Annotated in this window: 97 protein-coding genes and 3 tRNA genes (2 of these 100 only partly in view); 62 read left to right on the top strand and 38 right to left on the bottom strand. The window is 63.0% G+C overall.

Going from position 1 to position 115343, the window contains the following annotated elements:
* From ACGYK7_RS04830 to ACGYK7_RS04805, 6 genes are all read left to right on the top strand, one after another.
* Nucleotides 1-724: the 3' portion of a LacI family DNA-binding transcriptional regulator gene (locus ACGYK7_RS04830; RefSeq protein WP_394399531.1), read on the top strand. 308 nt of this gene lie to the left of the window's left edge; the window shows 724 of its 1032 coding nt (coding positions 309-1032); its start codon lies beyond the left edge, outside the window; its stop codon occupies nucleotides 722-724.
* A gap of 115 nt (nucleotides 725-839) precedes the next feature.
* Complete coding sequence (locus ACGYK7_RS04825) at nucleotides 840-2144, top strand: ABC transporter substrate-binding protein (RefSeq protein ID WP_394399529.1); 1305 nt, start codon at nucleotides 840-842, stop codon at nucleotides 2142-2144.
* A gap of 117 nt (nucleotides 2145-2261) precedes the next feature.
* Nucleotides 2262-3128, top strand: coding sequence for a carbohydrate ABC transporter permease (locus tag ACGYK7_RS04820; protein WP_136720472.1), 867 nt, complete (start codon nucleotides 2262-2264; stop codon nucleotides 3126-3128).
* A gap of 12 nt (nucleotides 3129-3140) precedes the next feature.
* The gene (locus ACGYK7_RS04815) at nucleotides 3141-3971 is read left to right on the top strand and encodes a carbohydrate ABC transporter permease (RefSeq protein WP_136720471.1); all 831 of its coding nucleotides are present in this window, start codon (nucleotides 3141-3143) and stop codon (nucleotides 3969-3971) included.
* Between the two features lie 15 nt (nucleotides 3972-3986).
* Nucleotides 3987-4991 carry an ABC transporter ATP-binding protein gene (locus ACGYK7_RS04810; protein ID WP_394399527.1) on the top strand — a complete coding sequence of 335 codons (1005 nt, stop codon included), beginning with the start codon at nucleotides 3987-3989 and terminating at the stop codon, nucleotides 4989-4991.
* Between the two features lie 72 nt (nucleotides 4992-5063).
* Complete coding sequence (locus tag ACGYK7_RS04805; protein WP_394399525.1) at nucleotides 5064-6569, top strand: mannitol dehydrogenase family protein; 1506 nt, start codon at nucleotides 5064-5066, stop codon at nucleotides 6567-6569.
* A gap of 3 nt (nucleotides 6570-6572) precedes the next feature.
* Here ACGYK7_RS04805 and arsJ read toward each other — a convergent pair whose 3' ends face one another.
* The 3 genes from arsJ to ACGYK7_RS04790 are packed head-to-tail and all read right to left on the bottom strand — an operon-like array spanning nucleotide 6573 to nucleotide 9669.
* Nucleotides 6573-7835, bottom strand: coding sequence for an organoarsenical effux MFS transporter ArsJ (gene arsJ / locus ACGYK7_RS04800; RefSeq protein WP_394399523.1), 1263 nt, complete (start codon nucleotides 7833-7835; stop codon nucleotides 6573-6575).
* Complete coding sequence (locus tag ACGYK7_RS04795) at nucleotides 7832-8830, bottom strand: ArsJ-associated glyceraldehyde-3-phosphate dehydrogenase (RefSeq protein WP_394399521.1); 999 nt, start codon at nucleotides 8828-8830, stop codon at nucleotides 7832-7834. The genes arsJ and ACGYK7_RS04795 overlap by 4 nt, the downstream gene beginning before the upstream one ends.
* Nucleotides 8827-9669, bottom strand: coding sequence for a helix-turn-helix domain-containing protein (locus ACGYK7_RS04790; RefSeq protein ID WP_394399519.1), 843 nt, complete (start codon nucleotides 9667-9669; stop codon nucleotides 8827-8829). Before ACGYK7_RS04790 ends, ACGYK7_RS04795 begins: the two co-directional genes overlap by 4 nt.
* Nucleotides 9670-10291: 622 nt before the next feature.
* On the opposite strand from ACGYK7_RS04790, the gene ACGYK7_RS04785 reads away from it, so the two are divergent.
* On the top strand, nucleotides 10292-11011 hold the full coding sequence (locus ACGYK7_RS04785) for a LuxR family transcriptional regulator (protein WP_394399517.1): 720 nt from the start codon (nucleotides 10292-10294) through the stop codon (nucleotides 11009-11011).
* Nucleotides 11012-11078: 67 nt separating this feature from the next.
* Nucleotides 11079-11786, top strand: coding sequence for an SDR family oxidoreductase (locus ACGYK7_RS04780; protein ID WP_394399515.1), 708 nt, complete (start codon nucleotides 11079-11081; stop codon nucleotides 11784-11786).
* Between the two features lie 15 nt (nucleotides 11787-11801).
* Here the strand turns inward: ACGYK7_RS04780 and ACGYK7_RS04775 are convergent, their stop codons facing one another.
* Entirely contained in the window at nucleotides 11802-13607 is a 1806-nt protein-coding gene (locus ACGYK7_RS04775; RefSeq protein WP_394399512.1) for a histidine kinase N-terminal 7TM domain-containing protein, read from the bottom strand.
* Between the two features lie 413 nt (nucleotides 13608-14020).
* On the opposite strand from ACGYK7_RS04775, the gene ACGYK7_RS04770 reads away from it, so the two are divergent.
* Entirely contained in the window at nucleotides 14021-15523 is a 1503-nt protein-coding gene (locus tag ACGYK7_RS04770; protein WP_394399510.1) for an MHYT domain-containing protein, read from the top strand.
* Between the two features lie 131 nt (nucleotides 15524-15654).
* Here the strand turns inward: ACGYK7_RS04770 and ACGYK7_RS04765 are convergent.
* Nucleotides 15655-15731: transfer RNA gene (locus tag ACGYK7_RS04765), tRNA-Arg, on the bottom strand.
* A gap of 104 nt (nucleotides 15732-15835) precedes the next feature.
* On the opposite strand from ACGYK7_RS04765, the gene ACGYK7_RS04760 reads away from it, so the two are divergent.
* A complete protein-coding gene (locus ACGYK7_RS04760; protein ID WP_394399508.1) occupies nucleotides 15836-16357 on the top strand; it encodes a superoxide dismutase family protein in 522 nt (173 codons plus the stop codon).
* A gap of 143 nt (nucleotides 16358-16500) precedes the next feature.
* On the opposite strand, the gene ACGYK7_RS04755 is transcribed toward ACGYK7_RS04760, so the two are convergent.
* Nucleotides 16501-16575, bottom strand: a tRNA-Thr gene (locus ACGYK7_RS04755).
* A gap of 85 nt (nucleotides 16576-16660) precedes the next feature.
* Here ACGYK7_RS04755 and ACGYK7_RS04750 point away from each other — a divergent pair.
* From ACGYK7_RS04750 to ACGYK7_RS04720, 7 genes are all read left to right on the top strand, one after another.
* A complete protein-coding gene (locus ACGYK7_RS04750) occupies nucleotides 16661-16837 on the top strand; it encodes a hypothetical protein (RefSeq protein WP_394399506.1) in 177 nt (58 codons plus the stop codon).
* A 3-nt stretch (nucleotides 16838-16840) separates the two neighbouring features.
* Nucleotides 16841-18112: a UDP-N-acetylglucosamine 1-carboxyvinyltransferase gene (gene murA, locus ACGYK7_RS04745; protein WP_394399504.1), complete on the top strand. Its 1272-nt coding sequence runs from the start codon at nucleotides 16841-16843 to the stop codon at nucleotides 18110-18112.
* Nucleotides 18109-18579, top strand: a complete 471-nt coding sequence (locus ACGYK7_RS04740) for a DUF2948 family protein (protein ID WP_394399502.1) — start codon at nucleotides 18109-18111, stop codon at nucleotides 18577-18579. The genes murA and ACGYK7_RS04740 overlap by 4 nt, the downstream gene beginning before the upstream one ends.
* 29 nt (nucleotides 18580-18608) lie before the next feature.
* A complete protein-coding gene (locus ACGYK7_RS04735) occupies nucleotides 18609-18938 on the top strand; it encodes a hypothetical protein (RefSeq protein WP_394399499.1) in 330 nt (109 codons plus the stop codon).
* Between the two features lie 51 nt (nucleotides 18939-18989).
* Nucleotides 18990-20291, top strand: coding sequence for a histidinol dehydrogenase (hisD, locus tag ACGYK7_RS04730; RefSeq protein ID WP_394399497.1), 1302 nt, complete (start codon nucleotides 18990-18992; stop codon nucleotides 20289-20291).
* 152 nt (nucleotides 20292-20443) lie between these two features.
* Nucleotides 20444-20947, top strand: coding sequence for a UPF0262 family protein (locus ACGYK7_RS04725; protein WP_276154108.1), 504 nt, complete (start codon nucleotides 20444-20446; stop codon nucleotides 20945-20947).
* Nucleotides 20948-21409 (top strand): low molecular weight phosphatase family protein, encoded by a 462-nt coding sequence (locus ACGYK7_RS04720; RefSeq protein WP_394399495.1) that lies wholly within the window; start codon nucleotides 20948-20950, stop codon nucleotides 21407-21409.
* Between the two features lie 4 nt (nucleotides 21410-21413).
* Here the strand turns inward: ACGYK7_RS04720 and ACGYK7_RS04715 are convergent, their stop codons facing one another.
* Complete coding sequence (locus tag ACGYK7_RS04715) at nucleotides 21414-21776, bottom strand: hypothetical protein (RefSeq protein ID WP_271689040.1); 363 nt, start codon at nucleotides 21774-21776, stop codon at nucleotides 21414-21416.
* Nucleotides 21777-21989: 213 nt separating this feature from the next.
* On the opposite strand from ACGYK7_RS04715, the gene lepA reads away from it, so the two are divergent.
* Entirely contained in the window at nucleotides 21990-23792 is a 1803-nt protein-coding gene (lepA, locus tag ACGYK7_RS04710; RefSeq protein ID WP_394399493.1) for a translation elongation factor 4, read from the top strand.
* A 213-nt stretch (nucleotides 23793-24005) separates the two neighbouring features.
* On the opposite strand, the gene ACGYK7_RS04705 is transcribed toward lepA, so the two are convergent.
* Nucleotides 24006-24953, bottom strand: coding sequence for a hypothetical protein (locus ACGYK7_RS04705; protein WP_394399491.1), 948 nt, complete (start codon nucleotides 24951-24953; stop codon nucleotides 24006-24008).
* Between the two features lie 239 nt (nucleotides 24954-25192).
* Between ACGYK7_RS04705 and ACGYK7_RS04700 the strand changes: the two genes are divergently transcribed.
* The 13 genes from ACGYK7_RS04700 to ACGYK7_RS04640 all read left to right on the top strand — a co-directional run bounded on the left by ACGYK7_RS04700 (nucleotide 25193) and on the right by ACGYK7_RS04640 (nucleotide 39212).
* Nucleotides 25193-26023, top strand: a complete 831-nt coding sequence (locus tag ACGYK7_RS04700; RefSeq protein ID WP_394399489.1) for a 3-keto-5-aminohexanoate cleavage protein — start codon at nucleotides 25193-25195, stop codon at nucleotides 26021-26023.
* 80 nt (nucleotides 26024-26103) lie between these two features.
* The gene (locus ACGYK7_RS04695; protein WP_394399487.1) at nucleotides 26104-26874 is read left to right on the top strand and encodes an MBL fold metallo-hydrolase; all 771 of its coding nucleotides are present in this window, start codon (nucleotides 26104-26106) and stop codon (nucleotides 26872-26874) included.
* Between the two features lie 265 nt (nucleotides 26875-27139).
* Complete coding sequence (locus ACGYK7_RS04690; protein WP_394399485.1) at nucleotides 27140-28195, top strand: C4-dicarboxylate TRAP transporter substrate-binding protein; 1056 nt, start codon at nucleotides 27140-27142, stop codon at nucleotides 28193-28195.
* 26 nt (nucleotides 28196-28221) lie between these two features.
* Entirely contained in the window at nucleotides 28222-28755 is a 534-nt protein-coding gene (locus tag ACGYK7_RS04685) for a TRAP transporter small permease (protein ID WP_394399483.1), read from the top strand.
* Nucleotides 28755-30095: a TRAP transporter large permease gene (locus ACGYK7_RS04680; protein WP_394399481.1), complete on the top strand. Its 1341-nt coding sequence runs from the start codon at nucleotides 28755-28757 to the stop codon at nucleotides 30093-30095. The genes ACGYK7_RS04685 and ACGYK7_RS04680 overlap by 1 nt, the downstream gene beginning before the upstream one ends.
* Nucleotides 30092-30880 carry an IclR family transcriptional regulator gene (locus tag ACGYK7_RS04675; RefSeq protein WP_394399479.1) on the top strand — a complete coding sequence of 263 codons (789 nt, stop codon included), beginning with the start codon at nucleotides 30092-30094 and terminating at the stop codon, nucleotides 30878-30880. The genes ACGYK7_RS04680 and ACGYK7_RS04675 overlap by 4 nt, the downstream gene beginning before the upstream one ends.
* A 17-nt stretch (nucleotides 30881-30897) precedes the next feature.
* A complete protein-coding gene (locus ACGYK7_RS04670; protein WP_394399477.1) occupies nucleotides 30898-32994 on the top strand; it encodes a 3-hydroxyacyl-CoA dehydrogenase NAD-binding domain-containing protein in 2097 nt (698 codons plus the stop codon).
* On the top strand, nucleotides 32991-34166 hold the full coding sequence (locus ACGYK7_RS04665) for an acetyl-CoA C-acyltransferase (RefSeq protein ID WP_394399475.1): 1176 nt from the start codon (nucleotides 32991-32993) through the stop codon (nucleotides 34164-34166). The genes ACGYK7_RS04670 and ACGYK7_RS04665 overlap by 4 nt, the downstream gene beginning before the upstream one ends.
* Nucleotides 34167-34177: 11 nt before the next feature.
* On the top strand, nucleotides 34178-35377 hold the full coding sequence (locus ACGYK7_RS04660) for an acyl-CoA dehydrogenase family protein (RefSeq protein WP_394399473.1): 1200 nt from the start codon (nucleotides 34178-34180) through the stop codon (nucleotides 35375-35377).
* Nucleotides 35374-36507: an acyl-CoA dehydrogenase family protein gene (locus ACGYK7_RS04655; RefSeq protein WP_394399471.1), complete on the top strand. Its 1134-nt coding sequence runs from the start codon at nucleotides 35374-35376 to the stop codon at nucleotides 36505-36507. Before ACGYK7_RS04660 ends, ACGYK7_RS04655 begins: the two co-directional genes overlap by 4 nt.
* A complete protein-coding gene (locus ACGYK7_RS04650) occupies nucleotides 36488-36895 on the top strand; it encodes a PaaI family thioesterase (RefSeq protein ID WP_394399469.1) in 408 nt (135 codons plus the stop codon). The genes ACGYK7_RS04655 and ACGYK7_RS04650 overlap by 20 nt, the downstream gene beginning before the upstream one ends.
* A complete protein-coding gene (locus ACGYK7_RS04645) occupies nucleotides 36892-37659 on the top strand; it encodes an oxepin-CoA hydrolase, alternative type (RefSeq protein ID WP_394399467.1) in 768 nt (255 codons plus the stop codon). The genes ACGYK7_RS04650 and ACGYK7_RS04645 overlap by 4 nt, the downstream gene beginning before the upstream one ends.
* Nucleotides 37660-37712: 53 nt before the next feature.
* Nucleotides 37713-39212, top strand: a complete 1500-nt coding sequence (locus ACGYK7_RS04640; RefSeq protein ID WP_394399465.1) for a class I adenylate-forming enzyme family protein — start codon at nucleotides 37713-37715, stop codon at nucleotides 39210-39212.
* Between the two features lie 33 nt (nucleotides 39213-39245).
* Here ACGYK7_RS04640 and rpe read toward each other — a convergent pair whose 3' ends face one another.
* Both rpe and ACGYK7_RS04630 read right to left on the bottom strand, forming a co-directional pair.
* Nucleotides 39246-39935, bottom strand: coding sequence for a ribulose-phosphate 3-epimerase (rpe, locus tag ACGYK7_RS04635; RefSeq protein WP_394399463.1), 690 nt, complete (start codon nucleotides 39933-39935; stop codon nucleotides 39246-39248).
* Nucleotides 39936-39998: 63 nt separating this feature from the next.
* On the bottom strand, nucleotides 39999-43205 hold the full coding sequence (locus ACGYK7_RS04630; protein ID WP_394399460.1) for a 4Fe-4S double cluster binding domain-containing protein: 3207 nt from the start codon (nucleotides 43203-43205) through the stop codon (nucleotides 39999-40001).
* 123 nt (nucleotides 43206-43328) lie between these two features.
* On the opposite strand from ACGYK7_RS04630, the gene ACGYK7_RS04625 reads away from it, so the two are divergent.
* From ACGYK7_RS04625 to ACGYK7_RS04605, 5 genes are all read left to right on the top strand, one after another.
* Nucleotides 43329-44348, top strand: coding sequence for an ABC transporter substrate-binding protein (locus ACGYK7_RS04625; RefSeq protein WP_394399458.1), 1020 nt, complete (start codon nucleotides 43329-43331; stop codon nucleotides 44346-44348).
* 188 nt (nucleotides 44349-44536) lie between these two features.
* Nucleotides 44537-45796: a cation:proton antiporter gene (locus ACGYK7_RS04620; RefSeq protein ID WP_394399456.1), complete on the top strand. Its 1260-nt coding sequence runs from the start codon at nucleotides 44537-44539 to the stop codon at nucleotides 45794-45796.
* 82 nt (nucleotides 45797-45878) lie between these two features.
* Nucleotides 45879-46646: an ABC transporter ATP-binding protein gene (locus tag ACGYK7_RS04615; protein WP_394399454.1), complete on the top strand. Its 768-nt coding sequence runs from the start codon at nucleotides 45879-45881 to the stop codon at nucleotides 46644-46646.
* On the top strand, nucleotides 46639-47445 hold the full coding sequence (locus ACGYK7_RS04610; protein ID WP_394399451.1) for an ABC transporter permease: 807 nt from the start codon (nucleotides 46639-46641) through the stop codon (nucleotides 47443-47445). Before ACGYK7_RS04615 ends, ACGYK7_RS04610 begins: the two co-directional genes overlap by 8 nt.
* Before the next feature lie 289 nt (nucleotides 47446-47734).
* Nucleotides 47735-48649 carry a D-amino acid aminotransferase gene (locus tag ACGYK7_RS04605; protein WP_394399449.1) on the top strand — a complete coding sequence of 305 codons (915 nt, stop codon included), beginning with the start codon at nucleotides 47735-47737 and terminating at the stop codon, nucleotides 48647-48649.
* Between the two features lie 43 nt (nucleotides 48650-48692).
* On the opposite strand, the gene ACGYK7_RS04600 is transcribed toward ACGYK7_RS04605, so the two are convergent.
* The 8 genes from ACGYK7_RS04600 to ACGYK7_RS04565 all read right to left on the bottom strand — a co-directional run bounded on the left by ACGYK7_RS04600 (nucleotide 48693) and on the right by ACGYK7_RS04565 (nucleotide 54655).
* Nucleotides 48693-50102 carry a PepSY-associated TM helix domain-containing protein gene (locus ACGYK7_RS04600; RefSeq protein ID WP_394399447.1) on the bottom strand — a complete coding sequence of 470 codons (1410 nt, stop codon included), beginning with the start codon at nucleotides 50100-50102 and terminating at the stop codon, nucleotides 48693-48695.
* A 40-nt stretch (nucleotides 50103-50142) separates the two neighbouring features.
* Nucleotides 50143-50421 carry a hypothetical protein gene (locus ACGYK7_RS04595; protein ID WP_394399445.1) on the bottom strand — a complete coding sequence of 93 codons (279 nt, stop codon included), beginning with the start codon at nucleotides 50419-50421 and terminating at the stop codon, nucleotides 50143-50145.
* 114 nt (nucleotides 50422-50535) lie between these two features.
* The gene (locus tag ACGYK7_RS04590) at nucleotides 50536-51027 is read right to left on the bottom strand and encodes a copper chaperone PCu(A)C (RefSeq protein WP_394399443.1); all 492 of its coding nucleotides are present in this window, start codon (nucleotides 51025-51027) and stop codon (nucleotides 50536-50538) included.
* Between the two features lie 41 nt (nucleotides 51028-51068).
* Complete coding sequence (locus tag ACGYK7_RS04585; protein ID WP_394399441.1) at nucleotides 51069-51440, bottom strand: polyketide synthase; 372 nt, start codon at nucleotides 51438-51440, stop codon at nucleotides 51069-51071.
* A gap of 112 nt (nucleotides 51441-51552) precedes the next feature.
* A tRNA-Gln gene (locus tag ACGYK7_RS04580) sits at nucleotides 51553-51627 on the bottom strand.
* A 62-nt stretch (nucleotides 51628-51689) separates the two neighbouring features.
* The gene (locus ACGYK7_RS04575; protein ID WP_394399439.1) at nucleotides 51690-53033 is read right to left on the bottom strand and encodes a mechanosensitive ion channel domain-containing protein; all 1344 of its coding nucleotides are present in this window, start codon (nucleotides 53031-53033) and stop codon (nucleotides 51690-51692) included.
* A gap of 72 nt (nucleotides 53034-53105) precedes the next feature.
* Nucleotides 53106-54098: an NADPH:quinone reductase gene (locus ACGYK7_RS04570; protein ID WP_394399437.1), complete on the bottom strand. Its 993-nt coding sequence runs from the start codon at nucleotides 54096-54098 to the stop codon at nucleotides 53106-53108.
* A 77-nt stretch (nucleotides 54099-54175) separates the two neighbouring features.
* The gene (locus ACGYK7_RS04565) at nucleotides 54176-54655 is read right to left on the bottom strand and encodes an SH3 domain-containing protein (protein WP_394399751.1); all 480 of its coding nucleotides are present in this window, start codon (nucleotides 54653-54655) and stop codon (nucleotides 54176-54178) included.
* Between the two features lie 185 nt (nucleotides 54656-54840).
* Between ACGYK7_RS04565 and ACGYK7_RS04560 the strand changes: the two genes are divergently transcribed.
* The 4 genes from ACGYK7_RS04560 to ACGYK7_RS04545 all read left to right on the top strand — a co-directional run bounded on the left by ACGYK7_RS04560 (nucleotide 54841) and on the right by ACGYK7_RS04545 (nucleotide 60849).
* Nucleotides 54841-55827 (top strand): 2-hydroxyacid dehydrogenase, encoded by a 987-nt coding sequence (locus tag ACGYK7_RS04560; RefSeq protein ID WP_394399435.1) that lies wholly within the window; start codon nucleotides 54841-54843, stop codon nucleotides 55825-55827.
* Between the two features lie 100 nt (nucleotides 55828-55927).
* Nucleotides 55928-57331 carry an FAD-binding oxidoreductase gene (locus ACGYK7_RS04555; RefSeq protein WP_394399433.1) on the top strand — a complete coding sequence of 468 codons (1404 nt, stop codon included), beginning with the start codon at nucleotides 55928-55930 and terminating at the stop codon, nucleotides 57329-57331.
* Between the two features lie 282 nt (nucleotides 57332-57613).
* On the top strand, nucleotides 57614-60106 hold the full coding sequence (locus ACGYK7_RS04550) for an FAD-dependent oxidoreductase (RefSeq protein WP_394399430.1): 2493 nt from the start codon (nucleotides 57614-57616) through the stop codon (nucleotides 60104-60106).
* Nucleotides 60103-60849 (top strand): hypothetical protein, encoded by a 747-nt coding sequence (locus ACGYK7_RS04545; RefSeq protein ID WP_394399427.1) that lies wholly within the window; start codon nucleotides 60103-60105, stop codon nucleotides 60847-60849. Before ACGYK7_RS04550 ends, ACGYK7_RS04545 begins: the two co-directional genes overlap by 4 nt.
* Nucleotides 60850-61035: 186 nt before the next feature.
* Here ACGYK7_RS04545 and ACGYK7_RS04540 read toward each other — a convergent pair whose 3' ends face one another.
* The 10 genes from ACGYK7_RS04540 to xdhA form a co-directional block, all read right to left on the bottom strand.
* Nucleotides 61036-61824 (bottom strand): GH25 family lysozyme, encoded by a 789-nt coding sequence (locus tag ACGYK7_RS04540; RefSeq protein ID WP_394399425.1) that lies wholly within the window; start codon nucleotides 61822-61824, stop codon nucleotides 61036-61038.
* Nucleotides 61821-62474 carry a DUF938 domain-containing protein gene (locus tag ACGYK7_RS04535; RefSeq protein ID WP_394399423.1) on the bottom strand — a complete coding sequence of 218 codons (654 nt, stop codon included), beginning with the start codon at nucleotides 62472-62474 and terminating at the stop codon, nucleotides 61821-61823. Before ACGYK7_RS04535 ends, ACGYK7_RS04540 begins: the two co-directional genes overlap by 4 nt.
* On the bottom strand, nucleotides 62471-62674 hold the full coding sequence (locus ACGYK7_RS04530; protein WP_394399421.1) for a hypothetical protein: 204 nt from the start codon (nucleotides 62672-62674) through the stop codon (nucleotides 62471-62473). The genes ACGYK7_RS04535 and ACGYK7_RS04530 overlap by 4 nt, the downstream gene beginning before the upstream one ends.
* 158 nt (nucleotides 62675-62832) lie before the next feature.
* Nucleotides 62833-63906, bottom strand: a complete 1074-nt coding sequence (locus tag ACGYK7_RS04525) for a BMP family ABC transporter substrate-binding protein (RefSeq protein WP_394399419.1) — start codon at nucleotides 63904-63906, stop codon at nucleotides 62833-62835.
* 70 nt (nucleotides 63907-63976) lie between these two features.
* The gene (locus ACGYK7_RS04520; protein ID WP_394399417.1) at nucleotides 63977-64897 is read right to left on the bottom strand and encodes an ABC transporter permease; all 921 of its coding nucleotides are present in this window, start codon (nucleotides 64895-64897) and stop codon (nucleotides 63977-63979) included.
* Nucleotides 64897-65979, bottom strand: a complete 1083-nt coding sequence (locus ACGYK7_RS04515; protein WP_394399415.1) for an ABC transporter permease — start codon at nucleotides 65977-65979, stop codon at nucleotides 64897-64899. The genes ACGYK7_RS04520 and ACGYK7_RS04515 overlap by 1 nt, the downstream gene beginning before the upstream one ends.
* A gap of 42 nt (nucleotides 65980-66021) precedes the next feature.
* Nucleotides 66022-67539: an ABC transporter ATP-binding protein gene (locus ACGYK7_RS04510; protein WP_394399413.1), complete on the bottom strand. Its 1518-nt coding sequence runs from the start codon at nucleotides 67537-67539 to the stop codon at nucleotides 66022-66024.
* On the bottom strand, nucleotides 67536-68291 hold the full coding sequence (gene xdhC, locus ACGYK7_RS04505; protein WP_394399411.1) for a xanthine dehydrogenase accessory protein XdhC: 756 nt from the start codon (nucleotides 68289-68291) through the stop codon (nucleotides 67536-67538). The genes ACGYK7_RS04510 and xdhC overlap by 4 nt, the downstream gene beginning before the upstream one ends.
* Nucleotides 68288-70717: a xanthine dehydrogenase molybdopterin binding subunit gene (xdhB, locus tag ACGYK7_RS04500; protein WP_394399409.1), complete on the bottom strand. Its 2430-nt coding sequence runs from the start codon at nucleotides 70715-70717 to the stop codon at nucleotides 68288-68290. Before xdhB ends, xdhC begins: the two co-directional genes overlap by 4 nt.
* On the bottom strand, nucleotides 70714-72105 hold the full coding sequence (gene xdhA, locus ACGYK7_RS04495) for a xanthine dehydrogenase small subunit (protein ID WP_394399407.1): 1392 nt from the start codon (nucleotides 72103-72105) through the stop codon (nucleotides 70714-70716). The genes xdhB and xdhA overlap by 4 nt, the downstream gene beginning before the upstream one ends.
* Before the next feature lie 199 nt (nucleotides 72106-72304).
* Between xdhA and dnaE the strand changes: the two genes are divergently transcribed.
* Both dnaE and ACGYK7_RS04485 read left to right on the top strand, forming a co-directional pair.
* Complete coding sequence (gene dnaE, locus ACGYK7_RS04490) at nucleotides 72305-75841, top strand: DNA polymerase III subunit alpha (RefSeq protein WP_394399404.1); 3537 nt, start codon at nucleotides 72305-72307, stop codon at nucleotides 75839-75841.
* A gap of 82 nt (nucleotides 75842-75923) precedes the next feature.
* Nucleotides 75924-76490 (top strand): hypothetical protein, encoded by a 567-nt coding sequence (locus ACGYK7_RS04485; RefSeq protein ID WP_394399402.1) that lies wholly within the window; start codon nucleotides 75924-75926, stop codon nucleotides 76488-76490.
* 20 nt (nucleotides 76491-76510) lie between these two features.
* Here ACGYK7_RS04485 and ACGYK7_RS04480 read toward each other — a convergent pair whose 3' ends face one another.
* Nucleotides 76511-76705 carry a SlyX family protein gene (locus tag ACGYK7_RS04480; RefSeq protein WP_082851915.1) on the bottom strand — a complete coding sequence of 65 codons (195 nt, stop codon included), beginning with the start codon at nucleotides 76703-76705 and terminating at the stop codon, nucleotides 76511-76513.
* Between the two features lie 178 nt (nucleotides 76706-76883).
* On the opposite strand from ACGYK7_RS04480, the gene hisS reads away from it, so the two are divergent.
* The 9 genes from hisS to ACGYK7_RS04435 all read left to right on the top strand — a co-directional run bounded on the left by hisS (nucleotide 76884) and on the right by ACGYK7_RS04435 (nucleotide 87233).
* Nucleotides 76884-78380: a histidine--tRNA ligase gene (hisS, locus tag ACGYK7_RS04475; RefSeq protein WP_394399400.1), complete on the top strand. Its 1497-nt coding sequence runs from the start codon at nucleotides 76884-76886 to the stop codon at nucleotides 78378-78380.
* On the top strand, nucleotides 78380-79462 hold the full coding sequence (locus ACGYK7_RS04470; RefSeq protein ID WP_394399398.1) for an ATP phosphoribosyltransferase regulatory subunit: 1083 nt from the start codon (nucleotides 78380-78382) through the stop codon (nucleotides 79460-79462). The genes hisS and ACGYK7_RS04470 overlap by 1 nt, the downstream gene beginning before the upstream one ends.
* Nucleotides 79459-80148, top strand: a complete 690-nt coding sequence (gene hisG, locus ACGYK7_RS04465) for an ATP phosphoribosyltransferase (RefSeq protein ID WP_394399396.1) — start codon at nucleotides 79459-79461, stop codon at nucleotides 80146-80148. Before ACGYK7_RS04470 ends, hisG begins: the two co-directional genes overlap by 4 nt.
* A 211-nt stretch (nucleotides 80149-80359) precedes the next feature.
* Nucleotides 80360-81175, top strand: a complete 816-nt coding sequence (locus ACGYK7_RS04460) for an ABC transporter ATP-binding protein (protein WP_394399394.1) — start codon at nucleotides 80360-80362, stop codon at nucleotides 81173-81175.
* Nucleotides 81176-81245: 70 nt separating this feature from the next.
* On the top strand, nucleotides 81246-82250 hold the full coding sequence (locus ACGYK7_RS04455; protein ID WP_394399392.1) for a branched-chain amino acid ABC transporter permease: 1005 nt from the start codon (nucleotides 81246-81248) through the stop codon (nucleotides 82248-82250).
* A complete protein-coding gene (locus ACGYK7_RS04450) occupies nucleotides 82247-83317 on the top strand; it encodes a branched-chain amino acid ABC transporter permease (protein WP_394399389.1) in 1071 nt (356 codons plus the stop codon). The genes ACGYK7_RS04455 and ACGYK7_RS04450 overlap by 4 nt, the downstream gene beginning before the upstream one ends.
* 28 nt (nucleotides 83318-83345) lie before the next feature.
* Nucleotides 83346-84554, top strand: a complete 1209-nt coding sequence (locus ACGYK7_RS04445; RefSeq protein ID WP_394399387.1) for an ABC transporter substrate-binding protein — start codon at nucleotides 83346-83348, stop codon at nucleotides 84552-84554.
* A 52-nt stretch (nucleotides 84555-84606) separates the two neighbouring features.
* Complete coding sequence (locus tag ACGYK7_RS04440) at nucleotides 84607-85401, top strand: ABC transporter ATP-binding protein (protein WP_394399385.1); 795 nt, start codon at nucleotides 84607-84609, stop codon at nucleotides 85399-85401.
* 11 nt (nucleotides 85402-85412) lie between these two features.
* Nucleotides 85413-87233 carry an AMP-dependent synthetase/ligase gene (locus tag ACGYK7_RS04435; protein WP_394399383.1) on the top strand — a complete coding sequence of 607 codons (1821 nt, stop codon included), beginning with the start codon at nucleotides 85413-85415 and terminating at the stop codon, nucleotides 87231-87233.
* Between the two features lie 3 nt (nucleotides 87234-87236).
* Here ACGYK7_RS04435 and ACGYK7_RS04430 read toward each other — a convergent pair whose 3' ends face one another.
* Complete coding sequence (locus ACGYK7_RS04430) at nucleotides 87237-87656, bottom strand: DUF1489 family protein (RefSeq protein WP_394399381.1); 420 nt, start codon at nucleotides 87654-87656, stop codon at nucleotides 87237-87239.
* Between the two features lie 618 nt (nucleotides 87657-88274).
* On the opposite strand from ACGYK7_RS04430, the gene ACGYK7_RS04425 reads away from it, so the two are divergent.
* The 5 genes from ACGYK7_RS04425 (at nucleotide 88275) to ACGYK7_RS04405 (ending at nucleotide 93892) form a co-directional block, all read left to right on the top strand.
* The gene (locus ACGYK7_RS04425; RefSeq protein ID WP_394399379.1) at nucleotides 88275-90554 is read left to right on the top strand and encodes an adenosylcobalamin-dependent ribonucleoside-diphosphate reductase; all 2280 of its coding nucleotides are present in this window, start codon (nucleotides 88275-88277) and stop codon (nucleotides 90552-90554) included.
* Nucleotides 90555-90871: 317 nt separating this feature from the next.
* Nucleotides 90872-91108, top strand: coding sequence for a hypothetical protein (locus tag ACGYK7_RS04420; RefSeq protein WP_394399377.1), 237 nt, complete (start codon nucleotides 90872-90874; stop codon nucleotides 91106-91108).
* Between the two features lie 483 nt (nucleotides 91109-91591).
* Nucleotides 91592-92647: a type II toxin-antitoxin system RnlA family toxin gene (locus ACGYK7_RS04415; RefSeq protein ID WP_394399375.1), complete on the top strand. Its 1056-nt coding sequence runs from the start codon at nucleotides 91592-91594 to the stop codon at nucleotides 92645-92647.
* A gap of 10 nt (nucleotides 92648-92657) precedes the next feature.
* Nucleotides 92658-92996: a type II toxin-antitoxin system RnlB family antitoxin gene (locus ACGYK7_RS04410; RefSeq protein WP_394399373.1), complete on the top strand. Its 339-nt coding sequence runs from the start codon at nucleotides 92658-92660 to the stop codon at nucleotides 92994-92996.
* A 725-nt stretch (nucleotides 92997-93721) separates the two neighbouring features.
* Nucleotides 93722-93892 carry a hypothetical protein gene (locus ACGYK7_RS04405; RefSeq protein ID WP_394399371.1) on the top strand — a complete coding sequence of 57 codons (171 nt, stop codon included), beginning with the start codon at nucleotides 93722-93724 and terminating at the stop codon, nucleotides 93890-93892.
* Between the two features lie 69 nt (nucleotides 93893-93961).
* Here the strand turns inward: ACGYK7_RS04405 and ACGYK7_RS04400 are convergent, their stop codons facing one another.
* Nucleotides 93962-94741 (bottom strand): SDR family oxidoreductase, encoded by a 780-nt coding sequence (locus ACGYK7_RS04400; RefSeq protein WP_394399369.1) that lies wholly within the window; start codon nucleotides 94739-94741, stop codon nucleotides 93962-93964.
* A complete protein-coding gene (locus ACGYK7_RS04395; protein ID WP_394399367.1) occupies nucleotides 94738-95067 on the bottom strand; it encodes a nuclear transport factor 2 family protein in 330 nt (109 codons plus the stop codon). The genes ACGYK7_RS04400 and ACGYK7_RS04395 overlap by 4 nt, the downstream gene beginning before the upstream one ends.
* 161 nt (nucleotides 95068-95228) lie before the next feature.
* On the opposite strand from ACGYK7_RS04395, the gene ACGYK7_RS04390 reads away from it, so the two are divergent.
* Nucleotides 95229-96137: a LysR family transcriptional regulator gene (locus ACGYK7_RS04390; protein WP_394399365.1), complete on the top strand. Its 909-nt coding sequence runs from the start codon at nucleotides 95229-95231 to the stop codon at nucleotides 96135-96137.
* A gap of 267 nt (nucleotides 96138-96404) precedes the next feature.
* Here ACGYK7_RS04390 and ACGYK7_RS04385 read toward each other — a convergent pair whose 3' ends face one another.
* The 5 genes from ACGYK7_RS04385 to ACGYK7_RS04365 all read right to left on the bottom strand — a co-directional run bounded on the left by ACGYK7_RS04385 (nucleotide 96405) and on the right by ACGYK7_RS04365 (nucleotide 100641).
* The gene (locus ACGYK7_RS04385; protein ID WP_394399363.1) at nucleotides 96405-96779 is read right to left on the bottom strand and encodes a hypothetical protein; all 375 of its coding nucleotides are present in this window, start codon (nucleotides 96777-96779) and stop codon (nucleotides 96405-96407) included.
* Between the two features lie 232 nt (nucleotides 96780-97011).
* Complete coding sequence (locus ACGYK7_RS04380; protein WP_394399360.1) at nucleotides 97012-97365, bottom strand: hypothetical protein; 354 nt, start codon at nucleotides 97363-97365, stop codon at nucleotides 97012-97014.
* Nucleotides 97362-99236, bottom strand: coding sequence for a TniQ family protein (locus ACGYK7_RS04375; RefSeq protein WP_394399358.1), 1875 nt, complete (start codon nucleotides 99234-99236; stop codon nucleotides 97362-97364). The genes ACGYK7_RS04380 and ACGYK7_RS04375 overlap by 4 nt, the downstream gene beginning before the upstream one ends.
* The gene (locus ACGYK7_RS04370) at nucleotides 99233-99496 is read right to left on the bottom strand and encodes a hypothetical protein (RefSeq protein ID WP_164196648.1); all 264 of its coding nucleotides are present in this window, start codon (nucleotides 99494-99496) and stop codon (nucleotides 99233-99235) included. The genes ACGYK7_RS04375 and ACGYK7_RS04370 overlap by 4 nt, the downstream gene beginning before the upstream one ends.
* Nucleotides 99496-100641, bottom strand: a complete 1146-nt coding sequence (locus ACGYK7_RS04365; RefSeq protein WP_394399356.1) for a metallophosphoesterase — start codon at nucleotides 100639-100641, stop codon at nucleotides 99496-99498. Before ACGYK7_RS04365 ends, ACGYK7_RS04370 begins: the two co-directional genes overlap by 1 nt.
* 465 nt (nucleotides 100642-101106) lie before the next feature.
* Between ACGYK7_RS04365 and ACGYK7_RS04360 the strand changes: the two genes are divergently transcribed.
* Together ACGYK7_RS04360 and ACGYK7_RS04355 are read left to right on the top strand one after the other, a co-directional pair.
* Nucleotides 101107-102711 (top strand): exonuclease domain-containing protein, encoded by a 1605-nt coding sequence (locus ACGYK7_RS04360; protein ID WP_394399354.1) that lies wholly within the window; start codon nucleotides 101107-101109, stop codon nucleotides 102709-102711.
* A gap of 239 nt (nucleotides 102712-102950) precedes the next feature.
* Nucleotides 102951-108806 (top strand): DUF3320 domain-containing protein, encoded by a 5856-nt coding sequence (locus ACGYK7_RS04355; protein ID WP_394399352.1) that lies wholly within the window; start codon nucleotides 102951-102953, stop codon nucleotides 108804-108806.
* A 115-nt stretch (nucleotides 108807-108921) separates the two neighbouring features.
* On the opposite strand, the gene ACGYK7_RS04350 is transcribed toward ACGYK7_RS04355, so the two are convergent.
* Complete coding sequence (locus tag ACGYK7_RS04350; RefSeq protein WP_394399749.1) at nucleotides 108922-110754, bottom strand: ATP-binding protein; 1833 nt, start codon at nucleotides 110752-110754, stop codon at nucleotides 108922-108924.
* A gap of 1131 nt (nucleotides 110755-111885) precedes the next feature.
* Here ACGYK7_RS04350 and ACGYK7_RS04345 point away from each other — a divergent pair.
* The 3 genes in view from ACGYK7_RS04345 to ACGYK7_RS04335 are tightly spaced (each overlapping or abutting the next) and all read left to right on the top strand, a layout consistent with a single transcriptional unit that may run on beyond the window.
* Complete coding sequence (locus ACGYK7_RS04345; protein ID WP_394399350.1) at nucleotides 111886-112626, top strand: hypothetical protein; 741 nt, start codon at nucleotides 111886-111888, stop codon at nucleotides 112624-112626.
* Nucleotides 112623-114866, top strand: a complete 2244-nt coding sequence (locus ACGYK7_RS04340) for a Mu transposase C-terminal domain-containing protein (protein WP_394399348.1) — start codon at nucleotides 112623-112625, stop codon at nucleotides 114864-114866. The genes ACGYK7_RS04345 and ACGYK7_RS04340 overlap by 4 nt, the downstream gene beginning before the upstream one ends.
* Nucleotides 114863-115343 carry the 5' end (the start) of an ATP-binding protein gene (locus tag ACGYK7_RS04335; RefSeq protein ID WP_394399346.1) on the top strand. It continues 509 nt past the right edge of the window, so the window shows 481 of its 990 coding nt (coding positions 1-481); its start codon is at nucleotides 114863-114865; its stop codon lies off the right edge, out of view. The genes ACGYK7_RS04340 and ACGYK7_RS04335 overlap by 4 nt, the downstream gene beginning before the upstream one ends.

Raw genomic sequence — 115343 nt, 5'->3', positions numbered from 1 at the left:
CGGCAACCCGGCGCAGGAGCGCGCCAATCTCGACTCGCTTCGGGCGCTGAAACCGGCAGGCGTGCTGCTGGCGCCCTTCGGCAAAGCCTCGGACCGCGACGAGATCGCGCGCTTTTGCAAGGACGTGCCGGTGGTGACCTTTGACGCCAATGTCGAAGGGGTTTGCGAGGCTTTTGTCGGCACCGACAACTTCCAAAGCGTTGATTTGATCGTCGAATATCTCTGCCGGAGCGGCGAGCCGCCCTGTTTTTTCGAGATGAAGACCCCCAGCAACCCCAACGCCAACAAGCGCCGCCAAGCCTATCTGGAAGCGATGGAGCGGCACGGCTTTGCGCCGCATATCCATCAGGTGCCGGGGGAGGGCTGGAATTTTGAAGAGATCGGCGCGACCGAGGGCGGCAAGCTGATCTCGGCGGGGGCGTTCGAGACGGATACGGTGCTTTGCTCTAACGACCGTTTGGCCATCGGGATGCTTTCGGCGGCCTATGAGATGGGGCTGCGCGTGGGGCATGGCAAGGATTGCGCCATGCGGATCGCGGGGCAGGACGACCACCCGTTCTCGCGCTATACCTGTCCGCCGCTGACCACCATCGCGCAGGATTACGGGGCCATCGCGAATCGTGCCGCCAGTACCCTGTTTCGCATCATCGAAAGCGAAACCCGGCTGACCGAGCGCGAAGAAACGCTGTTTGACGGCAAGCTGGTGATGCGCGCCTCTGCCTAAGTCATTGAGTTCGCAAGTTGCCCAGAAAATAGTTATCGCGCGTAAATTTTAATTTGACTGCGCGTTGCGTAGGTCGTTAGTCTCGGTTCATCATCTATAGAGGGAGGAACTATCGATGTTCTGCGACAGATCACTTTACGCCGCGACGGCCTTGGGCCTGATCATGGCGGGCGGCGCGGTTGCCGAGACGATCACCATCGCCACCGTGAACAACGGCGACATGATCCGCATGCAAGGCTACACCGACAAATTCACCGAAGAGACCGGCCACGAAGTGGAGTGGGTCACCTTGGAAGAGAACGTGCTGCGCCAGCGCGTCACCACCGACATTTCGACCAAGGGTGGCTCTTTCGACATCATGACCATCGGCATGTACGAGACGCCGATCTGGGGTGCGAACGGCTGGCTGGTGCCGCTGGACGACCTGAGCGAAGACTATGACGCAGACGATATCCTGCCCGCCATGGCCGGCGGCCTGAGCCACGAAGGCACGCTTTATGCGGCACCCTTCTATGGCGAAAGCTCCATGATCATGTACCGCACCGATCTGATGGAAAAAGCCGGCATGGAAATGCCGAAAGACCCGACATGGGAATTCATCCGCGAAGCCGCCGCCGCCATGACCGATCGTGAGAACGACATCAACGGCATCTGCCTGCGCGGCAAGGCCGGTTGGGGCGAGGGCGGTGCGCTGATCACGGCGATGTCCAACTCCTTTGGCGCGCGCTGGTTCGATGAAGACTGGAACGCCCAGTTCGACACCGAGGCATGGGCCAACACGATCAATTTCTTCAAAGACCTGATGGATGAAAGCGGCCCGGCGGGCTATGCCTCCAACGGCTTCAACGAGAACCTCTCGCTGTTCCAACAGGGCAAATGCGGCATGTGGATCGACGCCACCGTGGCGGCCTCCTTCGTGACCAACCCCGAAGATTCCACCGTGGCCGACAAGGTTGGCTTTGCGCTGGCACCGGACACCGGCCTTGGCAAACGCTCCAACTGGCTCTGGGCATGGGCGCTGGCAATCCCGGCAGGCACTCAGAAAGAAGATGCCGCGAAAGAGTTCATCGAATGGGCCACCTCGAAAGACTATATCGAGATGGTCGCCGAGAACGAAGGCTGGGCGAACGTCCCTCCCGGTGCGCGCAAGTCGCTTTACGAGAACCCCGAGTACCAAAAAGTGCCCTTCGCGCAGATGACGCTCGATTCGATCCTCTCGGCTGATCCTGAGAACTCCACCGTCGATCCGACACCTTATGTCGGTGTGCAATTCGCCGCGATCCCCGAGTTTGCAGGCATCGCGACGGAGGTGAGCCAAGAGTTCTCTGCCGCCTATGCCGGTCAGCAGACCGTCGAAGAGGCGCTTGAGAAGGCCCAAGACCTGACCAACGACGCAATGGAAGCCGCAGGCTACCGTTAAGCCGCCGCTTCACCGCCTAAAGGGCGGCGGCCTGCGCCGCCCTTTTCCGCCCCACCACCCGATATGATACCTTTCACCTGAGTGCGGCATCCGCCGCCTGCAGAGGAGATGTGCCCGATGGCTACCCAACATTCCCGATCAGCGGCACGCCTGATGATGGCCCCGGCGGTGGTCTTGCTGCTTGGATGGATGCTCATCCCGCTGACCATGACGCTCTACTTCTCGTTCAAGAAGTACCTGCCGATGCGCGGCGGTGATCTGGGGTGGGTCGGCTTCGACAACTATGTGCGCTTCGTCACCTCCAGTTCCTTCTGGCCCTCGGTGATGACCACGCTGATCATCGTCGGCGGTGTGCTGGCGATCACGGTCTGCCTTGGCATCCTGCTTGCCCTTCTGCTGAACCAGCCGATGTGGGGGCAGGGCTTTGTCCGCATCCTTGTCATCGCGCCCTTCTTCGTCATGCCCACCGTGTCGGCGCTGGTGTGGAAGAACATGTTCATGGACCCGAACTATGGCCTGTTCGCGCATCTGTGGGAGTTTTTTGGCGCCACCCCGGTGCAATGGATGAGCCAAGCTTCGCTCTCGTCGATCATCATCATCGTATCCTGGCAATGGCTGCCCTTCGCGACGCTGATCCTGCTCACCGCGATCCAGTCGCTTGACCGCGAGCAGCTGGACGCCGCCGAGATGGACGGCGCGCCGGTGACCAAGCGTTTCGCCTATATCACCCTGCCGCATCTGGGTCGCGCGATCACCGTGGTGATCCTGATCCAGACGATCTTCCTGCTGTCGATCTTTGCGGAGATTTTCGTGACCACGGGCGGGGCGTTTGGGACCAAAACACTGACCTATCTCATCTTCCAGCGCGTGCTGGAAAGCCAGAACATCGGCCTCGGATCGGCGGGCGGTGTCTATGCAATCATTCTCGCCAATATCGTCGCCATCTTCCTGATGCGCATCGTCGGCAAGAACCTGGACGCCTGAGGAGGAGACATCATGGCACGCGCAGTCACCAGACAACGCAAGATCGTCAACACGGCCCTCGCTTGGGGCATCGGTTTCCTGATCTTCTTCCCCATCCTTTGGACCATCCTCACCAGCTTCAAGACCGAAGCACAGGCCATCGCCGATCCGCCGATCTTCCTTGGCTTCGATTGGACGCTGGCGAATTACGAGGCGGTTCTGGAGCGGTCGAACTACGGGCGCTTTCTGTGGAACTCCATCGTGATCGCGGGCGGCTCGACCATCCTTGGCATCATGATCGCGGTGCCTGCCGCATGGTCGATGGCCTTCGTGCCCGGCAAGCGGACCAAGGATATCCTGCTCTGGATGCTCTCGACCAAGATGCTGCCCGCGGTGGGCGTGCTCTACCCGATCTATCTGCTCTGCATCCAGTTCGGCGTGCTCGACAGCAAGATCGCTTTGGTCATCATCTTGATGCTCATCAACCTGCCGATCATCGTCTGGATGCTCTATACCTACTTCCGTGAAATCCCCGGGGAGATCTTGGAGGCGGCCCGGATGGATGGGGCAAGCCTGCGCGAAGAGGTGCTTTACGTCCTCACCCCCATGGCGGTGCCGGGCATTGCCTCAACCCTGTTGCTGAACTTCATCCTCGCATGGAATGAAGCTTTCTGGACGCTCAACCTCACCGCGGCCAAAGCGGCACCGCTCACCGCCTTTATCGCGAGCTATTCCAGCCCCGAAGGGCTTTTCTACGCCAAGCTCAGCGCGGCCTCCACCATGGCCATCGCGCCAATCCTCATCCTCGGCTGGTTCAGCCAGAAACAACTCGTCAGCGGCCTGACTTTCGGCGCGGTCAAGTAAGCAAGGGACAGTCATATGGGACAAATCAAACTCAATCAGGTTTCCAAAAGCTTCGGCGATGTGGAAGTCATTCCGCCCCTTGATCTGACCATCGAAGATGGCGAGTTCACGGTCTTTGTCGGCCCCTCGGGCTGCGGTAAGTCGACCCTGCTGCGGCTGATCGCGGGGCTGGAGGACATCACCTCGGGCCATATCGAGATCGACGGCACCGATGCGACCCATGTGCCGCCCGCGAAACGGGGCTTGGCGATGGTGTTCCAGTCCTACGCGCTTTATCCGCATATGTCGGTGCGCAAGAACATCGCCTTTCCGATGAAGATGGCGGGCGTTCCGGCGGATGAACAGCAACGCCGGATCGAAGCCGCCGCCAAGGCGCTGAACCTCACCGACTACCTTGACCGGCGTCCGGGCCAACTCTCGGGCGGCCAGCGCCAGCGTGTGGCCATTGGCCGTGCCATCGTGCGAGAGCCGTCGGCGTTCCTGTTCGATGAGCCACTGTCGAACCTCGACGCCGCGCTGCGGGTGGGGATGCGGCTTGAGATCAGCGAGTTGCACAAGCGGCTGGCCACGACGATGATCTACGTCACCCACGATCAGGTCGAAGCGATGACCATGGCCGACAAGATCGTCGTGCTGCGGGCGGGGCATATCGAACAGGTCGGCTCCCCGCTTGAGCTTTACTACAAGCCGCGCAACGAATTCGTCGCGGGTTTCATCGGCTCGCCCAAGATGAACCTGATCAAGGGCGTCGAGGCCGAAGCGCGCGGCGCACCAACCATCGGCATCCGGCCCGAACATTTCGACGTTTCCACCACCGAAGGCGCGTGGGAGGGCACCATCGGCGTGGCCGAGCATCTGGGCTCCGACACCTTCTTGCACGTCCATGGCGTGGCGGGCTGCGACCCGATGACCGTGCGCGTGGATGGCGAATTGTCGGTCCGACATGGGGACCGGATTTTCCTGACCCCGCAGGCGGACAAGTTGCACCGCTTCGACGCGCAGGGCCTTCGGGTCGAGTAATGCAAGTGGCAGGAATGACAGGCCGACCCCCGCACCCTCTCCCCGGTGCGCGGCCCTCTGAGGATGTGGATCATGGATAAACTGGTAGACCTTTCGAACGCGACGCTGGGTGATCTCGACATCGCCCACCCCAGCTATGACCGCAGCGCCCTGATCCCCGGCATCGTGCATATCGGCGTGGGCAATTTCCACCGCGCGCATCAGGCGTGGTATCTGCACCGTTTGATGCAGAACGGCCAAGCGCATGACTGGGCGATCCTTGGCGCCGGCGTGCGCCCCTATGATGCGGCCATGCGCGAAAAGCTCTTGGCGCAGGACTGTCTGACAACGCTGATCGAACTCGACCCCGCGCAGACCTCAGCCGAGGTGGTGGGCTCGATGATCGACTACCTGCCGATCGAAGAGGGCAACGGCGCCCTGATCCGCGCCATGGCCGATCCGGCCATTCGCATCGTCGGGCTGACCGTCACCGAAAGCGGCTATTACATCGACCCCGTAAGCAAGGGGTTCGACGCGGCCCATGCCGATATCATCCATGACGCGGCCCATCCCGACACCCCGCGCACCGCCTTTGGGGCCATGGTTGCGGCCCTGCGGCTGCGCCGCGCTGCGGGGCAGGGGCCGTTCACCGGACTGAGCTGTGACAACCTGCAAGGCAATGGCGAAATCCTGCGCCAAGCGGTCGTGTCGCTGGCGCGGCTGTCCGACCCGGCGCTGGCCGATTGGATCGAGGCAAACGCCAGTTTCCCCAACTCCATGGTCGATTGCATCGCCCCGGCCACCGGCCCCGCCGAGATCGCGCAGGCGCGGGAGTTCGGTGTGAACGACGCCGCCCCAGTCACCCATGAGGCCTTCCGCCAATGGGTGATCGAAGACGACTTCTGCGCAGGCCGCCCGGATTGGGATCAGGTGGGGGCGACCTTCTCGGACGAGGTGCACGCCTATGAGAAAATGAAGATCCGCATCCTCAACGCGGGCCATCAGGTTTTGGCCAATGTCGGTGAGGTGCTGGGGATCGAGACGATTTCTGCCACCATGGCGCATCCGGCGATCCGTGCGATGTTCCACCGCGTGCAGGCCGAAGAGATCACCCAGACGGTCGCCCCGGTGCCGGGCATGACGCCGCTGGCCTATCTCGATCTGATCGAACAGCGCTTCTCAAACCCGCGCATCGTCGACACCACCCGCCGCGTCGCCTTTGACGGCTCGGCGCGGCACACCGGCTTTGTCCTGCCGATCCTGCGGGATCAGGCGGCGGCGGGGCGTTCGGTCAGCGGTCTGGCCTTGGTCGAAGCGCTCTGGGCGCGGATGTGTGCGGGCACGCGGGAGGATGGCAGCGAGATCGTGGCGAATGATCCGATCTGGGAGACTTTGAAAGAGGCGGCGCAGGCCGCGCGGACGCGACCCGAAGCGTGGCTTGAGCAAGAGCGTCTCTACGGTGATCTGGCGCAGGCCGAGGCGTTCCGCGATGCCTTTGTCGCTTGGCTCTCGCTCATTTGGGACGCAGGCGCAGTCGCGGCGATGACCGCCTATACGCAGGCCGATGAGAGCAACGGCCGCGCCAGCAAGACGAGCTGAGGATTAACTTTGGTCGGGTTTCAAAAACCCGACCAGCAGCGCCGACAGGGCCACCATGACCGCCGCCGCCCCCAGCATCAGGGGCAGGCCGCCGATCTGATAGCTCAACCCCGACATGAGCGTGCCCAAGAGCCGCCCGGCGGCATTGGCCATGTAGTAAAACCCCACATCCATCGTCACCCGCTCGGCCTTGGTGAAAGAAAGGATGAGGTAGGAATGCAGCGATGAGTTCACCGCAAAGACCGCGCCAAAGGCCAAGAGGCCGATCACAAGCGTCACGGTGAGCCAGCCCTGCGGCCCGTTGCTGACCAGCGCCGCCAGCATGAGCGCCGCGGGCACGGCGGCAAGCGACCATGCCCATCCCTTCGCGGCTGAGATCAGGTCTTCTGCCGGGCGGTATTTCGCGCGGAGCAGGCGCGGGGCATAGATCTGCACCATGCCGTAGAGGATCACCCAGACCGCCATGAAGGTGCCGATCATGAAAAAGGCGGCGCGGTTGCTTTCCTCCGTCCCGTCCGAGAGGACCGCGTAGAAATAGATCGGGATGCCCACCACGAACCACACGTCCCGCGCGCCGAAGAGAAACACCCGCGCCGCGCTGAGCCAGTTCACATTGGCGGATTTTGAGAAGACTTCCGAGAGCTTCGCCCCCTTGCGGCCCTTGGGCAGGCCGGGCGGCATGGCGGTCAGCACGGCAATCAGGATCAGGGCAAGGATCGCGGCCATCCCGAGCACCGCCCAGATAAAACCAAGCGTCGCCAGCAAAGCCGCGCCGAGCAGAAAGCCCAAGCCTTTGACCATGTTCTTGGACCCGGTCAGCAGCGCCACCCAGCGAAACAGCCCGCCATCCTCAGCCGGGGCGAGCAGTTTGACGGCGGATTTCGACGACATCTTGGCCAAATCCTTGGCCACGCCGCTAGCCCCCTGCACCAGCATGACAAAGACGACCGAGGCGCCAACCGCCCATGTGGGGTCAAGCTGCGCCAGCGCCAGCAGCGCCACGATCTGCAACCCCAGCCCCGCATAAAGCGTCAAGGCCAGCCCGAAGCGCGCCGCGATCCAGCCCGCGCAGAGGTTGGTGACAACGCCCGCGATCTCATACAGCACAAAGAGATAGGCCAGTTGCACCGGCGAAAAGCCCAGCCGGTGGAAATGCAGCAGCACCAACATGCGCAACGCGCCATCGGTCAGCATGAAGACCCAATAGGCCGCCGTGACCGCGATATAAGCCGAGAGCCCCTCGGGGCGGGTCGCGCTCTGGCTCACAGGCTTGCCCCGACCATCAGCGCCACATCGACCAGACGGTGGGCATAGCCCATCTCATTGTCGTACCACGCATAGATTTTCACCTGCGTGCCGTTCACAACCATGGTGGAGGGCGCATCGACGATGCTGGACCGCGTGTCATTGGTGTAATCGGTCGAAACCAGCGGGCGCTCCTCATAGCCGAGGATGTCTTTCAATTCCCCTTCGGCGGCGGCTTTGAACAGGGCGTTCACCTCTTCCACGGTCGTCTCCCGCTCCACCTCGAAGACGCAGTCGGTCAGCGAGGCGTTCAGCAGCGGCACCCGCACCGCATGGCCGTTCAAGCGGCCTTTGAGTTCGGGATAAATCAGCGTGATCGCCGTGGCGCTGCCCGTGGTCGTCGGGATCAGGGAGTTCAGGGCCGAACGGGCGCGGCGCAGGTCTTTGGCGGGGCGGTCGACGATGGTTTGCGTGTTGGTCACATCGTGGATCGTAGTGATGGAGCCATGTTTGATCCGCAGCGCCTCATGGATGACCTTCACCACCGGGGCGAGGCAATTGGTCGTGCAGCTTGCCGCCGTGACGATCCGGTGGCGGGCAGGGTCATAGACATCGTCATTGACGCCATAGACGATATTGGCCGCATCCCCGTCTTTTACCGGGGCCGAGACAACCACTTTTTTCACCCCCGCTTCGAAATAGGGGGCGAGTTTTGCCTCGGTCTTGAAGACGCCGGTGCAGTCGATCACCACATCCACCCCGTCGAGCGGCAGCGCGCCGAGGTCGTGCGTGCCGATGAAGGGCAGGCGGGTGCCGTTGATCGTCACGCTGTCGGCGTCATGGGCGAAATCGGCCTGCCAGCGTCCATGCACCGTGTCGAATTCCAGCAGATGGGCATGCATTTCCGGGTCGCCCACCGCGTCGTTGATCCATGCAATCTCGGCCCCCTGTTCCAGCAGCGGTTTCAGGGCGAGCTTGCCGATACGGCCAAGGCCGTTGATCGCGTAGGTGGTCATGCGGGGGTTCCTCTCTGGTTGGTTTGGCCCGCGTCATCCAGCGCCTTTTGCAGCGAGATACGGTCGAGCGAGGCAATCGGCAGGCTGGTAAAACCCAGCATCCGGTTGCGCAGGGTGCCATAGGCCTGTTGGAAGGCGAGGCTTTTTTCCGCGTCGGAGCCTTCGACCTTGACCGGATCGGGCAGCCCCCAATGCGCCGTGATCGGCTGGCCCGGCCAGGTGGGGCATTCCTCATTGGCGGCTTGATTGCAGACGGTAAAGACGAAGTCGAAGGCAGGCGCATCCGCGGCCTGAAACTCAGAGATATGTTTTGACCTGAGGTGGGCCACATCATGGCCCTTTTGCTTGAGCACTTCGACGGCGAAAGGGTTCGACTCAGATTGCGGGCGGGTGCCTGCGGAATAGGCGTTGAACCGGTCCCCTGCGAGGTCGCGCAGGATGCTTTCGGCAAAGATCGACCGAGCGGAATTGCCGGTGCAGATGAACAGGACATTGAACTTGTCCTCGGTCATGGGCGCGTTTCCATCCGAAGAGATGAGGGGGAGGCAAATCTCGGGCCGGCCACGGCAGCAGTCGTTCAGCAGGTAGCCGATGGTGTCCCGCGCGGCCTCGATGTCGATCGCATAGCGCAGAGAGGTGCCCTGCCGTTCTTGGCTCACCAACCCCACCTGCATCAGCGCGCCGATATAGGTCGAAAGCGTGTTGGGCCTGAGGCCGAGCGCCTGCGCCAGTTCGGTCGCAGGCACCCTGTCAGGGTAGCGGCGCATGAGCAGCCGAAACAGCGCGAGGCGCTGTGGATGGCCGAGGGTGGCAAGGCGATTGGGGATTGCTTGTTCCATAATTCGTGAATTGCAGAATTAAGTGCATTAGCGCCAGTGAAGTTTTTGTAACAGGGCTCTCTCGCTTGTGCCCGGACTGGGCCCTGGTCGCCGCGGTTCACCCACACCTATAAATATTACCAGCTTTACAGATGCGCCCAGGCACGCGCAGTCAAGATGCGCCGGAAATGTAATCAAACTATAACAAATGCTTGAAGATCGCCGGCGCGAATCTTGCTATCCGAGTTTGCGGCTGTGTTGAATGGCAGTCAGACATAAGATGCGCGCTTAGGCTGACGCGACCTTTTGACAGGGCCTGCCATTTGGCTCTGTTCCGGTCCCCGCTTTCGGAAGCCGCGCCCCTGTCCGCTGTGTTGGACGATCGTGTTTTTGTAAGGGGCGCATTGGTTTTCGGGCGGGGGCCGCTTTATGCTCTGCGCCATCTCGCGGGCAGGCGGACGTGCCGACCCTTCGTCGGGCGGCCCGTTTGCTTGACCCTTGGTCACCGGGGCAAAATTGCAACGCTTTGCCCGGTTTCCCCTATTGCGAGAAATCATTCGACGGCGGACATATTCCCTCACTGGTTGAGGTGGCCTAACTGAATGCTCAGTTTTTAATCACATGAGCTTTTGAACGCCGCCCTATGGTGACACCGCTTTCCGACCGCTACCTCCTATTGAAAGAACAGCGCCCCGACATCAAACCCGCCGAGATGTTGCAGATCTTGGCGCAGGATATGGGGCTGAACAACCTGTCCTATCTGGGGTTTCACAAGACTGGCGCCAGCGGCAGCGATCCGGTCATTCACTCGACCTATGATCCCGCTTGGCTGACGCGCTACCAAGAGGAAAGCTACCATCTGATCGACCCGGTGGTCGACAAATCCCTCGAAGGCACCCTGCCGGTGGATTGGAGCGAGCTGCCCAAGGTCGACCGGACCACGCGCAATTTCTTTGGCGAGGCGATGGAATTCGGCGTGCGACAGAACGGTGTGTCGATCCCCATTCGGGATCATGTGCATGGCAAGGCGGTGCTGACGCTGAACTCTGACCTGCGGATACACGAATGGCGCAAATACAAGCGCGGGATCATCGCCGATGCGATCTATCTGGGCTGTCTGATCCAAAGCGATATGGTGGCGGATATCGCCCCCGCCGCGCCGGGGCCACGGCTAAGCAACCGTGAAAAGGAAGTGCTGAAATGGGCCGCTATGGGCAAGACGGCATGGGAGACGGCGCAGATCATGACGGTGGCGGCCAGCACGGTGAACCACCATCTTTACAACGCCTGCGCCAAGCTGGACGTGACCAACAAGACCCATGCGGTGGCCAAGGCGATCCGGGTGCAGATCATCACGATCTGACCGGGCGGGGCAGGGCTTGGCGGCGGCTTTGCCGCACGGTAAGCCGCCCGCAACAAAGGAGAGCGATATGGAACTGCGCGACAAACGTATTTTGGTCACCGGCGGCAGCGACGGGATCGGGCGGCACATCTGTCTGAAGCTGGCGGAGACAGGCGCGCGGCTGGCCATTCTGGGCCGGGATGAGACGCGCCTCTTGGCCGTGGCCGAAGCCTGCCAAGCCGCTGGCGCAGCAGAGGCGGTGGGGCTGACCTGCGATCTGCAAGACCCTTCGGCGATCGACCAGACCGCCGCGCAGGTGGTGGAGCGTTTAGGCGGCTTGGACATCCTGATCAACAACGCAGGGATTTGGCACAAGGCAGGCCCGCTCGACACGATTGCGCCCGAGATGTTGCAGGCCACGGTGCAGACCAATTTGACTGGCCTCATGCAGGTGACACAGGCCACGCTGCCCGCGCTGCGCGAAAATGACGAGGCGATCATCCTTAATATCGTCTCCAAATCCGGTGTCGTGGCGCAGGCGGGGCAGTCGGTCTATACGGCCACGAAATACGGCGTGCGCGGCTTTACCGAGGTGCTGAAGGCGGATGAGGAAAACACCGGCGTGCGGGTGGGCGGGCTGTATCAGTCTGGCACCAACACCGGCATGTTCGCCAAGGCCGGAGAGGATGTGCCGAACCATATCTTCACCGAGCCGGATGATCTGGCCGATGTGGTGGTCTTTGTCCTATCGCGTCCGCCGAAGCTTTCGATTCACGATATCCGTATCGAACTGTAAGCGCGGGCGCGGCGTTCAGCCGGTGCTTTGCAGCGTGCTTGGCTTGGCTTGCGGGCCGGCCTCTGGCCCGGCCCCGATGCCGAACTCGACATGAAAGGTCGATCCGACGCCGACTTCGCTCTCGTAAAACAAATCCCCCGCCATCTGCCGCGCCAGTTGGCGGGAGATATGCAGGCCAAGGCCAGAGCCTTGGGTGGATTTCTGCCCGTCGTCGTCAAGCTGCCCGAAACGGCCAAAGACCTTTTCCTCCATCCCCTCGGGAATGCCGCGCCCATGATCGCAGATCGAGACCCGCACACGCCCGTTGTTGATGCTCAGCGTGCCCTCGACCGTGTCCCCCACATTCGAGAATTTCACCGCGTTCGAGATCAGGTTGTCGACCACCTGTCGGATGGCAAAGGCATCGCCCAAGACCACGGCGGGCTGGTCGATCTTGCCGATGTCCAGCCGCACGCCACGTTCATGGGCATACATGCGGTTTTCCTCGATGCTTTCGCGCAGCAGGGCAGGCAGGTCGACCGGCAGCCATTCGAGCGAGAGCGCCTGCACCTCAAGCTTTTGCACCAGCAGGATATTGTCGACCAACCGCGACAGGCGCACCCCGTTGCGATGGGCAATGTCCAGCGAGGAGCGTAGCGGGCCTTTGATCTCACCCAGCTTGCCGCTGAGAGCCAGAGCCAAGCCGCCTTTCAATGAGGTCAGCGGCGTGCGCAACTCGTGGCTGACGACCGAGATGAATTCATCCTTGGCACGGTTCGCCTCATCCGCCTCTCTCAACGCCCGCTCTAGGGCCGTGGTGGTGGCGATCCGGTCGGTGACATCGACAAAAGTAACGCTCCAGCCGATGGCCGGGCCTGCGGGGGCGAGGGGGTTTTCGATGGGCTGAACGCGCGGCTCATAAAGCCGTTCGCTACAGGTGATATGGGCCGAGCCATTCTGCGCCACCTGCGCCTTGATCCCCGCTATCAGATCCTCTTCGAGTGTCGGATCGGACAGAAGCCCGCTGCGCTTGGCCGCGGCGTTTGAGCGGATCGTGCGGCGTCGCGCGTCCAAAAGGATCAGCGGCTCGCTCATCGTGTCGAACAGCGTCGATTGCCCGACCGAGGGCATGTCCATCGTCTTGTTCGTGACCAGCAGCCACGAAAAGGCGAAGATGCCCAAGGTGAACATAAAGGCCGTCGGATCGAGGCCGAGGACGGTAAAACCAAGCAGCGCATAGGCCGCGTTCGCGCCCAAGGGGATCAGCGTGATCACCATCAGCATCGTCAGCAGCGGCCAAGCGGCGCGTTTCGCGCGAAAGAACGCCCGGCCCAGCCAGATAAGCGTCGCCATCACGAAGCAATAGAGCACGGCAAGGACAAGGAAATACCCCGGCCCGTGTTCAAAGGTGATCTGATCGTCGCCCGGCTGAATCGCGGTTTCGACGGTGTAGATCAGGTGGTGCCAATCGTTCGTCGCGGCAAGGCCGAAGGCCGCAAGCGGCACGGCGATCAGGGCCAGAAGGCTCACCCATCCGCGCGACCGGCTGGAGGGGCCGACATATTCGAAGATAAAGAAGGACCACGCCACCGGCACCAGCCCATGCCCGAGCCAAGCAAGCTGCGCCTGTTGCATCTTGCAGGCGTATGCGGGCGATGCCGCTTCGGCCCCGATCATCATCAGGGTCCAGATCATCCCCAAGAAGGTTAGCGCATAGTAGATCTTGCCATGGAACTCTTGGAAGTTGAGCGTTCCAAAGGCGACAGCTGCGGCGATCGTGCTGACGGCGAGCACGGTCCAATAGACCGGGTCGAGCATCAGACCTTGAAAACACGTTAGCATGGCGAAAATACCTATGAACCAAATGAATGTGCGCAGACCAGCATCAAAATACGGCGCAAGTTTGGCGATGTAGTGGCGTTAGATAGCCGGTGAATGCAACCCTAGGGCGCAAGGCCGCCCTGTAAGTACCGTCACTCCCGCGCTTTGGTTGCTGTGATTCCTCTCGGGGGATGGGGCGAAACAGCGCTTAGAACGGGCATCTTGACGCCTTCGGTTGCAGGGGCGGGGGGCGATTGACCGACAAACAGCCCGCCTGCGCTGTTTGCGAGGGGGTGGAGTTTCATCAGATGAAATTACCGCCAAAAAGAACCCCCCCCCCACGGTTTCGACGCAATCCTTGCGCAACACTGGCCTCATTATCTTGAGGTTTAAAAATGCTGACTGTGGCTCATTCTATGCACTCGGACCACGATATGACGCTGGTCTTGCTTGCCGCGCTGTTGTGCGCGTTTGGCAGTTGGGTGATTGCAAATCTTTATCGGCACGCGCTCACCCAGTCGCCGCGACAGGCGCTGTTGTGGTATTTCCTGACCGCCGTGACTTCGGGCATTGCCATCTGGTGCACCCATTTCATTGCCATGCTGGCCTATCAGCCCGACGCGCCGGTCAGCTTTGATTTCGGGTTGACCTTCGTCTCGCTGTTGATCGCAATTATCGGGTCGACCTTGGGCATTTTGATCGCCGGGATGTACCGCAGGCGGATCACGAATGTGATCGGCGGGGTGATCCTGGGGCTGTCGATCTCGGCCATGCATTACACCGGGATGGTCGCCTATCGGATCGAAGGTATGATCCACTGGGACCAGAATTATCTCGTCGCTTCGGTCGTGCTGGCCATGGTGCTCTCCATCGTGGCTTTGTCCTTTGGTGGGCAGGGCGAAAAATACGCCCGGTCAAAAATGACGGCGAGCTTTGCTTTGGCGATCATCGGCCTCCATTTTACCGGCATGGCGGCTTTTCACGTGATGCCGACAACCTTGATCGGCGGTCATAGCAACCCGGATGAGTTCAGATTGCTGGCGATGGTCATCGCAGGAACGGCTGCAATGATCGTGACCGGCGGGCTGTTCACCTATTTCATCGAAAACCGCACCCGGATGGAGAATATCGACGAGCTGCGTCAAGCACGGGATGAAGCCCGCGATGCCAGTCGGGCCAAGTCCGAGTTCATGAGCGTTCTCAGCCATGAGTTGCGCACGCCGCTGACCATCATCAACGGCTACGCCAGTTTCCTGACCAACCTCAAAGGTCATACCATGGCCAAGCTGAAGCCGAACGAGGCGATCACAAAGGTGCATTTCGAAGAACTCGGCGACCAGACGGAGCGTTACGGCGGCCGCATCAAATCGGCAGGCGACCATCTATTGACCATCATCAACGAACTTCTCGACTATACGAGCATCGAGTTGAATTCCGTAAAGCTTACCAAAACCTCATTCGTGGCGGGCGATTTGCTGGCCGAATTGGCAGAGCAATTTCAGGGGCTGGCCAAGGAAAAGCAGGCGGTGCTTGAAATCGAATATGATGAATTCGACGTTTTCGCCGATCGGGGGCGCTGCAAGCAAATCTTGATCAACCTTTTGGGCAACGCGCTCAAGTTCTCGCGCGGAACAAGCATCGTGATCCGCGCCAAGCAGATGGGCGAAAGTTGTCGGCTGGAGGTCGAAGACAATGGCTGCGGGATGCCTGCAGAAGATCTGCAGCGGATCTTCCAAGCTTTCATTCAAGCCGAAACAGCCAGCAAAAGCGCCGATGGCGGCACCGGGCTGGGCCTTGCGATCTGCAAAAAGCTCGCCGTGGCGCATGAGGGGGACATCCGCGTGGAAAGCACCGTCGGGGTCGGCACGAAATTCACCGTCGATCTGCCGGTCTGCGCCTCCGAAATTGAGGTGGGAAATACGCTTGTGGCGGCGTGATCGGGGGCATCTCGATTGGGGAAAATGCATCATAGGGCTGCGAAAGCGCCGGTTCTAGGGCCGCGCGACCTATCCGCATCTAAACGCGGTGGCGATCAAGGTACCTGCCGCGGGGCAGATGTGGTGGAAAATGGCGCTCCCTGAAGGATTCGAACCCTCGGCCTGCCGATTAGAAGTCGGCTGCTCTATCCAGCTGAGCTAAGGGAGCACAGGGCCGCTTATAGGGGCAAGCCTCGCCTTGCATCAAGAGGAACCCGACGCAGGCCGGGTGGGTTGATCCGCCATCGGACATATATTCCAACGGAGGAAGCCATGTATCTGCGCAATATCCTACTCGGGGCCGCTTTGGCCACAACAGGCGCCGTCGCGGCGCAGGCCGAAAGCCATATGCAAACGTCGGCGACGGCTCAGGTCGCGGGCAATTCGAATGATATCTCGGGCAACGTCTCGCTCAACACGACCGCCTCGGGCCGCACCTTGGTCAAGATCGACGTGACGGGCGTGCCCGCAGGCACCCACGGCGTGCATTTGCATGAAACTGGCGATTGTTCGGCAGAGGATTTTAAATCTGCCGGTGGCCATATCGCGGGGGACCGCAAGCACGGTGTGCTGGTCAAGGATGGGCCGCACCCCGGGGATATGCCCAATATGGTCGTGGGTGAAGATGGGGTGCTGGAGGCCGAAGTCTTTCTCGACCTGCTCGATATTGAGAGCATGATTAAGGACAATGACGGTGCGGCCTTCATCATCCACAGCGACGCGGACGATTACGAATCGCAGCCATCGGGTGACGCGGGTTCGCGTATTGCCTGCGGCGTGTTTGAGGCGTCGTGATCTAAAGTGAGTATTTGGCGCTTCCGTCTTGATTCGATTATCGCGGCGGGGGCGTCGTTTCGGGGCGAGAACAGGGGCGCAATGTTGGCTCTATTGAAACGAGCATCCTTTGCGGGGCATGTCGATAAGTGAAGACAGGTAAATGGTGCTGCTGGAGAGAATTGAACTCTCGACCTCTCCCTTACCAAGGGAGTGCTCTACCTCTGAGCTACAGCAGCGCCGTGGGCGGGTGATTAGCCGCAATCGAAAGGGGGCGCAACCCCTGATCTGGACCCTTCTTGCCCCCTGCGCTAGATAGGCGGCATGGCAAAGCAAAACGGCCCGGAAAAGAACGCGAAAACACCCTCTGCACGGGAGGCGCGGCTGAAGGCTGCGCTCAAGGCAAATATGGCCCGGCGCAAGGCGCAGGCCCGCGCGCGGGCCGAGGATGTGGCGCAGGATACAGGCAATGGCCCCGAGGGGCCGGAAAAGGACAGCTGAACGATGGATTCCATTCTGGTCAGGGGCGGCGGTGCGCTCAACGGGCAAATTCCCATCGCGGGCGCGAAAAACGCCTGTCTGGCGCTGATGCCCGCCACATTGCTGAGCGAAGAGCCGCTGACGCTGACCAATGCGCCGCGTCTGAGCGACATTCGCACGATGACGCAGCTTTTGCAGTCTCTCGGGGCCGAGGTCGCCGCGATGCAGGACGGCAAGGTCATCACCATGGCAAGTCATGGGAAGATCAATACCCGCGCTGAATATGACATCGTGCGCAAGATGCGCGCGTCGAATCTGGTCTTGGGGCCGCTTTTGGCGCGCGAGGGCCATGCCGAAGTCTCGCTTCCCGGCGGTTGCGCGATTGGGGCGCGTCCGATGGACATTCACACCGACGGTTTGGCCAAGATGGGCGCAGAGATCGACCTGCGGGACGGCTATCTTTATGCCAAGGCTGCGGGCGGCAAGCTGAAGGGGGCGGTGATCGACTTCCCCTTCGCCTCTGTCGGCGCGACCGAGAATATCTTGATGGCCGCCACCCTTGCCAAGGGCACCACCGTCATCAACAACGCCGCGCGCGAGCCCGAGATCGTCGATCTGGCGGACTGCCTGCGCGCGATGGGCGCGCAAATCGAGGGCGATGGCACCTCCAGCATCACCATTCAGGGCGTCGACAGCCTGCATGGCGCGACCCATAAGGTCGTGACCGACCGGATCGAGCTTGGCACCTATATGCTGGCCCCGGCCTTCTGCGGCGGTGAGGTCGAGCTTCTGGGCGGGCGAATCGACCTGCTGGAGGCGTTTTGCGAAAAGCTCGACGCGGCGGGCATCAAGGTGACCGAGACCGAGGCGGGCCTCAAGGTAGCGCGGCGCAACGGGCGGATTTCGGCGGTGGATGTCACGACCGAGCCTTTCCCCGGTTTCCCGACCGATCTTCAGGCGCAGATGATGGCGCTGCTCTGCACCGCCGAAGGCACCTCGGTCCTGGAAGAGAAGATTTTCGAGAATCGTTTCATGCACGCGCCAGAGCTGATCCGCATGGGCGCGCGAATTGATGTGCAGGGCGGTACGGCCAAGGTCACCGGGGTCGAAAAGCTCAAAGGGGCGCCGGTTATGGCGACCGATCTGAGAGCGTCGATTTCGCTCATTCTCGCCGGGTTGGCCGCCACTGGGGAGACCACGGTCAGCCGGGTCTATCACCTCGATCGCGGTTATGAGCATGTGGTGGCCAAACTGCGCGGCATCGGGGCGGATATCGAAAGGATCAGTGACAAATGACCGAAGATGCACGTTTCGAAGATGGCCGCGAAGCGCCGCTGAATCTCGGCGCATTGGATGCCGAGGATCTGACGGTGATCGCCTCGCTGACCCAAGACGCGGTCTTTCCCGCCTCCGAAATGCGCTGGCACCGCGCGGGCGCGCGTTTTGCGCTGCTGCTGAACCGCTTGCGGCATGAGGATACGGGGGCGGCGCGTCACGCGCCCGAGCGGGTGCAATCGGTGCTGATGTTCAACAACGTGCAACGTGTCGCCAGCCAAGGCGTGCCCCAGGGCGATGCCGATACGATCCTGTCGCTGCTCGACATCGCGTTTGAAGAGGGCGACGCGCCCTCGGGCCATGTGACGCTGACCTTGGCCGGAGACGGCGCGATCCGGCTGGAGGTCGAAGCGCTTGAGGTGACGCTCAAGGATGTGACCCGCCCCTATCTCGCCCCGTCTAAGAAAAAGCCCGTTCACCCTGAGTGACATCCCGTCACGGTGGCAAGGATCGCAAGATGCCGGAACTGAAACAGAACAGATTTACCCGGGGGCGCGTGGTGGCCCTGACAACCGAGGCGACTGGCTGGGCCCTTTTGCTGCTTGGTCTGGCGCTGGCGGTACGGCATCTGTTGGGCACGGTCACCTTGCCGGGGCTTTTGGCCCCTGCCGCGGCGATTGCGGGCGGGCTGTTTGCCATTCTTGCAGCGCATGTGGCGCGCGCCGTGTTCGACAACGCCCAAGACACCCGCGCGATGCGTTTGGCGCAGCGCTCGGCCCCTAGTGCCGCTGTCAAAACATCAAGCCTGCGGGCCGAGCCCAGCCTGCGCCGCCCATCCGCGCCTTGATACCATTGGGCCAGCCCTGCGCGGCGGCCTCCCTTACGAAAGCTTAAACCCATGCCTGTCACGCTCGATGCCTCCGCAGCCGATTTCGAAGCGGCCTTTGACAAACTGTTGAACGCCAAGCGCGAGGACAGTCCCGATGTCGATGCCGTGGTGGCCGAGATCATCGCCGATGTGCGCGCCCGTGGCGATGCCGCCGTGATCGACCTGTCGCAGAAATTCGACCGCGTGACCCTGACCGCCGAGACCCTGCGCATCAGCGCGGAAGAGGTCGAGGCCGCCGTGGCCGAAGTCTCCCCCGAAGACCGCAAGGCGCTGGAACTCGCCGCCGACCGCATCCGCGCCTATCACGCCCGGCAACTGCCCGAGGATGCGGAATGGACCGACCCCGATGGCGCCACGCTGGGCTGGCGCTGGACGCCTGTCTCCGCCGCGGGCCTCTATGTGCCCGGCGGGTTGGCAAGCTACCCGTCCTCGGTGCTGATGAACGCGGTTCCGGCCAAGGTGGCGGGGGTGGCGCGCCTTGCCATGGTCGTGCCGACGCCCGATGGCGTGCTGAACCCGCTTGTACTGCTGGCCGCCCGCATCGCCGGGGTGGATGAGATTTACCGCATCGGCGGCGCGCAGGCCGTGGCGGCGCTGGCTTACGGCACCGAAACGATCCCCCCGGTGGACAAGATCACCGGCCCCGGCAACGCTTTCGTCGCCGCCGCCAAACGCCGCGTTTTCGGCAAGGTCGGCATCGACATGATCGCGGGGCCATCCGAGATCCTCGTCATCGCCGATGGAGAGAATGATCCCGATTTCATCGCCCTTGATCTGCTCAGTCAAGCCGAACATGACGAGAGCGCGCAGAGCATTTTGATCACCACTGACCCTGCCTTTGCCCGCGCGGTACAAGAGGCGGTCGAGAAACGTCTGCTTACCCTCGAACGCCGCGCCATCGCGGGCGCAAGCTGGCGCGACAATGGGGCCATCATCACCGTGCCGGACCTAGACGCCGCCGCTGCCCTCAGCAACCGCATCGCGCCGGAGCACCTTGAGCTTTGCGTGGCGGACCCGAAGGCGCTGTCGGACAAGATCACCCATGCGGGCGCGATCTTCCTTGGCCAGTGGACGCCCGAGGCGATTGGCGATTACGTCGGCGGGCCGAACCACGTGCTGCCCACGGCGCGCTCGGCGCGTTTCTCCTCTGGCCTGTCGGTGCTGGATTTCATGAAGCGGACGACGCTGGCGCAGATGTCGCCCGAGGCGCTCAAGGCCATCGGTCCCGCGGCAGAGCGGCTGGCCCAATCCGAAAGCCTTGAGGCGCACGGCCTGTCGGTCACCGCGCGTCTGCGCAAACTCAACGACTAGGGCAGGGGGGGGCAAGACAGCCCCCGCCTGCGCGCTCTCGGCTCTGCCGATCCTTCTGACGTATCGTCAGATGCGTTGACGGGGCGCAATCGCGGGCGCGCGTGCTCTCGCGCATTGCCCCCTCCCCACCGCTGCGCTATCCACGAAAGGGTATCGCCAGCAAAAAGGATGCGCCGATGACCCGCATCACCCATATCGCGCTTGATGACGCAAACATGCCGCCCCCCACGCCCGAGATTGATCAGGAGCGTAAGGTGGCCATGTTCGACCTGCTGGAAGAGAACAGCTTTGTCCTGCCCGAACGCGAAAAGGGGCCGGTGCCCGAAGGGCCTTACCATCTGTCCCTGTCTATCCGCGACAAGCGGCTGGTCTTTGACGTGCAGACCGAAGCGGCTGAAAAGGCGGCGGAATTCCACCTCTCTCTCGGGCCGTTCCGACAGGTGGTGAAGGATTACTTCCAGATTTGCGAAAGCTATTTCGAAGCGGTCAAGAAACTGCCCCCCAGCCAGATCGAGACGATCGACATGGCCCGGCGCGGCATCCACAACGAAGGCTCCCGCGTGCTGCAGGAGCGGCTCTCGGGCAAGGCTGAGATCGACACCGACACCGCGCGGCGGCTATTTACCCTGATCTGCGTTCTGCATTTCGGCGGATAAATGACGCAGGTGCTGCCTCAATCCGTTCTCTTCTGCTGCGATCACAACGCCGTCCGCTCCCCCATGGCCGAGGGGTTGATGAAGAAGTTCTACGGCACCGGCACCTATGTCCAATCCGTCGGCGTCAAGAACGATATGGAGATCGACGGTTTCTCTATCGCCGTATGCAAAGAGTTGGATGTGGAGCTTGACCGCCACCGCAGCCGCAGTTTCGACGAGATGGAGGAATGGGGCGACGATCTGGGGTCATTCGACCTTGTGATCGCGCTCAGCCCCGCCAGCCAGCGCCGGGCGCTGGAACTGACGCGGTTCTATCACCTTGACGTGGAATATTGGCCGATCCTCGATCCCACCGGGCTGGGCGAGGGGCGCGAGGCCAAGCTCACGCAGTTTCGCGCCGCCCGCGATCAGATCGTCGGACGGCTGATTGACCGCTTCGGCCAGCCCCTTAGCGCAGACTGAGCGATCAGGTGTTGGAGCAGGCCGCCGCGGCGCTTTGGCCAAAGGCTTTCCATGTGCTCCAGAAAGCGTTGTCGCTTTTGTTGTCGGATTGGCGCATTTCTTGCAAACGATGCGGGTCACGGAAAATCTTGGCGCCTTGGCGCTGGTCCGAGCGCGACAGCGTCTGATCCGCCACCGCCTGCACGCAGCCGCAGCGCGCATGGCTGGAGCCGCGGCGCCCATCGGCCAGACAGGCCTTTTGGATCGGCCCCGTGGCGAAAAGAACCGGTGTGGGGGAGAAACGTCCTACGGCGGCATCGCTGGAATAACGTGTGCCGCCACAGCCCGCCAAGATGGCGAGCGCCATCAAACTTGCAACTGTCCGCATTGATTTGCCCTATTGTTCTGGACCATGGGGTTTTCCCCTTGTCGGCCCGGTCTGCTCTGCCCGTCATTATGCCGCAAAAGCGGGCTTCGCGCAATTCTCCATTGGGGGGCTGCGCCCTTTGGCCCGCGATAAAGCGCCGTGACGTGCGGGCAGGGGCATGGGCGCGTTCATGGCCAATTGACGCAGGCGCGGCTCTGCGCCATATCCCCTTGCATGACACCGCTTGAAAACATCCGCAACTTCTCCATCGTGGCGCATATCGACCACGGCAAATCCACGCTGGCCGACCGGTTGATCCAACTCACCGGCACGGTCGCCGAACGCGACATGCAAAGCCAGCTTCTGGACAACATGGATATCGAGCGGGAGCGGGGCATCACCATCAAGGCCAACACCGTCCGCATCGAATACCCCGCCAAGGACGGCAAGACCTATGTGCTGAACCTGATCGACACGCCCGGACATGTCGACTTCGCCTATGAGGTTGCGCGCTCCATGCAGGCGGTCGAGGGCTCGCTTCTGGTCGTTGACGCCACCCAGGGGGTCGAGGCGCAGACGCTGGCCAATGTCTATACCGCCATCGACGCGGATCATGAGATCGTGCCGGTGCTGAACAAGGTCGACCTGCCGGCCTCCGACCCCGACCGCGTGCGCGAACAGATCGAGGATGTGATCGGCATCGACGCCTCCGAGGCCTGCCTGATCTCGGCCAAGACCGGCGTCGGCATCCCCGACGTGCTGGAGGCCATCGTCAACAGGCTGCCCTCCCCTGCGGGCGGCGACCCCGACGCGCCGCTGAAAGCGATGCTGGTGGACAGTAAATACGATCAATACCTCGGCGTGATCTGTATCGTACGCATTGTGGAGGGCACTCTGAAAAAGGGCGACCGCATCCGCATGATGAAGACCGGCGGCACCTATGACGTGGACGACGTGGGCGTCTACCGGCCCAAGATGGTCGGCGTCGAGAGCCTCGGCCCCGGCGAGATCGGCTATCTGAACGCCTCGATCAAACAGGTCCGCGACACCCGCGTCGGCGACACGATCACCCATGAAAAGCGCAAATGCGAAACCGCGCTGCCGGGCTTCAAACCCTCGGTGCCGGTGGTCTTCTGTGGCCTCTTCCCGGTCGACGCCAATGATTTCGAGGACATGCGCGATGCGATTGAAAAGCTCGCCCTGAACGATGCCTCCTTCACCTATGAGATGGAAACCTCCGCCGCGCTTGGCTTCGGCTTCCGCTGCGGCTTCCTTGGCCTTTTGCACCTCGAGGTGATCCGCGACCGGCTCGAGCGCGAGTATGACATCGACCTCATCACCACCGCGCCCTCGGTGATCTACCACGTCCACATGAAGGACGGGGAGATGCAGGAGCTGCACAACCCCGCCGACATGCCCGACATGACGCTGGTGGACCATATGGAAGAGCCGCGGATCAAGGCCACGATCCTCGTGCCCGACGACTACCTCGGCGACGTGCTGAAACTCTGCCAAGACCGCCGCGGCATTCAGGAAGACCTGACCTACGCCGGCTCGCGCGCCATGGTGGTCTATGACCTGCCGCTGAACGAGGTGGTGTTTGATTTCTACGACCGGCTGAAGTCGGTCACCAAGGGCTATGCCAGCTTCGACTACCAGATGATCGGCTACCGGCAGGACAATCTGGTCAAGATGCAGATCCTCGTGAACGACGAGCCGGTCGATGCGCTGTCCACGATGGTACACCGCGACCGCGCCGAGATGCGCGGCCGGGCGATGGTGGAAAAGCTCAAAGACCTGATCCCGCGCCACATGTTCAAGATCCCGATCCAGGCGGCCATCGGCGGCAAGGTGATTGCGCGCGAGACGCTTTCCGCGATGCGCAAGGACGTGACGGCGAAGTGCTACGGCGGCGACGCCACGCGGAAGAAGAAGCTGCTGGAGAAGCAGAAGGCCGGCAAGAAGAAGATGCGTCAGTTCGGGAAGGTGGATATCCCGCAGGAGGCGTTTATTTCGGCGCTGAAGATGGATGGGTGAACGCCGGTCCGGGGCCTAGGCCCCGGCAAGCGCTCCGGGGGAGCGTTTGAGGCGTGAACGGGCGGAGCCCAGGCGGTTGGCCATTTTTAGCGCGCGCGGGAGGCAGCGTATTGCGAAGCAATGCGCGTTCCCGCTGGGTTGTGTCTAGGGCTTGCTGGTTGGGGGTGACCGCCCTTTTTCGAGTACATCAAGGTTTTAGAGGGTAGTCTCCTGTCAAAGAGATAGAAGTTTTGCCAGATTAGCCGGAAGTCTATCTTTAGGTGTGCTGTAATCACCGGAGAAACTTGCGTCTAAGGAGTTTTTCTTGATCAAAAGGCGATCTTTATTAATTTCGAAGTACAGTCCCAGCCCAATCGCTGTCGGAACGCCCCATGAAATTTCTAATGTTCCGACTTCATCGGTTTCCAGCGTTGCCTTTTGAACTTTGATGAGGCCGGCGTGCTCTAGCACTTCGGCGGCACCATCCATTCCTCCTATTCCAAATCCTGAATTCCCGTTGTAAATTGAATAAGATATGAAATGCCCATCCAATAGTTTGTCAATTATCTTAGCGCACCGCACTAAATCTTTATGATTTCCCGCGGTTGGGATCGGGATTATGCCGTGTTCAATCTTATCTAAGTAGAACTCGATTAAGCTTCGGCTGTTGTAAGTGCAATTTTCAACAGTGCACCAGCGAGAAGAGTCACCGTTTGAAACAGACCGTAATCCGGCAATGAACTTTGGTTGCATAAATCGGTTAATAATTTTCGCTTCTTTAGGTCCGATTTTGCGTAGGGCGTCATTGTAGGCAAGAAATTTTGCATCGAACTCGGTGGTAGAGTTAGCAAGTAGTCGGGCCCAGAGCTCGAGAATATTCTCAGCCGTCGCATCTTCATTGGAGGAGCCTTCAATCCAGCTTGCCAAGTATTTCTGCGAAACCGGCTCCGGGAGTTCACCTCTTTCAGTCTTAATTTCTTTCGCTCGCTGCATCGCAATCGCACTCGCTTCAGCTTGATTCATTCGGAATGCGGCTAGCTTGTCTTTAACGATTCCGAGCGGCTCTCCGATTATGCCAATAGTGTCTGCAGCGTACTGTGTCACTTGCGCGAGAGGTTTAAGTCCTTTTACGCGCAAGGATACGCCTTTGCCCTCAAATTCGATATTCGGTTCATCAGTCATTATTGACCTCAAATTTTCAGTTCTAAGCAAAGATTGAAAGGGCCGCAGGATACAGGTTGGCGGCTCAATCGGTCGATTAGCTTAACAGGTTACTCATTAGAGGCATGTCTCGCAAATTATGCAATGGGCGGGCAGCCCTTTGATTGCAGTTCCACTTTTCTCCTTCTCCAACCAATGTACACCACCCCCGCGATATGCGACCCTTGGCGCAAACCACCCCCGCCACAGGACCACCACCCATGACCACCCCCTGCATCCTCTGCGTCGCCATCACCGGCTCCGTACCGACCAAAGCCGCCAACCCCGCCGTGCCGATCTCGATCGCCGAGCAGGTCGAGTCGACCCAAGCAGCCTTCGAGGCCGGGGCCTCGATCTGCCACGCCCATGTGCGCAACGATGACGAGACCCCGTCCTCCGATCCCGAAAAATTCGCGCGGCTGATGGAGGGGGTGCAAAAGCATTGCCCGGGCATGATCATCCAGTTCTCCACGGGCGGGCGCTCGGGCGCGGGGCGAGCGCGGGGCGGGATGCTTTCGCTGCGGCCCGACATGGCCTCGCTCTCGGTCGGGTCCAACAACTTCCCCACGCGCGTCTACGAGAACCCGCCGGAATTGGTCGATTGGCTGGCCTCGGAGATGAAAACCCACGCGGTCAAGCCCGAGATCGAAGCCTTTGACCTCAGCCACATCCACAAGGCCGCCGAGATGAACCGTGACGGGCGCATTCCCGGCCAGCTCTATGTGCAATTCGTCATGGGCGTGAAAAACGCCATGCCGGTGGACCGTGAGACCTTTGATTTCTATATCCAGACGCTCAACCGCTTGGCGCCCGATGCGCAGTGGTGTGCCGCCGGGATCGGGCCGAACCAGATCGTGCTGAACGAATGGGCCATCGCGGCGGGTGGCCATACGCGGGCGGGGCTTGAGGACAACGTGCGGCTGGACCGCGAGACGCTGGCGCCCTCCAACGCGGCGTTGATCCAGCGGGCGGCTGATTTATGTGCAAAATACGACCGCCCCGTCGCCACGGCTGCACAAGCGCGTGAGATTCTCGGCCTGCGCCCGGCGTAGGCTTGCCGCAAGTCGGGTGCCGCGTTGAAATGCGGGGCGGGGCCGCTATGTCCCGTTCCAGCAACCAACAGGAGCCTGAAATGCCCCAGACCCGCCGCCATTTCCTTGCCACCTCCGCCGCCGCCGCTGGCGTCGTGACCCTGCTGCCCTTCGCCGCCCGCGCCGCTACGCAGAGCGGCGATACCTTCGACACCGACGCAGGGCCGATCACGGTGCATCCCGTCGACCATGCTTCCATCGTGTTGGAGACGCCCGCGGGCGTGATCTATGTCGATCCGGTTGGCGAGCCCGCGCAATACAGCGATTTTCCGGCGGCGGATCTGATCCTCATCACCCATGAGCATGGCGATCACTATAATGCCGATACGCTGGCAGCACTGGCGGGCGATGAGGTGCAGATCATCACCAACCCCGCCGTGTTCGACATGCTGCCAGACGCGCTTGCGGCCAAGGCCAGCAAGATTGCCAATGGGGAGAATACCGAGTTCAACGGTGTGCCGATCGACGCGATCCCGGCCTATAACACCACCGAAGAGCGCAAGAAGTTCCACCCCGAGGGGCGCGACAACGGGTATATCCTCGGCTTCGACGGCTTCCGGGTCTATATTTCGGGCGATACCGAAGACACGCCCGAGATGCGCGGGCTGACCGATATTTCGCTGGCCTTCGTTTGCATGAACCTGCCTTTCACGATGGACTCCAACGCCGCCGCCTCGGCGGTGGCCGAGTTCAAGCCCGCTTACGTCTACCCCTATCACTTCCGGGGCAAAGACGGCGGCACCCAAGACCCACAGGAGTTCGCCAAACGCGTTGGCACCGATGTCGAGGTGAAATTCGGCGACTGGTATTAACCTAAGTGGCCACGTCCGAAGGGGCGTGGCCGCCTCTGATACAGGCCGTCCGATCGAAACCGCCGATTCCGGGATGCGGAGGGGCTGTTCCACGCCTGCGCCCCTCCTCGGGAAATTTTCCCTTAACAAATTCAATAACCTAACTGCTCTCCCTGCGGGAGTCCGAAGTTTCGCTTGATCGCCTTCGGTCCGCGGACTAGCGTGACCTGCGACAAATGCGAAACAACGGTTCGCATTGTGAAACAAGTCTCTGGGAGGAGCCGACATGACAATTTTCAAACACCTGAGCTGCGCTGCAGCTCTGGCGCTGGCTGGTGGCGCGGTAAGCGCTGAGACCGTGTTGATTCACGGGGAAGCCGGGCCGAACCGCGGTGCGCGCGCGCAGGCGTTGCAGTGGTTCGCCGATCAGGTTGCCGAACGGTCCGAGGGCGATATGCGCCTCGACATCCAGTGGGGCGGGGCGCTGTTCAAAGCCAATGCCGCCGTGCAATCGCTGGCCGATGGCGTGGCCGACACCGGCTCGGTCATCGCGGTCTATTACCCGCAAGAGATGGCGGGCTACGGTATTGCCGACCTGCCGGTGAACAACCCCGACGCTTGGGTCGGCATGCGCGCCACCGATGAGCTGATGCGCAGCAATGAAGCCATTCAGGAAGACCTCGCCGAAAAGAACCTCGTCTACATCGGCACTTGGACGACCTCTCAGGTGAACATCGGCTGCAAGGGCGGCGCGATCAAATCGGTTGAAGACATCGCGGGCAAGAAGGTCCGCGGCGTGGGCGCCTATGGCAAGGTCTTTGGCGAGCAGGGCGCGAATATGGTCAATATGTCGATCTATGATGCCTATCAGGGTCTCGACACCGGCCTGATCGACTGCTCGCAGGGCTACAGCTATGCCGTCGCGGCGCTGAAACAGGCCGAGGTGATGGACAGCTACACGATCCTCGATTGGGGTCAGGTCGGCGGTCTTGGCATCTTCATGAACAAGGACATGCACGACAGCCTGACCGAAGAGCAGCAGGCCACGCTGGCCGAGGTTGGCGCGGACATGGCCGATGAGTTTGGCCGCCTGATCACCGCCGCCAACGATAAGGCCATCGCTTCTATGAAAGAGCAGGGCGTCGAGGTCATCACCCTGCCCGAAGAGGACCGCGCGCAGCTGGTGAAAGCCGGTGAGAAGTTCCTTAACGAATGGGTTGAGACCGCAAACTCCACCGGCCTGCCGGGCGAGCAACTGCTCGAGGAGTATAAGGCGCTCATCGTCAAATACACCGAAGAGCGTGACGCCAATGGCTACCCTTGGGACGCCGCCGGTAACTGATCGCTGACACTGGGGAGGGGCAGCAAATGTTGGTAAATCTGGAGAAAATCCTGTTGGGACTGGGGGCCTTGGCGGTGATCGCCTTGGGGGTGTTGATCACCTCCAACGTGATCGCCCGCGCGCTCTTTGCCAGTCAGGTGCCCGATAGTGTGACCATGGTGCGAGAGCTCATGGTCGCCGCCATCCTGCTGCCCCTCGCCGCCGCCACCGCGGCGCGTGCGCATGTCTCGGTCGCCTTCGTGACCGACCGTTTCCCTGAGCGCGCCCGCTCGGTGCTGATCGTGGCAGGCTCTGCCATCGGGATGCTGGCGCTGGCGCCGCTGATCTATTCCGGGGGGCGCGAATTCCTCTCCGTGGTGGAGAAGGGCAGCTTTTTCTACGGCGACCTGAACCTGCCGAAATGGCCGGGGCGGTTGTTGTTCCTGATCGGGATGATCGCCACCTTCCTGCGGCTGGCCGAACTGACATGGCGCGACGGGCGCACAGTGCTCGCGGGCGGCGTGGTCTCTGACGAACAACAACATGCGGCCGACCTTCTGGCCGAGAAGGACGTGCTGTAATGGATGCCTCGACCATCGGGATGATCGCCTTTGCCGCGGTGCTGATCATGCTGGCCCTGCGGGTGCCGATCGCCTTCACGCTGGCCTCGGTCGCGACCGTCGCCACCTTCTTCATCTTCGCCTTCCGCACCGGCACCTTCATGCCCGAACGCGCGATCAAGGCGACCACATCGATGGTGTTCTCGAATTCCTTCGACCTTATTCACTCCTACGACCTGTCGATGATCCCGCTCTTCGTGGCGCTTGGGCATATCGCTTATCGCGCCGACATCACGACAAAGATCTACCACGCCGCCAAGGTCTGGCTGACCAAGCTGCCGGGCGGGGTCGCCATGGCCTCTGTCATGGGTTGCGGCGGGTTTTCCGCGATCACCGGCTCGTCCATCGCCTGCGCCTCGACCATGGGCAAGATCTGCACCCCCGAGATGCTGCGCATGGGCTATGACCCGCGCCTCGCCACCGCTTCGGTCGCGGCGGGGGGCACGCTGGGCTCGCTCATTCCGCCGTCGGTGCTCTTTATCATCTACGGTATCTTTACCGAGACTTCGATTTCCGCGCTCTTCCTCGCCGGTGTCTTGCCGGGGCTGTTGACGCTGGCGGGCTTCGTGCTGGTCATCGCCCTCTGGGTCTGGCGCGATCCGTCGGTCGCCCCCTCGACCGACCAGCGCTACAGCGCGGGGGAGCGTTGGACCGCAGCGCTTGAAAGCTGGCCTGCGATCCTTCTGTTCGTCCTTATCATCGGCGGGATCTACGGCGGCATCTTCACCGCGACCGAGGCCGCCGCCGTCTGCGTCGTCTCGGCCACGCTGATCGGCTTTGCGCAGAAGAAACTCGACTGGGCCGGTCTTTGGGCCGCGGTCAAGGAAACCTGCGTGCAGACCTCTGCCATTTTCCTCATCGCCGCCTCGGCCAAGATCTTCGTGGCCTTCGTGGCGCTCACCGGGGTCGCGGGCACCATCGTGGGTTTCGTCTCTGACGCGCAGTTGTCGCTGGTGGTGCTGATGCTCTGCATCGCGCTGATCTATCTTCTGCTCGGCATGTTCCTCGACCCTATCGGCATCATGGTGCTGACCCTGCCGCTGATGATCCCGCTGGTGGAAAGCTATGATCTGAACCTGATCTGGTTCGGCGTCGTGGTCATCAAGCTGTTGGAGATCGGCCTGATCACCCCGCCCGTGGGCCTCAACGTCTTCGTCATCGCCAATGTGGTGGGGCGTGAAGCGCCGATCGACAAGATCTTTGCCGGGATCACGCGCTTTCTCAGCGTCGACGTGATCGTGCTGATCCTGATCATGTCCTTCCCGATGATCTCGCTTTTGATCCCGATGGCGGCGCGATGAATCAGGCGGCATCCGATACCGGCACGGACCGCAAGTTCGCCAATACGCTGGCGCGGGGGCTTGGCATTCTGCGGGCCTTTCGCGCCAGCGACAGCGGGCTGAGCCATGCCCAGATCGCCGAGCGGACGGGGCTGCCGAAACCCACCGTGTCGCGGCTGACCTATACGCTGTGCGAGTTGGGGTATCTGGCCCATGGTGGGCGCAACGACAAGTTTCGGCTTGGGCCTGCGGCGATTGCGCTCGGCTCCGTCGCCTCTGTCGCGGTGAGCTTCGTGGATATGGCGTCGGATGCGATGCAGGAACTGGCGGATGAGACCGGCACGCTGGCGTTGATCGCCGTGCGCGATGGCGACCGGATGATGCTGGTGCGCACTTGGCGGCCGCGCACCGCCTCGACCATCTGGCTGGAGCCGGGGCATCGCATCCCGGTCTATGGCTCCTCCTCGGGTCTGGCCACGCTGGCCAGTCTCGACGAAGACCGTTTCGAAGCGCTGGAACCCGATGACCGTCTGCGCGATTTCCGCCGCGAGGGCTATGAGCAACTGCTGGCGCAGGGCTTTGTGCTGGCCCCGCCCGATACCCGCTATGCCCGCAATGTAAACGCGGTCAGCGTGCCCTATTACGCCGGTGAATTCGGAGAGCCGGTGTCCTTTAGCTGCGGCGCGCTGCCCGCCGACTTGCCCGACGACCGCATTCTGTCACAAGTGGGGCCCGCCCTGCGCGACGTGGTCAGCGGCATCGAACAACGCACCGGACGGGCGCCCGCCCTGTCACGGCGCGGATAAAGACAAGGAGACATCACATGACCGACAAGATCGCCTATTCCCGCCACGACGACATCGTCGTCCTGCGCATCGAGAACCCGCCCGTCAACGCGCTGAGCCAAGCCGTGCGGCAGGGACTGGCGGAGGGCATGGACCGCGCCGAGGCCGAAGACGGCGTGCGCGCCGTGATGATCGTGGGCGAGGGCCGTGCCTTTATCGCCGGGGCCGACATCACCGAATTCGGCAAACCGCCGATGGAGCCGCATCTGCCCAATCTCTGCAACCGCATCGAAGCCTCGCCGCTTATCGTCGTCGCCTCCATGCATGGCGTGAGCCTCGGCGGCGGTCTCGAAGTGGCGCTTTCGGCGCATTACCGCATCGCCCAGCCCTCGGCCCGCGTCGGCCTGCCGGAAGTGCACCTTGGCCTCATTCCCGGCGCCGGTGGCACCCAGCGTCTGCCGCGCCTCATCGGCGTGGAGCCTGCGCTGGATGCCATCACCACGGGCCGCCACATCAAGGCACCGCAGGCGCTGGAGATGGGCATCGTCGACCGGGTGGAGGAGGGCGATCCGCAGGAGGTTGGCCTCGCTTACGTCCGCGAGCTGCTCGACAGCGGCGCCGAGCGCCGTCCGATCTGCGAGATGCCGGCACCCGCGCCCATCGACTGGGATGCCGCCTATGAGGCGACGCTGAAGAAAGGCCGCGGCCAGATCTCCCCCGCCGAGGCCGTGCGCGCCGTGCAGGCGGGTGTGGAGAAACCCTTCGAGGAGGGCATGAAGGCCGAGCGCCGCATCTTCTCGGAACTGATGAACACCGACCAGCGGCAGGGCATGATCCACGCCTTCTTCTCGGAACGTGCGGTCAGCAACCTCCCCGAACTGAAAGGCGTCGAGCCGCGGGATCTGAAAGCCATCGGCGTGATCGGCGGCGGCACCATGGGCGCGGGCATCGCCACGGCGGCGCTGCTGTCGGGCTTCTCGGTCGTGCTGATCGAGATGAAGGAAGAGGCCGCCCGGGCCGCGCATGCGCGTATCTCGGGCAACCTCCTAGGCGCGCTGAAACGCGGCAAGATCGACCAAGCGAAGTTCGATCACCTGACCGGCGAAGCACTGACCGTTTCCACCGAATACGACAGCCTGTCTAACGTCGATCTGGTCGTCGAAGCGGTGTTCGAGGATATGGGCGTGAAAAAGGACGTCTTCGGCAAGCTCGACGCGGTCTGCAAGCCGGGCTGCGTGCTGGCCTCCAACACCTCCTATCTGGACGTGAACGAGATCGCCGCCAGTACCAAGCGCCCCGAAGACGTGATCGGGCTGCACTTCTTCTCGCCCGCGCATGTGATGAAACTGCTCGAGGTCGTCGTCGCCGACAAGACTGCGAAAGACGTGGTCGCCACTGGTTTCGCGCTCGGCAAGGCATTGGGCAAGGTCTCTGTCCGCGCCGGCGTCTGCGACGGTTTCATCGGCAACCGCATCCTCGCCACCTACCGCACCGCAGCCGACCACATGGTTCTGGACGGCGCCAGCCCCTACAAGATTGACGCGGCGCTGGAAAAGTTCGGCTTTGCCATGGGCCCCTTTGCGGTCGCGGATCTGGCCGGGCTCGACATCGGCTGGGCCACGCGCAAGCGCAAGGCCGCCACGCGCCACCCCGAGGAACGCGTGCCAACCTATATCGACCGGCTTTGCGAACAGGGCCACTTCGGCCAGAAGACCGGCGAAGGCTACTACATCTACGAAAAGGGCAAGCGCGGCGGCACCCCGAACCCGGAAGTGACCCGCCTGATCGAGGAAGAGCAGAAAGAGCGCGGCATCACCCCGCGCGACTTCACCGACGCCGAGATCGTGCGCCGATACATGTGCGCCATGGTCAACGAGGCCGCGAAAGTGCTCGAAGAGGGCATCGCCAAACGCCCGCTCGACATCGATATGACCCTGCTCTTCGGCTACGGCTTCCCGCGCTATTGGGGCGGCCCGATGAAATGGGCCGACATTCAGGGCCTGCCCAACGTGCTGGCGGCGATCGAGGGCTTCGCCGAGCAGGACCCGTGGTTCTGGAAACCCGCGCCGCTGCTGGCCGAACTGGTCAAGACCAACCGCAATTTTGATGATCTGAACAAGGAAGCTGCCAAATGAAACAGGCTGTCATCGTCTCTGCCGTCCGCACCGGGCTGGCTAAATCCTTCCGCGGGTCATTCAACATGACCCATGGCGCCACCATGGGCGGCCATGTCGTCGCCGAAGCGGTCAAACGCTCTGGCGTCGCCCCCGACGCCATCGAAGACGTGATGATCGGCTGCGGCTACCCCGAGGGGGCCACCGGCTCGAACATCGCGCGCCAGATCGCCTTGCGGGCTGGCCTGCCGGTCACCGCCTCGGGCGTGACCGTGAACCGCTTCTGCTCCTCCGGTCTCCAGACCGTTGCCATGGCCGCAAACGCGATCTGCATGGAGGGCGCGGGCCCGATGGTCGCGGGCGGGGTGGAGAGCATCTCGCTGATCCAGCCCGACGTCAAATCGGTCAAGGAAGCCTGGCTGAAAGAGCACAAGCCCGAGGTCTATATGGCGATGATCGACACCGCCGACATCGTGGCCAAACGCTACAACATCAGCCGCGAGGATCAGGACGCCTACGGTCTGCGCAGCCAGCAGCTCATCGCCAAGGCGCAGGAGGCCGGTCTCTTCGACGATGAGATCGTGCCGATGACCACCACCATGGGCGTGCAGGACAAGCAAACCAAGGAGATTTCCACCCGCGAGGTCACCGTGGACCGCGACGAATGCGACCGCCCCAATACCACGATGGAGGGGCTTGCGGGCCTCACCCCGGTGCGCGGCGAGGGGGCCTTTATCACCGCCGGTAACGCCAGCCAGCTGTCCGACGGTGCCGCCGCTTTGGTGCTGATGGACAGCAAACAAGCCGAGCAGCAGGGGCTTCAGGCCATGGGCGCCTTCCGCGGCTTCGCCGTCGCGGGCTGCGAACCCGACGAGATGGGCATCGGCCCGGTCTTCGCCGTGCCACGCCTCTTGGAACGTCATGGGCTGACTGTCGACGACATCGACATCTGGGAGTTGAACGAAGCATTCGCGAGCCAAGCGCTTTACTGCCGCGACCGGCTCGGCATCGACCCGGACAAGTGCAACGTGAACGGCGGCTCGATCGCCATCGGCCATCCCTTCGGCATGACCGGGGCCCGGATGACCGGCCATATCCTGCGCGAAGGCCACCGCCGCGGCGCGAAACTCGGCGTCGTGACGATGTGCATCGGCGGCGGCATGGGGGCGGCTGGCCTCTTCGAAATCTACTAAAGGGGGCCGATATGGACCTGAGCTATACAGACGAAGAACGCGCCTTCCGCGAGGAGGTGCGTCAATTCCTCGCCGAAAAACTGCCCAAGGAACTTTCCGAGAAGGTGCGCCGCGGGCAGGAGTTGACCAAGGACGACCACGAACGCTGGCACGCGATCCTGAACGAACAGGGCTGGCTTGCCACCAACTGGCCCAAGGAGTTTGGCGGGGCGGCGTGGAACGCCGTGCAGCGTCACATCTTCGAAGAGGAGGCCGCCGCGCACCACGCCCCGCGCATCGTGCCCTTTGGCCTGTCGATGCTGGCGCCGGTGCTGCAGAAGTTCGGCTCGAAAGAGCAGCAGGACTACTGGCTGCCGCGCATCCTGTCGGGTGAGGACTGGTGGTGTCAGGGCTATTCCGAGCCCGGCGCAGGCTCCGACCTCGCCTCGCTGAAGACCACCGCGGTGAAGGACGGCGACCACTACGTGGTCAACGGCCAGAAGACATGGACCACGCTCGGCCAGCACGCCAACATGATCTTCTGCCTCGTGCGCACCGACAAGGAGGTGAAGCAGCAAGAGGGCATCTCCTTCCTGCTGATCGACATGGAAACGCCGGGCATCACCGTGCGCCCGATCATCCTGCTGGATGGCGGCGCCGAGGTGAACGAGGTCTTCTTCGACAACGTGAAAGTGCCCGCCGAGAACCTCGTCGGCGAGGAGAACAAGGGTTGGACCTACGCCAAGTACCTGCTGACCCATGAGCGCACCAACATCGCGGGCGTGGGCTTCTCCCAAGCCGGTCTTCAGGCCGTGAAACGCATCGCCAAATCCGAGATGGCCGGGGGCCGTCCGCTGATCGAGAACCCGCATTTCGCCGCCCGCGTCGCACAGGCCGAGATCGACCTGATGGCGATGGCCACGACCAACCTGCGGATCATCTCGAAAGCCGCCGCAGGGCAGGCTCCGGGCGTGGAAAGTTCCATGCTGAAGGTCAAAGGCACGATCATCCGGCAAGAGATCAACGATCTGGCGCGCCGCGCCGCCGGGGTCTACGCCATGCCCTTTGCCTCCGAAGCGGTCGCCGGGAGCAACGATGTGCTGCCCGACCCGCATGAAGCCGGCCCTGTGGCCGCGCAATATTTCAACAACCGCAAGCTGTCGATCTTCGGCGGCTCCAACGAGATCCAGCGCCAGATCATCGCCAAGACCATGCTGGGAGGTGACAAATGAATTTCGACCTGACCGAAGAACGCCAGATGTTGCAGGACAGCCTGCGGCGCTTCCTGCGCGACAAATACGACACCGAGACCCGCAACCGCATCCTCGAGAGCGAGACCGGCTATTCGACCGAGATCTGGGAAGGTCTGGCCGAACTGGGCGTGATCGGCGCGCTCTTCACAGAAGAGCAGGGTGGTTTCGGCGGTGCCGGTTTCGACCTTGCCGTGGTCTTCGAGGAACTGGGCCGCGCTGGTGTGGTCGAGCCGCTTCTGGACAGCGCCGTGCTGGCCGGGGGGCTGATTGCCGACCTCGGGACCGAAGAACAGCGGGAGCATATCGAGCAACTGATCGGCGGCGCGCTGCAACTGGCCTTCGCCCATGGCGAGCCGGGCAGCCGCTATGACCTCGAGCGCGTCACCACCTCGGCCACGCAAGACGGCGACCAGATCGTGCTCAGCGGCCGCAAGGCCGTGGTGGCCAATGCCGAGGCCGCCGACATGCTCGTCGTCTCCGCCCGCGAAAGCGGGGAGGCAGGGGACCGCGATGGCATCTCGCTTTTCCTCGTGCCCGCCGATGCCAAGGGTTTGACCGTGACTGGCTACGCGCTGCTCGCAGGTGGCCGCGCCGCCGAGGTGACACTCGATGACGTGACCCTGCCGGAAGGCGCCCGTCTCGGCGCGCCGGGCAAGGCATTCGAGGCCATCGATACCCGCACCGCCAAGGCCACCGCCGCGCTTTGTGCCGAGACGCTCGGCGCGATGGAGACCGCCTGCGCCCTGACGCGCGAGTATCTCGGCACCCGCAAGCAATTCGGCCGCCCGATCGGCTCCTTCCAGGCGCTGGCGCACCGCATGGCGGACCTGCTCATCGACCTCGAACAGGCGCGCTCGGCCGTGATCAACGCGGCGGGCCATCTGGAGGACGACCGCGAAAGCCGCGAGCGTCACGTCTCGGCGGCCAAGAACTTGATGGGCCGCGTTGGCCGGCTGGTTTCGGAAGACACGATCCAGATGCATGGCGGCATCGCCATGACGCAGGAGTACGAACTGGCGCATATCGCCAAGCGCATCACCATGGCAGACCACCGCTTTGGCGACATCGATCATCATCTGGAGCGGTTCATTGCACTATCCGCCGCATGAGGCTCCGACCAGCGGGGTTCAACAGCTGATCGGGTTTCAGCCCGACCTGTCGAACCCCGATGGCAGCACCCGCGTGACGCTCGACCTCGGGCCGCAGCACCTCAACGTCTCGGGCGTGCTGCACGGCGGGCTGCATACGCTGATGCTTGACGTCGCCGCCGGTTTCGCCTGCGCGCGGCACTGCGCGATGAACGGGCCTTTCGTGCCGATGCTGACGCTCTCGCTGACCACCGATTACATCGGTTCTGTCCGGGAGGGGCGGATCATCGCCACAGGCCGCGTCACCGGCGGGGGCTTCAAGATTCTCTACGCCGAGGCGCAGTTGCACGATGCCGAAGGCCGCCTGCTGTCGCGCGCCACCGGCGTGTTCAAGAGGGCCAAGACATGAGCGCAAGGATCGAGGACCGCGGCGACCGGCTGATCGTCTGGAACGGCAACGCCGAGAAACGCGGCGCGCTGACGCCCGCGCTCTACGACGCCATCGCCGAGGCGATGCGGCTGGCCGAAGAGCCGCGCATCCGCGCGGTGATCCTGACCTCCGAGGGGCGGTTCTTCTGCGCCGGGGGCGATCTCAACGTGCTGATCGAACGCCGCAAGCTGACCGAAGAGGTCCGCCGCGAGCGGGTCGATGCGCTGCATGATCTGGTGCGGTCGATCCGCGCCTGCCCGGTCCCCGTTATCGCCGCCGTCGAAGGCGGCGCCGCGGGCGCGGGCCTGTCGCTGGCGCTGGCCTGCGACATGATCGTGGCCTGCGAAGACGCGCAGTTCACCGCCGCCTACGTCAAGGCCGGTCTGGTGCCCGACGCCGGGCTTACCGCGTCACTCGCCCGGCTGCTGCCGCGCCCCTTGGCGATGGAGATGTGCCTCTTGGGCCGCCCGGTCATGGCCATGCGCTTTGCTGAACTGGGTGCAGTGAACCGCATTTGCCCCAACGGCCGCGCGCTCGACGAAGCCCTGATGCTGGCCGATACGCTGGCCGCAGGGCCGCGCGACGCGCAAGCCATGATCCGGGCCTTGGTAGGGCAGGCCTATGAGACCGACGAGGCCGCGCAGCTCGACGCCGAGCGCAACGCCATGGCCCGTGCCGCGGGCGGCGACGAGGCTGACGAGGGCATCGCGGCCTTTTTGGAAAAACGAAAGCCCCGGTTTTAGCCGGGCGGCGGCTGCCGGAGGAGGGGGCCGCCATTAGGCAGGAGGAGACACCCATGAATGCCAGGGTACAGGATTTTCTAGCTGAGCAATTGGCGACCCGCCCAGAGGCGGCGGCGCTGAGCGATGCCAGCGGTGCGGCTTGGAGCTTTGCCGATCTGGACCGCGCGCGCGTTGCCTTGGCGGCAGAGTTGCGCGGCGCGGGGGTGCAGGCAGGCGACCGCGTGCTGTTGATGGTGGAAAACTGCGTCTCCGCCGTGGCCGGGCTCTATGCCGCGTGGGAATTGGGCGCGGTGGCAATCCCCGTCAACGCCCGCCAGACCGAGGCGGAGGTCACCCGCATCATCAACCACGCCACCCCGGCGGCGGTGCTGCTGACCTGCGAGGTCTCGCCCGAGGCGGCGGCCCATGCAGCGCGGCTCGACGCAGGCGCGATTGCGGGCGATTTCGGCAAGCTGCATCTGGCCACGCCACAGCCCAGCAGCCCGGACGCCGATCTGCACGACGTGGCGGTGCTGCTTTATACCACCGGCACCACGGGCGACCCCAAGGGCGTGATGCTGTCCCATGCCAACCTGCGTTTCGGGGCGCGGGCCTCGGCCGATCTGCGGCAGATGGTGCCGGGGGATGTGGTCTATGGCGTCTTGCCGATGACCCATGTCTTCGGCCTCGTCTCGGTCCTGATGGCCGCCGTGAGCGCGGGCGCGAAGGTGCGGCAGGAGAGCCGCTTTTCCGCCGCGAAACTCCATGCCGCGACCCATGAAGACGTGACGATCCTGCCTGCGGTGCCGCAGATGCACGCGCTGGTCATGCAATATTCGCGCGAGCGCGGGATGCCGAAACTGGAAAGCCCGACCCTGCGCTATGTCTCCTCCGGCGGTGCGCCGCTTGACCCTGCGTGGAAACGCAAGGCCGAGGCCTTTTACGAACTGCCCTTACAGAACGGTTTCGGCATGACCGAGACCTGCTCGGGCGCCTCGGCCACAACCAATGCGCTTGGCTCGCCCGATACCTCCGTCGGGCCGGTGACACCGGGCACCGAGTGCAAGATCGACGACCAAGCCCCCGGCGGCAATGGCGCGGGCGAAGGCGAGGTTCTGGTGCGCGGCCCGCATGTGATGAAGGGCTATTACCGCAACCCGACCGAGACCGACAAAGCCATCGACGCCGAGGGCTGGTTGCACACGGGCGATCTGGGCAAGCTCGATGAGGAGGGGCGGCTGCATATCCTCGGACGTTCGAAGGAATTGATCATCCACGGCGGTTTCAACGTCTACCCGCCCGAGGTGGAAGCCGCCTTGAACGATCACCCGCGCGTGGTGCAATCGGCGGTGGTCGGACGGCGGCGCGAGGGCGATGAAGAGGTGCTGGCCTTCGTGCAGGTGGCACCGGGGGACGAGGTCACGGCAGAGGAGCTGCGCGGTTTCGTCAAGGAACGGCTCACGGGCTACAAACGCCCGTCGCAGATCATCGTGGCGACTGATCTCCCCGCAGCGCCCACGGGCAAGATCCTGAAGCACCGCTTGCTGACGGCCTTTGCCGATCAACTGGCGTGACGGGGCGGGGCGCAGAAGCGCCCCGCATCTTTATCAGACGTAGGTTCCTTCGGCGGCAGCGCGGATCGCACGGATGTTCTCGCCATAGGGCGCCGGATCGTTGACCGAACCGCCCTTGAAGACCGCCGAGCCCGCTACCAACACATCGGCCCCGGCCTCGGCCACCAGCGGCGCGGTCTTGGGATCGACGCCGCCGTCGATCTCGATATGCACCGGCCGGTCGCCGATCATGCTGCGCAATTCGCGGATCTTGGCGGTCATGTCGATGAACTTTTGCCCGCCGAAACCGGGGTTCACGGTCATCACGCAGACCAGATCGACCATGTCGAGGATCTCGGCCACCGCGCTCGCCGGCGTGCCGGGGTTCAGCGCCACGCCCGCCTTGGCGCCCGCGCCGCGGATCGCCTGCAGGGTGCGGTGGATATGGGGCGTGGCCTCGACATGGGCGGTGATCACGTCGGCGCCCGCCTTGGCGAAAGCCTCGATATAGGGATCGACCGGGGAGATCATCAGATGCACGTCCATCACGCCCTTGATGTGGGGCCGGATCGCCGCGCAGGTGGCGGGGCCGAAGGTGATGTTGGGCACGAAATGCCCGTCCATCACGTCCACATGCACCCAGTCGGCGCCTTGGGCTTCGATGGCTTCGCATTCGGCGCCGAAATTGGCGAAATCGGCAGCGAGGATGGAGGGGGCGATCTTGATCGAACGGTCGAAAGTCATGGGGGCAGCCTTTGTTGCGGGGGTTGGCCCCTCATAACGGCTGACCGCTCCCGGGGAAAGAGCCTAGAGGTCGAGCTCCAGCACGCCGCCGGGCCGGGCGGCGCGGGACTGGCAGAGGATGATCGCCCCTTCGCGTTGCTTGGCGGAAAGCACGAAGTCGCGGTGCTCCACCTCGCCGCCGCGCAACCCGCACTTGCAGACGCCGCAGATACCGTCGGAGCATTTCAGGTCCACCGGCACCCCCGCCGCGATCAGCGCCTCTGCGGCGCTCTCCTCGGCCCCGACCTCGATCTCGCGGCTCGAGGTGAGCTTCAGCCTGAAGGGGTGGTTCTCGTAGTCCGGCAGCTCGGGGGTGGAGAAATACTCCAGATGTCGCGCCTCTTCGGGGATGCCGGCGGCTTCGGCGGCGGCCAGCACCGCCTGCATGTAGGGCTCGGCCCCGCAGGTGTAGACATGGGTGCCTTCGGGGACGCGGGACATGATGGCGGGCAGGTCGGCGCGGGTGTCCTCAGATGAGATATGCAGATGCACCCGCTCGGCCCAAGGCATCGCCGCCAGTTCACCGGCAAAGGCCGCGGCCTCGCGGGTCGAGGCGGAGTAATGCAGATCGAAGGGCCGCCCGAGCGCATGCAGACGATGTGCGAAGGCGATCATCGGCGTGATGCCGATGCCGCCGCCCAGCAGCAGGCTGTGGGGGGCGTCTTCGATAAGTTCGAAATGGTTCACCGGCTTGCCGACGAAGATGCGCCGGCCCTTGGAGAACACCCGGTGCAGCAGCGCCGAGCCACCGCGGCCTTCGTCCTCACGCAGCACCGCGATGCGGTAGCGGCTGCGGTCCTCGGGATCGCCCAACAGCGAATAGGGCCGGAGGTATTCCGGCGCCACTACCAGATCGAGATGCGCGCCCGCGGTCCAGGCGGGCAGGTCATGCCCCTCGGGGTGGGCGATGTCGTAAAGCCTTGTCGTAGCGTTCAGCTCCTCCACCGCGGTGATGCGCAGGTCGAGCACCGGGGTATCGCTGCCGACTTTGTAGAGATGCAAATGGTCGGTCTCGCCCGCCGCCGTCTTGCGGCGATGTTCGTCGGCGCTGATCAGGGCGGCATGGGCCTTGATCCCGGCCTCGCGGTTCATCGGGTCCGGGTAGGGCCAAGGATGCGGGGCCAGCGGGGCGGGGTAGACGGCCAACGTCTGGTCCTCGAATTTGAGGTCCAATTCGGGTTGCAGATCCCGCGCGTTGACCGGCTGTGCGGGGGTGTCGAACCGGCCGGAGGGCTTGCGCTCGATGTCCCACCACCATTTCTTCACCGGGTTGAGGCGCCCCTTGCCGACCTTGTCGTCGAACTTGGCCAAGAGCGGTGCGGCGGCGGGGATGTTCGAGGCGGCCCAGCGGAAGGGGGCTTCGGCAAAGAGCCCCTCAAGGTTCCACGGGCAGGTCTTCATGCAGCGCCCGCACATCGCGCCGCCTTGGTTGGTGATCCGGTAGGTGGCGCATTTCTGGCTGTCGGATTTCCAGATCTCGTAGCCGTTGAACATCTTCTTCGGCCCGGCGGTGATCGCGCCGGAGGGACATTCGCGGGCGCATTTGTTGCAGGATTCGCAGAACTTCTGCAGGCCGAAGTCGATGGGCTTGTCATGAGCGACGGGCAGGGTGGTGGTGACCACGCCGGATTTCAACCGCGGCCCGAGGAAGGGGTTCAGGATCACCTCCCCGATGCGGCTGACCTCGCCCAAGCCCGCCAGCAGCAGAAGCGGCGGTTGCAGCACGTCGCCGTCCATCACCGTATGCGCCTTGGCCGCATGGCCGAGGTTGCGCAGATGTTGCGCCAGCACGCCGCCCAGCATCGAGAAGCGCAGATAGGCGCGCATGGATTGCGACACGGCGATCCAATCGTCGCCCGAGGAGCCTTCCATCGTGTCATACCCCTGGTCGATGATCAGGCTCAGGGCCTGATCATGCGGCGGGGTGATCGGGGTGCCGGTGGCATCGTGGCTGTACCATGTCCAGTCCGGGCAGGCCGAGAGGCCTGCGGCATCGGCGCCCAGAAAATAGCTCGCCGCCTTGAGGTTCGCGGCATTGCGCGCGGCATCCTCGGCCTCGGGGGCGTCTTCGTTCACTGGCCCGTCCTGCAACAGGATCAGCGCGCCCAACAGGCGGCGCTGCGCGGCGGAGGGGGCGGATTTGATGACATGGTGTCCGCCCTTCATGGCGTTCTGCACCTTCGGCCCCATGTCGCCGAACTGGCCACGCGCGAAAAGATCGCCGCGTTTCGGCACGCGCGGCACGTTGGCGGCGTCGATGTAGGTCGTGGGCGCCTCGACGCGCTTCAGCGTCTCGAAAGGATGCGGCCCCATGGCATAGTCGCGCCGGGCGTAGGGATCAACGTTGCGCGCGCTGACCCCGCCGTGGGTGCCCAACTGCCAATGCGGGCCTTTCAGCACCGACCACGGCTGGTCGGAGAGCGGGGCCAGCGGCATGTCGGGCGCGAGGTCCATGTCGGTCGTCACCACCGCGAGGCCGAAACGCGGGCCGATCCATGGCGCCTGCAGGATGTCGTCCTCCATCACAGCCAGCCCCGCCGCCACGGCCAGTTGCCCGAGGCTCACGTCGGAGGTGGTGGCCGAATGCACCTTGGCCGCGAAGCCCAACTGGCGGATGTATTCGGCGAGCACGGTGGCGCTCTCGGTGCTGCGCAGGCAGGCGCGCTCGACTTGCGCGTCCATGATCCAGTCGCTGCCCGGCTCGCCCGCGCGCGGGTCGCGGGGGTAGGCGGTGAGGATCACCAGCGCATGACTGTGGCCGTCGATCGGGGTTTCCGGCGCATCCACGGCGTCGCGCAGGTCGGCCATGATGACGTCGACGCCCGCGGCCAGCGTCTTGGTCTGGCGGCTGCGCAGACCTTCGGCCAATTGCGCGGTGCCTTGGCTGCGGCGCGGGCAGGGCAGCACCGCTTCGCGCGGCAGGGCGCAGACGCCCATCATCGAGGCATCGTTGTAATAGCCAAAGGATTTGAGGTGGTTGGCCCGCTCCTCCGGGCTGTCGGGGATCACTGCGCCCGCCCTGTTGACCGGCCCGTCGCGCAGCAGGTCCATCATCGCCTGAAAGGGGGCCATGGCGTTGCAGATGCTCTGCGGCGTCTCGGGCCGCTCGAACCGCAGTTCCGGCTCGGGCGTCTTGGGCAGCCGGTCATGCGGTGCCTGCGACCGGCGCAACCGTTCCAGCGGAAAGGGGCCGAGGTGCATGGGGCGGGTCTTGGACGAAAAGAGCTTCATGGACAAATCGATGCCACGCTTTGGGGCGATATGCCAGTCTTGGTTGTATTGGTAAGCTCCGCTCTCGCTTGACTTTTTGCGCCGCCGCCGCCCATGCTGCGGCAAAATTGGAGGAGTAAGATCATGACCCTGTTCACCCGCCGTCAGGCCATCGCAACTCTGGGCGCCGCAACGGCTGTGGGGCTGGCAGCACCGGCTCTGGCGCAGGACCGCAAGATCACCCTGGGCGCGCTGCGTTTCACCAGCCACGCAGGCAGCTTCGTCGGCTTTGAACGGGACTATTTCAAAGAGGCCGGTCTGGATGTCGAACTGCGCTTCTTCGAGGCCGCGCAGCCGATGGCCGTGGCGATTGCCAGCGGCGATGTGGACTATGCGCTCACGGCGATTTCTGGCGGGCTGGTGTCGCTGGCGCAAAAGGGCGCGGTCAAGGTGATCGGCGGCGGTCTGCAAGAAGAGCAGGGCATCGACGGGCAGAAATTCCTCGTCTCCGACGCCGCCTATCAAGCGGGCATCACCGCGCCGGGCATGTTGGACGGCAAGAGCTTTGGCATGACGCAGGCGGGGTCGTCCTTCCACTACATGGGCTCCAAAATGGCCGCGGCCGAGGGGATCGACCTCAAGTTCAAGCCGTTGCAAAAGGTCGGCGCGGTGATCGGCGCGCTGAAGTCGGGCCAGATCGACGCATGGTCGATCGTGCCGCATATCGCCAAGCCTCTGGCCGGGTCGGGTGCGGTGCATATCATCGGCGATGTGGCGACCTATCTGCCGGATTATCAGGTGACCACGGTCTTCACCTCGACCAAGAACGCCACGGACGAGCAGGAGATGACCGAGAATTTCCTTGCCGGTTATTCCAAAGGCGTTGCCGATTACAACGCGGCGATGATCGCCAAGGAAGGCGGCGATGCGGGCGTCGACGAGATGGTCGACCTGATCCACAAATATGTCTACACCGACCGCCCGCGCGACAAGGCGGCACCGTCGATTATCAACGGCACCATGCGCCTGAACGAAGGGGCCAAGCTGAACGTCGCCTCGGTCCGCGATCAGTTGGAGTGGTTCCAGTCCGAAGGGCTGGTCGATGCCGACATCACTTTGGAAACGCTGATCGACACCTCTTATGTCGAGACGGTGGGCAGCTAAACGGTGGGCAACTAAAAGCCCGCCCCTCTGAATGCCACGCAGTGCAAGGCGCGCCCCCCACGGGCGCGCCTTTTGCTTTCAAGTCCGCGAGGCGATTTCCGCCGCGCATGACTGGCAATGCCGCCGTGCCAAGATACCTATGACACTGATAGGGGGCCAAGCCCCTGTGCAGAATATGGGAAACGACGGTGAGCGACGGCAGTTTTTTCGCCCTGAACGGCTATCATTTCGCATTGGGGGCCGTGGGGGCGGTGGTCATCCTTGCCCATTGGCTGCCCCGCTTTTTCAGCCGTCGTGAGCCTGCGGCCTCGGGGTTGTTGATCCTGTTGGGCATGGCGGTCTTTGCCCTTGTCCCCGGCATGCCGAGATTCCCTGACCCCCGCGCGATGCCCTTTCCATGGGAGGTCGTCTCGGAGCTTTGCGTCATCGTCGCGCTTTTCGCGACGGGGCTGCGGATCGACCGGCTTTCGGATTGGTCCCGCTGGGGGCCGACGGCGCGGTTGCTGGCGCTGACCATGCCGTTGACGATCCTGTCGGTCGCGCTGATGGGCTGGGCCTTTGCGGGGATGACCGCGGCGGGCGCGATCCTCTTGGGGGCGGTGATGGCGCCCACCGATCCGGTTTTGGCCGCCGATGTGCAGGTTGGCCCGCCGCATGAGGGCGGCGAGCATCCGGTGCGTTTCGCCCTGACGACCGAGGCGGCGCTGAATGACGGTTTGGCTTTTCCTTTCGTCTACCTTGGTATTCTGGTCGCGGCCGAGGGGTTGGCCCCGGCGTCTTGGGGCGTGGAATGGCTGGCGCGCGACGTCTTTTGGCGCATCGCCGTGGGTGCCGCCATGGGGGCTGCGGGGGGCTGGGCCTTGGGGCAGGTTCTCTTCGCCGTGCCGCGCAATGCGGTACTGGCGGAAACCTCCTCGGGCGTGGTGGCCTTGGCCGGGGTGCTCTTGTGCTATGGCACCACGGAATTGGCCGAGGGCTATGGCTTTATCGCCGTGGCGATGGCCGGTCTGGTGATCCGGCGGGTCGAGGCCGATCACGCATTTCACCGGCGTTTGCACGACTTCACTACCGCTGTCGAACATGCGCTGACGGCGCTTTTGCTGGTGGCGATCGGTGCCGTGCTGCCTGCCTTGCTGAGCGATCTGACCCTTGCGGGCGCGGTGATCGTGCTGGCGCTGATCTTTGTCGTGCGCCCCTTGGCGGGGTGGCTGTCGCTTATGGGCACGCCGCTTGAGACCCGCCCCCGCTGGGTTGTCGCGCTCTATGGCATACGGGGGATCGGGTCGATCTACTACCTTGCCTATGCGGCGGGGAAGGTTGAGTTTCTGGATGAGGAGCCGCTTTGGGCGATGGTGGGTTTTGCCATCCTTCTGTCGACCTTGGTGCATGGGTTCACTGCCGGGATCGCGGTGGATGGGCTGCGCGGCAAGGAAGGGTCGCCCTCCTAACCGGCACGGGCGGGCAGGGGAGGGCGCGCCCTCTTGCGGATCGCACATTGCGCGCGGGGCAATTTTGCTGAAAAAGGGCGGCATGGACCTCAAGCTTTCCTCCGTCAGCCATTACTATGGCGATACCCAAGTGCTGCGTGACATCACGCTCGACATTCCTTCCGGCCAAATCGTTTGCATCGTCGGCCCGTCGGGCTGTGGCAAATCCACCCTGCTTCGGATGCTGGGCGGGTTGGAACGCCCCAGCGAAGGCCGCGTGTTGCAAATGGGCGATGCGCCCGAGGGCTGTCTGAACCCGCTGACCTATATCTTTCAGGACTTCGCCCTGCTGCCGTGGCGCAGCGTGCGCGGCAATGTGGCGCTGGTGCTGGAGGGGCATGGGCTGGGCAAAGCGCGGCGCGAGGCGATCATCGCCGATGTCTTGGCGCGCACGAAGCTCACCGATTTCGCCGATGCGCTGCCCAAGCAGTTGTCGGGCGGGATGAAACAGCGGGTGGCGATTGCCCGGGCACTGGCAGTGAACCCTGCCGTGATGCTAATGGACGAGCCGCTGAGCGCGCTCGACAGCCAGACCCGCGAATTGCTGATGGATGACCTCGTGGCGCTTTGGACGCGCCAGCCCTTCACGGCGGTCTATGTGACCCACAACCTCGCCGAGGCGGTGCGGCTGGGGCATAAGATCGTCGTCCTGTCGCGCCGTCCGGGCGAACTGCGCGAGGTGGTGGAACTGGACATGCCGCTGGCCGAGCGGCGCCACGGCGATCCGGTATTAGAGGCGCAGCAACAGCACCTTTGGGGCTTGATGCGTGATGAGGCCGCGGCGGCGGATGCGGAGTTGATCGATGGCTGAAATGACGGATGCAAATGCCCGCGAGGTGACCTTTCGCGGCGGTGGTTTCCAGCCCGGCACGCGGCGCGGCGTGGGGCTTGCGGTTTTCGTGGTGCTGATCCTGCTGGCGGAATGGGGCACGCGCAGCGGTTTCATCTCTCCCCTGACCCTGCCGCGGCCCAGCGATGTCTTGCTGACCTTTCAAGAGCTTTACCAGTCGGGGATGCTGTTCAAACACCTCGGCCCCTCGCTGACCCGTCTGGCGGTCGGCGCGTTGATCGGTGCGTCCTTGGGGATCGGCATCGGCGTGTTGATCGGGTTGTTCTCCTTGGTCCGCGCGGGGCTGGTGCCGCTGGTGGCGGCGATTTTCCCCATCCCCAAGATCGCGCTGCTGCCGCTCTTCGTGATTTGGTTCGGTATTGATGAGGCCAGCAAATACGCGCTGATCGCCTTTGGCACCTTCACGCCTACGGTGGTGGCGACCTATGCGGCGGTGGACAATGTGGACCGGGTGCTGATCCGCATGGGGCAGAGTTTCGGCCTCGGCTGGTGGTCGATCGTGTCCAAGATCGTGGTGCCCGGCGCGATGCCGGGGATCCTCTCGGGGCTGCGGATTTCGCTGACCATTGCGATCATTCTGCTGGTGGCGGCAGAGATGCTGGGCGCGGAATATGGGATTGGGGCGTATATCCTGCAGGCCGGGAGCCTGTATGATCTGGAGCGGCTGTTTGCAGGGGTGGTGATCCTGTCGCTGCTGGGCGTGGCGGTGTCTGCTGCTGTGGCCTTTGTGGAGCGGCGCGTGTTGAGCTGGCGGGTATAACACAAGGGCCATCGCCTGCCCGCGGGTGGGCGATCCAAACGGCGGTTCATGCCACTTTATGGCTCAACCGTGATAAGACCTCGCCAGGGCGGGCCTAGCCTCACCAAATCGCCTACCCGTCCGGGCGGGCAGGCGATGGCCCGGCGCCTGCGGCTTGATTCCGGGCTTGGGGTGGTAGTCAATACCGGGGGAGGGCCGGGCGCCAAACACTCAGTTCCGGGCCGGGGTGGTAAGAGCGCATCATTTGCGTATCAATAGCGCCTACCGCCCTCATCAACGGACCCCCACCATGACCGAACACACCACCACCCACGCCGCCGACGAAGACGCGCGCAACCGCGACATCAAGATCTACGTCAATGGCGACATCGTACACCGCGACGAAGCCAAGGTCTCGGTCTATGACGCGGGCTTCATGCTGGGCGATGGCATTTGGGAAGGCATGCGCCTCTATAACGGCACATGGGCCTTCTTCGATGAGCATATGGACCGCTTCTTCAACTCCTGCAAAGCGATCTCGCTCGACGTGGGGATGGACAAGGCCGGCATCGCCGACGCCCTGCGCCGCACGGCGGAGGCCAATGACATGCATGAGGACGTGCACTGCCGCCTGATGCTGACCCGCGGGATCAAGGACAAACCCTTTCAGCACCCCTCGCTCAGCACCACGGGGCCGACGCTGGTGATCATCATGGAGCATTCCAAGCCGGTGGACCGGCTGCAATCAAAGGGCATCCGTCTCGCCTCGGTCCCGCAGGTGCGCGGTCTGCCGCACAGTCAGGACCCGAAGCTCAACAGCCATTCCAAGCTCAATTGCATCATCGCCTGCCTTCAGGCCGAGGAAGCGGGCGCGGATGAAGCCCTGATGCTCGACCCGCATGGCTTCGTGAACACCACCAACGCCTGCAACTTCTTCATCGTGCGCCGGGGCGAGGTTTGGACCTCGACCGGGGACTATTGCATGAACGGCGTGACGCGGCAGAAGGTCATCGACCTCTGCCATGAAAACGGCATTCCGATGCGGGAGAAGAACTTCTCGCTCTACGAGGCTTACGGCGCGGATGAGGCTTTCCTGACCGGCACCTTTGGCGCGCAGACCCCGGTGGCCGAGATCGACGGCAAACCCATTGGCACGGGCGAACGCCCCGTCACCAAACGCATCCAAGCGCTCTATAAAGAGCTGATCAAACAGCACACGGCCTGAACGCCGCGAGGGTGCCCGCCCCCGCAAAGGGGCGGGCGGCATCTTAGGAGACCATGCGCTTGAGCGCTGGTATGCGCCGCAGCAGAAGCCAATCCAGCAGACCCACGACCAGCAGGGTGATCCCCGCCATCGGAAAGGCCAGCGCCACGGCCAGACCGACCACAACCGCGCCTTTCCACAGGGTCATATTGCGCGGCGCGGGCGGGGCCGAGAGCCAACCGTCAGGGTTTGCCGGGCGGCGTTTCCACCACATCACCACGCCCGAGACGCAAAGAAAGATCACCGACAGACAAAACAGCGTATTGGCCACAACGCTCGGCCAACCCAAGGTGCCCATATGCAGCGCGATGCCCACGGCCATCGCCTTCCCGGCCAGCGAATAATCCGCATAGCGCACATCGGCGAGGATCTTGCCCGTGTGCCGGTCGACATGCACCGTCCGGTCGCTGGTGGGGTCTTCGGCATCGGTGTTCATCGAATCCCGGCTCAGCGTCCAAACACCGTCCTCGCCGCGCGGCAGGTTCATCTGATAGCGCGCGTCAAAGCCGATCTGCCGGGCCAGCGCGTCGATACTGTCGAGCGTGGCGGGCGTGCCTTCGGCCAGCCCTGCGACACCGGCATCGCTGCCCGAGGCGGGCATCGGGGTCTGCTCCAGCGCCCATGGCACCTCCTTGGGGCCGTGGTTCATGGCAGCGTGGATGTCATCCGACAGCGGAGCCTCCCATTTCTCTGCCGGGAACTGGCTCCATGCCTGCACCATCTTTTCACCCCAGATACCGGCCCAAGAGAGGCCCGAGATCAGGAAGAAGAACAGCACGACAGAGACCCAAAGCCCGATCGCCCCGTGCAGGGATTTCCACAGCGCCCGCCCACGGCCCAGTCGCGGCAGCAGCGTCGCCCGCCAACCGGTGCCGCGCGGCCACCAGAGGTAGAGCCCCGTGGCGATCAGCACCATGCCGAGCGAGGCCGCAATCTCGATCATGCGGTCGCCGGTGACGCCCAGCAGCAGGTTGGCGTGAATGTTGTCGGCTATGTCATACCAGCCGCTGCGGCGCGGGAAACTGGCGAGGACTTCGGCCGTATAGGGATCGACGGCGACCATGGTCGCCACGTCATGCGCGTCCACCCGAAAGATCGCGGCCAGATCATCGGCGCGGGGGGCGACATATTGCACAAGGATGCCGCCTTCGATGCTGGCCTGCGCGGCGGCGGCCTGATCGGAGAGGGCGAGGGGCGCGTCTTGGGGCGTGACGGCTATTCGCTCTCCGTCCCGCCCGCCGATAAAGGCGATCCAGAGCATCACGAGCCCGGTCAGGGCAAGCATGATGAAAAAGGGGATGACGTAGACCCCGGCATAGAAATGCCAGCGCCAAGCGGCGCGGTAAAAGCTGTTCGCACGTTGCGTGTTGTCGTTTTGCAGGGCTGTCGCGCCTGCAGGATCGATGGAAACCATATGTTTGGTCCTCTGACTGGATTGATAAGGGATTTGGAGGTCAGAGAACCCATGGCGGCGCCCTTGCGCGTTTGACAGAGGCACGGCGCTGTTTGGGCTCTGTGGCAGGGGCAGGGGGCGGCGCTGGCGCCGGGTGAAAGGTGACGGCCAAGGGCTGCACCGCCAGCCCCCGGCGTAGGGCCACGAGGGAGTGTTGGTTCCAGTCGCAGGGCTTGTGCTCGGGCTGCACCGGTTCGCCATCCGGTCCGATTGTCACTGTCTCCACCCCGTGGCCCGTGCACAGCACCATGGTCAGCGCGTCCTGTTGGCGCTCTGGCATGGTTCCAGGCGCGAGCGCCGAGAACGCCCCAAACAACAACACCACCGCCCAAAGGCAGAGGTGTTGAAGCGGGCCGGTCAACGCCTTGCGGCGCATCCTGCGATGGGCTGGAGCTTAGTGTTTAGGCGCGTGTGAGGAGTGATCCATTCCGCCCGCGTCATGCCCGCGGCGGCTTTCCACATTGAATGTCACATCCAAAGTCCCGGCCTTTTCGAATGTCAGGGTGGCAGGGATTTTCTCGCCTTCCTCAAAAGGATCACCGTCGAGGCCCATGAACATCACATGCAGCCCCCCGGGTTTGAGGGTGACGGTCTCGCCCGCGGGCAGGTCGATGCCGTCCACATGCGACATGCGCGCGACGCCCATGTCATCGGTTGTGGTCTCATGGAGAGAGACTTCGTCGAAGCCCTCGGCGCTGATGCTGACAAGGCGGTCGGCGGTGTCGCCGTCATTGGTGATCGTCAGATAGCCGCCGCCCACCCGGGCGGTTTTCGGGGTTTCATAGGCCATCGGGTGATCGACGGTCAAAGCGCCCGCAGTGTACTCATGCGCGGCGGCGGGCAGGGCGAGGAGGGCAGCCAAGGCTGCGGTATAGAGAGATTTCATTGTCATGTTCCATTGTCTGAGATCTGCAAGATGGTGGTGGCTCAGACGAAGGGAGGCCCCCGGACAGGCGGTGGCGCCCCGGCGGGGCTGCGCGGTGCGCCCAAGGCAAGGGCGACGCGGGGCGTGGCAAAGCGGAGCGCCGCGCGCGGCAGCAAGACCTCCGCCGGGCTGGGCAAGATCAGCGCGTTGACGATCCGGCAGGCTTCGCAATCCAATGCCCCGTGGCTCTGCCCCTCGAGCGGCCCGTCGCAAAGATCGCTCATGGTGCCGCCAGCTTGAATAAAGGCGATGAACGCCGGATCTTGCTGCACCTGCGCTGTCGCCCGATGCGCGAAAGGCAAGCTGGCAAGGGCCAGCAACAGCAAAAGGGTCAGGCTGACCCGAAGCGAGGATATGCGCGAAACGGCGGACATGCGCCCTGATACCCCGGCTGTCGCGGCAAGGCTATAGGACGCTTCGATCTGCGACGCGATGTCGTAGCTTTGGCGCAGCGCGGGGGTTTTTAACTAGCGGGGGGGGGAGTGTTGGCTGGGATGGTAGGATTCGAACCTACGGTACACTGTACCAAAAACAGTTGCCTTACCACTTGGCTACATCCCAACACAGGGCGCTAACTAAAGTTCTCTGGCCCCGGGTGCAAGACCCGTTTTCAAGAAATTATCCTATTCTTCGGCCGCATCAACAGAGAGCAGGTCTTCGCTGGGCAATTCGGCACGTTCCTGCGCGACAATGCGGGTCAATTCACGCTCGGTTTGGGGCTCGACGGGCTGTACGGTGGCGGGATTCGTCTGTGCGGCTGCCGTTTGGGGCGAATCGACGGGCGCGTCGGAGGGCGATTCGCTGTGAGAGATCAAGTGATAGGCCGGTGGCCCCGCGGTGAGGCCCGCCGTGTCGAAGGCCGAGAGGGTCAGGCGAATCGCTTCGCTGCGGGCCGCGACCAGATCGGTGCTCTCTTGGTTGATCCAACCGGCGAATTGCATGTTGATCCAGTGATCTGCCACTTCCTCGACCCAAGCGGCGGCTTCGGGGCTGGACAGAACGAAGGGAAGTCTGTTCAGCACCTCCAGCGCCAGATCACGGGCGCGGGTCAGATCGGCGTCGCTGGCCACGGAGAGGGTAAAGGTGAACCGCCGCTCGGCGTTGCGCGAAAAGTTGATGATCCGGCTTTTAAAGACAGTGGCATTGGGGATGCGCAGGTGGTTGCCGTCGAAGGTCAGCAGGATCGTGGCGCGGCTGGTCAGACGGATCACCTTGCCGGTGTCGCCGTCGATCTCGACCGTGTCGTTGGGGCGAAAGGGCTGGCGGATCGACAGCATGACCGAGGCGATGAAATTCTCGACCGTGTCGCGCACCGCGAAACCGATGGCGAGGCCGACGATCCCCGCCGCGCCGAGGATGCCCGACAGCAGCGCCGTGGCGCCGAGGATATCCAGCGCCACAACAAGGGCTGCGATGACAAAGGCCAGCCGGATGATCTGGCGGTAAATGTCAGCGATAAAGGCATTGGGGGCGAGCCGATCCCACGGGTTGCGCAGCCGCGCCAGCGCCAGTCCGGCGACGACAATCAGGCCAAAGACACCAAGCGCCACCAAGGCCAGCGGCAGGAAGGCCACGGCCTGCGCCATCCGGTCGCGGAAGCGATCTACGGCGGGGTTGAGCCGCTCGGCCACATCGGTGCTTTCGCGCACCTCGTTGCGGATCGCCACGACCCCTTCGACGCGGCCCGCCAAATCGTTCAGCCGCGCAGCGCTGGCGGTGTCGAGCGTGGTGCCGGTCAGCGTGACGATGCCGGAGGCGACAGAGACGCGGACCTTCTCGAACCCCTCAAGCTCGCGCAGGATGGCGCGGATGCGTTTGGCGATGGCCGCGTCCTCTGTGGCATCGCCTTCAATGGCGATGGTGCCTTCGGGTTGGTCGCTGGTTTGCGCAAAGGCCGGGGTGAGGGGAAGTGCGCAGCTCAGCAGCAGGCAGAGGAGCAGGCGGGGCAGGGTGGCGGTGAGGCGCATGGTGGGAACTCCGTCAGCGGGATGGGCCGCCGCCCTCGGGCGTCGGGGGCGGCAGCTTGGCCACTTAGCGCGCTACCCCCGACAATCGAGCAGCACCGCCCCGCTGCGCTGTCCGGCCTCGACCAACTCATGGGCGCGGGCGGCCTCAGAAAGCGGCAGGACCGTGTCGACGGGGCAGCGCAGGGCGCCGTCCTCCAACGCGTGGGGCAACCGGTTGATCGCCTGTTCGCGCGGCCCTGCGGGCAGCAGGTAGATCAGGATGATGTCGATGATGACCGCTTTGAACAGCAGCGGATAGAAGGGCAGTGTGGGCGACATTTCCGCCGCCGAGCCATAGGCGGCGATGCGGCCATTGGGGGCGATGACCTCGGTGTCGGTGGTGATGTTCAGGCCAAACTCCGTCTCGACGATGGTGTCGACCGGCTTGCCGCCATTGGCATCGAGCACGGCGGCGGCGAGATCGGGGTCGGCGTAGTTGAACACGGCATCGGCGCCTGCGTCGCGGACCAGATCGCTGTCGCGGGGGCTACAGGTGGCGATCACCTTGGCCCCGCCCCATTTCGCCAGTTGAACGGCGAGATAGCCGACCGTGCCTGCGCCGCCTTGGATCAGCACCGTCTCCCCAGCCACCCCGCCGCCGCCAAAGACGGCGTGGCAGGCGGTCAGCCCCGGGATGCCAAGCTGGGCGCCGACCTCGGGCGAGACGCCTTTGGGCAGGGGCACGGCTTGATGCGCGGGCAGGGTGATCTGCTCAGCCGCCGTGCCAAAGGCGCGTTGCCACTGGCCATTCCAAATCCAGACCTTCTGGCCCACCCGGCCCGCATCGACGCCCACGCCCACGGCGACGATCTCTCCCGCGCCGTCGCTATGGGGGATGACCTGCGGGAAGGGCGGTTTGCTGACACCGGGGCGGGTGCCCGCGCGGGCTTTGACGTCCGAGGGGTTCACGCCGGAATGGCTGAGCGCCACGCAGACTTCTCCGGCTTGCGGAGCGGGGTTGGCGATCTCCGACAGGCGCAGCACGTCGGCGGCGGCTCCGAATTGGTCATAGGTGATGGCTTGCATGGCGCACTCTCCGGCTTGAATTTTGCGGGCAGAGTGGCGCATGCGCCGGGATCATGCAATTGCGGCGCGGGCGGGCGCTACTCGCGCAGTTCCTTAGGGCCGACGCCCCAGAGCCGCACCTTGGGCGCCCAGCCGGTAAAGCCGCCCGAGCGCAGCTCGCACCATTCCAGCGTGCATTCGCCCAGCCGGGCCACGACGCCCAGTTCCAACCGTGCCACCACGGCGGCTTTGGGGTCGGGATTGATGCGCAATTGCAGCATGTCCTGTTCGACCAGCACCGTGCGGGTGCCCGACAAAAGCGAGTAGTGGACCCAGCCGCCCATGCCGTCGCGGTCTTCGACCCGGCGCCAATGGCCATGTTCGGCGGTGATCCTCAGCGGCAGGTCGCGGCGTTTGTAGACCCAGTCGATCCGGTGCGAGAGCGACGGGCCGCGGCGCACATTGCCTTCGGAGGCTTTCATCGAAACGAAACGGGGCAGGGGAAGGTTCGTGACCTGACCACGCGCCTCTTCTGCGACGCCGGCGGTCGGCTGTGCCAAAAGCAGCGCGCCCACCATCAGGGCGCTGCGAAAGAAAGCGGTTATCATTGAATTGCCTGCTATGCGGTTCACTGCTGTGGGTCGGTGCTGTGCAAATCTGCGGGTTATTGTTGCTCTTTTTCCGGCGCGAGTTCTTGTGCCTCGTCGCTGCATGAGACACCATGCCTGCGAAACGAGGCGACGCCAAGACCGGGAGAGCAGGCATGTCAAAGAAGCGGTTGAGTGTTGTAGTGACGCGACGGTTGCCAGAGGCCGTGGAAACACGGCTGTCAGAGCTGTTTGACGTGACCCTGCGCGAAGATGACAGGCCGATGACCCGCGAGGAATTGGGCGCGGCGATGCGTCAGGCCGATGTGCTGGTGCCCACCATCACCGATGAGATCGACGCGCCGCTGATCACCCAAGCGGGCGAGCGGCTCAAGCTGATCGCCAATTACGGAGCCGGGGTCGATCATATCGATGTCGCCACCGCGCGCCAGCGCGGCGTGCTGGTGTCGAACACCCCCGGCGTGCTGACCGACGATACTGCCGATATGACCATGGCGCTGATCCTCGCCGTGACCCGCCGCATGCCCGAGGGCATGGCGGTGATGCAATCGGGCAATTGGGATGGCTGGGCGCCCACGGCCTTGATGGGCGGACGGGTCGGCGGGCGCCGTCTGGGCATTCTGGGCATGGGCCGGATCGGTCAGGCCGTGGCGCGCCGGGCGCGGGCCTTTGGCATGCAGGTACATTACCACAACCGCAAACGCTTGCGTGAAGAGACCGAGAGCGCGCTAGAGGCCACCTATTGGGAAAGCCTCGATCAGATGGTCAGCCGGATGGATGTGATCAGCATCAACTGCCCCCATACCCCCAGCACCTTCCATCTGATGAACGCCCGCCGCTTGGGTCTGATGAAGCGTGACGCGGTGATCGTGAACACCTCTCGCGGGGAGGTGATCGACGAGAATGCGCTGACGCGGATGCTGCGCGCGGGCGATATCAAGGGCGCGGGGCTGGATGTCTATGAACATGGTCGCGAGATCAATCCGCGCCTGCGTGAGTTGAAGAACGTCGTGCTGCTGCCGCATATGGGCTCCGCCACGCTGGAAGGGCGGATCGAGATGGGTGAGAAGGTCCTGATCAATATCAAGACCTTCGATGATGGCCACCGCCCGCCGGATCAGGTCGTGCCCTCCATGCTTTGACCCACGGACGGCGGCGGCAACGCGGGCCTTCCGGGTGATTTATTTACAACGATGCCGCCGCAGGATTTTGCGGCGTAAGGATGCTATTGGGAGATAAGACGTGACCAAAATCGCAGATTTGCCGCGAAATGAGGCGGGGATCGCCGCCGCGCTGGATGAGTTGCAACAAGCTTTCGGGGACAATCTGCTGACCGGCCAAGCCATTCGCGAACAGCACGGCCACACCACCACATGGATCGACATGCAGGCGCCCGACGCGGTGGTCATGGCGCGCTCGACCGAAGAGGTGGCGCAGGCGGTGCGGATCTGCGCCGCCCATCGGGTGCCGGTGATCCCCTTCGGCACCGGCACCTCGCTTGAGGGCCATGTGAACGCCCCGGCGGGCGGAATTTGCATAGATGTCATGCAGATGGACCGCGTGCTCGAGGTCAATGCAGGCGATCTGGATTGCCGGGTGCAACCCGGCGTGACCCGCGAGGCGCTCAATACCCATCTGCGCGATCAGGGGCTGTTCTTCCCGATCGACCCCGGGGCCAATGCGTCGCTCGGGGGGATGACCGCGACGCGGGCCAGCGGCACCAATGCGGTGCGCTATGGCACGATGAAGGACAACGTCCTGAGCCTTGAGGTGGTTTTGGCCGATGGCCGGGTGATCCGCACCGGCGGGCGGGCGCGGAAATCTTCGGCGGGCTATGATCTGACGCGGCTTTTCGTCGGTTCGGAAGGGACGCTTGGGATCATCACCGAGATCACCCTGCGTCTGCAGGGCATCCCCGAGGCGATGTCCTCGGCCCGCTGTTCCTTTCCGACGGTACAGGCGGCCTGCGAGACCGTGATGGCGGTCATCCAATACGGCCTGCCGGTGGCGCGGATCGAGCTTTTGGATGCCGATGTGGTGAGAGCCGTGAACGCCTATTCCAAGCTGACACTGCCCGAAACGCCGCTTTTGCTGCTGGAATTCCACGGCTCCGAAGCCGGGGTGGTGGAACAGGCCGAGACCTTTGGCATGCTTTCAGAAGAGTTCGGCGGCAGCGGCTATGCCGCAACGACGACCCCCGAAGAGCGCAGCAAGCTGTGGCAGGCCCGCCATGACGGCTATTGGGCGGTGCTGGCGCTGCGACCGGGCTGCAAGGCGGTGGCCACGGATGTCTGCGTGCCGATCTCGCGCCTCGCCGATGCCGTGGTGGCGGCCCAAGCGCGGGCGGAAGAGTTGCAGTTGATCGCCCCCATCGTGGGCCATGCGGGGGACGGGAATTTCCACGCGTCTTTGTTGATCGACATGGACGACCCCGAGGAAGTCGCGCGTGGCGACGCATTCGTCAGTTGGTTGGCGGAACTGGCGATTTCGATGGAGGGGACCTGCACCGGCGAACATGGGATCGGGCAGGGCAAGCGGCCCTATCTGCGTAAGGAATTGGGGGCTGCGGTAGATGTGATGGCGACTGTGAAGGCGGCGCTGGATCCGCAGAATATTTTGAACCCGGGGAAGATTTTGCCGGGGTGAGATGGGGTGTTTCGCCCTGATCTTGTGCGGCGGGAGGGGTCGTGCAGGGTATTTGGGAAAGGATGAAGGTGGGGCGGTTTGGTCTGCCTTGATGTTGTGCGGCGGGAGATTTGGTGCAGGGTATTTGAGAAAGGATGAAGGTGGGCGCGTGCGTTTGGGCTGAGGTGGCGCTTTGGGGGAGCGGGTAAGGTCGGTTTTTGGCGATGTTGGGTCGGCTGCTGCATGCGGGGCGTGGTGCTGCTGCGTACAACGGGAGTGGGCCTAGCGCAGAGGGATTGGCAGATGAAAACGCAAGTCAAAGCATTGGTTGTCGGGGGCGGCGCGGTTGGCACGTCGATCGCCTATCATCTGGCGAAGGCCGGTTGGGAAGATGTGATGCTCTTGGAGCGGGACGAGTTGACCTCTGGCTCGACTTGGCATGCGGCGGGGCTTTTGCCCTTGTTCAACATGTCTTACGCGACCACCCATATTCATCAGTATTCGGTCGAGTTTTATAAGACGCTGGAGGCGGAGACGGGGTTGAACGCGGGCTTTGCCGTGGTGGGCAATCTGCGCATGGCCCAGACCGACGCGCGGATGGATGAGTATATGCTCTATGCCTCTACCGCCGAGACCTGTGGCGTGCCTTATCAATGGCTAACCCCCGATGAGATCAAGGCGAAGTGGCCTTTGATCGAGACATCGGATTTGAAGGGGGCGCTTTATCATCAGACCGACGGCTATATTAACCCCGCCGATGTCACCATGGCGATGGCCAAGGGCGCGCGGCAGCGGGGTGTGGCGATCGAGCGCAAGTGGCAGGCGGACGCCTTTGCGTGGAACGGCAGTCATTGGGAGGTGACCTGCACCAAGATGGTCGAGAAGGGCGGCAACCTTGTGCCGTCGGACGAGCAGATCGTCATCACGGCGGAACATGTGGTGACCGCGAGCGGCAACCATGCGCAACGCACGGCGCGGATGCTGGGCATCAAGATGCCAGCGATTCCCGTGGAACATCAGTTCATCGTCATGGACCGCGATCCGGCCTTGGTCGATTACCGGGCGGCGGGGCATGGGGAGCATCCGGTGATCCGCGACGCCGATGCCCAAAGTTATGTGCGCGAAGAGCGCGGCGGCTGGATCCTTGGGGTTTATGAGAAGGGCGCGCCGGCGCGGTTTGAGTATGGGGTGCCGGACAGTTTCCGGGCCGATCTGTTTCAGCTCGATCTTGACCGGATCGAAGAGCAATATATGGCGATGAACCACCGCATCCCCTCTGCGGAGGAGTGTGGGTTGAAGGACGATTTCAACGGGCCGATTTGCTATACGCCCGATGGCAATCCCTTGGTGGGACCAGCGCCGGGGCTGCGGAATATGTGGCTGGCGGAAGGGTTTTCCTTTGGGATCACGGCGGCGGGCGGCACCGGCTATTATCTGGCGCAGATGATGGTGGAGGGCGAGGCCGAGATCGATATGGCGAGCCTCGATCCCAAACGCTACGGCGATTGGATGACCACGGAATATGCCGCGCGCAAGAACGAGGAAGCCTACGACCACGTTTATATCCTGCACCATCCTGATGAGGAGCGTCCGGCCTGTCGCCCTCTGCGCACCTCTCCGGCCTATGACCGGCAGGCGGCGCGGGGGGCGCAATTCGGGCAGGTGAATGGCTGGGAGCGGCCGAATTATTTCGCGCCCGAGGGGTTTAGCGATCATGACAGCCGTGCGTTCCGGCGCGGGGGCTGGTGGCAATATGCAGTAGAGGAAGCGCGGGCAATCCGCGAGGGTGTGGGGTTGATCGATGCCACGGCCTTTACCAAACATTTGGTTCGTGGCCCGGGGGCGACGGCGTTTCTGGACTGGTTTACCTGCAACAAGCTGCCTTCGGTGGGGCGGATCAACCTGACCTATGCCTTGACCGGGGCGGGGACGACGCGGACGGAATATACCATCGTGCGTTTGGCGCAGGACGAATATTACCTTGTCTCGGCGGGGGCATGGACGGCCTATGACAGCGATTATCTGCGCAAGGCGATTGCCGATAAGATGCCCGAGCTGGGGTATATCGAGTGCCATGACGTGACCACGCAGTGGGGTGTCTTCGCGATTGCCGGGCCGAAGTCGCGGGATGTTTTGGGCGCTTTGGTGCGGGATGCGGCGCCGGAGACGGTGTTGGGCAACAAGCGGTTCCCGTGGCTCACCATGCGCGACATCGAGTTGGGCATGGTGCCGGTGCGCGCGATCCGGGTGGCCTATACCGGGGAGCTCGGCTGGGAGTTGCATCACCCGATCGAAATGCAGAACCATCTGTTCGATCAGTTGGAGAAAGCAGGCGCGCCGCATGGGATGAAGCTGGTCGGCGCCCGGGCGCAGAACTGGCTGAGGCAAGAGAAGAGCTACCGCGCCTTTGGCCATGAGCTGGGCCGGGATGCGACGCCCTTGGAGGCGGATTTGCCGCGCTTCGTGGACCTGAACAAGGAGTTTCACGGGAAGCAAGCGATGCTCGACCACGGCATCCGCGCGAAATGCGTGACCGTGCTGATCGACGGGCCGGAGGATGCCGACCCTTGGGGCCGCGAGGTGCTTTACAATGGCGAGACCCGGACCGGGCGGCTGACCTCGGGGGGCTATTCCGTGGCTTTCGGCAAGAGCATCGGTATGGGCTATGTCAAACCCGAGGATGCGGTGGTAGGCACGAAGCTGAAGGTAAAGATGCTTGATCAACTGTGGGAGGCCGAGGTGGTCGAAGACAGCCCCTATGATCCGAAGAACCAACGCATCCGGGCGGACGGTTGATCCGCCGGGGGCTGCTTGCGCTTTTCTGCGTATTGGCGCTGACGGCGGCGCTGTTGCGGGACAATCCCGTGATCGGCGCGGCGCAGGGCTATGCCGCGGATGTGGCGACCACGGCGGCGGCCTCCTATGTCACGTTGCGCACGTTGAATGCTTTTCTTTCGACCGCGCAGGAAATCGAGGTGGGGCTGTCCTTCATCGCCTCGGGCTCGGCGCGGCCTCTGAAAGTGTTGGAGCCGATCGACGACACGGTGGAGCGGATCGCGGGGCTGGTTTTCGGTGTCATGGTGGCGACGGGGGTGATCGCCGTGGCGCTTGGTCCGGTGAGTGCGATCGGGTTGGGGCTCTTGTCCGCGGCGCTCGCGGTTTGGGCGCTCAGCAAGCGCGGCCATGCCGGGCTGCCCCGGCGGCTGGCGTGGTATGGCGGGTTTCTGGGGCTCGCGCTTCCGCTTGCCTTGGTTGTGTCTGAGCCGCTGGCGGGGCAGCTCACCGAAGGGGTCTATCTGCGAAATATGGAGGTGATCGAGGAGATCACCGCGCATGTGGGCGGCAGCGAGGCTTTGGGGGATGAAGAACCGGGTTTGACGGAGTATCGGCAGCTTGCCAGCAACCTTTGGAGCCGCGCGGATGAGTTGATCGGCGCGCTTTTGGCGGTGCTGGGGGTGCATGTGTTTCGGATATTCTTGTTGCCGCTGTTGTTGGTGGGCGGGCTTTTCGTTGTGGCGCGGTATTATGCGCGGGGGTGAAGGTTGGCCTGACGTCTGGGGCAGGCGTTGCGCAGAGGTATTTGGGAAAGGATGAAGAGGGCGGGATGTCGCTTCTGTTGGAGGTGGTTGGTTTGAGAGGAACCGATTACGTCGCCTTTGCGGCGGGGTGGCGCAGAGGTATTTGAAAAAGGATGAAGGAGGGGGAGGGGCGCTCCCCCGCTGGTTTTAGCGCAGGGCGCGGGTGGCGACCCAGTTTTGCCAGTCTGCGCGGCTGCCGGAGAAGGCGTTGAGGTCCACGTCGCCGCCGATGCCGGGGACGATCCCCGTGGCGCTATATTGCCAGAAGCGCCATGTTTGGCCGGGGTAGGCTTCGGCTGGGGTCTTGGCGGTGGTGCGCAGCCAGAAGTCGTATTCTTGGAAGCGGCCAAGGTCGTTCTCACGGTAGAATTTGGGTGTGGTGTAGATGATCGGGCGTTGGCCGTAATGCGCTTCGACCACGCCCAGCCAGCGGCGCATTTGATCGCGGACGTTTGCAGCGGGCGGGCGGACATGGGCGCAGGTGGGGGAGAAGGGGTTCCATTCCATGTCGAGCACCGGGGGCAGCATGCCGCTTGTTTTGGGTACGTTGCGGATGAACCAGCGGGCCTGATCCTCGGGCGGGGTGCAGAAGTAGTAGAAATGATAGGCGCCGCGTTTCACGGCCGCTTGGCCCGCGCCTTGCCAGTGGCCTTCGAAGTTGGTGTCTTTGAGGTCGCCGCCTTCGGTGGCTTTGATGAAGGCGAAGTTCACGCCCGCGCGTCGGGCGGTGTTCCAATCGATATCCTTTTGGAAACGGGCCACGTCTATGCCGTGGACGGGGTAGGCGGCGGGGGTGCGGCCTTTGAAACTCACCGGATCGCTGTCGCCGAAGGCGGCGGGGAAGAGCACGCCCGGGGCCGCCGGGGGCGGGCTGCCGGGGCTGCCGCAGGCGGCGAGGGCGAGGAGCGACAGGATCAGGGCGCGGCGGAGGATCATGGGCTGGGCTTTCTGGCGATGAAGGCGAGGTTGTTGGCGGGCATGTCCACTTCGTCGATCGGGCTGAGGGCTGCATCGCTGAGCCAGCGGGCCATCTCGGTATTGTCCTTATAGCCGATCGCGGGGTCGGCGGCGCGCAATTGCGCGTCAAAGCGGGTATCGCCGGGGGAGGTGGTTAGGCCGCCGCGTTTGAACGGGCCGTAGAGGATCAGCGTGCCGCCGGGGGTGAGGGCCGTGGCGGCCTCATCGATGAGGCACCGGGTGGCGGGGGGCGATATGAGATGCAGCAGATTGACCAGCATGATCAGGTCAAAGGGGCCGTGTTCGCCCGCCCAGCCGGGCTGGGTCGCGTCGAGCGGCAGGGCGGGCGCGATATTGGGCAAAGCAGCCTCGGCTGCATAGGCGTTGATGCTGGCGCGGCGGGCGGTGTCGATGTCGCTGGGTTGCCATCTGAGGCCCGGCAGGCGTTGGGCGAAGCTCACGACATGCTGACCGGTGCCGCTGGCGATTTCCAGCGCACGGCCCCGGGGCGGGGCGTGGGTGGTGAGCAGGTCGCAAAGCGCGTCGAGATTGCGTGCGGCGGCGGGGGCGAAGAGGCGGTCGCCACCTGCATCTTCGGCGACGCTGGCATTGGGGGGCAGGCGGTTCATGCCTGCACTTCCAGCCGGTTGGTGGCATGTGCTGCCGCCCAAACCACAGCAGGCGTGCTGAAATGAGCGATCCCGGCCTCGATACGGGCGTCGAACATCACGCAAGAGGCTGTTGCAGCCGTGCGGCCGCCAAACTGCGTGACGCCGAGGGCGCAGCGGCAGGCTGGGGTGCTATCGCGGCTGGTGAGCATCTGGGTCATGCAAGATTGGTGGCATGGCCTTTGCCTGTGCGCAATGGCTTTGCGGGGGGCAGGCGGCGGGGCGCTCGGGGCTGCGCGCATGAGCCCCGCCCGGGACGGCGACGAAAAAGGGGCGCGCGGTTGCCCGTGCGCCCCTGTCGCCTGTCAGCCGGTGTGGCTTACTCAGGAATGGTGCCTTCGATGCCTTCGACATAGAAGTTCATGCCCGCCAGCGTACCGTCATCTGCGGTCTCGCCTTCGGCCAGCCATGTGGAGCCGTCCTGTTTGTTGATCGGACCGGTGAAGGGGTGGTATTCGCCCGATGCGATCTTGTCTTTCAGTTCCAGCGCTTCGGCTTTCACCTCCGCGGGCACGGCGTCGGAGATCTCACCAATGCCGACCATGCCCGGCCCGATGCCGTCCCATGTGTCTTGGCTTTCCCATGTGCCATCCATCACCGCTTTGACGCGGTCGATGTAATAGGGCGCCCAGTTGTCGATAATCGAGGACACGCGCGGCTTGGGCGCATATTGCGCCATGTCGGAGGCCTGGCCAAAGGTGATCACGTTGCCCGCTTCCTGTGCAGCCGCTTGGGGGGCTGTGGAATCGGTGTGTTGCAGCACCACGTCGGCGCCCTGTTCGATCAGTACCTTGGCGGCGTCGGCTTCCTTGGCCGGGTCAAACCAGGTGTAGGCCCAGACGATTTTGAACTGAACGTCGGGGTTTACCTTCTTGGCGTGGATATAGGCGGAGTTGATGCCGCGGATCACTTCCGGGATCGGGAAGGAGCCGATGTAGCCGATGATGTTGCTCTCGGTCATGGAGCCCGCGATGTGGCCCTGAATGGCGCGGCCTTCGTAGAAACGCGCGGAATAGGTCGAGACGTTGTCGGCGCGTTTATAGCCGGTAGCGTGCTCAAATTTCACATCGGGGAATTTCTTGGCGACGTTGATGGTCGGGTCCATGTAGCCAAAGGAGGTGGTGAAGATCAGGTCGGCACCGTCGAGCGCCATCTGCGTCATCACACGTTCGGAATCGGGACCCTCGGCCACGCTTTCGACGAAGACGGTTTCGACCTTGTCGCCGAACTCTTCTTCGACGGCCAAACGGCCTTCGTTATGCTCATAGGTCCAGCCGCCGTCGCCCACGGGGCCGACAAAGACAAAGCCGACCTTGGTCTTGTCTTGGGCCACAGCGCCCGAAGCAAGGCCGAGCGCAAGGGCCGCGCTGGTCATAAGGGTGGATAGTTTCATGAGGTTTCCCCTGTTTGCGTGCCCCTTGCCGGGGCTTGATGTGCGGGCGATGCCGCGTGACGTGATGCCCCTAGTTCGAGGCGTGGAAGGTACGGCCCAGCGACGCCGGCGCGGCGCTTTTGTCGGCCGACAGCACCACCAGAACGATGATGGTGATGATATACGGCGACATTGCCAGATACTCTACAGGAATGGCAACGCCCGCGCCTTGCAAGTTCAACTGCAACTGGGTGATGCCGCCGAAAAGATAGGCACCCAAAAGCGCGCGCCATGGCTTCCATGAGGCAAAGACGACGAGGGCGAGGGCGATCCAGCCGATCCCGGCAGTCATGCCTTCGGTCCATTGCGGCACGCGAATGAGGCTGATGTAAGCCCCGCCCAAGCCCGCGCAGGCACCGCCGAAGAGGATCGCGGCGGTGCGAATGCGTTTGACCTTGTAGCCGAGCGCATGGGCCGCGTCGTGGCTTTCGCCCACCGCGCGCAGGATCAGGCCCGCGCGGGTGAACTTCAGCACCGCCCAGACCCCGGCGACCAGCGCGATGCCGAGGTAGAGGATGATGTCATGGGTGAAAAGGATCGGCCCGATCACGGGGATGTCGGCCAGCGGGCCGAAGTCGATGTCACCCAGACGTGGCGGTTTGATCCCGACGTAGCTTTGCCCGATCAGGGCCGAGAGGCCGAGACCGAAGAGCGTGAGCGACAGGCCCGAGGCGACCTGATTGGCCAGCGCCACTTGGGTCAGGAAGGCGAAGAGCAGGCTGAGCAGGGCACCGCCCGCGGCGGCGGCGGCGAAGCCCAACATCGGCGATCCGGTCTCGACCGCGGTGGCAAAGCCGCAGATCGCGCCGGTGATCATCATGCCTTCGACGCCGAGGTTCAGCACGCCGGATTTCTCAACCACCAGTTCACCGATGGCGGCGAAGATCAGCGGCGTCGCGGCGACGAGGAAGCCGGCGACGAACAAAAGCGGGTTGATTGCGGAAAGATCCATCAGGCAGCCTCCGCCGCGCCGAAGCGCAGCCGGTAATGAGTGAACACGTCCAACGCGAGCAGGAAGAACAGGAGCATGCCTTGGAACACCTGAATGGCGGCGGCGGGCAGGCCGAGGTTGGACTGCGCGATATCCCCGCCGATATAGGTCAGCGCCATCAGCGCCCCGGCAAGCAGGATGCCGATCGGATGCAGACGGCCAAGGAAGGCCACGATGATCGCGGTGAAGCCATAGCCCACGTTAAAGTCGATGGTGACCTGACCCGAGGGGCCAGCGACCTCGAACATGCCCGCAAGACCGGCGAGCAGGCCAGAGGTGCCAAGGCAAAACAGCACCAGCCGCGCCGGGTTCACGCCCGAGAAGCGCGCCGCGCGCGGCGCCTCGCCGGTGACGCGGATGGCAAAGCCAAGCCGGTGCCGCGCCAGCAGCACATAGGCAAAGATCACCGCGATCAGTGCTGCGACCACGCCCCAGTGCATGCCGGAACCGGCAAAGAGTTCGGCGTTATGGGTAGAAGCGTATTGTTGCAGGTTGCGCGAGCCGGGAAAGCCGTAGCCTTCGGGGTTTTTCAGCAATCCCAATGACATGGAGGCAAGGAACTGTTCCGCCACATAGACCAGCATCAGCGAGACGAGGATTTCATTGGTGCCGAACCGCACCTTGAGAAGCGCCGGGATCATCGCCCAGAGCCAACCGCCAAGCGCCCCGGCGAGGACCATCAGCGGAAAGATATACCACGCCTCAAGCGGGTAGAAGGCCAGCCCCACGCCCGCGCCAAAGAGGGCGCCCATGATATACTGCCCCTCGGCCCCGATGTTCCAAATGCCCGCTTTGAACCCAAGGCTGAGGCCGATGGCGATCAGCACCAAGGGCGCGCCTTTGATCAGCAGTTGCGGGCGGTAGTAAAAGGCGTAATCGCCAAACAGGGGCTGCCAGAAGATCGTTTGCAGCGCCTCGATCGGGTCTTTGCCCAAGGCCGCGAACAAAAGCCCGCCAAAGATGAAAGTGGCCAGCACCGCCATGATCGGTGTCGACAGCGAGAGGGCCCGGCTGGGCTGCGGACGCTTTTCAAGGCGGATCACAGATCACCCCCAATGGTCAGAGTGAAAGAGGCGAGGCTCGGCTTAGACATGCGCGACCTCCATACCATGTGCGCCGCCCATCATCAGGCCGATCTCTTCGACGGTCAGCCCCTGCGCGGGGCGAGACGGCGACAGGCGGCCTTCGTTCAGGGCGGCGAAATTGTCGGAAATCTCCATCAGCTCATCAAGGTCTTGGCTGATGACGATCACGGCGGTCCCGCCCGAGGCGAGATCGAGCAGCGCCTGCCGGATCGCGGCGGCGGCAGAGGCATCGACCCCCCATGTGGGCTGGTTCACCACCAGCAGCTCGGGCCGTTGCAGCACCTCGCGCCCGATGACGAATTTCTGCAGGTTGCCGCCCGAAAGCGAGCGCGCCGCATTGGCGGGGCCGGGGGTGCGCACGTCGAAGGTCTTGATGATCTTCTCGGCAAAGCTGCGGGCCTTGCCCCAGTCGAGCATACCGCCGCGCTCCAGCCCCTCACGGGCGGCCCCGGTCAGCATGGCGTTCTCGGTCAGCGACATATCCGGCACGGCGGCATGGCCAAGCCGCTCTTCGGGGGCGGTCAAGACGCCAAGCGCGCGGCGGGCGGTGGGGCCGAGCAGGCCAATGTCGCGCCCGTCAAAGGTGATCATGCCCGCGCCGACCAGTGTTTCGCCCGACAGCGCGTTGAGTAGTTCGTCCTGCCCGTTGCCCGCAACGCCGCCGATGCCCAGCACCTCGCCGCGCCGCACTTCGACGGAAATATCGCGCAGCGGCATGCCAAAGGCATGAGCCGACCGGGCCGAGAGGTTGTTCAGCGTCAGCGCCACCTCGCCCGGTGCCTTGCTGTCGCGGGTGGGGGTTTTCAGCGCAGAGCCCACCATCATCTCGGCCATGTCGCGGGCCGACGTCTCCCGCGGGGTGCAATGGCCGACGACCTTGCCCAAGCGCAGGATCGTGGCGCTGTCGCACAGGCTGCGGATTTCTTCGAGCTTGTGCGAGATATAGAGGATCGCGGTGCCCTCAGCGCTGAGTTTGCGCAGGGTTTTGAACAGGATTTCAACCTCTTGCGGCGTCAGAACCGAGGTCGGCTCGTCCATGATCAGCAGTTTCGGCTCTTGCAGCAGGCAGCGGATGATCTCGACCCGCTGACGTTCCCCCGCCGAGAGGTCGCCGACGGTGCGGTCCGGCGCAAGCGGCAGGCCGTAGGTGTCCGACACATCGCGGATCTGTTGGCTAAGTTCACGCATTCGCGGCGGGTTTTCCATGCCAAGCGCGATGTTTTCCGCCACGCTGAGCGCGTCGAAAAGCGAGAAATGTTGAAACACCATGCCCACACCCGCCTGCCGTGCGGCGTGCGGGTCGGTGGGGGCAAAGCTTTCGCCCCGCATCAGCATCTGGCCCGCATCTGGTTTGACCAGCCCGTAGATCATTTTGACCAAAGTGGACTTGCCCGCGCCGTTCTCGCCCAGCAGGGCGTGAACCTCACCCGGGGCAATCCGCAGGGACACGTCATCGTTCGCGACGACGCCGGGGTAGGCCTTGGTCAACCCGGTGAGGTCGAGAAGTGAATTAGTCATGCGGAAACCTTTGTCTGGGTCCGGGCGATGAGGGCGATCAGCGCGCCATGGGCAATTTGCGCAGGCAGCTTGCCCAGCGATTTATCGCCAATTGGACAGGTGATGCCAGAGGGATCCAACCCCATGTCACGCAAGCGGCGGGAAAACCGTGACTTTTTTGTGTCAGAGCCGATCAACCCGATGCTCGCGGCGCCGCGATTGAGCAAGGCGGCGCAAAGCGCGAGGTCGATGTCATGGGAATAGGTGAAGATCAGGTGATGCGTCTGGCGCGGCGCATGGGCGGCGAGGCGCGGCATGTCGGCGGCGGGGGTGGCGATGACATGGGGCGGGATGTCTTCGGGGAAACGGTCGCGGGCGCTGTCGATCCAGGTGATCTCGAAGGCCCGGGGCGGGCAAGCGGCCACCACCGCGCGGCCCACGTGCCCCGCGCCCCAGAGCCAGAGCGGCACCTCGCTCTGCACGTCCGGCAGGGGCAGGGGGGTAGCCGCGTCCAAGGGGCGCGGCGTGGTCGTGTAGCGCAGGCTGACCGCACCGCCGCAGCACTGGCCCAGACCGGGGCCGAGCGGCAGGGTCTGGGTATCTTCGGTTCGGCCCTCGGCCAGCATCGCGCGGGCGTGGGCGATGGCCTGATGCTCCAGCGCGCCGCCACCAATGGTGCCCGCAATCGTCTCGGGCGTGACCTTCATCGCCGTGCCCGCGTCCCGCGGGGCCGAGCCGCGCGTGGCGGTGACCTCGACGAAGATCGCGGTCATTTTGCCGATCCGCCGTTTTGCGCCCGCCCGACCGCCGCGAGCACCGCCTCGGCCGTGGCAGGTGCCTGCAGGTCGCCGTAATGCGGGCCACAGGCCGCCACGGCATCCGACAGCGCCATGAAGGCCGAAATGCCCAGCATGAAGGGCGGCTCGCCCACGGCCTTGGAGCGGTAGACCGTCTGCGCCGGGTTCGGCTGGTCCCAGAGCGTCACGTTGAAGACCGGCGGGCGGTCCGAACAGGCGGGGATCTTGTAGGTCGAGGGCGCATGGGTGCGCAGGGTGCCGGTCTCGTCCCAGACCAGTTCCTCGGTCGTGAGCCAGCCCGCGCCTTGGACGTAGCCGCCCTCGATCTGGCCGATGTCGAGCGCGGGGTTCAGCGAGGCGCCGGCGTCATGCAACAGGTCCGCGCGCAGGATGCGGTTCTCGCCGGTGAGCGTGTCGATCACCACCTCGGTGCAGGCCGCACCATAGGCGAAGTAGTAGAACGGCCGCCCGCGCCCGGCGATCCGGTCCCATTCGATGTCGGGCGTCTTGTAGTAACCGGTGGCCGAGAGGCTGACGCGGTTCTCATAGGCCGAGGCGGCAGCGGCGGCGAAGGTGATCTCCTCGCCGCCGATCCGCACCATGCCGTCGGCGAATACCACCTGATCGGGCGTGGTCTGGTAGCGCTCGGCCAGATGCGCGGCCATACGGTCGCGGATCGTGTCGCAGGCGTTCTGCGCCGCCATACCGTTGAGATCCGAGCCCGAAGAGGCCGCGGTGGCCGAGGTATTGGGCACCTTGGCGGTGTCGGTGGCGGTGATCTTGACCAGTTCCGGCGAGACGCCGAAGCGCGAGGCCGCGACCTGCGCCACCTTCTGGAACAGCCCTTGCCCCATCTCGGTGCCGCCGTGGTTCAGGTGGATTGAGCCGTCCTGATAGACATGCACCAGCGCGCCTGCCTGATTGAGGTGGGTGAGCGTGAAGGAGATGCCGAATTTCACCGGCGTGATGGCAATGCCGCGCTTCAAAAGCGGGTTCTTCGCGTTCCACTCGGCGATGGCGGCGCGGCGCGCGTCATAGTCGCAGTTCTCGACCAGACGGTCGGTCACGGCATTGATGATGCAATCGGTGACCGGCTGCTGGTAGGGCGTGGTCTGCACGTCCGAGGGGGTGGCCGGGATCGACGGTTCCGCGTCGGGCGCAGGGGGCGCGCCGCGCGACGATAAATCGGCCTCCGCATCCGGCGGGGTGCGGTTGTCGATCGCGGTGCCGGTGTTCTCCACCTCGGTCGGACGGTGGGCATTGTCGCTGTAGTAGTTCGCGCGACGCACGGCGAGCGGGTCGAGGCCCAATTCATGCGCGATATGGTCCATCACCCGTTCGATCCCGACGATCCCCTGCGGCCCGCCGAAGCCGCGAAAGGCCGTAGCGCTGGCGGTATTGGTCCGCAGGCGGTGCGAGGTGATGCGGATGTCGCGCAGGTGATAGGCGTTATCGGCATGCAGCATGGCGCGGTCGGCCACGGGAAGCGACAGGTCCATCGACCAGCCGCAGCGGGTGTAATGGGTGACGTTGAGCGCGGTGATGCGGCCATCGTCATCGAAGCCCACGTCGTAACCGATGCGAAAATCATGCCGCTTGCCGGTGATGATCATGTCGTCATCGCGGTCATAGCGCATCTTGCAGGGCTTGCCGGTCATTGCCGCAGCGACCGAACAGGCCACCGCCAGCGCGTTGCCCTGGCTTTCCTTGCCGCCAAAACCGCCGCCCATGCGCCGGGTCTCGACCCGCACCGCATGCATCGGGCGGCCAATGGCATGGGCTACTTTGTGCTGAATCTCGGTCGGGTGCTGGGTCGAGGAATGCACCAGCATGTCGCCGTTGTCCTGCGGCAGCGCCATGGCGGCCTGACCCTCGAGGTAGAAATGCTCCTGCCCGCCCATCTCGATCTGCCCCGAGAGGCGGCGGGTGGCTTTCGAGAGCGCGGCCTCGGCATCGCCCTTTTGGTAAATGCGCGGGCCGTCCTCGAAACGGCTGTTGGCGTCGAGCGCTTGTTCCACCGTCAAGATTGGATCGAGCGGGATGATCTGCGGCTTGCCGAGCTGTGCCGCACGGCGCGCGGCGAGGTGGCTGGTGGCCACCACCAGATAGAGCGGCTGGCCCGCGAAATGCACCTGATCGGTCGCCAAGAGCGGCTCGTCATGGTTCGAGGGCGAGGTGTCGCAATCATGCACGAGGTCGTCGGCGGTCAGCACCGCCACGACGCCCGGGGCCTCGCGCACGGCCTGAAGGTCCAGACCGGTCAGATCGCCCGCCGCGACGGGGCTGAGGCCGAAGGCCAGATGCAGCGTGCCGCGCGGGGTGGGAATGTCGTCGACATAGTGCGCGGCGCCGGTGACATGCAGCTTCGCGGCGTCATGGGGAAGGGGCTTTGCAACGCTCATGCCGAGACCTCCGCTAGGTTCGTGGGGGTGCCATTGGCATCGTGGAAATAGCGCAGCAGCATGTTCTGCGCGGCCTGCATCCGGTAGGCGGCCGAGGCGCGCATGTCCGACAGCGGGGTGAAATCTTGCGTCATCGCTTCCATCGCCTTGCGGATGGTGTCTTCGCTCCACGGCTGGCCGATGAGTGCGCCCTCCGCCGCGGCGGCGCGTTTCGGGGTGGCGGCCATGCCGCCGAAGGCCACGCGGGCGGTGAGAATTTCCGAGCCATTGCCGGTGATCGAGATGCAGCCGCAGACCGCCGAGATGTCCTGATCGAAACGTTTCGACAGCTTGTAACAGCGCAGCGTGTCCTCTTGGCGCGGCACGGTGATCGCCTCGACAAATTCGCCCGGGGCGCGGTCCTGCTTGCCGTAGTCGAGGAAGAAATCCTCCAGCGGCATCTCGCGCCGGGTGTCGCCACGGCGCAGGTGCAAAGTGGCCCCGAGCGCAATCAGCGCGGGCGGGCCATCACCGATGGGCGAGCCATTGGCGATATTGCCGCCCAGCGTCGCCGCGTTGCGCACCTGCGTCGAACCGTAGCGCCGCAGCATCACGCCCAGGCTGGGGAACAGCGGGGAAAGCTTCGCCTCCACCTCGGTCAGCGTTGTCATGGCGCCGATGCGCAGGCCGGTTTCGTCCTCGGTGATGCCGCGCAGATCGGCACAGCGATTGAGGAAAGCCACGGCGCCCAGATCGCGGAAGCCCTTGGTGACCCAGAGACCCACGTCGGTCGCCCCGGCGATCAGCGTCGCCTCGGGGTGGTCGAGGTACCAGGCGGCCAGTTCGTCGCTACTCTCGGGCTGCACATGCGGCGCGCCCTCGGCCTTGGCGGGGGCGGGGATGTCCTGCGCCAGTTTGTTTGTGAGGTTGCGCAGATGATCCGGCACTGGCTTGTTCTTTGCTGCCTCGGCCGCGCGGATGATCGGCGCGTAGCCGGTGCAGCGGCAGAGGTTGCCGGCAAGCTGTACGTCATGATCCGTCGCACCGTTGAGATGCGCCGTGGCCATCGAGACGACAAAACCCGGGGTGCAGAAGCCGCATTGGCTGCCGTGATGGGAGACCATCGCCTCCTGCACCGGATGCAGCGCGCCGTCGGCGCTGGCCATGCCCTCGACCGTGGTGACCGCCTTGCCGTTGATCTGCGGCAGGAACAGGATGCAGCCGTTCAGCGCGCGGTGCCCGCTCTCGTCGCTGATCATGACCGAGCAGGCCCCGCAGTCGCCCTCGTTACAGCCCTCCTTGGTCCCCGTCAGGCCACGCTCTTCGCGCAGCCAGTCCAGCAATGTCGTGGTGGGGGATACGTTGGAGAGCGACACGACTTCTCCATTGAGAAGAAAAGTGATGTCCATTGGTTCTCATCCGCCGCGGTACAAAGTGGCCCGTAAACATGCGCGGGGTTCGATGCGGCGTAGAACCGGGCGCGGGCGAGGTAGAGGTCAGGCTAGCGGGGCGGGGGGCGTTTTGGCAAGAAAAAATACCTTGGGCGAAAAATGCGCTGACGGCGATCCGGTGCTGGTGCCTCTGGGGTGGGTGGCGTAAAAATGCCCCATGTCAAATGCTCCCCGATTCATTCACCTGCGCAGCCATTCCGAGTATTCCCTACTGGAAGGCGCGCTGCGGCTGAAAAAGCTGCCCGGCATGTGCCATGACGCGGAAATGCCCGCGCTGGCGCTGACCGACACCAACAACATGTTCGCAGCACTCGAGTTCTCGGTTGCCATGGCGGGGGCGGGCGTGCAACCGATCATCGGCTGTCAGGTGGATGTCGCTTACGTGGAGGTCCAGCCGGGCGAGAAGCCGCGCCCGCCCGCGCCGGTGGTGCTGCTGGCGCAAAGCGAATTGGGCTACGAAAACCTGATGAAGCTGAACTCCTGCCTCTATCTCGACAAGGGCGGGGCAGTGGCCGAGGTGACGCTGGCCGAGCTGGAGGCGCTGAGCGCCGATCTTATCTGCCTAACCGGCGGGCCTTCGGGGCCGGTGGGGATGCTCTTGCAGGGAGGCCAGCGCCCGGCGGCGGAAGCGCTGATGGCGCGGTTGCAGCACGCCTTTGGCGACCGGCTTTACGTCGAGTTGCAGCGCCACCCGGAGGACGGCGGCCAGCCCGAGGCCGAGCGCCTGACGGAGCGCGGCTTTGTCGAGATGGCTTACGCCATGGACATTCCGTTGGTCGCGACCAACGACGTTTATTTCCCCAAGCCTGACATGTACGAGGCGCACGACGCGCTGATCTGCATCGCCGAGGGCGCCTATGTCGACCAAAGCCAGCCGCGCCGCCGTCTGACCGCGCAGCATTACTTCAAGTCCCAAGCCGAGATGGCGACCCTCTTTGCCGACCTGCCCGAGGCGCTGAGCAATACCGTCGAGATCGCCAAGCGCTGCGCCTTCATGGCCTACCGCCGCGATCCGATCCTGCCCAAGTTCGCCGACGACGAGGTCGCCGAGTTGCGCCGCATGGCCAATGAAGGCCTGCAGGCGCGTCTGGCGGTGATCCCCCATGCGGTGAGCGTGGAGGAATACCAAAAACGTCTCGATTTCGAACTGGGCATCATCGAAGGCATGGGCTTTCCCGGCTACTTCCTGATCGTTGCCGACTTTATCCAATGGGCCAAGGACAATGACATTCCAGTGGGGCCGGGGCGGGGCTCGGGCGCGGGCAGTCTCGTGGCCTATGCGCTCACGATCACCGACCTCGACCCGCTGCGCTATTCGCTGCTCTTCGAGCGCTTCCTCAACCCCGAGCGGGTTTCCATGCCCGACTTCGACATCGACTTCTGCATGGACCGCCGCGAGGAGGTGATCCGCTACGTTCAGGAGAAATACGGCCGGGATAAGGTGGGCCAGATCATCACCTTTGGTGCGCTGCTGTCGAAGGCGGCGGTGCGCGACATCGGGCGGGTGTTGCAGATGCCCTACGGGCAGGTCGACCGCCTGTCGAAAATGATCCCGGTGGAAGGGGTGAAGCCCGTCTCCATTGAGAAGGCGCTGGCGGACGAGCCGCGCCTGCGCGAGGAGGCCAAGAACGAGGAGGTCGTCGACCGTCTGCTGACCTATGGCCAGCAGGTCGAAGGGCTCTTGCGCAACGCCTCGACCCACGCCGCGGGCGTGGTGATCGGGGACCGGCCGCTGGATCATCTGGTGCCGCTCTACCAAGACCCGCGCTCGGACATGCCGGCGACGCAGTTCAACATGAAATGGGTTGAACAGGCCGGTCTGGTGAAGTTCGACTTTCTCGGCCTGAAGACCCTGACCGTGATCCAGAACGCGCTCGACCAGATCAAGGCGGGCGGGCGGCATCTGCATATCGCCGCGGACGGCCGCCAGATCTATGAGCCGCCCGAGGGCCATGTCGACGACGTGGCCACCCTCCCGCTCGACGACAAGGCGACCTACGACCTCTATTCCAGCGCCAAGACCGTCGCGGTCTTCCAGGTGGAATCGAGCGGCATGATGGATGCGCTCAAGCGCATGAAGCCCACGTGCATCGAGGACATCGTCGCCCTCGTGGCGCTCTACCGCCCCGGCCCGATGGAGAACATCCCGGTCTATTGCGAGGTCAAGAACGGCAAGCGCGAGCTGGAATCGGTGCATCCCAGCATCGACTACATTCTCGAAGAGACCCAAGGCATCATCGTCTATCAGGAACAGGTGATGCAGATCGCGCAGGTCATGGCGGGCTATTCGCTCGGCGGCGCGGACCTGTTGCGCCGCGCGATGGGTAAGAAGATCGCCGAGGAGATGGCCAAGGAACGCCCCAAGTTCGAAAAAGGCGCGATGGCCAATGGCGTCGACAAGAAGAAGGCGGCGGAGGTCTTCGACCTTCTGGAGAAATTCGCCAACTACGGTTTCAACAAGTCCCACGCCGCGGCCTATGCGGTGGTCTCCTACCAGACCGCATGGCTGAAGGCGAACCACCCCGTGGAGTTCATGGCCGGGGTGATGAACTGCGATATCCACCTCACCGACAAGCTGGCGATCTATTTCGAGGAGGTGCGCAAGCACCTTGAACTGCCCTGGGTGCCGCCCTGCGTGAACCGCTCGGATGCGACCTTCAAAGTGGTCGACGGCGCGCTGGTCTATGCCCTTGGTGCGTTGAAGAACGTCGGGCTCGAGGCGATGAAACTGGTGACCGAGGGGCGCAAGGTGGATGGCGTCGACAAGCCCTTCGCGACGCTTTTTGACCTCGCCCGGCGGGTGGACCTCAAGCGCGTCGGCAAACGCCCGCTCGAGATGCTGGTGCGCTCGGGCGCCTTCGATCAACTCGACAGCAACCGGCGACGGGTGTTCCAATCGCTTGACGGGCTGGTGAACTATTCGGCGGCGATCCACGAGCAGAAGGCCTCCAATCAGGTCTCGCTGTTTGGCGAGGCGGGCGACGACCTGCCCGAGCCGCGCATCCTGCCCTGCGACGACTGGCAATCGGCCGAGCGTCTGGCCGAGGAGTTCAAGGCCGTGGGCTTCTACCTCTCGGGCCATCCGCTGGACGACTACATGCCGCCCTTGAAACGCAAATGGGCGCGGGAGACGGGGCTGCCGTTCCTGACGCTGGATGAACTCAACGAAAAGGTTTCGACCCGTGGCGCGATGAACGCACGGCTCGCGGGCGTCGTGGCCGGGCGGCAGGAGCGCAAGTCGGCACGCGGCAACCGCTTTGCCTTTGCGCAGTTGTCGGACCCCACGGGCGGCTACGAGGTGACGATCTTCTCCGATGTGCTCGAAGCCTCGCGCGATCATCTGGAAGTCGGCTCCAAGGTCGTGGTCACCGTCGAGGCCACGATGGAGAGCGACCAGTTGAAGCTGCTGGCCCGCGGTATCGGGCCGATCGACGCCGCGGTGGCGGACGCGGGCAGCATGGGGCTGCGGGTCTTTATCGACGGGCCGGGGGCGATCCAATCAGTGGCCGATGTGCTTGCCGGGGCGCGGCAGGCGGTCAAGGCGGCGGGCAAGGGGCCGGTGCAATTCTGCCTGATGGACCCAAGCCTGCCCGGTGAGGTCGAGGTCGATCTGGGCCGCGAATTCCCGGTGACACCGCAGATCAAGGGCGCGATCCGCTCGCTCGACGGGGTGATGGAGGTCGAGGAAATCTGACCTCCGCGCCGCCCGCTGCCGCATCCAGTGGACGGCGGCGGGTGGCTGCGCTACCTGCCTGACAAGCAACGGGGAGCAGAGCATGAAACGACGCATCGGCCTTTTGATCATGGGGACGCTGCTGTCCGCCTGCGCCATGGCCCCTTCCGCGCCGAACCCGGAGGTGGCCGAGGTTTCATTCGGCACCGTCCTGCCGTTTGGAGAGGTGGCCCGCGTCTGCGATCTCGATCGAGGTGAATTGGGGCAACCGGTCGAGGAACCGGCGGCGCGGGGCTACCGGTTGTTCGATTCGCAGCCGGGCAGCGGTGGGGCACGCAGCTTCTACATCACCGGCTTTGCGGACGATTGCGCGCGTCAGTTGACGGCGGCCAATGTGCTGTTCGGCACGCCTTCGGTCTATGAGCAACTGCACTACGGCCCGGGGGGAGAGAACCTGCCCGCCGCCGAGACCGACGCGGCCTATGAGGCGATCAAGGCCCGCGTCTGCGGGGCGGGGCGCGGCAAACCCTGCGGGCGGCAGATCGGCACGCTCGACAAGACGACCTTTTTCGTCAGCGCCTATGAGCGTTTGGGCCAGACCGCGCGTTGGTCCGAGGTGCTGGTGCATGACGGGGCCGTCGCCGCCGTGGCCATGAAATCAGCCAATTGACGGAGGCGCGGCGCTGCCGCTCAGTAGTGCGGGGGCCGCTCATCGCCCAAAAGGACCGCGCCACCGCCCGAGGCGTCCCGCTCGCCTTCGCGTTGCATCAGCATATGGACGCGGCGGTTCAGGGTGACGATCTCGGCCTCCTGACGGGTGACGATCTCTGACATATCGTCGACCGCGCGGGTCAGATGGGCGATCTGCTCTTCGAGGCGGCTGATTTGGTCGGCTGTTTGGTCTTTAGTGTGGTCGGGGCTTTGGTCGGTCATGGCGCGCATCCTTTTTGCGCGATCTAGCACGGACCGGCGGCGCGGGACAGGGGCGGGATGCCGCGTTGCTTGCTCTTGCGGGGGGCTTGGGCTAGACGCGAGGCCAATTGATGCACCGAGGATCCTTGCCATGGCAAAGCCCAAGAAAACCCCCCGTCCCAAGGCGCAAACCCCGAAAGGGTTCCGCGATTATTTCGGGACCGAGGTGACCCATCGGGCCGTGATGCTGAACAAGATCGCCGCCGTCTATCACCGCTATGGTTTCGACGCGCTGGAAAGCTCGGGCGTGGAGACGGTCGAGGCGCTTGGCAAGTTCCTGCCCGACGTTGAGCGTCCGAACGAAGGGGTGTTCGCCTGGCAGGAGGATGCCGAAGGTGACAAGCCCGGTGACTGGCTTGCGCTGCGCTATGACCTGACCGCCCCCTTGGCGCGGGTCTATGCCCAGCACCGCAACGAGTTGCCGATGCCCTATCGGCGCTACGCGATGGGCCCGGTCTGGCGCAACGAGAAGCCGGGGCCGGGGCGGTTCCGGCAGTTCTATCAATGCGACGCCGATACCGTGGGCGCGCCTTCCGTGGCCGCCGATGCCGAGATCTGCGCCATGCTGGCCGATTGCCTTGAGGAAGTGGGCATCGCACGCGGCGACTATGTGGTGCGGGTGAACAACCGCAAGGTGCTGAACGGCGTGCTCGAAGTGGCCGGGCTTGCGGGTGACGACAAGGAGGCCGAACGGGGCATCGTGTTGCGGGCGATCGACAAGTTGGACCGGCTGGGGCCCGACGGCGTGCGCGCGCTTCTGGGTGAGGGCCGCAAGGACGAAAGCGGCGATTTCACCAAGGGCGCGGGGCTGGGCGATGCCCAGGCCGATGTCGTGATGGGCTTCATGCAGGCCAAGCGCGAGACCGGGGCCGAGACCGTGGCGCGGCTGCGCGACTTGGTGGCGGGCTCCGACGTGGGCGTGCAGGGGGTGGATGAGCTTCAGCTCATCTCGGACCTGCTGGCGGCGGGCGGCTATGGCCCCGACCGGGTGGAGATCGACCCCTCGGTCGTGCGCGGCCTTGGCTATTACACCGGCCCGGTTTTCGAGGCCGAACTGACCTTCGAGATCAAAGACGAGAAGGGCCGCGCGCGCAACTTCGGCTCGGTCGCGGGCGGGGGGCGTTACGACGATCTGGTGAAGCGTTTCACCGGGCAGGAAGTGCCGGCAACCGGCGTCTCCATCGGTGTGGACCGTCTGCTCGCTGCACTGGCCGCCAAGGGGCGGCTTGAGGCCGAAGCGACCGGCCCCGTCGTCGTCACCGTGATGGACCGCGACCGCATGGCCGATTATCAGGCGATGGTTGCCGAGTTGCGGCAGGCGGGCATCCGGGCAGAGGTTTACCTCGGCAATCCGAAGAACTTCGGCAACCAGATGAAATACGCCGACAAGCGGCAAAGCCCCGTGGTTGTCATCGAAGGCGGTGATGAGAAGGACCGCGGCGTGGTGCAGATCAAGGACATGGTGCTGGGCGCGCAATTGGCGCAAGAGGCGAGCCACGACGAGTGGAAAGAGCGCCCCAACCAATATGAGGTGCCGCGCGGCGATCTGATCAAAGCGGTGCGCGACATTCTGGATCGGACAAGCTGATGCCGACACGTTCCGAAACACTGGCGCGCGCGGCCTCCCTGCGCGCGATTTTCGAAGGGCAGGGCGCCGTTCTGGTTGAGCCGCCGATCCTGCAACCGGCCGACACGTTGCTGGACCTCTACGGCGAGGATATCCGCGCGCGCGCCTATGTCACTTCGGATGCGCTCCGGGGCGAGCAGATGCTGCGGCCCGATTTCACCGTGCCCGTGGTGCAGATGCATATGGCGCATGGGGCCGAGCCCGCGCGCTACACCTATTCAGGCGAGGTTTTCCGCCGTCAGGAGCACGACCCAAACCGCGCAAACGAGTATATTCAGGTGGGTTTCGAGGTTTTCGACCGCGCCGATCCGGCGGCGGCGGATGCCGAGGTTTTCGCCCTGATCGCCGAGGCGATGCAGGGGCTGCCGGTGCGCCCGGTGACCGGCGACATCGGCGTGCTGATGGCGGCGGTGCAGGGCTTGGGCACATCGCCTGCGCGCAAACAGGCGTTGATGCGCCACATCTGGCGCCCGCGCCGCTTTCGCGCGCTGCTTGACCGTTATGCGGGGCGCAGCCCGGTGCCTGCGGGGCGCAAAGCGTTGCTGGCCGAGGCCGAGGTGACTTGCGACGCGCCGATGGTGGGGCTGCGCTCTCGCGCCGAGATCGAAACCCGTGTCGCGGCCCTGCGCGAGGATGCGAAGACGCCGCCGATCTCTGCGCAGCAGGTTGATCTTTTCGAGGCGCTGTTGGAGGTCAAGGAAATTCTGCCCAACGCGCTGAGCCGCCTGCGCGATCTGGCCGTCGACATGCCTGCCATCGGCGATGCCGTGGCCCGTGTCGCGGCCCGCGCCGAAGCGATGCGCGCCCGCGGCATCGACACCTATGCGCTGCTCTTCGAGGCCAGCCATGGCCGGTCTTCGATGGAATATTACGACGGTTTCGTCTTTGCCTTTCGCGCCACCACGCGGCCCGATCTGCCCAGCATCGCCACCGGCGGGCGCTATGACGCGCTGACCCGGCGGCTGGGGCAGGGCGATGAAATCCCGGCGGTGGGCGGTGTGATGCGCCCCGGTCTGATGCTGGAACTGGAGGCCGGGCAATGACGCTGAAACTGGGTGTGCCGTCCAAAGGGCGGCTGATGGAGAAGACCTTTGAATGGTTCGGCGCCCGCGGCGTCAGCCTGCAGCGCACCGGGTCAGACCGCGAATATGCGGGCAAGGTCGAGGGGATCGAGGATGTCTCTCTCGTTCTGCTCTCGGCGGGTGAAATCCCGCGCGAACTCTCGGCGGGGCGGATCCATCTGGGTGTCACCGGCACCGATCTGGTGCAAGAGAAGCTGGCGCTTTGGGATCAGCTGGTCGAGCCGCTGGAAGAGTTGAACTTCGGCCATGCCGACCTGATCATCGCCGTGCCGCAGGCTTGGGTCGATGTCGACACGCTGGACGATCTCGACGCCGCCGCCGCCGCCTTCCGCGCCGAACATGGCTTCCGCCTGCGCATCGCCACCAAGTATCACCGGCTGGTGCGGGAGTTCCTGCGCACTCACGGCGTGGCCGATTACGCACTGGTCGACAGCCAAGGGGCGACCGAGGGCACCGTGCTCAATGAGACCGCCGAGGCCATCGCCGATATCACCTCCAGCGGCGAGACTCTGCGCGCCAATCACCTGAAGATCCTCAGTGACGGCCTGATCCTGCAATCGCAGGCAACGCTCTGGCGCTCGCGCATGGCGCCCCTAGAGGATCACAGCCGCAAGGCGCTGAAAGCCCTGATCGCGCAACTGACCTGACGTAGCGTCACAGTCACGGGTTTTTCCCTTGCCTACCATGGCATTGCACCTTCCGAGCCGCTCCGGCTCGGGGGCGCTTTGCCGCGTGGCTTATCGAAAGACTTGCGAGATGCCGCGCTTCGGATAGGGTGAAAGGGTCAACAGGCCGATACCACAAGCACCGCCAAAAGGGGCAGGGGTCGGGACATAGGGAGGATCCGTCGATGATCGGATGTCACGCGCCCCTTGCGGGGGGCCGCAGCCGTCGCCGCATGGGAGTGGGCGATTGCTGAGGGTTGAGGATTTGCATCTGTCCTTTGGCGGCATCAAGGCGCTGCAGGGGGTGAATTTCGAAGCCAAGGCCGGAGAGATCACCGGGGTGATCGGCCCCAATGGCGCGGGCAAAACCTCACTTTTTAACGCGATTTCAGGGTTTTACAGGCCCGACCGGGGCAGCGTATCCTTTGACGGGGAGGATATCACGACGCTTAGCCCCGACAAACGCGCGGGCCTCGGGCTGGCGCGGACCTTTCAGAATATCGCGCTGTTTCGCGGCATGACCGTGCTCGACAACATCAAACTCGGCGGCCACACGCGGCTCAAGACCAATGTCTGGCAGGCGCTGCGCTATTTCGGCGCGGCGCAAAGGGCCGAGCTGGAACTGCGCCGCGAGATCGAGGAACAGGTGATCGATTTTCTCGAGATCGACCACATCCGCAAATACCCGATCACCATGTTGCCCTACGGCTTGCAGAAACGGGTCGAACTGGGCCGGGCGCTGGCGATGCGCCCGCGCGTGCTGCTCTTGGACGAGCCGGTGGCGGGCATGAACCGCGAGGAGACGGCCGACATGGCGCGTTTCATCCTCGACGTGCAGGAGCAGTTCGGCACCACGATCCTGCTGGTGGAGCACGACATGCACATGGTGATGGACATCTGTAGCCGCATCGTCGTGCTGAACTTCGGCCAGCAGATCGCCAGCGGCACGCCCGAGGAAGTCTCCAACAACCCCGCGGTGATCGAGGCCTATCTGGGGGCGGCGGCATGACGATTTCTTTGAAAGAAATCGGCCCGGAATCTTTGAAAGATTCCGAGGCTAAGGACAGGGAGGCGCTCTGATGGGGCAGTTCGTGCAGTTTGCGATCAACGGGCTGATGGCCGGGGCGATCTACGCGCTGATCGCCGTGGGTATCGTCAGCGTCTACAAGGCTACCAAGGTGGTGAACTTCGCCCATGGTTACCTAATCATGTTCGGCGCCTATTTCTATTTCACCTTTGCCGTGATCGTGCCCGCCCAACCTTGGGCGCCCGGCTGGTTGGCTTCCTGGCAGCCCGGCTGGATGGTCGAGATGCGGGGCGAATTGCCGATGTTCTCGCCCGTGGCGGCGGTGCTCGACTGGGTGGCGAACCTGCCGCGCATCCTCTTGGGTCTGGCGGGGGCGCTGGTTTGCAACGCCATCCTCGGACGGATCATCGAGCGCGTGTTGATGCGGCCGCTGATGGGGCAGTCGGTCTTTGCCATGATCATGGTGACGGTGGGCTTGATCTCGATCCTCTCGGGCGCGGCGCAGCTGATCTGGACGGCGGATGCCGCAAGCGTGCCCTATATCGCGCCCAACATGCCGATCCGGTTCGAGCTTTTCGGCACGATGATCTTCCTCTTCGGCACCGATCTGGTGAACATGGCGGTGGCACTGCTGCTGTTCGGCGGCATCGTCGCCTTCGTGAAGTTCACCAAGGGCGGCATCGCCATCCGCGCCACCGCCGAGGACCAGTCGACGGCCTATTCCATGGGCATCTCGGTGCCCAAGGTCTTTTCCCGCGCCTGGGTGCTGGCCAGCACCACCGGGGCCATTGCGGGCGCGATCCTCGCCACCCGCAACGGCATTTCGCCGAGCCTCGGGCTCTTCGGCTTCTCGGTGCTGGCAATCGTGCTGATGGGCGGGCTCGATAGCTACGTCGGCGTGCTGATCGCCGCGATGGTCGTGGGCGTGCTGGAGGCCATGACCCAGTGGCAGATGGGCGGCGGCTGGGCCGAGATCGTTCCTTACGTCACCGTGCTGGTGGTGCTGATCTGGCGGCCGCACGGGCTGATGGGGCAAAAGGAGGTCGAGCGGATATGATCAACGCCAACCTGAAGTCCAGCTATGCCGCCGACGAGCGGGTGCTGAACAACCGCTACAAGCAGGCCTTCGTCTACGGGTCGATCCTTGCGCTGGCGTTGTTTACCCTGTTCGGCAACGACTACCTCATTCTGATCGCAAGCCAGATGGGCATCCTGCTCATTGCCGTGGTGGGGATCAACATCCTGACGGGCTACACCGGGCTGGTGTCGCTGGGCCATGGTGCCTTCGTCGCGATCGGCGCCTATGCGGTGACGATCTTCGGCAATCTCGGGGCGGGGGTGATCCCGGCGGGGCTGATGCCCTTCGTCTCGGTCCCCTTGGCGGTGGCACTGGCGGCGGCGGTGGGCGTGCTGGTCGGCTTGCCGAGCCTGCGGGTCAAGGGGCTATACCTCGCCGTGGCGACGCTGGCGGCGAATTTCATCGTGATCTTCCTAATCGAGGAGGAAATTTTCGCGCCCTGGACCGGCGGCATGGTGGGGATCAACACCAATGTGCCGAACCTGCTGGGCTGGGAGTTGGATACCAAGCGCGAGATGTTCGGGCTGATCGCCGTGGTGGGTCTCGTCTCGCTGCTGGCGGCGCAGAACCTCATTCGCACCCGTGTCGGCCGCGCCTTCATCGCGATCCGCGACCGGGACTATTCGGCCGAGATCCTCGGCATCTCGCTTCTGCGCTACAAGCTGATGAGCTTTGCCCTGTCGGCGGCCTATTGCGGCCTTGCCGGGGCGCTGTTCGCCTATTTCTACGCCCGTATCCTGCCTGAGCAGTTCGAACTGGCGCTCTCGCTCAACCTTGTGGCGGCGCTGATCATCGGCGGCATGGGGCGTACGATGGGGCCGGTCTTTGGCGTCATCATCGTCGTCATGGTGCCCGAGGTGATCAAGGTGCTCTTCGGCGCGCTTGCCGGGGACAGCGCCGGGGCGGGGCAGTTGCGCGCGCCCTTGCAGCAGATCGCCTTTGGCGTGCTGCTGGTGCTGTTCCTGCTCAAGGAGCCCTTGGGCATCAACCAGATCGTCGACCGCATCCTGCGCGCCGCAAACCGTTGGCCGTTTGCGCGCGGGTAATCAAAAGGCCACATCAGGGAGAAGACAGATGACCATGAACCGCCGATCCTTCCTCGCCACCACGGCCGCCGCGACGGCCGCCATCGGCACGCCGATGATCCTGCGCGCCCAGCCCAAGGAATACGTGCTCGGCGCCTCGCTGCCGCTCACCGGGCCTTTCGCCACCGCGGGCCAGCTTGTCGCACCGGCCTTCGCCATGGCGACGAAGCTGTTTAACGACGAGGGCGGCGTCGCCGGCGTGCCCATTCGCTTCGTCACCGAGGATTCGGGCTACGTGCCGCAGAACGCGCTCAACAACTACCAGCGCGCGCTGGCCTCGGAAGGCAAGAACATGATCGGCTATTTCGCCGACAGCACCGGCGCGATGAAGCTGATCGCGCCCGAGCTGAAGGGCGAGAACGCCCGCATCATGGGCTCGACCTCCTTCGCTTCGGAACTCGCCAACCCCGAGACGCACCCTTACCAGTATCTCTCTGGCCCGACCTACCAGAGCCAGTTCGACATCCTGCTGCAGAACATCAAGAACGAGGGCGGGCAGAAGGTGGCCTTCATCTTCTCCAATACCGAGTTCGGGCGCGATCCGATCGAACACGGCCGCAAGACCGCCGAGGAACTGGGTCTCGAGGTCGTGCTGGAGGAAAGCACCAAGGCCGAGGGCGCGGATATCCCGACCCATGTCACCAAGCTGGCGCAGTCCGGCGCCGATCACTGCATCCTGCAAGGCTATGTCACCGGCGTCTGGCCACAGCTTATCGGCGGCGCGCGGCAATTCGGCCTGCCGGTCAAGTTCAAGGGCACCTTCTGGGGTATGGAGAAGCTGATCGCCGACCGCATCACCGCCGAGGCCGGACCCTTCCTTGCGGGATACGAAGGTGTCATGCCCTACCGCTATTTCTACGACCGCGAGGAGGCACCGCGCTACCAGCAGTACGCCGAACTCAGCAAGCAGATGTTCGCGGGCACGCCCTTGGAGAACTACATGTCGACATGGGCGATCCAGACCATGTGCGGGCTGGAGATCGCCATGAAGGCCTTCCGCGACACCGCCGAGGCGGGGCTGGAACTGACCCCCGACAATATCGCCGAGAACCTGGCAGGGATCACAGACTGGGAGTCGGGCGGCTTCTTCGGCGGGCCGGTGAGCATGGAGAACAACGCCATCGGGACGGGCCGCGTCTATGGCTACAATCCCGAGGACGGGCTGTTCACCCCGAAATCGGACTGGTTCACCGTTTGATAAATGCGGGGCGTCCGGCGGGCGCCCCAAACCCCAGAAAGAGGACGCACCCTTGCTGACCATCGAGAACATCGAAGTGACCTATCACCACACGGTGCAGGCGCTGCGCGGGCTGTCGCTGGAAGTGCCGGACGGCAAGATCGTCACGCTTCTGGGCACCAATGGCGCGGGCAAGACGACGACGCTGAAGGCGGCGAGCAACCTACTAGCGCTGGAGAACGGCGAGGTGGGCGAAGGGCGGATTAGCTTTAAAGGCCAGTCGATCATGTCGATCCAGCCCGACCGTTTGGTGCAGCAGGGGCTGTTTCACGTGCGCGAGGGGCGGCGGGTCTTCAGCGAGATGACGGTGGAGGACAACCTCATCGCCGCCTCATACGCATTGGACCGGCGGCAGGCGAAGGCGGATTACGACAAGGTCTATGCTTTCTTTCCCCGGTTGAAGGAGCGGCGGCGGCAGATCGCGGGCTATCTCTCGGGTGGGGAGCAGCAGATGCTGGCCTTTGGCCGGGCGATGATCGCGCGGCCCGAACTCATCCTGATGGACGAGCCCTCGCTGGGGTTGGCGCCCAAGGTGGTGGCGGAGATTTTTGACACGATCAAGCGGCTGAACCAAGAGGACGGCACCGCGATCCTGCTGGTGGAACAGAACGCCGGGGTGGCGTTCTCGGTGGCCGACTACGGCTATATCATGGAAAGCGGCCAGATCGTCATGGAGGGCGACGTGGCCAAGCTGCGCGGCGACAAGGACATCCAGTCCTTCTACCTCGGCATGGGCGAGGAGGGCGGCGCGCGGCAGTCCTTCCGCGACGTGAAACATTACAAGCGCCGCAAACGCTGGCTCAGCTAGGGAGGCCCGTGATGGCATTCGACGAGTTCAAGGGCGATTTCGCGCCGCTGGTGCGCATGGTGCACAACCACGCCAAGAACCGCCCCGAGGGCGTGGCGATGCGGCAAAAGGAATTCGGCATCTGGAACGAGATCACCTGGGCGGGCTTGCAGGAGATCATGCAAGCGACGGCGGCGGGGCTGGTCGATCTGGGGCTGAACGCGGGCGATCATGTCGGCATCCTCAGCGAGAACCGCGGCGAATGGGTGCAGGCGCAATTCGGCATCAACGCGGCGGCGGGCGTGGTCGTGGGCATGTATCCTACCAGCCCGGCGGCGGAGTTGGATCATCTGATCAACGCCTCGGATGCCACGGTGCTCTTCATCGAGGATCAGGAACAGCTCGACAAGATCAAGGAGTTGGGCGGACGGGTGCCGCAGCTGCGCCAGCTGGTGATCTTCGACCCAAAGGGCACGCGGGGCGAGGATCTGCTGGGGCTGATCAGCTTTGACGATCTGCTCGAACGGGGCCGGGCGCGGCTTTCGGAATTGCAAGACGACCTGCGGGCGCGGCAGGCGGGGATCGAGCCCGACGACACCGCCATGATGGTCTTCACCTCCGGCTCCACCGGCCTGCCCAAGGCGGCGGAGATTTCCTACGGCAACATCCACGCGGGCGTGGGCGTGGCGCGGGATGTCTTCGGGGACTACCCGCCCGGAACGGATGTGCTGAGCTACCTGCCGCTATGCCATATCGCCGAACAGGCGGTGACGGTAATCAATGGGCTGGCGCAGCAATTCGTGATGAACTTCGGCGAGAGCCTGAGGACCATCACCCTCGACCTGCGCGAAGTGGCGCCGCAGGTGTTTTTCGGCGTGCCGCGGATCTGGGAGAAGATGCAGGCGGGCGTTTTGGTGCAGGCGCAGACCGCGGGGCGGATCAAGGGGCCGATGACGCTGATGGCGCTGAAGGGCGCGCAGCGGCGCGGCATGATCCGGCGCGACAGGTGGAGCGCCGGGGACCGGCTGGCCCATGCCTTCTGGGACGCGCTGATCTACCGGCATATCCGCAGCTATCTTGGCCTCGGGCGGACGACCTTTGCGATCTCAGCCGCCGCGCCGATCAGCGCCGAGCTTCTGGGCTTCATGCGCGGCATCGGGGTCAATATCCGCGAGGCATGGGGCATGTCCGAGACCTCGGGCGTGGGCACGATCCAGCGTTCATGGGGCCAGTGCGACGGGCGCATCGGCTTTCCGGTTAGCGGGGTGCGCACCCGGATTGCCGAGGATGGCGAGGTGCTATTCTCGGGCGGGACGATCTTCAAAGGGTACTACAAGAACCCCAAGGCCACCGCCGAGACGATCCGCGACGGCTGGCTGCACACCGGCGACGTGGGCCGTGAGGAAGCCGACGGGTCGATCACGCTGATCGACCGCAAGAAGGACATTATGATCAACGCCGCGGGCAAGAACCTCGCGCCCGCGCATATCGAGAATGTCATCAAGGCCAGCCCCTTCATCAAAGAGGTCGTCGCCGTGGCCGACAAGCGGCCCTATGTGACCGCGCTGGTGCAGATCGACATGGATACCGTGCGGCTCTGGGCCGAGGGGCAGGGGATCGCCTATACCACCTTCCGCTCGCTCGCCGAACACCCCAAGGTGCAGGAACTGATCGAGGCGGAAGTGGCCAAGCAGAACCGCGATCTGGCGCGGGTCGAGCAGGTCAAGAAGGTCTGGCTGATGCGCAAGGAGCTTGACCACGACGATGGCGAGGTCACGGCGACGATGAAGGTGCGCCGGGCCAAGATCTACGAGCTTTACGGGGATCAGATCGAGGCGCTCTACGCCGATTGAGGCTCAGAGCACACCGATCTCGGCCAGCGCGCGGTTCAACTCCACGGGCAGTTCCGCCTCGGCCTCGCGGCCCTCGGGCAGGTCGGGCGGCGCGTCCTCGGGCTTGAGGTAACGCCAACCTTGGAAGGCGCGGCGCAGGCTGTTCTGGGTGCGGACGATCTCGGGGTCCAGCACGATGGCGCAGCGGCGGATGCCATCGGCGCGGGTGATCTCCTCCAGCCGCACGATGCGCTGGCGGGCCTGGATCACGCCCTTGATGACCCAGTAGATCGAGCCGCCGTTGAGAATCTCGGCCTCGCGCTTGGGCCACATGCGGGTCACATGGCGCGGCAACCCGTCATGCGTGCGCACGTCCTTGCGCGCCTGCCAGCGGACGAGGCTTTCGACGCCTTCGGTGCCGACCGAAAGTTTGATCAGGTTCATTTTACCGGTCACATCGCCCCCCCCCCCCCCCAGCGATTCCTTTGATCCACGCCATATAAGGTAGTTGGATTTCAATCACATGCAAATTCTTGTATGATGGAGCGTAATTTTCCGGTTTTCTCTCAGGCAGAGCCTAGCTAACTCTAGACGCATGATGAAGTTTCTCATCAGAGTTTGGTCGATGCGTGAAGTAATTTCTCTTCTTGGGGCAATTGCCTCCATCATCGGCCTAATCTTCGCACTTCGATAGTTCATGTAAGAGTGCGAGATTGAAGAGCCGGGGGTGACAGTTTGCACACCAGCGCCCCCAGAACTCAACAGTAGAAGGGGGAGGGGCTAGGAACCTCTCCCCGCTTGGCCAACATACAACAAATTCCTATATGTTGGGCAACACCTATCTTCCATTTAAAGGAGCGACATTTACCGTTTAAGGCCTGTTCCTTTCTCAGGAAACTAAGAAAGCCGGGTCTAGTACGGAGAAGAGGCGAAAAATCCATATAAGGTGTTTGAATTTCAGTCACATGCAATTTCTTGTATGGTAAGACGACAATTTACTGTTTGCACCCCGCCATAGCCTAGCTAATAAGAGCCCCTGCCACTGACCTCAGGAGTTACCCCATGTCCCGCTTTACCGCCCCGATCGCCGAACAAATCTGGGATATGAAATACCGTTTTAAAGGGGCCGATGGCACCCCGAAGGACGTCACGGTTGAGGACACATGGCGCCGCATCGCCCGCGACCTCGCACAGGTCGAATCGAAGGCGGATGTTTGGGAAGACAAATTTTTCAACGCGCTGGAGGATTTCAAATACCTGCCCGCGGGCCGCATCACCGCAGGCGCCGGCACCGCGCGCCGCGTGACGCTGTTCAACTGCTTCGTCATGGGCACCGTGCCCGACAGCATGTCCGGCATCTTTGACATGCTCAAAGAGGCGGCGCTGACCATGCAGCAGGGCGGGGGAATCGGCTATGACTTCTCCACCATCCGCCCGCGCGGCGCGGATGTGCTGGGCGTCTCGGCGGATGCCTCCGGCCCGCTGTCCTTCATGGATGTTTGGGACGCCATGTGCCGCACCATCATGTCCGCAGGCTCCCGCCGCGGTGCGATGATGGCGACCATGCGTTGCGACCACCCGGATGTGGAAGATTTCATCGCCGCCAAGTCCGACCCGGCGCGTTTGCGCATGTTCAACATGTCCGTGCTGGTCACCGACCCCTTCATGGAGGCCGTAAAGGCCGATGGCTCGTGGGATCTGCTTTTCGGCGACAAGGTCTACAAAACCGTGCAGGCGCGCGATCTGTGGAACAAGATCATGCAGGCGACCTATGATTATGCCGAGCCGGGCGTGATCTTCATCGACCGCATCAATGCCGCGAACAACCTGAACTATTGCGAGACCATCGCCGCCACCAACCCCTGTGGCGAGCAGCCGCTGCCGCCCTATGGCGCCTGCCTTCTGGGCTCGATCAACCTTGCCCGTCTGGTGGCGCAGCCTTTCGAGGATGACGCCCATCTTGACCAAGACGCGATGAGCGAGTTGGTCGCCACCGCCGTTCGCATGATGGACAATGTGGTCGATGTGTCGAACTTCCCACTGCCCGAACAGGCCGCCGAAGCGCAGAACAAGCGCCGCATCGGTCTGGGCGTCACCGGCCTTGCCGATGCGCTCTTGATGGTCGGCCTGCGCTATGGCTCCGACGAGGCGGCGGCCCAGACCGAGGCATGGCTCAAAGCGATCGCCCGCGCCTCCTATCTGGCGAGCGTAGAACTGGCCAAGGAAAAGGGCGCCTTCCCGCTCTTTGATGCGGAGAAGTTCCTCGCCTCCGGCACCATGCAGCAGATGGACGACGACGTCCGCGAAGCGATCCGCGAGCACGGCATCCGCAATGCGCTTTTGACCTCCATCGCCCCCACCGGCACGATCAGCCTCTATGCGGGCAACGTGTCTTCGGGGATCGAGCCGGTCTTTGCCTATGCCTACACCCGCAAGGTGCTGCAGAAAGACGGCAGCCGGACCGAGGAAGAGGTTGTCGATTACGCCGTGCAGATGTGGCGCGAGCTCAAAGGCGACGCGCCGCTGCCCGACTATTTCGTCAACGCCCAGACCCTGCCGCCCGCCGACCACGTCAAGATGCAGGCCGCGGCGCAGAAATGGATCGACAGTTCGATCTCCAAGACCATCAACTGCCCTGAGGACATCTCCTTCGATGCCTTCAAGGACGTTTACATGCAGGCCTGGGACACCGGCTGCAAAGGCTGCACCACCTATCGCCCTAACGACGTAACCGGCTCGGTCCTGAGCGTCTCTTCCGAGAAGAGCGACAAAGCCCCCGCCGACAGCCCCGATCAGGTCAGCGAAGGCGGCGAGATCGTCTATATGTCCGACCCGCTGGACCGCCCCGCCGAGCTTGAGGGCAACACCTACAAGGTCAAATGGCCCGACAGCGAGCATGCGCTTTACATCACCATCAACGACATCGTTCTGAACGGCCATCGTCGCCCCTTCGAGGTCTTCATAAACTCCAAGAACATGGAGCATTTTGCCTGGACCGTGGCGCTCACACGCATGGTCTCGGCCGTGTTCCGCCGTGGCGGCGATGTCTCCTTCGTGGTGGAAGAGCTGAAAGCCGTCTTCGACCCGCGCGGCGGGGCTTGGATGCAGGGCAAATACATCCCCTCGATCCTCGCGGCCATCGGCGGCGTGATCGAGCGCCACATGATCGCCACCGGCTTCATCGCGGGCGAGGGCATGGGGCTGAAGACCGACCCGCAGGCGAAGGTCGTGGGCTTGGATGCCCCGCGCGGCAAGTCCTGCCCGTCTTGCGGTCAGTTCGACATGCGGATGGTCGAGGGCTGCATGACCTGTGGGAGCTGCGGGCATAGTAAGTGTGGGTGAATTCTGGAGGCGAATTGTAGTCAGAGCAAGCATATGAGTGCGCAAACGGAAGCATAAGTCTGCGCAAGGGGTGTCAAGGGCGAAACGTACCGCCTGGTGTCCCTGGGCTGCTCTCTGAAGGACGGTGATAGAGGCGCTGGGGCGGACGCTCCGGCGCCTTTCGCGTATGAAGGGGATGTGCGGTTCGTGATAGAAGTCGCGGAGGGCCGTCGTGCCGTCGCTATGCGCTCCCTGGGCATGGCGCAGCGGCGCTCGCGATGGTGAGACCCTGAACACAAGGTTGCTTCGAAACGGTGGACGCTTTGACGAAGACTCTGATGCAGACGCAAACTGTCGCTACGATCCTGAACCGATATCAGCGTCGGAGAAATTGTCAGGTGCCCATCACGGCAACCGATGTCTACGCCGACACCATTGCGCGCGTCTGTGGAGAAGACGTTGACCTCGACCCGGTCGAACGAGGCCTGATCCACCTCAAGCGTCAGAAGGTAATTTCTGGCCGAAGGCTGGTCGCCCTTCTTGGCCGCCACCAGCGTGAGATTAGACCTGAGTGACGCCTCGCGAGGGCTTCCTGGGCCAGTTGACACAACGCTACCAAGGAAGACACTGAGCGTCGCAGCTCTTGGAACAGAGTGATGGCTTCAACCGGCCTGTAGACACCGCTCACGTCCGGCGCAGGAACGCGAACTAACCTGGCTCGAAGGGCGGATTGCAGACCTTCTCTGCGTCCGCGAGAGCGACCTGCGCCGCCCACGAAAGCGGCCGTTCAGCCGGGCATCACGGCCAGCCCCTGTCTCATCGGCAAGAAGGGCGGAGAGCGATCCTTCGCAGCATTTGACAATGCATGTGTTCATAGTATAGGAGTCACAGACTTTTGCGCTGCGCGGCCTTGCATCAACCTCTTGAGTGATGCTGATGTCGAAGGCTGCTATTGTGTCTGGTTGCCACCGGCGAAGCCTGAGAACCCTGAAAATTCAGAACATCCAAATCCTTGGATCATCTGCGGGGGCACTATCGATCGTTGTTAGGTAAATGAGATGACCGACTACAAAGATATAAACCTGAATCGTGAGACACTGGATGAACACATTCAGGACTTCATGAAGTCGTCGGGTTACTCAATTGACGGCGAGATTGAAGTGTTCGACAAGCGCAAAAGAGTGGTCTTTGGCCGTGCGGGCGCTCAGTTTGCAACCGTGGACTTGCACCTCAATAAAACCGGCACAACCACCATCCAGTGGAAGATCGGAAAGAACCAGCCGATAGGCGAGGAACTCGCTATCCACTTGAAGGCCACAATCAATCCCGCGGAATTCGAGAGTGTAAATTACTCCCTCGAAGGAATAACCCCTGATTCATTCGATTCAATTTTGGATCTCATGGGCGATGGCATTGAAGTTGAAATAAATCGTGATGAGAAGCTTATAAAGCAAGTAACGTTAAAGAGTGTTGAGCATCAAGACTCCCTCAAACTTACTCATCATCGAGGCACAAGATTACTACAGATTCAGGGCAAGCCGCTTTCCTGCTATCGGCGCGTCATATTTATGCTCACCGACCTTCTGGACCTCAAAGGACTTGAGCGAGTTTTGTATCGTAAAGATGAGAGTAGCGCAGATATTGTCCGAAAAGAGATGGCCGAAGATTACCTCAAGGCCATCTTCCCAGAGAACTACGCCAAGATCCCGAAAGATATCAGGGACCTTTTGATTTCCAGCTGCTGCGTCAAGCTTGCTGCGCCTAATTTGCCGGACTACTGCCTTCTTCTCTACCCTGATTTGCGATCACTCGAGGGCATCCTGAAGCTCAAGATGGCTGAACACAATATGTCGGTCCAAGTCGCCGAAAATGGATTCGGAGATTTCTTTGATGTTGCATCTGGAAAATGCACCCTGAAACCCGAATATCGGGAAAAAGTCCCAAGAAAAATGGTCGAGCCGCTAAGCAATGGGTATACGTTTTATCGTAAACATCGCCATGCTATTTTTCACATGGAGGAATTTCCCGGCGGCAGCAGGATGATAAGCACCTTGGACTCAGCTATTGACCTGTCGAAAGATGCGTATTTAGCAATAGATGCGCTGATTCAATAAGAATGGGGCAATGATTGATACAGTTCGCATAATTGGTGAAGTCGCTGTGGTTACGGCCACGGCAGATTTTCACCCCTTGCGTGAGATTAAATCTCTCACCTCGACGCTCCGCAGCTTAGGCTTCCAGGGCATTGTGCTCTTCGACTTGCTTTCGGTCAACGGGCTGGCCCCAAATCGGTTTGCCTCCATGAGGTTTGAAAGCAACGGGTTTGATCGCAGCTCATTTTCAGTAGAGGCCAATGTAAGTACAGACATTCAAGAGCGGCAAGATTTAATGGCGAGAAGTGATCAAGAATTCCTTCATGGCAGTGTCCTCTCCTCTAGAGATGTGAAGAGGTTCATGCAGTAACAGCCTTTGGTACCCAGAAGTTATCGTTTAGGTCGTTCGGCAAACAAGGTCAGAACAATTTCAAGCACATGAGAACTCATTGCTTTTTAAGGGCTTGAGGGCTAATGAGTTTAGGGAGAGGGGCAACCAATCCCTGAAACACATGATTTGCTCAGCACAATGAGCTGATAAACGGGCACCGTATTTCATGCTCTAATAATGAATCTCACTTCCGGAACATTTTAATATAGCCGTTAGCCCTGAGACCGCGGCTACCGTGTTTCCAGAACGTTGCGCAACGCAAACAATCTCCGCCATACTAAATGCTGCAATGCCAAAAGTTACCACAGGCAACGGCTGCGACCGGTCATGCCCAGCGCCTGGCGTGAAGGTCAGCTATGGGCCGATCGCTACTGCCGGAACGGAATGACGTTCGAACCGCCGTTGGCGAAGGCGACCGCACCTTCACTGCGAATGGTGCTAATTGCCTCCTCGAATGCCGCTTGGTCGTCTTCGAAGAGATCATCCCAAACAATGGATGTCCCGTCTTCGGTAACGACTTCCAGAGATCAACCGTCCCCACCTTCGAGTTTGTAGATATCCACCTTGAACGGCACGCCATCCTCGACGACGCGCTGGGAGGCGCTGGAGATGACAAAGTTGGGTTCGCGTTCCATGTGAGCACCTCTTGGATCTTCCGCGGATGATAGAAGCACTGATGACGGAAGCCAAGTCCGCAAAGCGGGATGCTGTCGCAGCATCTGCAGTTACCTGCCGATGGCGGCTCTGGGCCGACCGCTGACGCCCGGCCCGGCATATTAGCGTTCCAGCGCTTCCGCGATGGCGAGCGCATCTCCGAGCCGGACGGCGAGGTGGCGCACAATCCTCTCAATCTTCGTGTGGTCGAGCACCGCTGACCACAGCATCCTTGGTCTGCTAGAAGGGCCTGGTGAAAAGTGCAGGAGCCGGGGGCGAGTCAAGATAGGTCATGCCGTCGGCACGGTTCCGCCATCGATCACATATTCGGTGCCTGTTATGGTCCCTGCGCGGTCCGACGCGAGGAAGGCGACTAGGTTCGCGATCTCGCCAGGTTTTGACGGGCGCCCGATTGGCACCCCGCCCAGCGAGTCCATGATCATGCGGTTGCCCACTTCCACGTCGCCCCCATGCTCTATCGCGAGGCGTCTGGCCAGCTCGACGGAGGCCTCCGTCTCGATCCAGCCAGGAGAGACGCGAACGACCCTCACCCCCCTTGGCGAGACCTGCTTCGACAGGCTCTTACTGTAGGTGGACAGGGCGGCCTTGGCGGCGGCATAGGCGGTCGTCGCCTCTGGCAGCGGCAGTTCGCGCTGGATGGATGTGACGTGGATCACGACGCCGCTGCCCCGCGCTTCCATGTCCGGAACGAGCGCGCGGTCGAGGCGGACCGCCGGCATCAGGTTGAGGTCGAGCTCGCGCTGCCATTCTTCATCGCCAAGCGCCCTGTAGCCGCCCGCGGGCGCCGAGGAACCGCCGAGCATGTGGACGATGATGTCCACGCCACCCAGCCTCTCGCGCACGGCCTCGGCCACCTTGGCGCAACCCTCGACCCGGGTCAGGTCCGCCGCCACGAACCGGTCTTCCGGCATCTCCGGCGGTCGTGTCCGTGCCGTCGTCAGAACGTCGGCGCCAAGCTCCTTGAACAGGGAGACGGTCGCACCTCCGGCACCGCGCGTGCCGGAGGTGACGAGGGCCCGCTTTCCCTCGAGGGTCAGGAAGGGGCTCATGGCACGATCTCCAGTTCGGCGATCTTGCCCCCGCGAAGGACGAAGAAATACCGCAGATCGACCGGGCTCCCGGGGAAATTGCCGACAAGATGGCTGGTGACGATCGTGCGTTGGCCGTCTTCAGCGATGTCGAACGGCTCTACCGTGTAGGTGTATTGCGTGGATGCATTGGCCATCCACTGCCGGATCGCGTCGCGACCGGTGTAGGTATTGCCTTCGTCGATGACCGTGGCGTCCTGCGTGAAGCCCTCGGCGATCGCCTGCGCGTCGCCTTTCTTGTCGGCTGAGAAATAGGCGTCAATCGCCTCTGGCAGTTCGATACTCATGGCGGGTCTCCTGTCTGAATAGGGATCAAGGGTCGCTGCCGATCTCGCCGCTCGACCTCTTGGTCCGGATCGGGACCGGCGCCCTGAGCATGAAGTTAGGGCTTTGACACTGTACGGATAAGCGGGATTAATCCGGATGTGGAATTTGGGTTTTCGGGATAATGGCGACCTACAAGCTGGCCGATTTCGACGCGGTCCTGGCGATCGCCCGCAGGGGATCGTTCCGGGCCGCGGCGCTGGATGTGGGAATGTCCACGAGCGCGCTCAGCAGCGCGGTCTCGAAGCTTGAGGAGCAACTCGGCGTGCGGCTCTTCAATCGCACCACCCGCAGTGTGTCGCTGACCGCCGCCGGGCAGCGTTTCGTCGAGCAGGTCAGCCCGGCGCTCAAGGACATTCACGGCGCGATCGACACGGTCCGCTCGCAGCAGGAGACGCCTACCGGCACTCTGCGCATCAACACCTTCGCCACGGCGGGCCGGGAGATCCTGGCGCCGCTCATCCTCGAATACCTGCGCCGGTTCCCGGGCGTGCAGATCGACCTGGTGACCGAAGGCAACCTCGTCGACATCGTGGCAGACGGTTTCGATTTCGGGGTGCGTAGCCAACCCCTTGTGCCAAGCGACATGATCGCCATCCCGCTCGGGCCTGCGCGGCGCTTCGCGGTCGTTGCGACACCCACCTATTTCGAAAGCCGTGAACCGCCCAAGGTGCCTTCCGATCTGATGGCGCATGCCTGCATTCGGACGCGCCTGCCGAACGGCGCCCTCTTTCGATGGCACTTCGAAGCCGAGGGCCAACCGGTCCATGTCGATGTCGAAGGCCCGATCACGCTGGACGAAGCCAGCCTCGCGCGCATTGCCGTGCTTGATGGTCTAGGGGTTGGGTTCTTTATGGAGTCGGACGTGCGAGAGGATATCGAGACGGGGCGGCTGGTGCGTGTTCTCGACGCCTGGACGCCGCCGCTGGCGCCGCTTTGCCTTTACTATCCCAGCCGGCGCAACCCGCCGGCGGCCTTCAAGGTCTTTGTCGACCTCGCACGGGAACTCGCACGATCCTCGAGAGCGATTTGAAGGCGTCGTGCTCATCCCGTCGCAAAAGCACGCAGCGGGAGACCAACATCAGTGCAGCGAACGATTGAGAGGCCCCTCACCGCTGCCCTTCGCGCATCCGATTTTGCCGCACAATGTCACGAAAGTCTGGTCCGGGGAAGCTGCGGCGCAGCGATGACCACCTAGCGAATGTCGCCTGTGAGCCGGGAGCAGCGGCGCGTCCGGTTGAGGTCCCACACCTGCACATCAAGCCCCTAGCCGACGACTCGCAAAGGTCCCGAGGCGAAGTCACTTCGCCGCTGTATCGTCAGCCGCCGTCGAGAGAAGTGCTTCAAGGAGCCCTGGTTCAAGCCAATTCCGGTCTTCCAGAATCTCTGCATCGACAACGGTCGGCTGACGCTTCAGCTCGTCCAGGCCAGACGCCATGATGCGTGACATGCGATATCCGCCGCGATGGCATAGATAGACGGAACCTGATCGACCAAGGAAGCGGTATCCGAGGTCATCCGCATGAACGGCCTGGATGCCTGAGTTTATGCGCCACGCATCCCCACTGAGATACCCTCCGCGCCAGCCGCCCAACACTCTGAGCTGGGTGAAAGCTCTGTCCCGCATGGCAAGCGAAACTTTCAGGATCACCCAGTCGTCAGGTGAATAGTCCATGTGCGTCTTCTCCATAGTTCGTTGTCGGGAGTGCAATATGTGGTGGGCGTGACACCGCCGGCCAGAGATGAAGCCTGATGCAAAGACTGCATCGGGGTTTGCGCTCGTTATGCCGTGAAGCGGGGTGACCGAGGGCTTTGGGGGATCCCGTTACAGCTCGACCGCAATGCTGGCCAAGTGGCCTGGTCTGGCTCGCAAGTGGTATGCCTCGCGTGGCGAAGCCGCTCGTCACCTACTTGTCGTCGAACGGAGCCAGGATCGTTCGCAAGAACTCATATGTCTCTTCGGCTACATCCTCCGCAGCTGAAGCAGGCAGGTCGTGATACCAGAACGACATTGGCAGGGTTTCCTGAATCCAAGCGGGTTCCGCGTAGGTGTTGCGGAGACGAGCGATAAATTCCGCAAACTCGGCCTCATGGGCTTTGATGGCTTGGCTCCGGGGGCCAGTAAGTTTTTCGCAGTGGACGAAGACAGTACATTTTTTGCCCAGCACCAGTGCGTAGATGCATGGGATCTGATGAGCTTCGCAGTAGTTGGCATGATCCGTCACATCATTGCGGTCATATGTCGTGATGAGGTAATTCATTCCCCGTCGTTCTCCTTGTTTTGGTGGCTTCTTGGTTTCGTGGAAGCAAGGTCAGCGGCGGTAGCGACATTGCGCTCGAAAACCGCACCGTAGTCCTGCCCGTCTGGACTAAAGGGCTCGATCCCCGCAGCCGCCAGCTTGGGTCGGAGTGCTTGCCAGGGCATGCCAAGCTCGACGGCCAGGCCGCGCAGGGTCACGAACCGATTATGGAAAGCGGCGAGGTCGCCTGGCGCCAAGAATCGCTGCCGTGCCTTGGTCTTGGGGTGTCGGCCTTCTGTGGACGGGACATGTCCCTCGCGCACCAGCCGCATGGCGGCGGAGCGTGTCAGACCGGACTGGCGGGCGAAGACATCGATACTGAGACCCGGCGCCTCGGGGCGCTCCAGAAGACGCTCGATCTCGCCTTTCGTGACCACGATGCTGGCGTAGCCATCACGGTTGGTGTGCCGACCGATCCGCTGAACCTTGCCGCCCTCAAGCAGCTTCAGGACCGTGCCGGGGGAGACCTTCAGGCTTTGCGCGGTCGTCGGGATGTCATCCCAGCCGTGCATGTTCACGTAGATCGGCTCGGCCCCGGTCAACAGGCTTTCCAGGTGCAAGTGCGCGGCACGGATGTCCCAGAGTGGCTTGTGATCTCCACCGTCGATCGCGGGCGGGAAATGGCCCTCTTTTCGCAAAAGTTCGAACTGCGAGCGGGACATGTTCAATGCTTCCTGGAAGTCCTTTGCGGACACCAGGGTGTTGATCCGGTCGAGATGCGGCTGCGCCGCCTTGACATCGAACAGCTCCCACTGGTCATCGCGGCCGGTCTCGGCGGGCCGGACGAGATCGACATCGACCAGCAGCTTCCGCAGGCGCCGGGGATCCATGCCAAGCTCGCGCGCGGCGGTCCGGACTGAGTGGACCTTTCGCTCCAGCACAGGCTCTCCCATGAGATCGTCGCCCGGACCTAGTGGCCAGGTGCTTGCGATGTGGTCGCGGAGAAGCTCCCGGAATGGAGCGTAGGCCTCGCCCAGGAGGTCGAACGCGAGCCTGTCGTAGAGCGCGCCGTACTTCTTCTTGGGGCCGTCGGTCGCCTCGCCAATGGTCTCCTGCAGCTGCATCAGGGTGTCGCGGACTGTCGCTTCGCCTTTCGTCGCGAAGCGGAAGCCCATCTCGAAGGACATCCAGGCACGTTCCGGGCCGAACTTCTTCCACTTCGGGAACCTGACCGCCCAGATGGCGCGGCCGAGCAACTCGCAGAAATGCGCGGCGGCGTAGAGGTCGAACTGATCCAGCCAACTCTCCGTGGGGGTGCCCTTAAGGCGGGCCTCGGTCCATTCATCGAACGGGTTGGGGGCGCGAAGCTCCTTGTCCAGTTTTCCGGCCCATACGCCGGGTGCGATTTCGGCCAAGCGAGCGGCCGTGTCGTAGCGCCGGCCGACATTGGCCTCGGTCCAGAGCGGAACGAGAGGATGGTGATGCTTCAGGCAGAGTGTCACAGGCCGGAAGAGCCAGTGGCCCCTGATGTACATGTCGCCTTCAAAACTGTCTGGGGCGGCTTCCGCATCCTCCCGCAGACAGGCAGGGCAGCCCCGGACGGTGCTTTCCTTGATGGCCTTGGCATGAAGGCGATTGCCGCGGAACTCATGCTCCCGGTTCCCCAGGTAGCGCGGCGACCAACGCCGCAGCTCCTCGACATCAGTCGCGCTGAGATCTGCCAGACGGGCCAAGGCTTCGGGCTTGCCGTCGATCACCTGGCTGAAGGACAGTCCCATGTCGGTGCAGAAGCCCGCAGTATCGACGCCGTTCATCGCGGCGAGGCGCGATACGAAGGAGAAGGCAGTTTCCCGATCCAGGAGGTCGGGCGCGAGGGGGAGTGGTGTGGTCAACGCGGCGCCTCGTGGTCTTTTGAGTCTTCCTCAGCAGGCTCGGCCTCTTGCGCGCGAGAGGGCCTCGCTTCGGGGCATTGATCCTGATGAGCGTAAAGCAGGTGGCCCGGGATCGGCGGGGCGCTTTCGACAAAGCGCTTCACACGCTCCGGATCAGGTTCAGCCGAGCGCGACGTCCGCCGGTAGGCGATGACGACATGAACAAGGCCAGCAAGGCAGGCCAGCATCCCCGAGATCGAAATGATCGCATCAAACGGCATCATTCAGAACCTGGCCGTGTCCGGCCGAGCGCGACGATGACATCGGTTGCGTAGTACGCGTCTCCTTCCGGCACGACAGGGCAGGCGCAACCCCTCAACGCGCGGCGCAGAAAGGTGCGCGTTGAGGGGGAGAGCTTGTCCACCAGAACAGGAACGCCGGTTTCGCTGCTCCGAAGCGCGTACTCGAAGTCCTGCTCGAGTGCCTGTCGGTCGTCCGGCAGTTCCCTAACCTCATTCGAGGACTGCGTGTTCAGCGCCGCCGCAATGAAGCAGACCTCCGCCAGGTCATCCTCGTCGTCGCCGTGATCCTCGTCCGGGTAGCCGATCGAGATGTTCTGAATGCGTGTCCCAGCAACCACGGAAGACAGCCGCCGGTGGGAATGCCCGAAGAACCAGATGTCGATGTCGCTCCGCTCGAGGACTTCGGTCAGGTCTGAGTGGAACGCTGGCGTGAGACCATCGATTGGCCCTGCGGCGGACGCGTGCGGGCCATGATGCGTGATCACGAAGGTCCTGCCATTGCCGACGAAATGTGGGGTCGCTAGTCTTTCTTCCAGCCAAGCGCGGTGTTCCCGATGCACGGCGACTATGTCCTCAGGTGTAACCGGGACTATGCGGCGCGGCAGCACCTCGTCCGGGTCAAGCCACTCATGACCAGGGGCTTCGATGGTGATCATGTCGAAGTCGCGCATGAAGCGGCGGGCGAAGTTCTTGGCAGCCTCCTGATCCCTCAGGAGGTCAAAGTCCGTCCAAAGCGTGGCACAAAGATACCGGTCGCTGCGATGGCGGAGTTCGGACTTCTGCGCGAACCAACTCCCGCTGGCGTGAACCAGGTCACGCAGCCGGTTCTCGTAGTCCAGGCGCCCAGAATAGTAGTCATGATTTCCGGGGACGATGTAGATGCGATCGGCGGGCACATAGCGGGTCAGATAGGCGAGAGCGTCCTCTAATGGCGGACCGAAGGTGTCGGACAGATCACCCGCGACGATCAGGGCATCAACGTTTTCCCCGAGTAGCCGATCTTGCAGGCCATAGAATTGGAGTGGGTCGCTGCCCAGCCAGAAATGGGATCGGAGATGCAGGTCGGCTATTACTGCGAGGGGTCCGCCATTGTCCGGGATTTCGATAACGGTGGGGCTCGGCAACTTGCGCTCCTGGACGACCTACATTCCCCCGCAAGGGAGAGCGGGAATTGACATGCATGATGGGCTATGTAAGGGCCTGATCCATCAGCATTTCTGTTAGGTCTGTCGCAGCCTTGTTATGTGTGCAAGCCCCTCGCAGCGCCCGCAATTTTTTCGCAAAGGTCGCGATGCTACCGGGGGCCAGGAGCTGCGGGCCGTAATCAGCTTTCAAAAATATTATTCGCAAACGCTCTGAAAGCCGGCTTTCGGAGTTTTTCGCAAAAACCGGCGCAGCCGTGGTCGCGAAACACGGGTCAGAGGTGTCAGTTTACCCCAAATCTGACGGCATTGGCCGAATCGCGTTTTCCTGCGTCACGGCCGAATGCAATGCGCGATCCCGCGCTGGCGGCGCCCGAACGAGGAGGGTATCTGGGGCATTGTCAGCGGTATCGTCTGGCAGTGTATCGAGAAGGATTGAGGCACGACATGACTACCCCTACCGCAGCCGAGATCCTAGCAATGCTGCGTGCGGCGACCCCGCGACCGACCTCTGAAGCGCCTGATGATGCGCGTGGCATCTACGGGCTCTTCGACCACACCGGAGCCTTCCGCTACATCGGTTCGACCTCTTCGGCGTCCGAGACCTTACGCAAGCGCATCCATCGGCGCCACCGCACCGGGTCCGAAAGCACCAGCCACTACTTCTCGCGCATGTACAACACCGGGCGGATGTGGCGGTTGCGCAATGACCCGGCCACGAAGGCAGATGGGGACATCGCCAAGGCCCTGCGCAACGCCTTCATCGCGCGCCATTGTGCAGCCGTCTGGGTGCCGCTGCCGGATGATGCGGATATCGCCGGCATCGAGGCCCAGGTCATCGCCCTTGCGCCGCAGGACATGATCGCCTGGAACCGCCGCGGAATGGCCCCCTACGAGGAGCCGACCGCGCTTGTCGATGCCCTGATCGAGGAGCTGGACCTCAGCCCGTTCGAGCGCGCGGCCCTCGGACGGCAGCTCGCGCGGTCCCGTGAGGATGTTCAGGCAGCTGGCCCCCGCGATGTCGCTTCCACGAGCGGCGCGCTGCCGAAGCTGCCCGATGGCCCCTTCAGGTTCTTCGCCCTCGATGTGGAGACTGCAAACCATGATCGCGCAAGCATTTGCCAGGTAGGGATCGCCTGCGTTCTGCCCGATGACCGCATCGAGACCTGGGTGACCCTTGTCGACCCGGGGACGGATCGCTGGGTCTTCAGCGGGCTGCACGGCATCACGCGCGACATGGTGGCTGGGGCGCCGACGATCGGGGCGGTTCTTGACCTGTTGGAGGAACGGCTTGCGGGTTGCCCGGTCTATCAGCATTCGGGCTTTGACCGCAGTGCGATCCGCGCCGCCTGTGCCACGCTTGGCCGGCAGGAGCCCGGCTGGAACTGGCAGAACAGCGTGACCGTCGCCCGCGCGGCATGGCCCGAGCTGAAGGGGAATGGCGGGCATGGCCTTGCCTCGCTCAAGCAGCACCTTGGCCTGAAGTTCGAGCACCACGATGCCGGCGAAGACGCGCGCGCCGCGGCGGAAGTCGTGCTGAGGGCGGAAGGCGGCGCGCGGGCTGTGGTGGAAGATTTCGATGTCATCGACGAGGAAGATGCCGGGAGCTCGCCGCGTGAGGCCTCCAACGTCCGTTCCGAGCTGTCCTCCTCTCTGGCTGTCCAGGCGCTCGAGGCCGAGCCGCCTATGCGTGGTCCCATTGGGCGGAGCGTGCTGACCCAGGGCAACATCAACAACAACCACTTCTACCTGCGAGATTGCATCAGCTCTTTTCCGAAGGAATCCCTTGGCGGGAGCAATCGGGCAAGTGCAGCGGAGAAGGCCCTGACCATCAATTGGGGCGGAGCGCATCCGGTCGTCACCGATATCGACTTGACCAAGAAGATTTTCCGTGACCGATCCTGGGTACGTAGCTTCTTTGCAGACAACGGTGCGCGTGCCGGAGATATCGTTGAGATTACCGAAACTGCACCCTTCTGCTATCAGGTGACACTTGTGCGAGCATCGGCGGGAAGTGAGCAGAGCGTTCGAGCGCGGCAGCCGTTTGCGTAGGCGTCTTCCAGGTTCTTCTATTGGGTATGAGGGATAAGATAAGCTCCAAATTCCGTTGGTTCTGACCTGAAATACTGAGTTTCCGGAGGCCAAGCGTCTGAAATTTCCTTCTGCGACTTCGTCAGATCGCGGGAGCATAGGCACGTTTCTCAATTCTTCGGCGAAACGACCGTGCAATTGACAGACACATGCTCGTATGAGTGACTGACTTGGGGATTAAAGGGCCAGGTAGCGTAAGAATGTCGTTTGATACGTTTGGGGAAGAGTCGCGTGACCAGCTCGTTCTGGAGCTGTCCGTCGCTCAAAAAGTAAACTTTGCATCGTCCCAGAACGGCGTCTCGGTTCTGAAAAGTGTCGTGTTGGAGAACCTTTCAGATGAGCCGCTGGAGAATATCACTCTCGAACTGACTTGCAGTCCCGGTCTGATCCGCCCGAAAAACTGGACGGTGGATCGGCTGGCGCCGGGGCAACGACAAGAGCTGCGCGACCTGGAAACGCCCCTGGACACGGTGATCCTGGGCGGTCTGAACGAGGCAGAGTGGGGAGAGCTGCAGTTCGTTGTGAAGCACGGCGAGACGGAGCTGCTGCACGAGCAGCGCCCGATCGAGATGCTGGCCCGAGACGAATGGGGTGGTGTCGGCGACATGGCGCATCTGCTTGCGGCCTTCGTCTCTCCCAATGACTCAGTTGTCGCTGGTGTCCTCAAGGAGGCCAGCCGACTACTGGAGGGGGCCGGACAGAGCGGTGCCATGGATGGCTACCAGTCCCGAGACCCGTCCCGTGCATGGATGCTGGCCGGGGCGATCTGGTCGGCCGCGACCGGCATGGGGCTGACCTACGCGGTGCCTCCGGCAAGTTTCGAGTTGCGCGGCCAGAAGGTGCGTGACCCCGGTCGCATCAAGTCTGAAGGACTGGCTACCTGTCTGGATAGTGCCCTGCTGCTGGCCGGCTGCTTCGAAGCCGCTGGTCTCAACCCCGTCGTGCTCTTCTCCGAAGGGCATGCCTGGACCGGGGTCTGGCTGACGGAGCGGGATTTCGGAACCATCAGCGAGCCCGACGTGATGACGGTCCGGAAGGCCATCGATGCGCGCGAGTTCGTGGTCATGGAGACCACCTTGCTGACGAAGAAACCCAGCGTCGGGTTCGAGCAGGCGGTTGATACGGCGCGCGAACTGACCTCCGAGCGCAATGAGCACAGCTTTGTCATGGCAGTCGACATCCGGCGTGCCCGGGCGGCCCGGATTCGCCCGCTCGCCAGCCATCGCTCCGAGTTGGAGGCCGAGGCGGAAGATGTCGCTGCAAGTCCGGCAGCCCTGCCGCGCCCGCTGGATCTGGGCCTGCTGCCCGGCGAACTTATCGAGGATGAGGCCTCGACGCCAGCGGACCGGATCTCTCGCTGGCAACGCAAGCTTCTGGACCTGTCGCTGCGCAACCGGCTGCTGAACTTCAAGGACAGCAAGCAGACGCTCCCCTTCCTGTGCCCTGATGTCTCGGCACTAGAAGATCAGCTGGCCGACGGCAAAAAGTTCCGCGCGCTGGCGCTCAAGGACGAGGACCCTGTCGGCGCGCGCGACCTTCTGGCGAAGGAAGAGCCCAAGCTTCTTGAAGAGGTCGCGCAGGATGCATTCGCGAAGGGCCAGATTGCGGTCCCGCTGACCCGCAAGGAAAGCGAGCGCCGGTTGCTGGAGCTCCACCGGCGCGCCAAAAGCGACATGCAGGAAGGCGGCACGAACACCCTGTTCCTGGCCGCCGGCTTCCTGCGCTGGAAGAAGTCCGAAGGAGACACGCGCAGCTACCGCGCGCCGCTGCTGCTGGTGCCGGTGAAGATCTCTCGCAAGTCTGCGCAGTCGGAGTTCGTGATCGAGCATCACGAGGACGACGTGCGCTTCAACACCACGCTGCTGGAGTTTCTCAAGCGGGACTTCGACCTGAAGGTGCCCGAGCTGGAGGGTGATCTGCCGCGGGATGAGAGCGGTTTCGACTTGCCGCGCATCTTCGAGATCATGCGCCGCAAGGTGCGCGATGTTGCTGGATTCGAGGTGGTAGAGGAGCTTGCGCTTTCGACCTTCTCCTTTGCAAAGTTCCTGATGTGGAAGGATTTGGTAGAGCGGACCGACAGCCTGCGCGAGAGCGCGCTGGTGAAGCATCTGGTGGACAACCCGACCGAGCCCTTCCTGGCCGAAGGGACGCCGGGACTGCCGGTCGCGGTCGATGTGGACCGCAGGCTCGCGCCGCGCGATCTGTTCACGCCGCTGCCCGCAGACTCTTCCCAACTTGCCGCCGTTCTGGCCGCGCAGGAGGGGCATGACTTCGTCCTGATCGGGCCGCCGGGCACCGGCAAGAGCCAAACCATCGCCAATATCATCTCGCAATGCCTCGCCATGCAGAAGACGGTTCTCTTCGTGGCCGAGAAATCGGCGGCGCTGGACGTGGTGCAGCGGCGGCTTGCGTCGCATGGGCTTGGCGATGCGGTGCTGGAGCTGCATTCAAACAAGGCGGATCGGAAATCGGTGCTGTCTCAGTTGGGCCGCAGCTGGGCGCGGGCGGCCAGCGCGTCGCACGCCGACTGGATCAAGGTGACCGATGACCTGACGGTCACACGCGAACAGCTGAACACCTATGTCACGGCGCTGCACAAGAAGGGGACGCAAGGCTTCAGTGTCTTCCAGGCGATCGGCAAGGCTGCCGGTCAGGAACAGCCGTTCAGCCTGAGCTTCCCGAACAAGGATGCACATGATGCGGAAAGCTATACGCATCTACGGAAGTTGGCCGAAGCCCTTGGCCGGTGCCAGGAGATCATCGCAGGCCGCAAGCCGCTGCCGCTGGTACAGGCGGAGGAGTGGTCCTTTGGTTGGCAGGCGGAACTTCTAGAACGAGGCGCGAAGCTGGGCACGGCCACCCGTGAACTGACTGAGGCCGCCGAGGCGCTCGCGCTCCATGCCGGGCTGACCTGGGCGGGCGCGGGCGAGGCTTCCGAGGTCGCGCCGCTGCTGCTCCTGTCGTCGATCCCCGAGACGGGCGAGGATGTAAGCTGGTCGCTTACGAGAGATGTCGTCGAGATGAAGGCGCAGGCAGAGATGCTGACGGACAAGCTCGCTGCCTACACCGCCGCAGCCGGTCGAACCTCTGCCAGCTATCCGATGGCGCGGCTTGAAAGCATTCCGCTGGATCAGCTCGATGCCAACTGGCGACTGGCACAGACGAAGATGTGGCCGTTTTCGGTTTTTGCCAAATCCTCGGTGCGCAAGCTCTTGCAGACCTATGCGGAGGGCGGAAAGGCCGATCCCCAATCCGATATCGCCGCGCTTGCGGACGCCAAGCGCGCCCGAGCCGAGGTTGAGGCAACTCCGCTCACCGGGTGTCCGATGGTCAAGGGCGTGGAAACGGATCCGGCGCGCCTCGCTGGCTGGATCGACCAGGCGCGGGCGATGAAGACGATATTCGCCGAGATCACGCCCACGGTCGCCGATCCGGCCCGATGGGATCTGGCCTGTCAGAGCCTTGCCCAGCGAAGCGGCGGTGACCTGCGGAACGCGCTCACGCTCTTCCAACGCAAGAATGAAAGCTGGCAGGAGCATGCCGGGGACTTCGCGCAGACGGCGCATACCTCGCCGCCTGAGGGAATGGCCCTGTCGGAGCTGCTCGCATCTCTGCAGGCCATCCAGGACAACAAGGAGCACCTGCAGGATTGGACCCGGTGGGTCGAAGTCCGCACACAAGCCAGTGGCGCAGGGCTTGAGCCCCTCGTCCATGCAGTCGAAGAAGGCCAAATCGAGGGCGATGTCGAGGATGCCTTCGCCTCGGCCTATGCGGCCTGGTGGTTGCCGCAGGCCATGGATGCGCAGCCTGAATTGCGAGGGTTCTCCCATTGGTCGCACGAGGACGCAATCAAGCGCTTCCGGGAATTGGACGACCGCGCAACGGACATGGCGGCCGGGCAGGTCCTGTCTCGCATTCAGCATGGCTTGCCAGCCCAGGATGCTGTTGCGCGCCGGTCTGAACTTGGCACGCTGCGGCATCAGCTTGGGCTGCAGCGGCCCAGTATGCCGATCCGCACGCTGATCTCGGAAATGCCCGACGCCTTCACCAAGCTGGCCCCCTGCGTGCTGATGTCCCCGCTTTCGGTGGCGCAGTACCTCCCTGCGGGGCAAGCGGCCTTCGACGTGGTGATCTTCGACGAGGCGTCGCAGATCACCACTTGGGACGCGATCGGTGCGATCGCGCGGGGCAAGCAGGCGATCATCGTCGGCGACCCAAAGCAGCTTCCCCCGACGAACTTCTTCGGGCGCAGTGACGCCGGTGAGGACGAGCTGCCCGAGGCAGAGCGGGATCTGGCGTCCATCCTGGACGAGGTCGCCGCGGCAGGCATCCCGACGCAGCAGCTCGATTGGCACTATCGCAGCCGGGACGAGGCGCTCATCGCCTTCTCCAACTGGCATTACTACGGCGGCCGCCTGGTGACTTTCCCGTCTCCGGCGACGGCGTCGGAAGCGGTGAACCTGCACCAGGTCGATGGCGTCTATGCGCGGGGTCAGGGCAGGACCAACGAGGCCGAAGCCCGCGCCATCGTACGCATGACGGTGCGCCGCCTGAACGAATGGCTGACTTGGCCGGAGGAGGAGCGGCTGACACTTGGTGTCATCACCTTCAACGCCGAGCAGCAGGGTCTGATTCTCGACCTTCTGGACGAGGAGCGGCGGAAGAACCCGGATCTGGAATGGTTCTTCGAGGATGCACGGGAAGAGCCGGTCATCGTCAAGAACCTGGAAAACATCCAGGGGGACGAGCGGGACGTGATGCTGTTCTCGATCACCTTCGGTCCTGACCATGCAGGCAAGCTTTCGATGGCCTTCGGCGCTCTGAACGGAGACGGCGGCGAGAAGCGCCTGAACGTGGCGGTGACGCGCGCTCGGGCGGAGCTGCACGTATTTGCTTCGATCCGGGCCGATCAGATCGACCTGACGCGCACCAAGGCCATCGGGGTGAAGCACCTGAAGGGCTTCCTCGATTTTGCGGCACGTGGTCCTGTCGCGCTCCCGGCGCAAGACGACGGCTCGCTTGGGCCGGTCGAGAATGTCTTCGAGGCCGCGATCAAGGCGGCCATCGAGGCCAAGGGATGGGAGCTGCGTCCGCAGATCGGCGTCTCGGGCTTCCGCATCGACCTAGGCGTCGTGCATCCGGATCATGCGGGCGTCTATCTTGCCGGGATCGAGTGTGACGGGGCGACCTATCACGGTTCTGCCACGGCGCGGGACCGGGACAAGGTGCGACAGGCGGTGCTGGAAAACCTTGGTTGGACGATCTTCCGGATCTGGTCGACCGACTGGTTCCGCAATCCTGCCGCTGTGGTCGAACGCATCCACACCGCGCTGACGGAGCACCTCGAGGCCGATCGCGCCAAGCGGGTCGAAGAAGACGCATTACGCGACGCCATGCTCGCCGAAGATGCCAATGAGATCGAGGTCTCACATGAGGCCGAGGAAGCTGAAGCCGCTGAGGTCGAGCTGCCGGTCGCGGAGGTTGGCGTTGAAGGAGACATCGCACCGTCAGAGCCTGTCCGGCAGGAGGCACAGTTTGCCCGTGCAGCGCCGTCAGCTGCCAGGCCGGAGGTGGGAGAAACTGGTTCGAGTGAAGCCAGCCCCGATCCCGAAAGATTCTACGATGCGGAATACATTCCCGTCCTTGAGCGCCTGATCGCGGGCGTGGTCGAGCGCGAAGGGCCCATGCCGATAGCCTTGCTGGGCAAGCGGGTCTCCGGAATGCATGGCTGGCAACGGACGGGGAGGCGGATCTCCGAGCAGATCTCCAGGGCGCTTGGCCAGGTTGAGCTGCATCCCGAGAATGGTGTCGATTTCGTTTGGGCGGTAGGAACGAAAGCCGACAGGGTCGGTTTCCGGTCGGGACAGGATCGCTCTATCCGGGATATTTCCCGCACGGAGATCGCGGAGCTTTATGATCGCCATGTTTCCGAGCTGAGCAGGAGCGAGGATCCAGTTCTCGATCTGGCGCGGTACGCGGGGATTGCCAGATTGTCAGCGGATGCGCGTTCATACCTTTCGGAGTGCATTGGATGGCGATCTATTGCCAGTGAGTGAGGAAGGGCGATCGGGTGGCCACATCATCAACGCCCATCTACGTCGAAGATTTCCAAGACTGATAGAAGAGTGCATCGGCCACGTCGGGGCTAGGAGGTTGGGCGCGCGATGGATTTCATAGCGCCTGCCCATTTTGCCTTGCCAGCACTTGTTGCACTGGTTCTTGAGCCGCATTTGACTTGGTCATAAAGGGGGCGTCGCTTAGCCGTTTGTGCAAATTCATCATTCGCTTCTCAGCTTGTCCGATAAACGTGTTGTATAGCATTGGACGAATAGTGGTTCTGTCTCCATGCTTGGAAGGCTCGCCTTCTTGGGGCGCAATGCTGTCGCCTAGCAGAAAGCCGGTGACACGTGTTTCTGTCGATATTAGCCCTTTCTGGCGAAGCTCCTTGATATACCCCCAAACTTGCATCTTTTCTTCTTGCCCCAGTGGAACGCCGGGCTTTTTGAGTTCCACGATTACTAGCGTGTCTACTCCATTTTGGTTATGGTCTTCATCAAAGGCAGGTCGATCATAGAAGCCAACCGTACTATCAGGGAGGACTGCAAAGTCAGGTCTCTTTCTAGATCCTTTTTCTGTGACTTTAAAAAGCTCCTTGATGACTCGAGTCATGCCTTTGTTCGATGTGAACTCTATGCTTTCGAACTGAGGCCCGAATATCCAAAGCGCTTCTCCAAAAAGGGGCTGTAGCTCCTGAACTTCTTGCGTGTCAGTAGAAGCGGTCTTCGCCCGTATTTCCTCAATCAGCTTCAGGCGGCTTGAAACCTCATCCAGGGCTTCCTTTGCGGATTTCAATGTCCACTCTTCTAGCAAGCCATTCCATGAGTCTAGGTCGCTAGGCGTTAGATTGTGCAGCTTTTCTAGAAGGCTATATTGGGACTCGGCCATCTCAAGATTAGCCAAAACGCCCATCACCTGTTCCAGCTGCTGCTCACCAAGTGTCGGGCAACGCTCGACCAACTGAGTCAACATACCGTTCCATCGATCTTGGCTTAGCCTTGGAAGAGCTCGAACTGTCGAGGCGTGCTTTGAAGCGATATTGGTTCGTGTCTGAGTGCGCTTCGTTTTCAGCAAGCTCGTGAGTTCATCGCGTATGCAATCATGGACGATCGACTTTGTTGTTTTCCACTTAATGTTCTCTTCGCGGAATGACGACCAATCAGGCATTATTTCGGATGGAGTCAAAAAATCCGCCTCAACCACGAACGAGTAACGTTTTGCCTCTTCCGTTCGTCCGTCGATCAGTTTGTCTGAAAAGCTGTTCCATCCAGCTTCACCGACCAGACGGCGGTTCACCCACCATGCAATTCCGTGTTGTTTGCTTGTTCTGTCAGCACGCGAAGAATCTAAGACGCGCAGCTTTGCAGTGCCGTAGTCAGCAACCTCGACCGACACATCCTTGAGAAGGTTGGTCGGCACGTCTTCGAACGAAACGGCAATACCATCCACATCGACTTTGAAGCTTGGATCCAGAAGAAATCGAGTGCTCAATACGGAACGCACGTCCGCAGGCGAAAATGTGCTTCGCAAGGTTTCGAGCGCGACGATTTCGGTGCCATTTGGGAAATCGCCCTTTGTCTCTTCGATCAACTCGACTTCAATCGGATTTCGGACGCCCTGAGAAACATCAAATACGCATCTGATGCCATCTTTTCTCGTAATGACGCGATAGGGTGAAGAGAAGTGGAAAGCTGCGTGGCGTCCTCTGCCATTGTGTCCATAAACACGCCGAGGTCGCGAGTTTTTTAGATTCTGGGGCGGCTCTGCAATATCACCTTGATGAGTTGTTCTGTCGTAGTCCAGGGTTCGCCAACGTGTTGAGAACTCGTTTCTCGTCATTCCTGACCCATTGTCACGTATAGTGAATGGCGTCTTCGATGAAAACTCTGGCCATTGAATGCTTACTTCGGTTGCGTATGCATCCCAAGCGTTCGCTACCAATTCCACCAAGGCAGTAGTCGGGTCCGATATGATTGATCCCGCATACTTACCTAAAAATCGCTCGTCAAAAAGTGTGCCCTGAGAGCCGCCAGAAACCACTGTTCATCCTTCAAAAACCAAAGCATTTTCGAGATCATATGTCATGGCAAAGCCCTTACCAATCGCTTTTTGGTTGAACATGTACGAAACATTGGAATCTCTTTGTACACCCGTTTCATTCTCAAGTAGGGCAATGTCCAAGCGATGTAAGCCGCGCCCCCTCTGTGTCGGATACGCATGGCTCGGCGGCGCCAGCCTGGCGGAATGTCCACTTCCGTGTCACGGTAGGTATGCGTACGCATTTGCAGAGAAATTCCGCAAACGCCCGGTGTACACGGCGATCTGCGCGTTAGCGTCCTGCAGTTCATCTAACCTCGTGCCTGGCGAACGGCTGCATCTTGCAGTTTCAGCCGCCCATCAGGCCACTTCGCAAGAAACGCATAGGGCGTCGGGTTTACCATCGAGCGAGTTTGTTCCCACAATGGCTACAAACTGCCCGATCTTCAAACCTCCGGATTTTCCCCGTTCATCGGCTCGCCACTCGCTGGTGACCTGGGTGTGCGACTTGTTGCGGCATCGTCGACACCGGCACGGAACGCAACCAAAGCGAGATCTGGTAGCCATGCTAATTGCGCCGTGGCTGATCGCTCGGGCGAACCGTGGCAACTTTCTTCTCGCGCGATCCTGCTCTTCACCTTGCGAGAACATGTCCGCCATCGTCGCGCCGGCCCCGAGAACGTGACGCCGATGGCTCCTGAAGTGGTCATATGAAGAAAATTCAGAGGATATTTTTTCGCATTTTCAGTGGGTTGACTCAAATTCAGCAAGAGCCTTCAAGGCCGGGCGCATTTTTCTGTTTTGGATTTTCAGCGGATTCGCGGACCTTCCCCTTGTGCAAGGTCGGCGGTCCATGACGTCCACGTCCTGCGCAAAAGAAAACGCGCACCCTCGGGTGCGCGCCTGGAAGTTGGGGCAAAGATCGCCCGTGTATCACTTGCCACGCTAGAGGCCGAGAACGGTCCGGGCAAGTGCGGTCTGAGCTCCAGGATGAAAAGATGACTACCCCGGAAACGCCTCGTTTCCGGGAACGGAGACGGCATGTCGAATTACGAAGAGTGGTTGCAGGACCAACCGGCACCCAAGAAGAAACAGGCAGCCCTGGTGGTGGCGCCGATCCACGGGGTTCTGCCCTATGCTGGTGACCGCAATCCGTTGACGCGCAGCGACACGGTCAAGCGTGTGTCGGCCGCGCTCGCAACGCCGATGACGGGCGGTATCCGGCAGGTTTATCATTTCGATGGCGAGTCCGAATACGCCGTCGCCCTGGATGCCCTTCGCAGCCCCGAGCTCTATGGGCTGGAGGTGCAGCTTCCTCCGCTCAGCTTCTACTGTCGGCAGAAGCGCAAGGTGCGGACCCATCGGTTCGACTTGCGGCTGACGTTCAGGGATGGGTACCGGCGCGCGGTCTTCGTGCGCAACGCGACGAGCTTGGCGAAGCGCGAAACCCAGGACGAGATCGACGACATCTTCGCGGCGGTCACCGAGGACTTCGCTGACGACTGCATGGTCGTCTGCACCGATGACTACACGCGGGCCTATCGCGACAACCTTCGCCGTATCTGGGACTATCTGCAGCTGGCAGATGCCGAAGCTGACAAGATCGTCGAAGATGCCGCACGCAATTCCAGCTACTGGTACCTGGGCGACCTGATCGCGAATTGCGACATGGAGCCGTGGCGCTGCTACCAGGCGGCGATGCGGCTCATCGGCCAGAATGTGCTCTGGACGGACATGCATGGGGTCATCGACTACCCCTCGCGGGTCGCGCTGAACGCATGACTTCGCAACCGCTCTATAACATCCCCAAGGGATCCATCCTCCAGCTGGATGGTCGCGAACTGACTGTGTCGGTTCGCGAGGAGAGCGGCTATGCGGTGGAATGCAAGGAAACCGGCGAGTGTTTCACGCTTTCGCTGGAGCGGGTTGAGACTGCAATTCGGAACCGGGATTGCGAAATCATCAAGTCGGCTGATGTCGAAAAGCGGATGGCATTGCTCGAGCATACCGACGGCCTCGAGTTCGTCGAGCAGCTGTCGGACAAAGACCAGCGAATTGTCCAAGCGCGTCTCGCCCTTGTTGTCGCCCAAGACGAGCTGCGCGCCGAGGGTGTGAAGCTCACCCAGCGCAGCATGAACAAGAATGGTAAAGATCGCCGTCTGCTACTGACCCGCGCGGAAGAGATCGCACCGGGCCACAATTTCCTTGGGACACGCCGCGGCGGGAAACTCGCAAGCGGCTTCGATGTCCCGCAAGGGCGGACCTTGGCCAGCTACCGCGACGTCTACCATCGCTTCGATCAGAACCCAATTGTCTTGGCGGATCGTGACCGCATGAAAGGGCGTCGGGAGCCCAGGCTCTGCGAATGGCAAGAGCGGTTCATCGACTATGTCCTGAACCGTTGGCTTGATCTCAGGCAGCCGAAGCTGGCATCCGTTTTCAAGCTGGCGACAAAGGTTTTCCACCGGTCTGCGCGAGAGATGGCGCAAGAGATCAATTTCCCCTCGATCACGACGGTCCGTACGCGCGCGAAAGCGATTTCAGATGTCGTCGCCGTGCTCGGTCGAGGTGGGACGCGGCACGGGACTAACACCAAGGGAGCTGGGTCGACCGACGTGCGTGCCTTGGCGTTTGGCGAGAAGTTCGAATGGGACCAGTGCCTGCTGTCGATTTTCACCTCCGGGGACGGTGTCGTGCGTGCTGAGGTGATCAACCCTAAGGAAGCCCCTCAGGAGCTTGCGGACAACGAGATCCGCCGCTGCTGGCTCCATGTGATCCTCGATGTCGCGACCCGCGAGGTACTTGGCTGGATCATTTCAGAGACAGCCGACGCTGACCACAGCAAGGCTCTGCTTCGCATGGCGACGCGCGACAAGACTAAAGAGAAGGTGCGGTACGGGTGCAAGCAGGACCCCGCTCCTCCGGTGCGGCTGGGCCTCGCCCTGGCGGACAATGGCACTGCAACTCGAAATGCCGAAGTCTACGCCAGCCAGCTTGGCATGGGGATGACCGTCATGACAGCGCGTGCCTATCAGCCAATGGATAAGCAAATGGTCGAGCGGCTTTTCGGTACGACGCAATGGGATGTTCTGAACTTCCAGCCTGGATATACGGGCAGCCGTCCGGGAGAGCTGACCGGCTATGATCCCAAGGGATCTGCCGAACTCAGCCACGATCAGCTCTACGGAACGATCACGCGGTACTTCGTCGATGAATACCCCTTCCGTCCGCACCGTGGCACTGGGATGTTTGGCGCGACCCCTCGTCAGAAACGGGAAGAAGCCCTGCGGCGCTATGGGCCTATTGAGGCGCCCTCCCAGCGAAGCCGTTGTTTGCACCTAGGTGAAAAAGTCCGGGCAACCACGACATCCGAAGGCGTGAGGGCATTCAACATCCCATTCAACTCGAAGGCACTTCAAGACTTGGCGGCCGGCACCGCGAAAGAGGTCACCGTGCATCTCGATCCAGACGATCTTCGCAAGGTCTATGTCACCGCAGAGGGTGTCGAGGAGGTCGCGGAGACCCGTTTGAGCATGACGATTTTCAAGGATCAATCGCTCGAAGAGGCCATCGAGATCATGGAGAACGCAATGGCATCCAATCCCAGCCTGCGTGTTCTTCATGAGGAGAACCTGAGCGAAGCCATGCAGCGCCGCGCAACCGAATCCGGCTTCTTCCCAGATTCTCGTGATCCCCTGAGCTACCGGAAAATCGAGCAGCTCAGGCGTCGCGCTGACAAGCTTCACCAAGTGGAAGCGCGCCCCGCCGCCTACATCGGCGCCACTGCTGCTCCCGGGCAGCTCATGAGCAGGGGGCGCGCATCGGGTGTGGTGCCGGCACGCCCGGCCGGTACGGCTCCGTCTAAACCGCCATCCGCTTCGACGCCTCCTAGGGCGAGTACATCGTCGCCGCGGTTCGCTGGACAGGCGGATGGGCCCTCAGAGACCGGGGCAACTTCGGCGCCAGACCCTGACGACATCAAGGCCATGACCTTCGGCCCCATCAAGGATAGCAAACTGTGACCAACCCCTTCATCATTCCCTCGTTGGCAAACCTGAATGCGGACCTGGCGCAGCGGCACTTCCCGCTCGCCAGGGGCGAGGAACTTCAGCAGACCTTCGCGCAGCTCTTCAGTCGTCACTTGGGGCGTCTGCGCTCCGGGAAGGGCTTCGAGGCACGTAGCCTCCTTGTGACGGGGCTGTCTGGTTCTGGCAAGACCGCCGAGATCTCGGACATGCTGAACCGCTTCAACGGGACCGCCGTTCTCTTGCCAGACGGCAAGGACGCGCGGTTTGCAAGCTGCGTGCTTGAGGCGAAAGGGTCCTGGAAGGACCTTGGCCGCAAGACGCTTCACGCCTTGGGCTATCCGATTACGAACAAGACGCGCCGGACCCAGTTTGAGATCTGGGATCTGGTCATCAAGCAGGCCAAGCTCCAGGGCGTCATCGGGATCTACTACGACGAGGCGCAGCATATCATGCGCGGAAAGTCGGATGCCG

The sequence above is a fragment of the Sulfitobacter sp. 1A15299 genome, from assembly GCF_043556915.1.
GTDB lineage: Bacteria > Pseudomonadota > Alphaproteobacteria > Rhodobacterales > Rhodobacteraceae > Sulfitobacter.
Note: the sequence above shows the minus strand (reverse complement) of the source record. Positions and strands in the feature narration are given on the sequence as shown.

Coding starts and splice junctions, on each gene's coding strand:
- ACGYK7_RS04825 (WP_394399529.1), top strand. CDS start 840: ATGTTCTGCGACAGATCACTTTACGCCGCGACGGCCTTGGGCCTGATC.
- ACGYK7_RS04820 (WP_136720472.1), top strand. CDS start 2,262: ATGGCTACCCAACATTCCCGATCAGCGGCACGCCTGATGATGGCCCCG.
- ACGYK7_RS04815 (WP_136720471.1), top strand. CDS start 3,141: ATGGCACGCGCAGTCACCAGACAACGCAAGATCGTCAACACGGCCCTC.
- ACGYK7_RS04810 (WP_394399527.1), top strand. CDS start 3,987: ATGGGACAAATCAAACTCAATCAGGTTTCCAAAAGCTTCGGCGATGTG.
- ACGYK7_RS04805 (WP_394399525.1), top strand. CDS start 5,064: ATGGATAAACTGGTAGACCTTTCGAACGCGACGCTGGGTGATCTCGAC.
- ACGYK7_RS04795 (WP_394399521.1), bottom strand. CDS start 8,830: ATGACCACCTACGCGATCAACGGCCTTGGCCGTATCGGCAAGCTCGCC.
- ACGYK7_RS04790 (WP_394399519.1), bottom strand. CDS start 9,669: ATGGAACAAGCAATCCCCAATCGCCTTGCCACCCTCGGCCATCCACAG.
- ACGYK7_RS04785 (WP_394399517.1), top strand. CDS start 10,292: ATGGTGACACCGCTTTCCGACCGCTACCTCCTATTGAAAGAACAGCGC.
- ACGYK7_RS04780 (WP_394399515.1), top strand. CDS start 11,079: ATGGAACTGCGCGACAAACGTATTTTGGTCACCGGCGGCAGCGACGGG.
- ACGYK7_RS04775 (WP_394399512.1), bottom strand. CDS start 13,607: ATGCTAACGTGTTTTCAAGGTCTGATGCTCGACCCGGTCTATTGGACC.
- ACGYK7_RS04770 (WP_394399510.1), top strand. CDS start 14,021: ATGACGCTGGTCTTGCTTGCCGCGCTGTTGTGCGCGTTTGGCAGTTGG.
- ACGYK7_RS04760 (WP_394399508.1), top strand. CDS start 15,836: ATGTATCTGCGCAATATCCTACTCGGGGCCGCTTTGGCCACAACAGGC.
- ACGYK7_RS04750 (WP_394399506.1), top strand. CDS start 16,661: ATGGCAAAGCAAAACGGCCCGGAAAAGAACGCGAAAACACCCTCTGCA.
- murA (WP_394399504.1), top strand. CDS start 16,841: ATGGATTCCATTCTGGTCAGGGGCGGCGGTGCGCTCAACGGGCAAATT.
- ACGYK7_RS04740 (WP_394399502.1), top strand. CDS start 18,109: ATGACCGAAGATGCACGTTTCGAAGATGGCCGCGAAGCGCCGCTGAAT.
- ACGYK7_RS04735 (WP_394399499.1), top strand. CDS start 18,609: ATGCCGGAACTGAAACAGAACAGATTTACCCGGGGGCGCGTGGTGGCC.
- hisD (WP_394399497.1), top strand. CDS start 18,990: ATGCCTGTCACGCTCGATGCCTCCGCAGCCGATTTCGAAGCGGCCTTT.
- ACGYK7_RS04720 (WP_394399495.1), top strand. CDS start 20,948: ATGACGCAGGTGCTGCCTCAATCCGTTCTCTTCTGCTGCGATCACAAC.
- ACGYK7_RS04715 (WP_271689040.1), bottom strand. CDS start 21,776: ATGCGGACAGTTGCAAGTTTGATGGCGCTCGCCATCTTGGCGGGCTGT.
- lepA (WP_394399493.1), top strand. CDS start 21,990: ATGACACCGCTTGAAAACATCCGCAACTTCTCCATCGTGGCGCATATC.
- ACGYK7_RS04705 (WP_394399491.1), bottom strand. CDS start 24,953: ATGACTGATGAACCGAATATCGAATTTGAGGGCAAAGGCGTATCCTTG.
- ACGYK7_RS04700 (WP_394399489.1), top strand. CDS start 25,193: ATGACCACCCCCTGCATCCTCTGCGTCGCCATCACCGGCTCCGTACCG.
- ACGYK7_RS04695 (WP_394399487.1), top strand. CDS start 26,104: ATGCCCCAGACCCGCCGCCATTTCCTTGCCACCTCCGCCGCCGCCGCT.
- ACGYK7_RS04690 (WP_394399485.1), top strand. CDS start 27,140: ATGACAATTTTCAAACACCTGAGCTGCGCTGCAGCTCTGGCGCTGGCT.
- ACGYK7_RS04685 (WP_394399483.1), top strand. CDS start 28,222: ATGTTGGTAAATCTGGAGAAAATCCTGTTGGGACTGGGGGCCTTGGCG.
- ACGYK7_RS04680 (WP_394399481.1), top strand. CDS start 28,755: ATGGATGCCTCGACCATCGGGATGATCGCCTTTGCCGCGGTGCTGATC.
- ACGYK7_RS04675 (WP_394399479.1), top strand. CDS start 30,092: ATGAATCAGGCGGCATCCGATACCGGCACGGACCGCAAGTTCGCCAAT.
- ACGYK7_RS04670 (WP_394399477.1), top strand. CDS start 30,898: ATGACCGACAAGATCGCCTATTCCCGCCACGACGACATCGTCGTCCTG.
- ACGYK7_RS04665 (WP_394399475.1), top strand. CDS start 32,991: ATGAAACAGGCTGTCATCGTCTCTGCCGTCCGCACCGGGCTGGCTAAA.
- ACGYK7_RS04660 (WP_394399473.1), top strand. CDS start 34,178: ATGGACCTGAGCTATACAGACGAAGAACGCGCCTTCCGCGAGGAGGTG.
- ACGYK7_RS04655 (WP_394399471.1), top strand. CDS start 35,374: ATGAATTTCGACCTGACCGAAGAACGCCAGATGTTGCAGGACAGCCTG.
- ACGYK7_RS04645 (WP_394399467.1), top strand. CDS start 36,892: ATGAGCGCAAGGATCGAGGACCGCGGCGACCGGCTGATCGTCTGGAAC.
- ACGYK7_RS04640 (WP_394399465.1), top strand. CDS start 37,713: ATGAATGCCAGGGTACAGGATTTTCTAGCTGAGCAATTGGCGACCCGC.
- rpe (WP_394399463.1), bottom strand. CDS start 39,935: ATGACTTTCGACCGTTCGATCAAGATCGCCCCCTCCATCCTCGCTGCC.
- ACGYK7_RS04630 (WP_394399460.1), bottom strand. CDS start 43,205: ATGAAGCTCTTTTCGTCCAAGACCCGCCCCATGCACCTCGGCCCCTTT.
- ACGYK7_RS04625 (WP_394399458.1), top strand. CDS start 43,329: ATGACCCTGTTCACCCGCCGTCAGGCCATCGCAACTCTGGGCGCCGCA.
- ACGYK7_RS04615 (WP_394399454.1), top strand. CDS start 45,879: ATGGACCTCAAGCTTTCCTCCGTCAGCCATTACTATGGCGATACCCAA.
- ACGYK7_RS04610 (WP_394399451.1), top strand. CDS start 46,639: ATGGCTGAAATGACGGATGCAAATGCCCGCGAGGTGACCTTTCGCGGC.
- ACGYK7_RS04605 (WP_394399449.1), top strand. CDS start 47,735: ATGACCGAACACACCACCACCCACGCCGCCGACGAAGACGCGCGCAAC.
- ACGYK7_RS04600 (WP_394399447.1), bottom strand. CDS start 50,102: ATGGTTTCCATCGATCCTGCAGGCGCGACAGCCCTGCAAAACGACAAC.
- ACGYK7_RS04595 (WP_394399445.1), bottom strand. CDS start 50,421: ATGCCAGAGCGCCAACAGGACGCGCTGACCATGGTGCTGTGCACGGGC.
- ACGYK7_RS04590 (WP_394399443.1), bottom strand. CDS start 51,027: ATGAAATCTCTCTATACCGCAGCCTTGGCTGCCCTCCTCGCCCTGCCC.
- ACGYK7_RS04585 (WP_394399441.1), bottom strand. CDS start 51,440: ATGTCCGCCGTTTCGCGCATATCCTCGCTTCGGGTCAGCCTGACCCTT.
- ACGYK7_RS04575 (WP_394399439.1), bottom strand. CDS start 53,033: ATGCGCCTCACCGCCACCCTGCCCCGCCTGCTCCTCTGCCTGCTGCTG.
- ACGYK7_RS04570 (WP_394399437.1), bottom strand. CDS start 54,098: ATGCAAGCCATCACCTATGACCAATTCGGAGCCGCCGCCGACGTGCTG.
- ACGYK7_RS04565 (WP_394399751.1), bottom strand. CDS start 54,655: ATGGTGGGCGCGCTGCTTTTGGCACAGCCGACCGCCGGCGTCGCAGAA.
- ACGYK7_RS04560 (WP_394399435.1), top strand. CDS start 54,841: ATGTCAAAGAAGCGGTTGAGTGTTGTAGTGACGCGACGGTTGCCAGAG.
- ACGYK7_RS04550 (WP_394399430.1), top strand. CDS start 57,614: ATGAAAACGCAAGTCAAAGCATTGGTTGTCGGGGGCGGCGCGGTTGGC.
- ACGYK7_RS04540 (WP_394399425.1), bottom strand. CDS start 61,824: ATGATCCTCCGCCGCGCCCTGATCCTGTCGCTCCTCGCCCTCGCCGCC.
- ACGYK7_RS04535 (WP_394399423.1), bottom strand. CDS start 62,474: ATGAACCGCCTGCCCCCCAATGCCAGCGTCGCCGAAGATGCAGGTGGC.
- ACGYK7_RS04530 (WP_394399421.1), bottom strand. CDS start 62,674: ATGACCCAGATGCTCACCAGCCGCGATAGCACCCCAGCCTGCCGCTGC.
- ACGYK7_RS04525 (WP_394399419.1), bottom strand. CDS start 63,906: ATGAAACTATCCACCCTTATGACCAGCGCGGCCCTTGCGCTCGGCCTT.
- ACGYK7_RS04520 (WP_394399417.1), bottom strand. CDS start 64,897: ATGGATCTTTCCGCAATCAACCCGCTTTTGTTCGTCGCCGGCTTCCTC.
- ACGYK7_RS04510 (WP_394399413.1), bottom strand. CDS start 67,539: ATGACTAATTCACTTCTCGACCTCACCGGGTTGACCAAGGCCTACCCC.
- xdhC (WP_394399411.1), bottom strand. CDS start 68,291: ATGACCGCGATCTTCGTCGAGGTCACCGCCACGCGCGGCTCGGCCCCG.
- xdhB (WP_394399409.1), bottom strand. CDS start 70,717: ATGAGCGTTGCAAAGCCCCTTCCCCATGACGCCGCGAAGCTGCATGTC.
- xdhA (WP_394399407.1), bottom strand. CDS start 72,105: ATGGACATCACTTTTCTTCTCAATGGAGAAGTCGTGTCGCTCTCCAAC.
- dnaE (WP_394399404.1), top strand. CDS start 72,305: ATGTCAAATGCTCCCCGATTCATTCACCTGCGCAGCCATTCCGAGTAT.
- ACGYK7_RS04485 (WP_394399402.1), top strand. CDS start 75,924: ATGAAACGACGCATCGGCCTTTTGATCATGGGGACGCTGCTGTCCGCC.
- hisS (WP_394399400.1), top strand. CDS start 76,884: ATGGCAAAGCCCAAGAAAACCCCCCGTCCCAAGGCGCAAACCCCGAAA.
- ACGYK7_RS04470 (WP_394399398.1), top strand. CDS start 78,380: ATGCCGACACGTTCCGAAACACTGGCGCGCGCGGCCTCCCTGCGCGCG.
- hisG (WP_394399396.1), top strand. CDS start 79,459: ATGACGCTGAAACTGGGTGTGCCGTCCAAAGGGCGGCTGATGGAGAAG.
- ACGYK7_RS04460 (WP_394399394.1), top strand. CDS start 80,360: ATGTCACGCGCCCCTTGCGGGGGGCCGCAGCCGTCGCCGCATGGGAGT.
- ACGYK7_RS04455 (WP_394399392.1), top strand. CDS start 81,246: ATGGGGCAGTTCGTGCAGTTTGCGATCAACGGGCTGATGGCCGGGGCG.
- ACGYK7_RS04450 (WP_394399389.1), top strand. CDS start 82,247: ATGATCAACGCCAACCTGAAGTCCAGCTATGCCGCCGACGAGCGGGTG.
- ACGYK7_RS04445 (WP_394399387.1), top strand. CDS start 83,346: ATGACCATGAACCGCCGATCCTTCCTCGCCACCACGGCCGCCGCGACG.
- ACGYK7_RS04435 (WP_394399383.1), top strand. CDS start 85,413: ATGGCATTCGACGAGTTCAAGGGCGATTTCGCGCCGCTGGTGCGCATG.
- ACGYK7_RS04430 (WP_394399381.1), bottom strand. CDS start 87,656: ATGAACCTGATCAAACTTTCGGTCGGCACCGAAGGCGTCGAAAGCCTC.
- ACGYK7_RS04425 (WP_394399379.1), top strand. CDS start 88,275: ATGTCCCGCTTTACCGCCCCGATCGCCGAACAAATCTGGGATATGAAA.
- ACGYK7_RS04420 (WP_394399377.1), top strand. CDS start 90,872: ATGCAGACGCAAACTGTCGCTACGATCCTGAACCGATATCAGCGTCGG.
- ACGYK7_RS04415 (WP_394399375.1), top strand. CDS start 91,592: ATGACCGACTACAAAGATATAAACCTGAATCGTGAGACACTGGATGAA.
- ACGYK7_RS04410 (WP_394399373.1), top strand. CDS start 92,658: ATGATTGATACAGTTCGCATAATTGGTGAAGTCGCTGTGGTTACGGCC.
- ACGYK7_RS04405 (WP_394399371.1), top strand. CDS start 93,722: ATGCTGTCGCAGCATCTGCAGTTACCTGCCGATGGCGGCTCTGGGCCG.
- ACGYK7_RS04400 (WP_394399369.1), bottom strand. CDS start 94,741: ATGAGCCCCTTCCTGACCCTCGAGGGAAAGCGGGCCCTCGTCACCTCC.
- ACGYK7_RS04395 (WP_394399367.1), bottom strand. CDS start 95,067: ATGAGTATCGAACTGCCAGAGGCGATTGACGCCTATTTCTCAGCCGAC.
- ACGYK7_RS04390 (WP_394399365.1), top strand. CDS start 95,229: ATGGCGACCTACAAGCTGGCCGATTTCGACGCGGTCCTGGCGATCGCC.
- ACGYK7_RS04385 (WP_394399363.1), bottom strand. CDS start 96,779: ATGGACTATTCACCTGACGACTGGGTGATCCTGAAAGTTTCGCTTGCC.
- ACGYK7_RS04380 (WP_394399360.1), bottom strand. CDS start 97,365: ATGAATTACCTCATCACGACATATGACCGCAATGATGTGACGGATCAT.
- ACGYK7_RS04370 (WP_164196648.1), bottom strand. CDS start 99,496: ATGCCGTTTGATGCGATCATTTCGATCTCGGGGATGCTGGCCTGCCTT.
- ACGYK7_RS04360 (WP_394399354.1), top strand. CDS start 101,107: ATGACTACCCCTACCGCAGCCGAGATCCTAGCAATGCTGCGTGCGGCG.
- ACGYK7_RS04355 (WP_394399352.1), top strand. CDS start 102,951: ATGTCGTTTGATACGTTTGGGGAAGAGTCGCGTGACCAGCTCGTTCTG.
- ACGYK7_RS04345 (WP_394399350.1), top strand. CDS start 111,886: ATGTCGAATTACGAAGAGTGGTTGCAGGACCAACCGGCACCCAAGAAG.
- ACGYK7_RS04340 (WP_394399348.1), top strand. CDS start 112,623: ATGACTTCGCAACCGCTCTATAACATCCCCAAGGGATCCATCCTCCAG.